General features: G+C 30.1%; 97 protein-coding genes, 2 pseudogenes and 2 other annotated features (1 of these 101 cut by a window edge). Of the genes and pseudogenes, 75 read left to right on the top strand and 24 right to left on the bottom strand.

Annotated elements, in window-relative coordinates; all coding sequences use genetic code 11:
- Positions 1-52 precede the first annotated feature (52 nt).
- The gene (locus OC535_RS08455; protein ID WP_024721544.1) at positions 53-415 is read left to right on the top strand and encodes a hypothetical protein; all 363 of its coding nucleotides are present in this window, start codon (positions 53-55) and stop codon (positions 413-415) included.
- Between the two features lie 130 nt (positions 416-545).
- Positions 546-2,537: an AAA family ATPase gene (locus tag OC535_RS08450; RefSeq protein WP_227053298.1), complete on the top strand. Its 1,992-nt coding sequence runs from the start codon at positions 546-548 to the stop codon at positions 2,535-2,537.
- A 16-nt stretch (positions 2,538-2,553) separates the two neighbouring features.
- Here OC535_RS08450 and OC535_RS08445 read toward each other — a convergent pair whose 3' ends face one another.
- Together OC535_RS08445 and OC535_RS08440 are read right to left on the bottom strand one after the other, a co-directional pair.
- On the bottom strand, positions 2,554-3,138 hold the full coding sequence (locus OC535_RS08445) for a DedA family protein (protein ID WP_227053299.1): 585 nt from the start codon (positions 3,136-3,138) through the stop codon (positions 2,554-2,556).
- Positions 3,110-4,054: a Na/Pi cotransporter family protein gene (locus OC535_RS08440; RefSeq protein WP_498823590.1), complete on the bottom strand. Its 945-nt coding sequence runs from the start codon at positions 4,052-4,054 to the stop codon at positions 3,110-3,112. The genes OC535_RS08445 and OC535_RS08440 overlap by 29 nt, the downstream gene beginning before the upstream one ends.
- Positions 4,055-4,180: 126 nt before the next feature.
- Between OC535_RS08440 and ispD the strand changes: the two genes are divergently transcribed.
- The 8 genes from ispD to OC535_RS08400 all read left to right on the top strand — a co-directional run bounded on the left by ispD (position 4,181) and on the right by OC535_RS08400 (position 11,693).
- Entirely contained in the window at positions 4,181-4,816 is a 636-nt protein-coding gene (gene ispD / locus OC535_RS08435) for a 2-C-methyl-D-erythritol 4-phosphate cytidylyltransferase (RefSeq protein ID WP_024721546.1), read from the top strand.
- 297 nt (positions 4,817-5,113) lie between these two features.
- Entirely contained in the window at positions 5,114-6,265 is a 1,152-nt protein-coding gene (locus tag OC535_RS08430) for an amidohydrolase (RefSeq protein ID WP_498823575.1), read from the top strand.
- A gap of 2 nt (positions 6,266-6,267) precedes the next feature.
- Entirely contained in the window at positions 6,268-7,293 is a 1,026-nt protein-coding gene (locus OC535_RS08425; RefSeq protein WP_498823574.1) for a methionine ABC transporter ATP-binding protein, read from the top strand.
- Positions 7,283-7,951, top strand: coding sequence for a methionine ABC transporter permease (locus OC535_RS08420; RefSeq protein ID WP_024721549.1), 669 nt, complete (start codon positions 7,283-7,285; stop codon positions 7,949-7,951). The genes OC535_RS08425 and OC535_RS08420 overlap by 11 nt, the downstream gene beginning before the upstream one ends.
- 17 nt (positions 7,952-7,968) lie before the next feature.
- Positions 7,969-8,790, top strand: coding sequence for a MetQ/NlpA family ABC transporter substrate-binding protein (locus tag OC535_RS08415; RefSeq protein ID WP_227053302.1), 822 nt, complete (start codon positions 7,969-7,971; stop codon positions 8,788-8,790).
- Positions 8,791-8,808: 18 nt separating this feature from the next.
- Positions 8,809-9,951 (top strand): trans-sulfuration enzyme family protein, encoded by a 1,143-nt coding sequence (locus OC535_RS08410; RefSeq protein WP_034595477.1) that lies wholly within the window; start codon positions 8,809-8,811, stop codon positions 9,949-9,951.
- A 2-nt stretch (positions 9,952-9,953) separates the two neighbouring features.
- Entirely contained in the window at positions 9,954-11,126 is a 1,173-nt protein-coding gene (locus OC535_RS08405) for a MalY/PatB family protein (protein ID WP_498823573.1), read from the top strand.
- A gap of 402 nt (positions 11,127-11,528) precedes the next feature.
- Positions 11,529-11,693, top strand: a complete 165-nt coding sequence (locus OC535_RS08400) for a hypothetical protein (RefSeq protein WP_155855598.1) — start codon at positions 11,529-11,531, stop codon at positions 11,691-11,693.
- A 297-nt stretch (positions 11,694-11,990) separates the two neighbouring features.
- Here the strand turns inward: OC535_RS08400 and OC535_RS08395 are convergent, their stop codons facing one another.
- The 6 genes from OC535_RS08395 to OC535_RS08370 form a co-directional block, all read right to left on the bottom strand.
- Positions 11,991-12,575: a hypothetical protein gene (locus OC535_RS08395; protein WP_498823572.1), complete on the bottom strand. Its 585-nt coding sequence runs from the start codon at positions 12,573-12,575 to the stop codon at positions 11,991-11,993.
- A gap of 39 nt (positions 12,576-12,614) precedes the next feature.
- Positions 12,615-13,694 (bottom strand): ATP-binding protein, encoded by a 1,080-nt coding sequence (locus OC535_RS08390; RefSeq protein WP_498823571.1) that lies wholly within the window; start codon positions 13,692-13,694, stop codon positions 12,615-12,617.
- A 158-nt stretch (positions 13,695-13,852) separates the two neighbouring features.
- Entirely contained in the window at positions 13,853-14,083 is a 231-nt protein-coding gene (gene rpsR, locus OC535_RS08385) for a 30S ribosomal protein S18 (RefSeq protein WP_004610903.1), read from the bottom strand.
- 17 nt (positions 14,084-14,100) lie between these two features.
- Positions 14,101-14,568 carry a single-stranded DNA-binding protein gene (gene ssb, locus OC535_RS08380; RefSeq protein ID WP_227053307.1) on the bottom strand — a complete coding sequence of 156 codons (468 nt, stop codon included), beginning with the start codon at positions 14,566-14,568 and terminating at the stop codon, positions 14,101-14,103.
- 14 nt (positions 14,569-14,582) lie between these two features.
- The gene (rpsF, locus tag OC535_RS08375; protein ID WP_024721554.1) at positions 14,583-14,864 is read right to left on the bottom strand and encodes a 30S ribosomal protein S6; all 282 of its coding nucleotides are present in this window, start codon (positions 14,862-14,864) and stop codon (positions 14,583-14,585) included.
- A 291-nt stretch (positions 14,865-15,155) separates the two neighbouring features.
- A complete protein-coding gene (locus OC535_RS08370) occupies positions 15,156-15,800 on the bottom strand; it encodes an HAD family hydrolase (RefSeq protein WP_227053308.1) in 645 nt (214 codons plus the stop codon).
- Between the two features lie 374 nt (positions 15,801-16,174).
- Between OC535_RS08370 and OC535_RS08365 the strand changes: the two genes are divergently transcribed.
- From OC535_RS08365 to OC535_RS08315, 11 genes and pseudogenes are all read left to right on the top strand, one after another.
- On the top strand, positions 16,175-17,596 hold the full coding sequence (locus tag OC535_RS08365; protein WP_498823570.1) for an NAD(P)/FAD-dependent oxidoreductase: 1,422 nt from the start codon (positions 16,175-16,177) through the stop codon (positions 17,594-17,596).
- Between the two features lie 139 nt (positions 17,597-17,735).
- Positions 17,736-18,551, top strand: coding sequence for a hypothetical protein (locus OC535_RS08360; protein ID WP_227052804.1), 816 nt, complete (start codon positions 17,736-17,738; stop codon positions 18,549-18,551).
- Positions 18,552-18,764: 213 nt separating this feature from the next.
- The gene (locus OC535_RS08355; protein WP_498823569.1) at positions 18,765-20,048 is read left to right on the top strand and encodes an O-acetylhomoserine aminocarboxypropyltransferase/cysteine synthase family protein; all 1,284 of its coding nucleotides are present in this window, start codon (positions 18,765-18,767) and stop codon (positions 20,046-20,048) included.
- A gap of 83 nt (positions 20,049-20,131) precedes the next feature.
- Complete coding sequence (locus tag OC535_RS08350) at positions 20,132-20,377, top strand: helix-hairpin-helix domain-containing protein (protein WP_024721559.1); 246 nt, start codon at positions 20,132-20,134, stop codon at positions 20,375-20,377.
- A gap of 42 nt (positions 20,378-20,419) precedes the next feature.
- Positions 20,420-20,653 (top strand) — a binding site (T-box leader).
- Positions 20,654-20,686: 33 nt separating this feature from the next.
- Positions 20,687-22,177 carry a lysine--tRNA ligase gene (gene lysS / locus OC535_RS08345; protein WP_498823568.1) on the top strand — a complete coding sequence of 497 codons (1,491 nt, stop codon included), beginning with the start codon at positions 20,687-20,689 and terminating at the stop codon, positions 22,175-22,177.
- 718 nt (positions 22,178-22,895) lie between these two features.
- On the top strand, positions 22,896-23,438 hold the full coding sequence (locus tag OC535_RS08340; RefSeq protein ID WP_498823567.1) for a type IV toxin-antitoxin system AbiEi family antitoxin domain-containing protein: 543 nt from the start codon (positions 22,896-22,898) through the stop codon (positions 23,436-23,438).
- Positions 23,438-23,662 (top strand): hypothetical protein, encoded by a 225-nt coding sequence (locus OC535_RS08335; protein ID WP_498823566.1) that lies wholly within the window; start codon positions 23,438-23,440, stop codon positions 23,660-23,662. Before OC535_RS08340 ends, OC535_RS08335 begins: the two co-directional genes overlap by 1 nt.
- Positions 23,663-23,671: 9 nt before the next feature.
- Positions 23,672-24,253 (top strand): nucleotidyl transferase AbiEii/AbiGii toxin family protein, encoded by a 582-nt coding sequence (locus tag OC535_RS08330; RefSeq protein WP_498823589.1) that lies wholly within the window; start codon positions 23,672-23,674, stop codon positions 24,251-24,253.
- Between the two features lie 231 nt (positions 24,254-24,484).
- A pseudogene (locus tag OC535_RS08325) lies at positions 24,485-24,631 on the top strand (amino acid--tRNA ligase-related protein); the annotation flags it as partial.
- A 288-nt stretch (positions 24,632-24,919) separates the two neighbouring features.
- Positions 24,920-25,216, top strand: a pseudogene (locus OC535_RS08320) (ATP-binding protein); the annotation flags it as partial.
- A gap of 183 nt (positions 25,217-25,399) precedes the next feature.
- Entirely contained in the window at positions 25,400-26,254 is an 855-nt protein-coding gene (locus OC535_RS08315; RefSeq protein WP_498823588.1) for an ATP-binding protein, read from the top strand.
- 1,000 nt (positions 26,255-27,254) lie between these two features.
- On the opposite strand, the gene OC535_RS08310 is transcribed toward OC535_RS08315, so the two are convergent.
- From OC535_RS08310 to ppk1, 5 genes are all read right to left on the bottom strand, one after another.
- Positions 27,255-28,172, bottom strand: a complete 918-nt coding sequence (locus OC535_RS08310) for a hypothetical protein (protein WP_498823565.1) — start codon at positions 28,170-28,172, stop codon at positions 27,255-27,257.
- Between the two features lie 14 nt (positions 28,173-28,186).
- Positions 28,187-28,579 (bottom strand): GntR family transcriptional regulator, encoded by a 393-nt coding sequence (locus OC535_RS08305; protein ID WP_024721566.1) that lies wholly within the window; start codon positions 28,577-28,579, stop codon positions 28,187-28,189.
- Positions 28,569-29,960, bottom strand: a complete 1,392-nt coding sequence (locus OC535_RS08300) for a PH domain-containing protein (RefSeq protein ID WP_498823564.1) — start codon at positions 29,958-29,960, stop codon at positions 28,569-28,571. The genes OC535_RS08305 and OC535_RS08300 overlap by 11 nt, the downstream gene beginning before the upstream one ends.
- Before the next feature lie 93 nt (positions 29,961-30,053).
- A complete protein-coding gene (locus OC535_RS08295) occupies positions 30,054-31,121 on the bottom strand; it encodes a 6-phosphofructokinase (protein ID WP_498823563.1) in 1,068 nt (355 codons plus the stop codon).
- Between the two features lie 42 nt (positions 31,122-31,163).
- Positions 31,164-33,194 carry a polyphosphate kinase 1 gene (gene ppk1, locus OC535_RS08290; RefSeq protein ID WP_498823562.1) on the bottom strand — a complete coding sequence of 677 codons (2,031 nt, stop codon included), beginning with the start codon at positions 33,192-33,194 and terminating at the stop codon, positions 31,164-31,166.
- 333 nt (positions 33,195-33,527) lie between these two features.
- On the opposite strand from ppk1, the gene OC535_RS08285 reads away from it, so the two are divergent.
- Positions 33,528-38,462: a glycoside hydrolase family 2 TIM barrel-domain containing protein gene (locus tag OC535_RS08285; protein ID WP_498823561.1), complete on the top strand. Its 4,935-nt coding sequence runs from the start codon at positions 33,528-33,530 to the stop codon at positions 38,460-38,462.
- A gap of 82 nt (positions 38,463-38,544) precedes the next feature.
- Here OC535_RS08285 and uraA read toward each other — a convergent pair whose 3' ends face one another.
- A complete protein-coding gene (gene uraA / locus OC535_RS08280; protein ID WP_227052784.1) occupies positions 38,545-39,795 on the bottom strand; it encodes a uracil permease in 1,251 nt (416 codons plus the stop codon).
- A gap of 152 nt (positions 39,796-39,947) precedes the next feature.
- Here uraA and OC535_RS08275 point away from each other — a divergent pair, with 152 nt between their 5' ends.
- From OC535_RS08275 to OC535_RS08230, 10 genes are all read left to right on the top strand, one after another.
- Positions 39,948-40,439 carry a GNAT family N-acetyltransferase gene (locus OC535_RS08275; RefSeq protein WP_024722872.1) on the top strand — a complete coding sequence of 164 codons (492 nt, stop codon included), beginning with the start codon at positions 39,948-39,950 and terminating at the stop codon, positions 40,437-40,439.
- Positions 40,432-40,977 (top strand): RNA 2'-phosphotransferase, encoded by a 546-nt coding sequence (locus tag OC535_RS08270; protein WP_498823560.1) that lies wholly within the window; start codon positions 40,432-40,434, stop codon positions 40,975-40,977. The genes OC535_RS08275 and OC535_RS08270 overlap by 8 nt, the downstream gene beginning before the upstream one ends.
- A 108-nt stretch (positions 40,978-41,085) precedes the next feature.
- Complete coding sequence (locus OC535_RS08265) at positions 41,086-41,757, top strand: response regulator transcription factor (RefSeq protein WP_498823559.1); 672 nt, start codon at positions 41,086-41,088, stop codon at positions 41,755-41,757.
- 193 nt (positions 41,758-41,950) lie between these two features.
- Positions 41,951-42,748: a sensor histidine kinase gene (locus OC535_RS08260; RefSeq protein ID WP_227052781.1), complete on the top strand. Its 798-nt coding sequence runs from the start codon at positions 41,951-41,953 to the stop codon at positions 42,746-42,748.
- Positions 42,749-42,841: 93 nt separating this feature from the next.
- Complete coding sequence (locus OC535_RS08255; protein WP_498823558.1) at positions 42,842-43,597, top strand: ABC transporter ATP-binding protein; 756 nt, start codon at positions 42,842-42,844, stop codon at positions 43,595-43,597.
- On the top strand, positions 43,594-45,498 hold the full coding sequence (locus OC535_RS08250; protein WP_498823557.1) for an FtsX-like permease family protein: 1,905 nt from the start codon (positions 43,594-43,596) through the stop codon (positions 45,496-45,498). The genes OC535_RS08255 and OC535_RS08250 overlap by 4 nt, the downstream gene beginning before the upstream one ends.
- Before the next feature lie 165 nt (positions 45,499-45,663).
- Positions 45,664-46,176, top strand: coding sequence for a TetR/AcrR family transcriptional regulator (locus tag OC535_RS08245; RefSeq protein WP_498823556.1), 513 nt, complete (start codon positions 45,664-45,666; stop codon positions 46,174-46,176).
- A 1-nt stretch (position 46,177) separates the two neighbouring features.
- A complete protein-coding gene (locus OC535_RS08240) occupies positions 46,178-46,951 on the top strand; it encodes a ZIP family metal transporter (RefSeq protein WP_024722799.1) in 774 nt (257 codons plus the stop codon).
- Positions 46,952-47,029: 78 nt separating this feature from the next.
- Complete coding sequence (locus OC535_RS08235; RefSeq protein WP_155855634.1) at positions 47,030-47,203, top strand: hypothetical protein; 174 nt, start codon at positions 47,030-47,032, stop codon at positions 47,201-47,203.
- Between the two features lie 134 nt (positions 47,204-47,337).
- A complete protein-coding gene (locus tag OC535_RS08230; protein WP_227052777.1) occupies positions 47,338-47,511 on the top strand; it encodes a hypothetical protein in 174 nt (57 codons plus the stop codon).
- Between the two features lie 20 nt (positions 47,512-47,531).
- Here the strand turns inward: OC535_RS08230 and OC535_RS08225 are convergent, their stop codons facing one another.
- Positions 47,532-48,698: an O-antigen ligase family protein gene (locus OC535_RS08225; protein ID WP_227052776.1), complete on the bottom strand. Its 1,167-nt coding sequence runs from the start codon at positions 48,696-48,698 to the stop codon at positions 47,532-47,534.
- A gap of 64 nt (positions 48,699-48,762) precedes the next feature.
- Between OC535_RS08225 and OC535_RS08220 the strand changes: the two genes are divergently transcribed.
- The 5 genes from OC535_RS08220 to OC535_RS08200 all read left to right on the top strand — a co-directional run bounded on the left by OC535_RS08220 (position 48,763) and on the right by OC535_RS08200 (position 61,279).
- Positions 48,763-49,698 carry a methyltransferase gene (locus tag OC535_RS08220; RefSeq protein WP_024722316.1) on the top strand — a complete coding sequence of 312 codons (936 nt, stop codon included), beginning with the start codon at positions 48,763-48,765 and terminating at the stop codon, positions 49,696-49,698.
- A gap of 75 nt (positions 49,699-49,773) precedes the next feature.
- A complete protein-coding gene (locus OC535_RS08215; protein ID WP_024722317.1) occupies positions 49,774-51,492 on the top strand; it encodes an ABC transporter ATP-binding protein in 1,719 nt (572 codons plus the stop codon).
- Positions 51,473-53,221: an ABC transporter ATP-binding protein gene (locus OC535_RS08210; RefSeq protein WP_498823587.1), complete on the top strand. Its 1,749-nt coding sequence runs from the start codon at positions 51,473-51,475 to the stop codon at positions 53,219-53,221. Before OC535_RS08215 ends, OC535_RS08210 begins: the two co-directional genes overlap by 20 nt.
- A 130-nt stretch (positions 53,222-53,351) precedes the next feature.
- Positions 53,352-55,064, top strand: a complete 1,713-nt coding sequence (locus OC535_RS08205) for a carbon starvation CstA family protein (protein WP_024722319.1) — start codon at positions 53,352-53,354, stop codon at positions 55,062-55,064.
- A 194-nt stretch (positions 55,065-55,258) separates the two neighbouring features.
- Positions 55,259-61,279 carry a discoidin domain-containing protein gene (locus tag OC535_RS08200; protein ID WP_498823555.1) on the top strand — a complete coding sequence of 2,007 codons (6,021 nt, stop codon included), beginning with the start codon at positions 55,259-55,261 and terminating at the stop codon, positions 61,277-61,279.
- Positions 61,280-61,370: 91 nt separating this feature from the next.
- On the opposite strand, the gene OC535_RS08195 is transcribed toward OC535_RS08200, so the two are convergent.
- The 3 genes from OC535_RS08195 to OC535_RS08185 are packed head-to-tail and all read right to left on the bottom strand — an operon-like array spanning position 61,371 to position 63,122.
- The gene (locus tag OC535_RS08195; RefSeq protein ID WP_024722320.1) at positions 61,371-62,372 is read right to left on the bottom strand and encodes a DUF7309 domain-containing protein; all 1,002 of its coding nucleotides are present in this window, start codon (positions 62,370-62,372) and stop codon (positions 61,371-61,373) included.
- Between the two features lie 39 nt (positions 62,373-62,411).
- The gene (locus OC535_RS08190) at positions 62,412-62,885 is read right to left on the bottom strand and encodes a phosphatase PAP2 family protein (protein ID WP_227052770.1); all 474 of its coding nucleotides are present in this window, start codon (positions 62,883-62,885) and stop codon (positions 62,412-62,414) included.
- A 9-nt stretch (positions 62,886-62,894) separates the two neighbouring features.
- A complete protein-coding gene (locus OC535_RS08185) occupies positions 62,895-63,122 on the bottom strand; it encodes a Smr/MutS family protein (protein WP_024722322.1) in 228 nt (75 codons plus the stop codon).
- A 204-nt stretch (positions 63,123-63,326) separates the two neighbouring features.
- On the opposite strand from OC535_RS08185, the gene ychF reads away from it, so the two are divergent.
- The 10 genes from ychF to OC535_RS08135 all read left to right on the top strand — a co-directional run bounded on the left by ychF (position 63,327) and on the right by OC535_RS08135 (position 77,740).
- The gene (ychF, locus tag OC535_RS08180; RefSeq protein WP_498823554.1) at positions 63,327-64,427 is read left to right on the top strand and encodes a redox-regulated ATPase YchF; all 1,101 of its coding nucleotides are present in this window, start codon (positions 63,327-63,329) and stop codon (positions 64,425-64,427) included.
- Positions 64,427-65,233, top strand: a complete 807-nt coding sequence (gene srtB, locus OC535_RS08175; RefSeq protein WP_024722323.1) for a class B sortase — start codon at positions 64,427-64,429, stop codon at positions 65,231-65,233. The genes ychF and srtB overlap by 1 nt, the downstream gene beginning before the upstream one ends.
- A gap of 187 nt (positions 65,234-65,420) precedes the next feature.
- On the top strand, positions 65,421-66,905 hold the full coding sequence (locus tag OC535_RS08170; protein WP_227053619.1) for an LCP family protein: 1,485 nt from the start codon (positions 65,421-65,423) through the stop codon (positions 66,903-66,905).
- Between the two features lie 83 nt (positions 66,906-66,988).
- Positions 66,989-68,371, top strand: coding sequence for an O-antigen ligase family protein (locus OC535_RS08165; RefSeq protein WP_024722325.1), 1,383 nt, complete (start codon positions 66,989-66,991; stop codon positions 68,369-68,371).
- Positions 68,372-68,381: 10 nt separating this feature from the next.
- Positions 68,382-68,894 (top strand): DinB family protein, encoded by a 513-nt coding sequence (locus OC535_RS08160; protein ID WP_227053618.1) that lies wholly within the window; start codon positions 68,382-68,384, stop codon positions 68,892-68,894.
- 154 nt (positions 68,895-69,048) lie between these two features.
- Positions 69,049-69,480, top strand: coding sequence for a MarR family winged helix-turn-helix transcriptional regulator (locus OC535_RS08155; RefSeq protein WP_227053617.1), 432 nt, complete (start codon positions 69,049-69,051; stop codon positions 69,478-69,480).
- Between the two features lie 9 nt (positions 69,481-69,489).
- On the top strand, positions 69,490-73,728 hold the full coding sequence (locus OC535_RS08150; RefSeq protein ID WP_498823553.1) for an acyl-CoA dehydratase activase-related protein: 4,239 nt from the start codon (positions 69,490-69,492) through the stop codon (positions 73,726-73,728).
- 132 nt (positions 73,729-73,860) lie between these two features.
- Positions 73,861-74,691, top strand: a complete 831-nt coding sequence (locus OC535_RS08145; RefSeq protein WP_227053615.1) for a helix-turn-helix transcriptional regulator — start codon at positions 73,861-73,863, stop codon at positions 74,689-74,691.
- 80 nt (positions 74,692-74,771) lie between these two features.
- The gene (locus OC535_RS08140; protein ID WP_227053614.1) at positions 74,772-76,232 is read left to right on the top strand and encodes a hypothetical protein; all 1,461 of its coding nucleotides are present in this window, start codon (positions 74,772-74,774) and stop codon (positions 76,230-76,232) included.
- 155 nt (positions 76,233-76,387) lie between these two features.
- Entirely contained in the window at positions 76,388-77,740 is a 1,353-nt protein-coding gene (locus tag OC535_RS08135) for a citrate/2-methylcitrate synthase (protein WP_498823552.1), read from the top strand.
- A gap of 84 nt (positions 77,741-77,824) precedes the next feature.
- Here the strand turns inward: OC535_RS08135 and OC535_RS08130 are convergent, their stop codons facing one another.
- Positions 77,825-78,478, bottom strand: a complete 654-nt coding sequence (locus OC535_RS08130) for a DUF3298 and DUF4163 domain-containing protein (RefSeq protein WP_498823551.1) — start codon at positions 78,476-78,478, stop codon at positions 77,825-77,827.
- A 267-nt stretch (positions 78,479-78,745) separates the two neighbouring features.
- Here OC535_RS08130 and OC535_RS08125 point away from each other — a divergent pair, with 267 nt between their 5' ends.
- Positions 78,746-79,828 carry a metallophosphoesterase gene (locus OC535_RS08125; protein WP_227052665.1) on the top strand — a complete coding sequence of 361 codons (1,083 nt, stop codon included), beginning with the start codon at positions 78,746-78,748 and terminating at the stop codon, positions 79,826-79,828.
- 20 nt (positions 79,829-79,848) lie between these two features.
- Here OC535_RS08125 and OC535_RS08120 read toward each other — a convergent pair whose 3' ends face one another.
- Complete coding sequence (locus OC535_RS08120; RefSeq protein ID WP_027089206.1) at positions 79,849-80,721, bottom strand: methionyl aminopeptidase; 873 nt, start codon at positions 80,719-80,721, stop codon at positions 79,849-79,851.
- 51 nt (positions 80,722-80,772) lie between these two features.
- Complete coding sequence (locus OC535_RS08115) at positions 80,773-81,030, bottom strand: GIY-YIG nuclease family protein (protein WP_024722823.1); 258 nt, start codon at positions 81,028-81,030, stop codon at positions 80,773-80,775.
- Between the two features lie 82 nt (positions 81,031-81,112).
- Here OC535_RS08115 and OC535_RS08110 point away from each other — a divergent pair, with 82 nt between their 5' ends.
- The 5 genes from OC535_RS08110 (at position 81,113) to OC535_RS08090 (ending at position 87,009) form a co-directional block, all read left to right on the top strand.
- A complete protein-coding gene (locus OC535_RS08110; protein ID WP_498823550.1) occupies positions 81,113-82,033 on the top strand; it encodes an AEC family transporter in 921 nt (306 codons plus the stop codon).
- Between the two features lie 79 nt (positions 82,034-82,112).
- A complete protein-coding gene (locus tag OC535_RS08105; protein ID WP_498823549.1) occupies positions 82,113-83,393 on the top strand; it encodes a hypothetical protein in 1,281 nt (426 codons plus the stop codon).
- Between the two features lie 80 nt (positions 83,394-83,473).
- Positions 83,474-84,610 carry a DUF5050 domain-containing protein gene (locus tag OC535_RS08100; RefSeq protein WP_498823548.1) on the top strand — a complete coding sequence of 379 codons (1,137 nt, stop codon included), beginning with the start codon at positions 83,474-83,476 and terminating at the stop codon, positions 84,608-84,610.
- 9 nt (positions 84,611-84,619) lie between these two features.
- A complete protein-coding gene (locus OC535_RS08095) occupies positions 84,620-85,972 on the top strand; it encodes a UDP-N-acetylmuramoyl-tripeptide--D-alanyl-D-alanine ligase (protein WP_498823547.1) in 1,353 nt (450 codons plus the stop codon).
- Positions 85,963-87,009, top strand: coding sequence for a D-alanine--D-alanine ligase family protein (locus OC535_RS08090; protein WP_498823586.1), 1,047 nt, complete (start codon positions 85,963-85,965; stop codon positions 87,007-87,009). The genes OC535_RS08095 and OC535_RS08090 overlap by 10 nt, the downstream gene beginning before the upstream one ends.
- 29 nt (positions 87,010-87,038) lie before the next feature.
- Here the strand turns inward: OC535_RS08090 and OC535_RS08085 are convergent, their stop codons facing one another.
- A complete protein-coding gene (locus tag OC535_RS08085) occupies positions 87,039-88,229 on the bottom strand; it encodes a CapA family protein (protein ID WP_227052658.1) in 1,191 nt (396 codons plus the stop codon).
- Positions 88,230-88,369: 140 nt separating this feature from the next.
- On the opposite strand from OC535_RS08085, the gene OC535_RS08080 reads away from it, so the two are divergent.
- From OC535_RS08080 to OC535_RS08020, 13 genes are all read left to right on the top strand, one after another.
- Complete coding sequence (locus OC535_RS08080) at positions 88,370-89,008, top strand: CpXC domain-containing protein (protein WP_024722159.1); 639 nt, start codon at positions 88,370-88,372, stop codon at positions 89,006-89,008.
- Between the two features lie 114 nt (positions 89,009-89,122).
- Positions 89,123-89,376, top strand: a binding site (T-box leader).
- 69 nt (positions 89,377-89,445) lie between these two features.
- Positions 89,446-91,122: a 2-isopropylmalate synthase gene (gene leuA, locus OC535_RS08075; RefSeq protein ID WP_027089197.1), complete on the top strand. Its 1,677-nt coding sequence runs from the start codon at positions 89,446-89,448 to the stop codon at positions 91,120-91,122.
- 19 nt (positions 91,123-91,141) lie between these two features.
- Positions 91,142-91,654, top strand: coding sequence for an acetolactate synthase small subunit (gene ilvN / locus OC535_RS08070; protein ID WP_024722160.1), 513 nt, complete (start codon positions 91,142-91,144; stop codon positions 91,652-91,654).
- Positions 91,655-91,671: 17 nt separating this feature from the next.
- Complete coding sequence (ilvC, locus tag OC535_RS08065; RefSeq protein ID WP_498823546.1) at positions 91,672-92,688, top strand: ketol-acid reductoisomerase; 1,017 nt, start codon at positions 91,672-91,674, stop codon at positions 92,686-92,688.
- Between the two features lie 88 nt (positions 92,689-92,776).
- Entirely contained in the window at positions 92,777-94,051 is a 1,275-nt protein-coding gene (leuC, locus tag OC535_RS08060) for a 3-isopropylmalate dehydratase large subunit (RefSeq protein ID WP_498823545.1), read from the top strand.
- On the top strand, positions 94,051-94,530 hold the full coding sequence (leuD, locus tag OC535_RS08055) for a 3-isopropylmalate dehydratase small subunit (RefSeq protein ID WP_024722162.1): 480 nt from the start codon (positions 94,051-94,053) through the stop codon (positions 94,528-94,530). Before leuC ends, leuD begins: the two co-directional genes overlap by 1 nt.
- A gap of 5 nt (positions 94,531-94,535) precedes the next feature.
- A complete protein-coding gene (leuB, locus tag OC535_RS08050) occupies positions 94,536-95,618 on the top strand; it encodes a 3-isopropylmalate dehydrogenase (protein ID WP_024722163.1) in 1,083 nt (360 codons plus the stop codon).
- Between the two features lie 19 nt (positions 95,619-95,637).
- Entirely contained in the window at positions 95,638-97,314 is a 1,677-nt protein-coding gene (gene ilvD / locus OC535_RS08045; protein WP_024722164.1) for a dihydroxy-acid dehydratase, read from the top strand.
- A 20-nt stretch (positions 97,315-97,334) separates the two neighbouring features.
- Positions 97,335-99,014 (top strand): biosynthetic-type acetolactate synthase large subunit, encoded by a 1,680-nt coding sequence (gene ilvB / locus OC535_RS08040; RefSeq protein ID WP_227052654.1) that lies wholly within the window; start codon positions 97,335-97,337, stop codon positions 99,012-99,014.
- A gap of 168 nt (positions 99,015-99,182) precedes the next feature.
- A complete protein-coding gene (locus OC535_RS08035) occupies positions 99,183-99,392 on the top strand; it encodes a hypothetical protein (protein ID WP_024722166.1) in 210 nt (69 codons plus the stop codon).
- A gap of 119 nt (positions 99,393-99,511) precedes the next feature.
- The gene (locus OC535_RS08030) at positions 99,512-99,640 is read left to right on the top strand and encodes a hypothetical protein (RefSeq protein ID WP_498823544.1); all 129 of its coding nucleotides are present in this window, start codon (positions 99,512-99,514) and stop codon (positions 99,638-99,640) included.
- A gap of 627 nt (positions 99,641-100,267) precedes the next feature.
- Positions 100,268-105,181: a CehA/McbA family metallohydrolase gene (locus OC535_RS08025; protein WP_498823543.1), complete on the top strand. Its 4,914-nt coding sequence runs from the start codon at positions 100,268-100,270 to the stop codon at positions 105,179-105,181.
- 48 nt (positions 105,182-105,229) lie between these two features.
- Complete coding sequence (locus tag OC535_RS08020; RefSeq protein ID WP_498823542.1) at positions 105,230-106,387, top strand: YibE/F family protein; 1,158 nt, start codon at positions 105,230-105,232, stop codon at positions 106,385-106,387.
- Between the two features lie 250 nt (positions 106,388-106,637).
- On the opposite strand, the gene OC535_RS08015 is transcribed toward OC535_RS08020, so the two are convergent.
- Positions 106,638-107,195, bottom strand: a complete 558-nt coding sequence (locus tag OC535_RS08015) for a TetR/AcrR family transcriptional regulator C-terminal domain-containing protein (RefSeq protein ID WP_498823541.1) — start codon at positions 107,193-107,195, stop codon at positions 106,638-106,640.
- A 127-nt stretch (positions 107,196-107,322) separates the two neighbouring features.
- Between OC535_RS08015 and OC535_RS08010 the strand changes: the two genes are divergently transcribed.
- The 4 genes from OC535_RS08010 to OC535_RS07995 all read left to right on the top strand — a co-directional run bounded on the left by OC535_RS08010 (position 107,323) and on the right by OC535_RS07995 (position 110,158).
- The gene (locus OC535_RS08010) at positions 107,323-108,306 is read left to right on the top strand and encodes an ROK family protein (protein ID WP_498823540.1); all 984 of its coding nucleotides are present in this window, start codon (positions 107,323-107,325) and stop codon (positions 108,304-108,306) included.
- Positions 108,306-108,623: a PHP domain-containing protein gene (locus OC535_RS08005; protein WP_498823539.1), complete on the top strand. Its 318-nt coding sequence runs from the start codon at positions 108,306-108,308 to the stop codon at positions 108,621-108,623. The genes OC535_RS08010 and OC535_RS08005 overlap by 1 nt, the downstream gene beginning before the upstream one ends.
- A gap of 25 nt (positions 108,624-108,648) precedes the next feature.
- Positions 108,649-109,197 carry a PHP domain-containing protein gene (locus tag OC535_RS08000; protein WP_498823538.1) on the top strand — a complete coding sequence of 183 codons (549 nt, stop codon included), beginning with the start codon at positions 108,649-108,651 and terminating at the stop codon, positions 109,195-109,197.
- A 106-nt stretch (positions 109,198-109,303) separates the two neighbouring features.
- Positions 109,304-110,158, top strand: coding sequence for a YitT family protein (locus OC535_RS07995; RefSeq protein ID WP_024722173.1), 855 nt, complete (start codon positions 109,304-109,306; stop codon positions 110,156-110,158).
- Between the two features lie 4 nt (positions 110,159-110,162).
- On the opposite strand, the gene OC535_RS07990 is transcribed toward OC535_RS07995, so the two are convergent.
- Positions 110,163-110,474 carry a rhodanese-like domain-containing protein gene (locus OC535_RS07990; protein ID WP_024722174.1) on the bottom strand — a complete coding sequence of 104 codons (312 nt, stop codon included), beginning with the start codon at positions 110,472-110,474 and terminating at the stop codon, positions 110,163-110,165.
- 84 nt (positions 110,475-110,558) lie between these two features.
- On the opposite strand from OC535_RS07990, the gene OC535_RS07985 reads away from it, so the two are divergent.
- From OC535_RS07985 to OC535_RS07965, 5 genes are all read left to right on the top strand, one after another.
- Positions 110,559-111,743, top strand: coding sequence for a phosphoglycerate kinase (locus OC535_RS07985; RefSeq protein WP_024722175.1), 1,185 nt, complete (start codon positions 110,559-110,561; stop codon positions 111,741-111,743).
- 15 nt (positions 111,744-111,758) lie between these two features.
- The gene (gene tpiA, locus OC535_RS07980; RefSeq protein ID WP_024722176.1) at positions 111,759-112,502 is read left to right on the top strand and encodes a triose-phosphate isomerase; all 744 of its coding nucleotides are present in this window, start codon (positions 111,759-111,761) and stop codon (positions 112,500-112,502) included.
- A gap of 170 nt (positions 112,503-112,672) precedes the next feature.
- The gene (locus OC535_RS07975; protein WP_227052643.1) at positions 112,673-113,056 is read left to right on the top strand and encodes a desulfoferrodoxin family protein; all 384 of its coding nucleotides are present in this window, start codon (positions 112,673-112,675) and stop codon (positions 113,054-113,056) included.
- A 331-nt stretch (positions 113,057-113,387) separates the two neighbouring features.
- A complete protein-coding gene (locus tag OC535_RS07970; RefSeq protein ID WP_498823537.1) occupies positions 113,388-114,701 on the top strand; it encodes a circularly permuted type 2 ATP-grasp protein in 1,314 nt (437 codons plus the stop codon).
- A protein-coding gene (locus OC535_RS07965; protein WP_227052641.1) for an alpha-E domain-containing protein crosses the window boundary here: on the top strand, positions 114,683-115,343 show its 5' portion. The gene runs 20 nt beyond the window's last position; the window shows 661 of its 681 coding nt (coding positions 1-661); its start codon is at positions 114,683-114,685; the stop codon falls past the right edge of the window. Before OC535_RS07970 ends, OC535_RS07965 begins: the two co-directional genes overlap by 19 nt.

Raw genomic sequence — 115,343 nt, 5'->3', positions numbered from 1 at the left:
TTTTTGTATACTTTAATCATAGTTGGTAATAATGAACTTGAGGTGAACTGATATGAAAAAAACAATTATTATAGTATTAATTTTAATGAATGTAGTAACTGTCAATGCTTCAAGTAATGATCCTAAATATAAAATAATTGCTAATAGTAATAGTGAAAGTGATATTAAAGAAATGTATAAAATAAAAGATAACTTAATAAGTGATTATCGAAAGTGGATCAAGGGTGTTGATGATATTGATCAGGTATTAGCTGATCATCAAAAAGATTATGAGGCTAGCTATTATAACGGTGAATATAAAATTATTATTGGTAAAGGTAAAGGTAAATCTCTTACTGGTACATTAAAAGCAAGTTATTGTACTAGTAGTAAAGAGATAAAAAAGAAATCATTTTTTGCGGAACTTTTTTCATAAGAGGCAGCATGTGGCCTCTTTTATTATATGTAAATATAAATCATCTTATATGAGATGGTTTTATGTTTAAAATAAAGTGATTCGTTAATAATTTAAAGTGTTAAACATATAATAAAATTAGAGGTGAACCATGTTAACAAAATTTGATGAACAAGCCCAAAAAGCAATTGTTGTAGGTGAAAGTATTGCTTTTGATTTAGGTCATAATAATGTTGGGAGTGAGCATTTATTATTGTCATTATTAAAAATCAGCGACTCAAAATTAAAGGAGCTGGTAAAGAAATATAATGTTGATGATAAAAGTATATATGAGGATATAAAAAGGTTGTTTGGGACAAATAATGATCAACCTTTTTATATGGAATATAGTGATGCTGTTAAAAATATTTTAGAAACAGCAGTCAACATTACAAATGAACAAAATAAAAGTAAAGTCACTTTAAATATTTTAACTATAGCATTATTGAAAAGTGAAGAAAGTGTTGCTTATGAGTTGTTAAAAAAATATAAAGTTGATTTTGAAGATATTATTTATAAATTGAATGAAAGTAGTGAATTAGAAACAAAATTAGATCAAATTCAATCACTGATTAACCTCAACAAAAAGGTAAAGAAGGGCGGAAACTTAATTGTTGGAAGACAAAAAGAATTAGAAAAACTTTGTATGATTTTAAGTAAACGGGAAAAAAATAATGCTCTTATTATTGGTGAAGCAGGGGTCGGAAAATCAGCCTTAGTTGAAAAATTAGCGTATTTGATTAATGAAAAACAAGTAAACGATGGATTAAAGAAAAAAATTATTTATGAGCTAAGTTTGTCTAGTATTGTTGCCGGAACTAAATATCGTGGCGAATTTGAAGAAAAATTGAGAAAAATAATTGATAAAGTAAAAGAGATGGATAATGTCATTATTTTTATTGATGAAATTCATAATATAATTGGTGCAGGTGGAGCAGAGGGAGCAATAGATGCTGCTAATATTTTAAAACCATATTTAGCTAGAAAAGATCTAACGATTATTGGTGCAACTACTACAGAAGAATATTATCAGCACTTTGAAAAAGATCAGGCAATGAATCGTCGTTTTAGCATAATTACTTTAAAAGAAAATACTAAAGAAGAAACATTTGATATTTTAAAAGAAACAAAATTATTTTATGAACAATTTCATAAGATTGAAATTGATGATGAAGTTTTAAGATATTTAGTTGATAATGTTGATCACTATATTAAAAATAGAACATTTCCTGATAAGGCAATTGATATTTTTGATTTAGCGTGTGTAAAAACAAGGTTTCGACAACAGCATATTATCACAAAACAAATAGTAAAAGATGTAATCGAAGAATATACCTCTATTAAAATTAGTGATAATTATGATTATGATGAAATTAAAGTAAAATTAAATAATCAAGTTATTGGCCAAAATGAAGCGATTGAACAAATAATTAGCCAATTAAAAATAAATAAACCTTCAAATCAACCTACAGCCATAATGCTATTTACTGGTAGTAGTGGGGTAGGTAAAAGTGAAATGGCCAAGCAGTTGGCAAAATATTTATCACGAAATCTAATTCGTTTAGATATGAGCGAATATAAAGATAGTTCTAGTGTTCAAAAAATTATTGGTGCTGCACCAGGATATGTTGGTTATGATAAACCTAGTTTATTATTAGGACAATTACAAACGTATCCCAAGAGTGTAGTTTTATTGGATGAAATCGATAAAGCAAGTCAAGATGTTATTAATTTATTTATGCAAGTGTTTGATGAAGGCTATTTAGAAGATAGTCATAAAAGAAAAGTTTATTTTAATAACACGATTATTATTATGACTTCAAATCAAGGTAGTACCAAAAATAAATTAGGATTTAAAAAGAATATAACAAACAAAAAATGTAATTATGGATTTAGTGATGAATTATTGAGTAGGGTTGATGAAATAATTAATTTCAAGAATCTCACAAAAACAGATTTAAAGAAAATTATTAGAAAAAATATACCACATGAAGTTAAAGAAGAAGATATTCAAAATATATTGAAAGATTATGATATGAAGCTACAAGGGCGTGGAATTATAAAGAAGGCAAATAAATATTTTCAAAGTAAAGCTAAAGCATAAAAACTTAGACTAGTGTCTAAGTTTTTTTACGCTTTGTCTTCTTAATAATTAGAATAATTAAAAATAGAATACTAATAATCAATGCATATTGCTTAACATATTTATGAATTTTGATCCAGTTATTTCCTAATAATATTCCTAAATATACTAGGATACTATTCCAAATAATCGTTCCTAGTAAAGTATAAAAAGAAAAACAAAAAAAGTTCATTTTTGTTATTCCTGCCGGCAATGATATTATAGAACGGATAATAGGAATTAAACGCCCTGCAAAAATGGAAAGTTTACCGTATTGTTTAAACCATCTAATGGAGTTTTCGAGAGAATTAGGCTTAAAATGAAAATAAATTAAGATTTGTTCTAGTATGTTGATTTTAATTAAATAACCCATAAAATAAAGAATAACAGATCCTAAATATGAACCTAAAGTAGCAACAATTACCACTCCAACAGGTTGTAATGAGGTTATAGTAGTTAAAAAACCTCCAAAAGTTAAAATTATTTCACATGGAATGGGTGGAAAGATGTTTTCTAAAGTAATTAGGATAAAAATAGCTTTGTAGCCATAACTGCTAATTAGGGCAAGAATACTTGCTAGCATTATATGTCTCCTTTCGAGATAAAGGGAGTATTTTGTAAGCTAAATGAATTAACATATTATCAAATGGTAATAAGATAATAGTTGAAATTATATTAAAAAATGTATGCATATATGCTATTTGCATCATATAATTTGGGGTTAAAGAGTGTATAAAATCAATAAATGGAATAAAATATGATGCAATAAAAAAAACAATAGTACCAATTATATTTATTAGTATATGAATGATAGTAAGACGCTTAGAATTAGGATCACCATTTATGGAAGCTAATAAAGCAGTTATACAGGTACCAATATTTTGCCCATAAATAACATTTGTTGCCATAGTAAAGTTAATTAAGCCTTTTTGATATATTGTTTGTAAGACCCCTACGGATGCTGTAGAACTTTGAATGATTGCAGTAAAAATAGTTCCCACGATTATAGCTGTAATAGGATTATTTAATTTTGCAAACAGCTCAATAAAATAAGATGAACTTTGAAGCGGAATAAGGGCAATTGCCATTGCATCCATGGCTAAAAAAATCAATCCTAGAGCCATGATCACGCGTCCTATATACATTAATTTATTTTTTAATAACATCAAAACCAACCCTATACCACAAAAATAAATTGCTGATTCTCCTAAATCTAATGCAATCAACAGCCCTGTAACAGTAGTACCAATATTTGCTCCAAGAATGATCCAGGTAGCTTGATTCAAAGTAATAAGATGACTATTTAGTAAGCCAATCAAAATTACTGTAGTTGCTGAGGAACTATGAATAACGGCAGTAATTGCAGTTCCAATCAATACACCAAGATATTTATTAGAAGTTAATTTATAAAGAATATTTTTTAATCTGTTAGTTGCTAAGATATCTAAACTAGAAGACATCAGGTGCATTCCATACAAGAAAACAATAAGACTTAGAATAAAGCCAACGATATTTTTAATAATAAGATCACTTCCTTATTTAAGTATATTATTAAATATGTAAATAATGTTTATTTTCAAGATAATGATTAAATGCTACAATAAGAAAAAAGAGGAAGTGAGATAATGAATTATAGTGCAGTTGTGTTATGTGCTGGTAAGGGCAGTAGGAGTGGTTTGAGTTATAATAAAATGTTATATCGTTTTAAAGATAAAACAGTCTATGAAATGACGATGGAAATATTTTTAAATGATGATAGATGTAAACAAATTGTTGTTGTAACCAAAGAAGATGAAATTAGTGATTTAAAAAAACTCATCTCATCTAGTAAAATAGATTATACTTTTGGAGGAAAAGAGCGCCAAGATAGTGTTTATAATGGTTTACAAATTGTAAATCAGGAATATGTTTTGATTCATGATGGGGCTAGACCATATTTAAAAAAAGAAAATATAGATGATTTATTACTTTGTTTAAATAATAATGATGCTTGTTTATTGATGGTTCCTGTAAAAGATACTATAAAAATGTGTAAAGATGGAAATGTTATAGAAACATTGCCTAGAGAAACTTTGATGCAAGCTCAAACACCCCAAGCTTTTAAAACAAGCATAATTAAAGATTGTTACAAACTGGGAAAAATTAATAATTTTGTAGCTACTGACGATGCTTCTTTGGTAGAACATTTTAAAGTGGCACCTGTAAAAGTTGTGATAGGAAGTTATGAAAATATTAAGATAACTACACCCGATGATTTATAAGATACCAATTTAGGTATCTTTTTTCAAAAAATTATTTTTACTTATTGACGTAAATAATAATATGTGTTAATGTATTAAACATAGTATTCCTATATATTAAGTAGGGATAAGAAAGGAGATACGAAAATGAACACTGCAAGTAAAATGAACCAAAATATGATGTGTATGTGTAGCTGTATACAAATGTATAGAGTATGTTTTCGTGTATGCAAATATTCTTAATCTTTAATTTTATTAAATTCTAGAATGAGGATGTTCGCTATGAACATCTTTTTTATTAACATAGGAGGAAGAAAAATGAAAAAAGATTTATTACAAATAGAGTTGGAAACCCAATTTAAATGGTTTCACGCTCATCCAGAATTATCTTATCAAGAATATGAAACAACTTCGCGATTGAAAAAATTGCTGAAAGAGCATGATATTGAAATTTTAGATCTGCCATTAGATACAGGGCTGGTAGCAATAATTAGGGGAAAATATCCTGGACCAGTAATTGCGCTAAGAAGTGATATTGATGCTCTTCCGGTTAATGAAGAAACTGATCTACAGTGGCGTTCTAAATCTGAGGGTAAAATGCATGCCTGTGGTCATGATTTTCATCTTACAACAATTTATGGAACAGCATTATTATTAAAGAAGCAGGAAGAAAATATTCATGGAACAGTAAAATTAATTTTTCAACCTGCAGAAGAATCTTCACTAGGAGCTTTGAAAATTATTGAATCAAAAGCTCTCGATGTTGTAGAGGCGATTTTTGGAATTCATAGTTCATCAGTATTTCCAGTTGGAACATTGGGTATAAAAGCAGGAAGTATTACTGCTGCAGTAGATCGGTTTGAAATTAAATTAAAAGGATTTGGTACTCATGCAGCACATCCACAGCAAGGAAAAGATCCAATTGTAGCTTTAGGGGCTTTGATAAATGCTATACAAACGATAGTTAGTCGTAATACTGATCCGTTATCAAGTGGTGTTGTTAGTATTACTCATGTTGAAGCAGGGAAGACATGGAATGTAATTCCTGAAATAGCATTTTTAGAAGGGACAATTAGAACATTAGAATTAAATGACCGAAAACTTTATGAAGAACGTTTAAGAGAAATAGTAGAGTATATAGGAAAAGCATATCAAATTGATACAGAAGTTAAATGGATAGCAGGACCAGGGGCTGTAATCAATGATAAAGAGTGGAGTGATTTTGCAAAAGAAGTAGCTAAGGAAGATGACATTAATGTAGCTTCAAGTGCAGTTTCGCTTGGTGGTGAGGATTTTGCTTTTTACCTAGAGAAAATCAAAGGGACATTTATTCAAATTGGAACAGGTGAGACATATCCTAATCACCATCCAAAATTTCAGGTTGATCCTAAAGCTTTATCATTAGCAGCAGAATATATGAGTCGATTAGCAGTTAAAGCCTTATTAAAAATAGAAGCAGGGGAGGAATAGTGATGATTCAAATAGAACATGTTTCTAAAACTTTTCATACTCGTTTTGAAGAGGTTCATGCGCTACAAGATGTTTCTATCAAAGTAGAAAAAGGGGATATATTTGGTGTAATTGGTTATTCTGGGGCTGGAAAATCGACATTGATTAGAATGGTAAATTTATTAGAAAAACCGGATCAAGGAAATGTTTTTATTGAAGGTAAAAATATTACAGATTATTCATCAAAAAAATTAAATAGATTAAGAAAAGAAATAGGGATGGTTTTTCAACAATTTAATTTATTAGAAAGTCAAACAGTTTTTCAAAATATTGCTATTCCCTTGATTTTAGCAAAATATAATAAACAAGATATAAAGAAAAGAGTATACGAACTATTAGATTTCGTAGGTCTAAAGGATAAAAGTGATGTTTATGTTTCACAATTATCTGGAGGTCAGAAACAGAGAATTGGAATAGCACGAGCTTTAGCTACTAATCCTAAAATTTTGTTATGTGATGAAGCAACTAGTGCATTAGATCCAGAAACGACAGAATCAATCTTGTTATTGTTAAAAAAAATAAATATTGAATTAAATATTACTATTTTATTAATCACTCATGAAATGAATGTTATTAAAAAAATTTGTAATAAAGTAGCTGTGATGGAAAATGGAAAAATCTGTGAACAAGGGGATACAATAAAACTTTTTAGCAATCCGCAACAGGAAATAACTAAAAAGTTTGTTAAAACCGTAATCAACAGTTCAATACCAGAAACAATTCTAAGAAACTTAGATTATGCTGATCCAATTGTTAAATTAACTTTTTTTGGAGAAAATTCACAAGATTCTGTAGTTTCACAAATTAATAAACAGTTTAATGTTACAACGACTATTTTGTTTGCATCAGTTAATGAAATTCAAAATACGGTTTTAGGGATTCTGATCTTACAATTACAAGGGGATAAAAACGAAATTGATAGAGCAGAAAAATATGTAACTAAAAGGGGAATTGCTATTGAAAGGGTGGTGACTACAAATGAGCGATAATCTATTAAATGTTGGATCAGATAAACTAATAGATTGTGCAGTTCAAACAATCTATATGTTGGGCTGGGCTCTGTTTTTTGGAACAATAATTGGAATACCATTAGCCTTAGTTTTAGTTTTAACACGTAAAGATGGACTAAGGAGTAATCGGATAATCTATGGGATCATCAACGGTATTGTAAATTTAGTTCGTTCAGTACCATTTGTTATTTTATTAGTATTTATTACTCCTTTAACCAAATCATTAGTAGGAACAAGAATAGGAACCAAAGCTGCTATCGTTCCATTAGTTTTCTATATTGCACCATATTTAGCACGATTAATCGAAAGTTCAATACTTGAAGTTAAACCAGGAATTTTAGAAGCAGCTACAGCATTAGGAGCAAATACTTTTGAAATAATTTGGTACTTTTTATTGCCAGAGGCTAAGGCTTCACTTGTTCTTGCGATAACTACCGGTACTATTGGATTACTTGGGGCTACAGCAATGGCCGGTACTATTGGGGGTGGTGGTATAGGTGATTTAGCACTAACCTATGGTTATCAACGTTTTAATAATGAATTAATGGTAGTAACAGTAATCATATTGATTATATTTGTGCAGTTGATTCAAACATTAGGAAATTATATATCAAAAAAATTAAGAACACATAAATAAATTTAGGGGGAAGAAAAATGTTAAAGAAAATAATTTCAGTTTTTACAGTATTAGTTTTAGGATTTGTTTTTACTGCTTGTGGTTCAAATCAAACAAGTAACGATGAAAACAAAACAACGATTCGTTATGGTAAAGCTGCAGGACCGTATACAGTTTTATTCGAAGATGCGATAATTCCAATTTTAGAAAAACAAGGATATAAGTTTGAAGTAGTCGAGTTTTCAGACTTATTACAAAACGATATTGCGTTAAATGAAGGTGAAATCGATGTTAATGTTGAACAGCATACAGCATATATGAATAATTTTAATGAGTCACAAAATGGAGAATTAGTTGCTTTGGGCGCTATTCCAACTGTTCCAGCGGGAATTTTTTCTAAAACACATAAAGATTTAAATGAAATAGAAAAAGGAGCTAAAATAGCTGTGCCAAATGATGCAGCCAATACAGCTCGTGCATATGCTTTACTACAAAAAGCGGGCTGGATAGAGTTAGATCCAAGTAAAGATATTTCTACAGTAACGCAAAATGATATAACTAAAAATTTATATGATATAAAATTTACTGAAATGGATTCTACAATGATTCCACAATCATTAGATGAATTTGATTATGCTGTAATCACTGGATCAATCGTCTATAATGCTAAAATCGATCCATCAACTGCATTGTTACAAGAAGATATCTTAGATCACTTGTTACTTCAAGTTGTAGTAAGAAAAGATAATAAAGATAGTAAATGGGCAAAAGATATTGTTAAAGCATATCAATCTGATGAATTTAAAGAGTATTTAGATAAAAATAATGATGGTTTATGGTATGTTCCAGAATATAATTAATTGTTGGAGGCGAGATATATGCATAAAATAGAAACTAAATGTATTCATGGAGAGGAGTCTGATTGTTTAACTAAATCATATGGAGCTGTTGCTGTTCCTATTTATCAAACCGCAATGTTTTCTCATCCAGGAATTGGTCAAAATCAAGGATATGATTATTCAAGAGAAAGTAATCCTACTAGAAGTTATTTAGAAGATATTATAAAAACACTAGAAGGCGCTGTAGATACAGTTGCCTGTTCTAGTGGGATGTCAGCAATTTCTATCTGTTTATCATTGTTTGATCCTGGAGATCATATTATTTGTGGTGATGATTTATATGGTGGATCAGTAAGAATGTTTAATTTTTATAATCATTTTGGTCTAGAATTTTCATATGTAAATACAGCAGATACTAATGCAATTGAAAAAGCAATTAAACCACAAACTCGTGCTATATATATTGAAACTCCAAGTAATCCTTTAATGAAAATTAGTGATTTAAGAAAAATTGGACAAATAGCTAAACAAAATAATTTACTTTTAATTGTTGATAATACATTTTTATCACCTTATTTACAAACACCATTAGAGTTGGGAGCAGATATAGTAATTCATAGTGGTACAAAATTTTTAAGTGGTCATAATGATGTTATTGCTGGAGTGATTTCTACTTCTAGTGATAAACTTGCAAAAAAAATAAGAGAAATATACAAAACTAAAGGGTGTTGTTTATCACCGTTTGATAGTTATTTATTAATTAGAGGTATAAAAACACTAGCAATTCGTCAAGATCGCCAACAAGAAAATGCTACTAAAATTGCTGACTGGTTATCTCGCCAAAAAAAGATTACACAAGTTTATTACCCAGGACTAAAAACACATCCAGGATATGAGATAAATAAATCACAGGCTAGAGGAGCAGGAAGTATGATTTCATTTAGAGTTGATTCATCAAGTACTGCCCGTAGAATTTTAGAAAATGTAAAAGTTATTACCTATGCTGAAAGCTTAGGAGGAGTAGAAACTTTGATAACTTATCCGATGATTCAAACACATAGTGATGTTCCTGAAGAAATAAGGCAAGAGTTGGGAATAACAGATGACTTTTTAAGATTATCAGTAGGAATTGAAAATATCGATGATTTACTTGCAGATTTATCTCAAGCAATAGGGGAATAGTGATGGTTTATAATTTTGATCAAGTAATTGAAAGAAAAAATACATTATCTTTAAAATATGATTTTTCAAAAGAACGTGGAAAACCAGAAGACATTTTACCTCTTTGGGTGGCTGACATGGATTTTATGACGACAAATGAAGTAATTAGTGAGTTAAAAAAATATGTAGAATTAGGTGTTTATGGTTATAGTGAAAGTAAAGAAGATTATTTTAAAGTTATTCAAAATTGGTATCAAAGATATTTTCAATGGCATTTGGAACCTTCCTGGCTAATCAAAACTCCAGGAGTCGTATTTGCGATTTCAGCAGCTATTAGAGCTTATACTAAAGAAAATGATAGCATCATTATTCAAACACCAGTATATTATCCTTTTTATGAAGTTATATTAGATAATAAACGTAATTTAGTAACCAATCCATTATTATTGAAGAATGATCATTATGAAATTGATTTTATAGATTTTGAAAGAAAGATTATTGAAAATAATGTAAAATTGTTTATTTTGTGCAGTCCTCATAATCCGGTTGGAAGAGTATGGCGCAAAGATGAATTGATTAATCTAGGTAAAATATGTTTAAAGCATAATGTAAAAGTAATAAGTGACGAGATTCATTGTGATTTTACTTATCCAGGGCATAAACACTATGTATTTGCTTCATTAGATCCACAATTTTTAATGAATACAGTAACATGTACTTCTCCAAGCAAAACATTTAATCTTGCTGGATTGCAAGTTTCTAATATATTTATTCCAAATTTAAAAATGAAAAAAAAGTTTGAAAAAGCTGTTGCTCAAACGGGATATAGCCAATTAAATTTATTTGGTTTAGTTGCATGTAAAGTAGCTTATGAATTTGGAGATATTTGGCTTAAGGAATTAAAATTATATTTGATTCAAAATCTTGATTATATTAGGAATTTTTTGAAAAATGAGTTACCATTAGTAAGTTTAATTGAACCTGAAGGAACTTATTTGGTTTGGCTTGATTTTCGTAAATTAAACCTATCAGAAGAAAAGTTAGAAAAATTAATTGTTGAAAAAGCAGGATTATGGTTAGATAGTGGTAAAATGTTTGGTATTGAAGGAGTTGGTTTTCAGCGGATAAATATAGCATGTCCAATATCAATTTTAGAAAAAGCGTTATTTAAATTAAAAGAAGCGTTATTGAGTTAATTATATTATTTAAGATTATGAATCTTATTTGATATTGATAGATTATTAATAATAAAAAAGGGCAGTAATAAAATTATAAAAAGGCATAGAATTTAATTTTATAAATATGTGATTCCCATGAAAATAAGATTTTATCAATATTCATAGGCAATAATTAAGTATTCGCCGGAGTACAATATTAATACGTATTAGAAAAAATATGATTATTTGGTTGATATGATGACCTTTCAGTAGATAGCGTAAATAATTAAACGCTGATACGGGAGGTTTTTTATATTGAGAAGAAAAAGTAAACGTTCAAAAAAACTAAGATTAAGTATTGTAAAAAGATATTTAGATGGTGAAGAATCAACTGTTTCTTTAGCTAAAGAAATAAATACAAACAAATGATGTAGTGGACAATTGGATAAAAAATATCAGACATTTGGTGAAAGTGCATTTGATACATCTGCTACAAATACATCTTATACAAAGAATTTTAAAGAACAGATAGTATTGGATTATCTCAATGGTGGAGGTTCATATAATGATTTGGTAACAAAATATCATGTTTCATTACACAAGTAGTTCAACTTTAACTGCATAAAGAAAATGAAGTTGTCTCATCGACAACTTCATCAAAAACATTTTAATTATTTCACCTGTCTATTTGACAGGGGTGATTCATTATTCAAGGTTTTCTAGTATCAATTAATCACCAATGTATGATAACATTTATTTTATAAGTGTTAATTTCATTGATTTTTAGTCGATTTATTACACTATTTTCAAGAATTTCCAGCTATTATTTTGATTTCTTTCATTTTTTGATGTCAAAATGATGTCACCATATAAATCAATATCTCTCATATAATCTCGACTAACTTACTCTTTTAAAATCCAAGTGGTTCTATCTTTGGAATCTGTCTTTATATCACCATTTTTTCTCAAAGAAGCTAATAAATTTCCAATTTTTCTTTCTTTTTGATTATTATTTAATATATCTGGTAATTTGTCCCAAAGCAATATTCTTAAATCTTTTTTCTTTGCTCTTTGATATTCTTTTAAATAATTAATAATCAAATCTTTATAATACTGATCATCAAACACTTTATTCTTTATATACTCAGCTTCATGATCTATACTCTTTGATATTGAAGCAGATAAATATAAATTAGATATTCTTCCTTCAACTAATTTTAGTTTTCTAAGATACGATACACTTTCTTTTGAAATTTCTAATCCTTTTTGAACTCTGTCTAATAAAAATACTGTTTCTAAATCTAATTCAGGATGCGCATATAATATATGCATATATTCATCATTTAAGACCTTTCCGTATACTGTTACAGACACTTGATTATAAGTATTGAAATCATAATCTGGTAAGGGAAAATATTTATCTTTTTGTATTTTAAATACTTTTCTTATTCCCATAGTTGCAGTATCTATCATATGAAATTTTACCATAGTTTCAGCTAATAATTGATTTCTATAGAATGGTGGATTTTAACTAACCTGTAAAACCGTTTCTATACTTTGAGGTATAAAATCTCCTGGATTTGTTATTTTGATTTGATCTTCAAATTCATTAATATATATTCTTCCACCTAATTGAAAATTAGAATGTGCTAAGCAGTTATTAAGTAGCTCTCTTAAAAGCCAAGTATCATACTGCTGTGTTTCTATTGGAAATAATGTAAGTTGATTTGGTATATAGCGATATGTTAAATTTCTTATCTTTGAAAATATTTTATCAATAACATTTATAAAGGGAATTGTAAAAATTTCATAATCTTTTACTTCTCCCTGACTTCCATATAGTCGCCACATAAGTGTTGGAGGTCTAGAAATCAAATAATCATAATCTGAATGACCTAATAATAACATAGCAGCATTGGTAACTTTTCCATCATATAATAATTTCATTTTTGTTAAAAATTCTAAATCATCCATATTGTCTATTTCTTCAACAATATGTTTTTTATCCATTTTTTCTTTATATTTTGATCTTGCAATTTGAATAGCATCCTTATCTAAGTAGTTAATAGAAGCACCTTTAACAATTTGTTTCGACCAATCTAATCGTTCTTGTGAACGAATTTCATCAATTTTGTATTGCTGTAAAGATATAAGACTTTCACCAGATCTTGCATAATAATGGTTTTTCCAACTTGTAGGAAAACCTGTTACTGCAGCAGGAATTTTAAACATTAGAACTCTATATTCTTTTTCATTAACAATTGGTTTTAATTCAATGATTTCAATAAAACTAATATTATCATTAGTACTTTTAGATATTTCATACTTAAATTTTTCTAGTAAACCTAATCCATTTTTAAAATTTGTACCAACTATTCTTTTGTTATGATCTTCACTAATTCCAAAGATCAACCATCCATATTGTTGTCTTTTTAAATTAGCTTCATTACTTATTGCTGAAAAATATTGCCCAATTTTATTAGTATCATATTGTCCTTTTGCTTCTTTAAATTCTACAATTTCATTTTCCCAATGAATCATCAATTCCATAAGAATCTCATAATACTGTGCTAATAAACCAGATTTATCATAATTAAAAGTTTTCACGATTTTACCTCCTTTCCTAGATTAATATATTATACCAAATAAAAAAATAAGTTAAAACTGCTTTATCAATTTTACAATAAATTCTTTATTACTCATAAATTATCAAGACATCTCAAGAAAAGAAAAAACCTTGAATAATCAAGGTTTTTAAGTATCGATTAATCACCAACGTATGGTAATAAAGCCATTTGACGAGCACGTTTAATAGCAGTTGCTAACATTCTTTGATATTTAGCACTAGTTCCTGTTACACGTCTTGGAATAATTTTTCCATTAGCTGAAACGAATCTTTTTAATAATTCAACATCTTTATAATCAATATAAGTAATGTTATTTTTTGTAAAATAACAAACTTTTTTTCTACCCATTCTTTGTTTTCTAAATGCCATTTTTTTAGCTCCTTTCATTAAAATTGAATATCATCTTCCATAATATCATATGTATTTAGTGAGTTATCAAATTCTTTTTCCAATTCAACAGTTTTCATATCATAAAAATTATCATTACTTTGTGGCTGTTGCATTTGGACTTGAGATTGTGCCCTTTCACGTGCCGCTTTTGTCTCTAAGAACTGAACACTATCACATATAACTTCTACAACATATACTTTTTGTCCTTGAGCATTGTCGTAGCTTCGTGTCTGGATTCTTCCTTCAACACCAACTAAACTACCTTTAGAACAATATCTTTCTACATTCTCAGCTGGTTTACGCCAAACAACACAATTGATAAAATCAGTTTGTTGCTGACCGTCTCTTGATGTATAGTTACGATTTACAGCTAGTGTAAATGATGTAACAGCATCACCTTGACCAGTTCTCCTAAGTTCTGGATCTCTAGTCATCCGACCAACTAAGACTACTCTATTTATCATTTAGCGACCTCCTATTATTTACGAAGAGTTAAATGACGTAACATAGATGAATTAATATTTGATAAACGTTCAAATTCAGCAACATCTGCAGCTGTACATGTTGTATCAACAACTACATAATATCCTTTTTTAAAATCTTGGATTTCATAAGCTAAATCACGTAATCCCCATTCGTCAACGTTATCAACAGTTCCACCGTTAGCTGTTAAGATTCCTTTAAAGCTTTCGATTAATTTGTTTCTAGCGTCTTCTTCAACGTCAGGTTTTACAATAAACATAATTTCATACTTGTTCATTTTTATACCTCCTATGGTCTATTGGCTTATTTTATAAAATAAGCAGGCAGTAAATAAAATATTTTACATGCTTATTTATGATAGCATATTAATTAATTTAAAGCAATAACTTTTTTCTTAACAATATTCGTAGTGTAATAACGTTTTAATATTTCCTCGGTAATAAAAAGTCAATTAAATTTAATGATTTATAGTTTTAATTGTCATCTTTATAGAAACTAGAATTCTTTAACTTTATAACTGAATTAATTTTTCATATTAAATTAATGAGAACAATATCATTAAAAGCTTCTATTTATCTATTGTCATAGATTCCATACTATTAAATGCAGCGTCACTTAGCATTCTTATTTTTTTCCAATCATGAATATTACTATTATCAGCGACTGCCCACACTATAAAACCAGCTTTTTTTGCTGAACAAATAGCATGTAGAGCATCTTCAATTACAATACATTCATTAATATTCAGATCAAGTGATTTAGCTGCAAATTGATAAATAGTACTATCCTGCTTGGTTAATACAGTATCATCACAAGTAATAATACTATTAAAATAGTGTAATAAATTATTTTTTGTTAAAACTTTAACTGTTAAATCATGTTTGTTAGCAGTTAGTAAACATAATTTTTTATTTGATGCAACACAGTTTTTAATAAATTTTTTTGCACCAGGCTTTAGTGTTGCGTTATTTAAATATTGATATTCTAAAATTTTTAATAATTCATTTTGAAGTTCAGGTATTGTATTTGATAAGTGGTATCGTTTTTTTAGATATTTTAATGCTTCGTCTATAGATAATGGAGCTAATATATTTTTAAGTTCATCATCAAAAGTAATTCCATTTTTTTGTAATAACATCATTACAATATTATCCCAAATAAACATAGAATCGAGAAGTGTACCATCCATATCAATAATATAACCTTTAATCATTATCTAATCTCCTATTAATTTTGTATGTTTGCTGTTTTTTCTAATGTAAAAGCAGCTTTTGGGATTATTATAGAGCATTATATTTAGAGTATCAATTGAATAATTTTTATTATTGTTTTGATTAATTGATAAAATTGAAAAGAAGCAGTAATTTATGTTATTAAATATGTAAATATATCGGCAAGTTTTATTGTTTAGAAAAAAGTTTTTGGGCTACTATATTAATAATTTACTTCTAGTTTATAATCTAATATCTTATTTTGATAGATAGTTATATAAATAGGCAAAACTTGAAGTTAGAAATAATTGCATTAATACAGGTGATAGAGTATAATTAATAAGGTTTGTGAAAAAATCTAGAATGGAGCGATAAAATGAAGGAAAATTATGATGTTGTGGTAGTTGGAGCAGGACCGGCAGGAATCATGGCATGTTATGAATTGTATTTAAAACAACCAAAATTAAATGTGTTGCTTATAGATAAAGGACAGGATGTTATGAATCGTCGTTGTCCAATTAAAGAAAAGAAAATTAAATCATGTCCAATTATTAAGGATAATGAGCCTGGATGTTTACCGGCTTGTTCAATTACAGCGGGATTTGGTGGCGCTGGAGCATATTCAGATGGGAAATTTAATATTACAAGTGAATTTGGAGGCTGGTTGACAGATTATCTTTCAACTGATGAAGTTGAAGAGGTAATAAATTATGTCGATAATTTATACCTAAAACATGGAGCTACAAAAGATATAACAGATCCAACAACAGATAAAGTGAAAGAAATAGAACATCGCGGTTATGCAGTTGGGTTAAAACTATTAAGAGCTAAAGTAAGACATTTAGGAACTGAGGAAAATCTTCGTATTATGACAGAAATGTCGAATGAATTAAAACAGCATATTGATATATTGTTTAAAACAGCAGTAAAAGAAGTGGTGGTAAATAACAATCATGCAACTGGAGTCATTTTAGAAAATGGAAATATTATTAACGCTAAAAAAATTGTTTTAGCTCCAGGACGTGATGGTTCAGCCTGGTTGACTAAAGTATTAAAACAACATGATATTGAATTATATAACAATCAGGTTGATATAGGGGTACGTGTCGAAACTAGTAATATCGTAATGGAAGAGATCAATAATAACCTATATGAAGGAAAATTTATTTATAATACAACTGTAGGAACTAGAGTGAGAACTTTTTGCTCAAATCCATCCGGACATGTCGTAATCGAAAACCATAGTGGGACAATGTTAGCAAATGGACATGCTTATCATGATCCTAAACTTGGTAGTAAAAATACAAATTTTGCATTACTAGTATCACATACTTTTAGTGAACCATTTAATCAACCTAATGAATTTGCTCATGAAGTAAGTCGGTTGGCTAATAAATTATCTAATGGCAGTGTTATTGTTCAAAGGTATGGTGATATTAAAAGAGGACGGCGGACAACTTATAAAAGATTAAAAGAAGGATATACAGTGCCAACTTTATCTGAAGCAGTACCTGGAGATTTAGGATTAGTACTGCCATACAATACGATGAAATCAATTATAGAAATGATAGAGGCTTTAGATACTGTAACTCCAGGAATTGCTAATGAGCATACCTTATTATATGGGGTTGAAGCAAAATTTTATTCTGCTCGTCCTAAGGTAAGAAAAGGTTTTGAATGTGAAATTGATGATTTGTATGTAGCTGGTGATGGTGCCGGATTGACTAGAGGATTAGCGCAGGCTGGAGCTAATGGAATTATTGTTGCGCGTCATATTATTGAACAATTTGAAAAGTAATAAAGATCCTGTTTGATACAGGATTTTTATATACAAAAGTTTATAATTTATTTTGGCAAACAGTGTATGTTTATGAGATAATAGATATATAAATAATTATACTATTTGTATTAAATATTATATGGGAAAGGAAGATATTATGAGAAAAATTAGTATGATTTTAGTATGTCTAGGTTTATGTCTAGGGTTATTTGGTTGTAGTAATGATAGTGGCAAAGACACATCTAAAAAAACGGAGGAAAAAGAATTTATTACAGAGGACCAATTAGATAGTTTGTATTCAAATCCTGATAAATTTAAGGGAAAATATGTAAAGTTAACAGGACAGGTATTTGGAAATATAGAAAGTGAAGATGATACAACGGTATTTCAAATGATGGGAGATCCAGAAGAATATGAAAAGAATACAATTATACACTGTAAGAAGTCATTAGCAAAAGATTTAAAATCAGATAGTTATGTAATTGTAACCGGTCTTATTAAAGGAACTTTTGAAGGGACGAATGCTTTTGGTGGATCAATAACAGCACCACAAATAGAAGCTGAGAAAATTGAAATTAGTAGTTATATTGATGTAGTTTCTCCAACTTTAAAATCTGTAGAGATCAATGACGTTAGAACATCTAATGGGGTTACAGTAACATTACAAAAAGTAGAATTTTCACCATTTGAAACGAGAGTATATATATCAGTTGATAACCAATCAGCTAATGAATATAGTTTTTATTTATATAGTGCAAAGGTAGTCCAAAATAGCAAACAATTTGAATATGAATCAAATTACTATGCAGATTATCCTGAAGTGAATAGTGATATTTTAGCAGGTGTTAAAACTGAAGGGATACTTGTGTATCAAGGATTAGAACAAGCTGATTTTCAATTAGTATGTAAAGGACAAAGTGATGATTATTATCTTGATGGAGATACATTTACTTTTGATATAACAGTTAATTAAGTATTATATAGGCTATTTTATTAAGTAGCCTATTTTTTATTATTGACAGATTATTAAAAGTTAAGTATACTTATATCATACTAATGAAGTAGGAAAAGGTGATAATATGAGCTTTGAATTAGAAAAACAGCTTAGAAATAATTTTAGAAATGGACGAATGTATTGTTGTTTTAAATTATAAAATATTATGCATAAAGAAAAGGGGAAATAAAAATGAGCAAAAATGATTTAAGATTTGAAACAAAACAATTACATGTAGGACAAGAGACAACAGATTCTACAGGAGCAAGAGCTGTACCGATTTATCAAACTGCAGCTTATGTATTTGATAACTGTGATCATGCTGCAGCACGATTTGGATTAAGTGATGCTGGTAATATTTATGGACGATTAACGAATCCAACTGAAGATGTTTTTGAACAAAGAATAGCAGCGTTAGAAGGTGGGGTAGCAGCTTTGGCGTTAGCATCTGGAGCAGCAGCTGTAACATATGCAATAGAGAGTATTACTCGTGCAGGTGATCATATCGTGGCAGCTAAACAGATATATGGAGGAACATATAATTTATTAGCGCATACTTTAACAAATTATGGAGTTAATACAACTTTTGTTGATGGCGATGATCCTGAGAATTTTAAAAAAGCATTGCAAGAAAATACTAAAGCAATTTTTATTGAATCATTAGGAAATCCTAATTCAAGCTTGATTGATGTTGAGGCGATTAGTAAAATTGCCCATGATTTTAAAATACCATTAATCATTGATAATACATTTGGAACACCATATTTATTTAGACCAATTGAATATGGTGCAGATATTGTAGTTCATTCTGCAACTAAGTTTATTGGCGGGCATGGTACGACTTTAGGTGGAATTATTGTGGATTCTGGTAAATTTGATTGGGAAGCATCAGGTAAATTTCCACAGCTTACACAACCAGATCCAAGTTATCATGGTGTGGTTTTTACAAAAGCTGTTGGAGCTGCAGCTTTTGTAACAAGAATTAGAGCTGTCTTATTAAGAGATACAGGGGCTACTCTTTCGCCATTTAACGCCTTTCTACTATTGCAAGGTTTAGAGACATTATCATTAAGAGTTGAAAGACATGTAGAAAATGCTTTGAAAGTTGTTGATTATTTAAGTAAACATCCAAAAGTTGCTAAAGTAAATCACCCATCATTAAGTACTAGTCCTTATCATGATTTATACCAAAAGTATTTTCCTAAAGGTGCAGGATCAATTTTCACTTTTGAAATTGCCGGTGATGAAAATGATGCTAAGAAATTTATTGATAATTTAGAAATATTTTCATTGTTAGCTAATGTTGCTGATGCTAAATCACTAGTAATTCATCCTGCTTCGACAACACATTCACAGATGAATGAAGCCGAGTTGGCTGATTCAGGAATTAAACCAACGACAATTCGCTTATCAATTGGTTTAGAACATATTGATGATTTATTAGAAGATATTGAAAATGCTTTTAAGTATGTTTAAAAAATTGATAATTAATAACAAGCTATCCCTAGGGATAGCTTTTAAATTATTATTAAAGTATAATTATATTGAGGTGATTTTTGATGAGTGAATTTACAAAAATACCGTATGTTGGAAAAGCTACAGAGGCATCTTTAAAGCTGATTGGTTATAAAACATTGGATTCATTAAAAGGAGCTAATCCAGAACAAATGTATCAAAAAGAGTGTGAAATCAGGGGTGTACATGTTGATCGGTGTCAATTATATATGTATCGTATGATTGTATATTATGCTAATACAAAAAATCCTGATTCTAAAAAATTAAAATGGTGGTATTGGAAAGATTGATATTGACAAGATTGGTCTGATAAGTTAAGATTACAACGATAAATAAAGGCGATGAATAGAGGAGTAATTATATTTTATGCATTAAAGAGAGTCTCGGCTGGTGAAAAGAGATATGATGAGTATAATGAAAAAAGACTAGGAGCTGTATCTAGGATTAAGATTGATTAGATAACGTGAGCCACGTTACAGGCAAAGCTATTAGATGATAGCTATTGAGGTTAATAAGGTGACTTATTAATGAATTAGGGTGGTACCACGATGACTTTCGTCCCTTAGGGATGAGAGTTTTTTATATTTTAGGAGGTAAAAATGGAAGAAAGAAAATTTAGTGAACAAGAATTGGTTCGTCGTGAAAAATTACAAGAATTAATTGATAAAGGAATTGATCCTTTTGGACAAAGATTTGATGTTACTGCATATTCTAAAGAAATTAAAGAGAAATATGGTGATAAAACTCATGAAGAGTTAGAAGAAATGGCAGTTGAAGTAAAAATTGCTGGAAGAATTATGACAAAACGTCGTAAAGGGAAAGTGTGTTTTATGCATATTCAAGACCGTGATGGTCAGATTCAATTATATGTTCGTAAAGATGTAGTTGGTGAAGATATCTATGAAATTATTAAAAAAGGTGATATTGGAGATATTATAGGTGTTAGAGGAACAGTCTTTATGACAAATACCGGAGAATGTTCAGTTAAGGTAGAAGAATATACACATTTAACTAAAGCATTACGTCCATTACCAGAAAAATATCATGGGTTAAGTGATGTTGAAGAACGTTATAGAAGAAGATACGTTGATTTAATTATGAATGAAGAAGCACGTAAGATTGCTTTTGCAAGACCTAAAATAATTCGCTCTATTCAACATTATTTAGATAACAAAGGATATGTTGAAGTAGAAACACCTGTATTAAATCCAATTTTAGGAGGAGCAAGCGCAAGACCATTTATTACTCATCATAATACATTAGATATGAATTTTTATTTACGTATTGCAACAGAGTTGTCTTTAAAAAGATTAATTGTTGGTGGAATGGATGCAGTTTATGAAATTGGGCGTTTATTTAGAAATGAAGGAATGGACAGAACACATAATCCTGAATTTACAACAATTGAGGTTTATAAAGCATTTAGTGATTTAGAAGGAATGATGGATTTAACAGAAGGGATAATTTCTAATGCTGCTATGGAAGTATGTGGAGCTTATGATCTTGAATATAGAGGTAATAAAATTTCTTTAGCGCCAGGATTTAAGCGTATTTCAATGACTGATGCAATTAAAGAAAAAACAGGAATTGATTTTGCTAAAGATATGAGTTTTGATGATGCTAAGAAATTAGCTGAAGAGCATCATATCGAAATTGAACCACATTTTGGATATGGACATATTATTAATGAATTTTTTGAAAAATATGTTGAAGAAACAATTATTGAACCTACTTTTGTGTATGGACATCCAATCGAAATTTCACCACTAGCAAAGAAAAATCTAGAAGACCCTAGATTTACACAACGTTTTGAATTATTTATCTGTGGTAATGAATATGCTAATGCATTTACTGAATTAAATGATCCAATTGATCAATATGAAAGATTTGCAAATCAATTAAAAGAAAAAGAATTAGGAAATGATGAAGCAAATGAAATGGATTTAGATTATGTAGAAGCATTGGAATACGGATTACCTCCAACAGGTGGTATGGGAATGGGTATTGATAGACTTGTTATGTTACTTACAGGACAAGAAAGTATCCAAGAAGTCATTCTTTTCCCACAAATGAAGCAACGTAATAAATAGTGGTAAAATCAATGTAATTTTAATTTTAAATTTAAATGAGTAGTTAAAATAGTAGCATAGTTTTCTTAGCCATAAAGTGATATTTCATTACTTTATGGTTGTTAGAAGATTATGCTTTTTTATTTTAAATAGAGTTTTATAGTGTGAAAGGGATACCAGTATATTATTAATTTGTATTAGTTTATTTGTTTTATTCAATTGTACATAGTTAGTATAATATTAAGATTATTAATGTTATGAGTATTACTTAGATAGTAGCAAGAAATCAAAATGTATTTTCTTTCAACTAAAAAATAAGATTTAATAATTAATTTATATAATATTACAATTATTGAGTATAATAAAAACAGAAAATTCGCACATAAATAAACGCGCGCGCAAGAATCGCGCAAATATCGCGCATTCAATGTTAATTATTTAGTTTTTAAAAATAAGATGGCATACATTCTGGCATACAAAATGAATTAAATATATATAAGTATAGGATTTATTATATTTTTGATATGTAATAACATGAAAAAACACATGAAACGCATATAAAAATTATATATGAATTGAAATAGATTTAGATTATGCTTTTTTGATATAGAAATGATATGATTTCATTTAATCAACTTGTACTTTATTTATATTGACATTGAAAATGAAAAATATATAATGCAAGTAAATAACTGTAAAAAAAGAAAAAATACAGTTAATAACTAACGGAGGAGCATAAATGTTATTTTCATATTATCAGTGTATTGAAATATTTGGTACAGATAGAAAGTTAAAGAAAGCTTTAGATAATGAGCAAATGTTTAAAATCGAGAAAGGGATTTATTCAGATACAAAATATGTATCAGAATTGGCAATTATCTCTATGAAATATCCAAATGCTATTTTTACATTGAATAGTGCTTTTTACTATCATGGATTAACTGATGTGATTCCAGATTTATATTTTTTAGCAACTTCAAAAGAAGTTACAAAAATACGAGATAAAAGAGTTAAACAAAAATTTGAAAATAGTAAAGCATTCAATTTAGGCACCATTAAAATGAACTATAACAATGTAGCAATAAAAATATATAATAAGGAACGAATGTTAGTGGAACTTATACGCAACAAAAATAATTTACCATTTGATTACTATAAAGAGATTCTACTTAATTATAGAAAAATGATTAATGAATTAGATATTCAAGCTATTCAAGAGTACGCATATGCCTTGCCAAAAACAAATATGGTATTAGAAACTTTGCAATTGGAGGTGTTATAATGATTAAACTTTTAGAATTGATAGAAAACGAAAAACAGAAAGGTTATAGTGAGGCTAATGCAGGTGCCAAAGTATGCCAAGATTTATTATTAAAAGCTATTTCAAATAGTATATTAAATAGGAATGTAACTATTAAAGGTGGAGTTGTCATGCGTAGTAAAACTAATAATATCCGTAGAGCAACACAAGATTTAGATATTGATTTTATAAAATATTCTTTATAAGCTTCCTCAATCGATTTATTTATTGAAAAAGTAAATAATATTGAAGGAATAAAGTTTATCCGTATTGGAAGTATCGAAGAATTAAATCAGCAAGATTATCATGGAAAAAGAGTATTTATTAAAATAATTGATATGACTGGATATGAATTAATCAGCAAAATTGATTTAGGTGTACATAAAAAGTTTGAAATAAGTCAAGAAGAATATTGTTTTGATATTTCATTTACAGAGGATGGTGCAAGTTTATTGATTAATACTAATGAGCAAATGTTTTCTGAAAAATTGCGTTCTTTATTAAAGTTTGGACCAGCTTCCACAAGATATAAAGATATATTTGATATGTATTATTTATTAGAACATATTGATCGTGATAAACTACAAATATGTTTGGATTCATATATTTATTATGATGATGGAATGAGAGAAAATAATATCAATGATATAATTAATAGAATAAAAATGACATTTAATACAAGAATGTATCAAAAAAGAATTCGCACATCTGATAAAAAATGGATAGACGAAAATATTGAAGATATTTTTAAATCAATAATAGATTTTTTAGAATCATTAAATTACGTTGAAAGTTAATTATTCATATATGATAAATATAAGTGAAATTATAGAATATTTATATAATGAGAGTGTATGAAATAGAATGTTTTTAATATAGGGAAAAGTGGCATACATTTTGGCATACAAAATAAAATAAATATGTATAAAATTCTAAAAAATCATGTTTTTTTGAATATGAAATAACACGAAAAAACGTATAAAAACGTATATAAAAATTATATATGAATTGAAATGGAGTTAAATTATGTAGAAGCATCGGAATATGGATTACCTCCAACAGGTGGTATGGGAATGGGTATTGATAGACTTGTTATGTTATTAACTGGACAAGAATCTATTCAAGAAGTTATCTTGTTCCCTCAAATGAAAATTAAAAAATATTTGATAAAATAAAACTAGTTTTGATTTTTAACTTTAATTAATGGTTAAAATAAAAGCACAGTTTTCTTATTCATAAAGTAAATCTGATGGCTTTATAAATAAGAAAACTACATTTTTTTTGTTTAATTTAAAGTTTTAATGTTTAAACGATTTAAAATTATCATATTTATATTTTATAAATTATTCATTTAGTGTAAACTAAGATTAGCATAAGAAGGAGGGGCTTATATGATAATAAAAAGTATTACAAATCAGTATCTTTTGGAAAATGAGGAGAACTAATATTTTGATAGAAAAAGTGCTAGAATAAAACCTTCTGATATAGTAAGACATCTTGTTGCTTTTGCAAATGCTAACGGTGGAATCTTAGCTATAGGTATAGAGGATAATGGTATAGTTACAGGTTTTGATTATGAAGGGGCACATTCGATTAATGAATTTTTAGAAGTACCTTATTTAATTGATGGTAACATAAAAGTTATCCATGATGAAAGAACAATTGATGGCAAGACAATTTTGTTGTTTGAAATAGAATCTAGTGATAATTATGTTATAAAAACAAGAGATCAAAAGGTTTTTTTAAGAGTAGGAGATAAATCAAAATTATTAAATCATGAACAGGTTACTCAATTAGAATATGATAAAGGTGAACGTAGATTTGAAGATTTAGTTATAGAAGAATCTTCGTTTAATGATGTAGATATTGAATTATTAACTAAATATAAGCAAATATTAGGTACAAATCTTTCTTTAGAAGAAATTCTATATGCAAGATCTTTGATGAAGAATGGTCATCTCACTTATGCAGGAATATTATTGTTTGGAAAATATCCAACAAAATATTTGCCAAATGCAAGAGTAAGATTATTAAAATTTGATGGAAATAAAATGGAAACTGGAAAACGCATAAATATTATTAAAGATATAAATTTTGAAGATGCAATTCCAAAAATTATTGAAGATATAAAAAGGGAGATGCATTCTCAATTAAGAGATTTTCAATATTTAGGTGAGGATGGAGTATTCAAAATAATTCCCGAATACCCAGAGTTTCCATGGCTTGAAGGAATTGTTAATGCTGTTACACATCGCAATTATTCTTTACAAGGGGACCATATTAGGGTTTCTTTATATGATGATCATTTAGAAATATTTAGTCCAGGAAAGTTACCTAATATAGTGACACTAGAAAATATGAAGTATACTCGTTACTCAAGAAATCCAAGAATTGCAAGAGTTTTGACTGAATTTGGTTATGTAAAAGAACTTAATGAAGGAGTAAAGCGTATATACGATGAAATGCAAGCTTCATTTTTAAATGATCCTATATATACTGAACCAAACTCATCAGCTGTCTTATTAACGCTTGAAAATAGTATTGTTTCAAGAAAGACGAGAAAAGATGAATATCAAAAGAATAATTTTGATCCAACAATTTTGCCAGAAAAACAATTATTAGTTTATGGTATTATTTCTAGTCATCCTGGTTTGAATACGAGAGAAATTGCAGATTTACTATCGATTAAAAAGACAAGTGTAGAAAATGCTGTAAAAATATTAAGAAAAAAAGAAGTTATTGAACATATTGGTACTAGATCAAAAGGTGGATATGTTATTAAGAAATCAGATAATTGAAAGATATAGACCACCGAAAGACCACCGAAAGACCACCGAAAGACCACCGAAAGACCACCGAATTATATTAAATATCAATAATTTTGTTCAAAAAAGTATATATATCATTATGATGAAATAGAAGTAAGCAGAGTGTTATTTAGAAAAGATGAAGTTGATAGTTACTATAGTTTAAATTAAAAATGATAGAAGTTGAAATTTTAGATATGAAAAATTAAACAATGAGAATGCTTCGAAAATTTACATGGAGTGATTGAACATTTTAGATTATCTATTCCCATTTAATACTTTTTTTGGATTTGAATCTCACATAGTCCTCTTATACTCACTATATAGGAATAAATAAATATCGTTGATTTTCCATGAAAATGATAAATAAAAATAGTGCTATAAAAAAATGCCGATAAAAAGGGAATGTTTGAATATTGTCAAGAAAAATAGGTTCAAGAAATAGATGAAACAACGTAATAAATAGAGGTAAAATCAAGATAATTTGAATTTTGTAATCAAAAACATATTAATAAAATAGCATGTGCAATATTTTAATAAATATCGTAATTATGAGTCTATTTATCAAAAAGCACATGCCTTTTATTTTGAGCCATTATAAGTGATTGTTATACAAGTGGATGCATAAAAATATTCTTTGTATAAAACTGTCCAAAATAGTCATACTTAAAATTAAGCAGGTTACATGTTATGATCTGCTTGTAAATCGAGAAGCATTGTATCAAATGCAAAAAGGTAAAGAATGTTTTCTCGTTTTTAGAGTGGACGTAACACTAGACTAGTTACCTTTATAAATATTGTCTAACAATTTAATAATGAAACAAATATGTAAAAATTTATAAGAAATAGGGTTATGTATTAGTTTTTTTGATGTATGTAAAAAAAGATTTTTATGATATTTTAGTATAGCATAAAGATCTTTTTTAATATCATATATTAATTGATCATTTGGATAATGATAATAAGTATATAAAAGAAGACAAATTATAATTTATAATTTAAATTTTTTTGCAAGAGCTTCAATTTGACTTTTAGAAATACCAAAACGCGTACATAAATCTTCAATATATTGATTTAATTCTTCAGGAGATTTATTTTCCATATCTTTTTCATTGATTCCCAAACCATGCATTATACTTTTCACTTGATCAAACATTGAAGAATCTCCATTATTATATTTATTCATCATATCATCATAGTATTTTTTAGCTCCTTCAAGCATTTCATCTTCTTGCTGTTTTTTTTCTTCAAACTGTTTTTGAAGTTCTAATAAAACATCGATTTCTTCGCTATCTAATTCTAATTCATCAAAAAAATCTAATGCTTGATTACATAAAAGCTCAACTTCTAAATCATAATTTTCCTGGTCCAATTTATTAATTAATTCAAAATTATAAAAAAATTCTTGAATTCTTTGTTGTTGCTGATTTGATAAAACAATATCCTCATATTCATCATTTAAAAGATCATTTAAAACAATGGTAGTATAATAAATAACTTTTTCATGAGATGTCAAAATCATTTTTGTTTCTATAGAAGTTATTTTTGAAAGTAAATCAATAAATTTTTTAGAATTAATAAAAGAATTATCAAAATTATATTGACGATCTTTAGTAGCAATATAACTAATACTAGTATTTTTTTTATATTCTAACTTGATGATTTCGTCATAATTAATAATACCTGATTCATTAAGTAAAAAATAAATATTTTTGTTAGTAAAAATCATTCCTAAACTACCATCTTTATTTTCACTACAGTCAATAAAAGCAATTATATCTGTAATATCGTTACTGCCAAAAGTATATATTGCATTACCTATTTGACTAGGGATGTTTTCATAAGAATAAAACACCCCATTTATTACAAAATCGTTGTCTAAAAACGATAATATTTCTTTTTTATCCATATACTTCTCCTTTTTTATTTACTTAATTTTGTTTCATATTGCAATTGTTGAATCATTTCTTTGCATAAACTAAGAAAATCATCTTTTTCCATTCCTTTAACGATTGCCTCACTGCCAAGTAGTTGTAAGTCACTAAAAATACGATCTTTAAAATCAGTTGATATATTTGAACTAGGAAAAACTTTGGCTCCATGGCGGCGATCAATACAAATATATCCCTCTTGTTTTAATAAAGCATATGCTTTATTAACGGTCATATTATTAACATGAAGATCATTAGCTAAACTTCTAACTGTTGGTAACGACTCACCATATTTAAATTGCCCGTTTCCAATCCCTCTTACAATTTCATTTCGCAGCTGGATATATATAGGAATATCACTATTATAATTTAAATTAATTATCATGTTCAATCACCTCTAATAATTTATTGTAAAATTTTTTAGTATCATCAATTCTATCATCATTAATTATATACGTTTTATCACTAGTGTAAATAACGATATAGCAATCATGCAAACTAGCTAAATAAACATAACATTTCCCATATTTATTAAATTCATAATTCCCTTTAGCATAAATACCGGTATCACTACCATTTGTTCTTATACCTTTACCTAAATCATTTGAGATTTCAATCTTTTCAATATTACTAGTATCTATAACATGATGATAAAACTGACTTGAAATAATAATTTCATTATTTTGTAATGATAAATCAACTAAATTATTAGTTAGATCTAAATAATAAGGATAGCCAAACAACCAAGTTAAAAAAACAATAATAGTTAAAATAATTCCCCCAACAAAATAGCGATAGCTTTTTTTAGCTGTATTAAAAGTAAGTTGACTGCCACCAGGCATAGAAATAAGTGTTCTTGGATCATAAGGATTATAATAGACAGGACCAAATATACCTATTTTCCAACAATCATCATCACTGATAGTATAATTAGTTTCTTTGAAGTGTAAAAGAATATTTGCTTTTTTATTGCGATAGTCATGAACTTTATATAATGTAATAATTATTGAAATTAATGAAAGTAGAATAGAGATAAAAAGATATATGAAAGTTAATTTTTCTAAAAGATAAAGCTGTATTACTAAATTAAATAGCGAATCACATAAAATCAAAAAGAAAAAGCAGTCATAAAAAGTATTTTTTCGTAATAGATTAATTGTTATGTTAGCTTCAGAATTATCACAAAAGGTTTGATTGGCTTGTTTTTTTATAAATAATAAACCAATCAATAATACTAGTATTTGTAAAAACATATATGGATACATCGTTATATCAGCATCATATTTGACCATTAAGATAATTGTAAAAAGATCAATTAAAAGAACGATTATATAACGTTGTAAACCAAACGAATGTTTTTCCATTGATGAAGAAAGCTGTAAATCGACTTTATATGATTTATCACTTAAAACAAGCCAATTATTTTCTTTTTTTATTTCTAATAATTTATTACGAGCTTCTTTAAAAGGAATTTGAAGAATGAAAATATTTATAAAAATGACAATTATAAGAAACAACAAAAATAAAAATGGTGAAAGTAATTTTGCTAATAAAATAAATATAACTGGTAATATAAAACTGCAAATAAACATTAAATTAAGACGTTTGTTATAACGTGATATTACTTGTTGTACGGGTACAGATTCAAGAGCATAATCAGGTAAAGTAACTAAAAATAATAGTCCTTCTTTATACTTTGCATCTCTTTTCGAAGAATAATAAAAAACAATATTAATAAACACAATACTTATAATTATAAGTAACATATAAACCGCCTCTTTGTATTATTTATTTTAATACAAATAATACAAAGAGTCAATAAAATTAACTACGATCATCTTCGTAGTTAATTAATATATTTAGTCTCCAAACGAAATACCTAATAATCTAGCTTGATTAACTTCTTCACTATTAACATCAACATATTTTAATTTACCTGCAGATTCAATTAAAGGAATAGCAGTAACAGAATTATCCTTATATACTACTAATTTACCAAAGTCGTTATTCATAATCAAACTAGCACCTTCAATACCAAAACGTGTTGCCATTAAGCGATCATATGGACAAGGGTTACCACCGCGTTGTACATGACCCACACAAGACACCCTTATCTCGCTATCAGTATAATGACTTAGCTGTTTGGCAATATCATAGACAACCGAATGTCCTTCACGTGCAGCAACTTTTAATTTATATTGTTTCTTAGTAAGGGCAGCTTCTGCTTTAGAAATAGCACCTTCAGCACAAGCGATAATAGTGAAATTTTTTCCTGTCATTTCACGTTGTTTTATTGCTGCAGCTATTTTTTCAATTTCATAAGGAATTTCAGGTAATAAGATTACATCTGCTCCAGAAGCAATTCCTGCTGCAAGACAGATATGCCCCACTTTATGGCCCATAATTTCAACGATAAAAATTCGATTATGACTAGCTGCGGTAGTATGGATTTGATCAAGGTAATTAGTTGCAATATCAATGGCTGATTGATAGCCAAAAGTATAATCAGTTCCCCAAGTATCATTATCGATAGTTTTAGGAAGAGCAATAATATTCAAACCATTTTGAGCCAATAAATTAGCCGACTTTAAAGATCCATTCCCACCTAAAACAACTAAACAATCTAATTTAAGTTTCTTGTATGCTTGAATCATTGCCTCTACTTTATTAAATCCATTTTCAATTACTTGCATTTTCTTAAATGGACATCTTGATGTTCCTAAAATAGTTCCACCGATATTAATGATGCCGGAAAAGTCACTTGGTTTCATAATTTTATAGTCACCAAACATCAATCCTTTATATCCAGATAAAAAACCAATGATTTCAAGATCTTTAACATTTTGATATAAGGTTTTAACTAAACCTCTCATTGTAGCATTTAAAGATTGACAATCACCACCACTTGTTAGTATACCTATGCGCATATAATCACTCCTTTTAAAAAATGTATAAACTAATATTAACGTCTATTTAAAGAAATATTCCTGACTATTAAGTTCTGGCAATTTATTTTTAATACGTTTATACGTACTGTCTGCTAATAACTCATATGCCTTAACATTATCTTGTAACATCGTATTAAACATGAAAATAATTCTCTTTTTTATTTTTTCATCTAAAATAGGAGCTGCTACTTCAACTCTACGAGAAAGATTTCTTGTCATTAAATCAGCAGAAGAAATATATATTTTTTGGTCTTCTCCAGTACCAAAAATATAAATTCGCGAATGTTCTAAGTATCGTCCTACAATTGAAATAATACGAATGTTTTCAGTGTAATCTTTTATTCCAGGAATAATACAACAAATTCCTCTAACGATCATATCAATTTTAACTCCAGCCTGGCTAGCCTCAATTAATTTGTCGATCATTTGTTTACTAGTAATTGAATTACATTTAAAACCGATATAACTATCTTTACCAGCTTTAGCTAAAGCAATTTGTTCATCAATATACTCAAATATTTTTGTAATCATACAGTTAGGAGCAACCATCAAGTAGTTAACTTGATTTTCAGTTTCTCCAAGACTTAAATGATTAAAAATAGCATTAATTTCTTCGCCGATTTCGCGATTAGATGTCATTAAAGACAGATCGGTATATAATTTAGCAGTATTTTCATTATAATTACCGGTTCCTATTTGGCATACATATTGAATACCATGACTGTTTTTGCAAGTTATCAAACATAATTTTGAATGAACTTTTAAACCATCTAGACCATATATAACACGACATCCAGATTCTTCTAGACGCTTAGACCAGTCAATATTATTTTCTTCATCAAATCGTGCTCTTAATTCTACTAGAACAACTACCTCTTTACCATTTTCAGCAGCTTTAATTAAAGATTTAACGATTTTAGAATTCTTGGCTACTCGATATAATGTCATCTTAATACTAGCAACACTAGGATCTAGACTAGCTTCATCTAATAATCTTAAAAATGGTGACATGGATTCAAATGGATATGCAAGTAAAATATCTTTCTTTAATATTTGTTTTATCATTGGAATCCGGTTTTCTACCGATGGACTATTTTTAGCTTCTAGTTTTTTATAAAACATTTGGGGATGCATAAATTTCAAGTGATCTCTTAATTCACTGATGAATTTTAAATCAAGTGGTGCACTAGAAATATATATTTGATTCTTTTTCAAATTTAAGAAATTCATCAACATTAAAATTTCTAATTCTTCTAATCCTTCTGACATTTCTAATCGTATAGGACATAATTTTCTTCTTTGTTTAATTAAAGTTTCCATCATTTCACGATAATCTTCATGTCCTTCTAATGAATGATCATCTTCATCTATATCCGCACTTCTTGTAACTCTTATAAATGCTTTATTTTTAATAGTATATTTAGCAAATATTTTAGAGACAAAATGCAAAATTATATCTTCTACCAAAATAAACTTACCTTGCATATTTGGAACAGCCAGTATTCGATTGTCCATAGCATTACCACAGGAAATTATTCCCATTTTACGTTTACCTTTTTTAGATTCTAATTGAACGATAATATATAATTCACGATTATTTAAAAAAGGAAAGGGTTGTCTTTTTGATACTACTTGCGGTGAAATTAAAGGTAAGATTTCTTGATAAAAATAATTTTCAAAATATTTACGATCCTCTTTGTTTTTCAATTGGCGAAATTTAACAATTCCCCAGCCATAATTCTCTAATTCACTCATGATATTATGGTAAATACGATCTTTTTTCTTATTTAAATAAGTTATTCTTTTTAAACACGCTTTTAACTGTTCTTCTCCTGTCATTCCTGTTTTATTATCTTTTGATGCTGGATAAAAAAGCATTTGATCATATAAAGAACCAATTCTAACCATAAAAAATTCATCAAGATTTGATTGGAATATTGAAATAAAGCTAAGTTTTTCTCCTAGTGGTACTTTAGAATCCTTTGCCTGCATTAAAACGCGATCATTGAATTTTAACCAAGACAGCTCTCTATTTTCTCTACATTTATACATTTTATTATATCCTCCTCTATATAACATCAAAATAATATTTATCCAAAAATTTATCAAGAAAAATTAAGCAGTTAACTAAATATTTACATGTGGTTAATATATAGCAAATAAAAATATTTTAAGATATTAAAATTTTACAACTAACTATCCTCAATATCAACGAGATAATCTAAAAATATAAAATTTATTGTAACATAGTATTTAATTACTAAATCTTAGTGATATTTTAAGTAAAAAATTACTAAAACTGTTGTTAAAAAAGCTTTTACGTGGTAGGATTTAAATGTGCAATAATAAAAGATATTTATGGGATATTGGAAAAGGAGGAAAAAAATGAAAAAAAGTTGGGACAAGAAGATTTCAGCAGCACTAACAGCTACATTATTATTATCTGTAGCTCCAGTCAACATTCTAGCTAAACCCGATGCAAGCATTACACAGTCTACTCCTGAAGATGTATTTGTTGACATCATTGGAGAAGGTGAACGTTCTACTTTATTCAATGAAAATTGGAAATTTCATCGCGGTGATGTCACTAATGCACAAAATGTAGATTTCAATGATACATCATGGGAAAATGTTAATTTGCCTCATGATTATAGTATTGATCAGGAATTTACTACAAGCGGAGAAGCTGAAAGTGGATTTTTACCAGGAGGTATAGGATGGTATCGTAAGACTTTTGTTGTACCAGAAAAATATCAAGGCAAACAGCTTATGGTTGAATTTGATGGTGCTTATATGAATGCGGAGGTTTATTTAAATGGAAAGAAATTAGGTGAACATCCATATGGATATACAGCATTTGCTTTCGATCTTACGGATGAATTGGTTTTTGATGGTAAGACAGAAAATGTTTTAGTTGTAAAAACAAACAATAAAATTCCAAGCAGTAGATGGTATTCTGGAAGTGGAATTTATCGAGATGTAACTTTAACAGTTACTGATGAAGTACATGTTGGATATAACGGCACACAAATCGTTGCTAAAGATTTAGAGACAAATAAGGATAAAACTGTAGAAGTTGATGTAACAACAACAGTAGAAAATGATAGCAGCGTTAATAAAACAGTGACTGTAAAAAATACGTTGTTCGATGAATTTGGTCAAGCAGCTAGTAATACAACTTCTAGCCAAGTTGAAATAGCAGCAGATGATAGTCAAGATGTAAAACAGATCGTCGAAATAGAATCACCAGAATTGTGGTCAGTTGATGATGCAAATATGTATACATTGAAGACAGAAATAGTAGATGGAAATGAAGTTTTAGATACATATGAAACTGATTATGGCTTCCGTTATTATAATTTTGATAATAACACTGGTTTTTCATTGAATGGTGAAAACATGAAATTAAAAGGTGTATGTATGCACCATGATCAAGGAGCCTTAGGAGCAGTTGCTAATCGAGACGCTATTGAACGACAAGTAAAAATTTTAAAAGAAATGGGATGTAATGCAATTCGTGTTACCCATAATCCTGCCGCTTCAGCTTTATTAGATATTTGTAATGAATATGGAATTCTTGTTATTAATGAAGCTTTTGATGGCTGGACAGAATATAAAAATGGAAATGTTAATGACTATACTGCCCATTTTGAAGAAACGATTACTGCAGATAATCAAATTATTAACGGTGAAGCGGGAATGCAGTGGGGCGAATTTGATGTTAAAGCTATGGTAGATGGAGCAAAAAATGATCCTAGTGTAATTATGTGGTCAATTGGAAATGAAATTGATGAAGGTGTTTCTGGCAGCACAACTCATTATGTAGATGTAGCTAGAAATATTATTAACTGGATTCAAGAAGTAGATACATCACGCCCAATTACTAATGGAGATAATCGTAAAAATACTAATCCTAGTGCAATAATCAGTCAAATCAATCAATTGATTTATGAATCAGGTGGTGTTGTGGGAATGAATTATGCTAGTAATAGTCAAACTGTTTCTATGCATAACGCTTATCCTAACTGGCCGTTATATGGTTCAGAAACAGCAAGTTCAATTCATAGTCGTGGTGTTTATAATGTTACTGGTAGAGATAACACTAATCTTCAAATGTCAGAATATGATAATGATGAAGCCAAGGTAGGTTGGGGTCATTCAGCAAGTGATGCGTGGAGTTTTGTAATCCAAAATGATTTTAATGCCGGTGAATTCGTTTGGACAGGATTCGATTATATTGGCGAACCAACACCATGGAATGGAGTAGGAACTGGTAGTGTAAGTGGTCAAGGAGCAAAACCGAATTCATCTTATTTTGGTATCGTCGATACTGCAGGATTTGCAAAAGACACATATTATTTATATAAGAGTTTATGGGATGAAAATAGTACTACTTTACATTTAATGTCAACTTGGAACAATAATGAAATAGTTAAAGATTCAAGTGGTAAGATCAAAGTAGATGTATTTACAAATGCTGCTAAAGTAGAATTATATTTAAATGATGAAAAAATTGCTGAGGATACAGCGACTAAGCATACAACTGCTTTAGGATACACATATCAAACATTTTCTAGTGGTGAATTTTATCCAAGTTTTAAAGTTGCCTGGGCAGCTGGAAAGTTGAGTGCTAAAGCTTATGATGAAGATGGTAATTTAATTAGTGATACTGAAGGTAGAGATAGTGTATCAACCAATGGTGATGCAACTAAATTAGATGCTTATGCAGATAAAACTGAAATAACTGCTGATGGAAGCAGCTTATCTTATATAACTGTAGATGTAAAAGATGCAAATAATAATGTAGTAGCTGGTGCTAACGATAGAATTACTTTTGACATAGAAGGTGAAGGAAAAATAGTTGGTGTTGATAACGGAGATCCTTCAGATACTGATAGTTATAAAGGTAATACAAGAAAAGCTTTCCACGGTAAAGCTTTGGTAATTGTTCAGTCTACAAAAAATGAAGGATCATTTACATTAACAGCAAGTTCTAATGGTTTAGCTTCATCAAGTGTGACAGTAAATACAAAGCAAACAGCTATTGAAGGAGATATATATTTACAAAGTTATAAAATTTCTAAGAATATGTATGTTTCAGTTGGTCAAGAACCAATTTTACCAGAAACAGTAGTAGGTACTTATAATAATGGTGAAACTAGAGATTTAACAATTGATTGGGATAGCTATGATAAAGCGCTAATAAATAGCGTTGGTGAGTTTATAATTACAGGAAAATTACAAGATAGTGATGCAATTGTATCTGTAAATATTCATGTGATTGGCGAAGTTGTAGCAATGGAAGGTTATTCAACAGTAACTAATGTTGGAGTTACTCCAGCTATGCCACAAACATTACGTGGTATTTATGAAAACGGTGAATATAGTGAAGCATTTCCAGTAAACTGGGATATTCCTGAAAATGCTTTTGCAGCGGAAGGAATCGTAACGATCAATGGTACAGCAAATATTTTGGATAGTGTCCAAAATGTTAAGGCAACGATCAGAGTTGAACCAGGAGTTGCGGAATCTACTAACATTGCTTCCGTAAATAATGTGGATGCTCCAGTATTTACCAATGGTAGAATGCAAAATGGTGTAGCTAGTGAACCTTCAACGACAGCAATTAGTGATTCATTGCTTAAATTAAATGATGGTATTACTAATAATAGTAGCGATACTAATGCTAGATGGACTAACTGGGCAATTAGAGATGAAAGTCCAGCTGTTGATACATATGTTCAATTAGAATGGCAAAATGAATATAAAATGCAAAATGTAAAACTATGGCATTTTACAGACAGTGCATATAGTGTTTTACCAGGTGATGATAATGTTCGTTTTGAATATTTTGATAGTAGTACAAATGAATGGAAGGAAATAGAATCTTCTCATATTACTCAAGTATCATATCTTTCTGGGGATACACCATATGGATTTATAAACCCTGTTACAACAAGTAAGTTGAGAATTTGGTTAAAAGCACCTCAAGTAGGTAAATGTATCGGTTTAACAGAAGTTGAAGTTTATAATTATATTGAAAAAACACTAGCTAATTCAACAGCTAACCTTGATGAATTAAAATTAAATGGTACAGTAATAGAAAACTTTGATGGTTTTGAAGGATATAATGCCGAAACTAAAACTTATACAGTTAACCTAGAAAATAATGATTATCCAAGTGTTGAAGCTCTTGCCAATAATAATGAAGCAATTACGGTTTTACCAGTATATGATAATGAAGTTAAAATTATTGTTAGATCTGAAGATGGAAATACTACAGAAACATATAAAATTAAATATGTTAAGACTGTAGTAAATAAAGAAGAGTTAATAAATTATGTAACCAGTCCAGATATTACCATGGCTGTCGGGGCAGCTGATAAATATACCGTAGCTACATATCAAGTGTTTAAAGCGGCGTATGATAGTGCAAATGAAATAATAGCTAATGAATCAGCAACACAACAACAAGTAGATGCTGCTTATCAAGCTTTACAAACAGCTTTTGCAAATTTAAAGAAAGTATCAACAGGCGAGACAGTTGATAAAAGTGCATTATCTATCGCTGTACAAATAGCTGAAGCAGTATCTGATGCTGATTTAGAAAATGTAGTGCCTGCAGTAGTAAACGAATTTAAAGAAGCTTTAGAAGAGGCTAAATTTGTTTTAAATGATGATAACGCTAGTCAGGAAACAGTAGCAGCTTCATTTGAACGTTTAGCTAATGCAATGTGGAAATTAGAATTCTTTAAGGGAGATAAGGAATTATTACAATCATTTATAGATCAATTCTGTAACTTAAATGAAACGGATTATAGCAAAGTAACATGGACAGTTTTTGAAACAGCATTAAATAATGCTAATGAGGTATTAGCAGATGAAAATGCAATGCAGGATGAAGTAGATGAAACTTATACTAAATTAGTAAAAGCATTCTTGCAGTTAAAATTAATTCCAAATAAAGATTTATTAAATGAATTAATAAATAAAGCTGAAAGCTTAAATTCAGCTAATTATACGATAGCATCATGGAATGCTTTACAAAATACTCTAAGTGATGTTAAAGCTGTTTTTGAAAATCCGGAGGCAACTGTTGAAGAAGTTACTAATGCTCAATCAGCAATTGAGGCAGCAATAGCTAATTTAGTTACAAATTCAAATAATTCAGTTGATTTAAATACAGATTCAGTAAAATCAAGTGTAAAAGATAGTGCAATCAAAACGGGTGATGCAACAAGCTTTGCTGGTGTAACCAGTTTAGCTGCTTCATTAACAGCTTTAGGATACTTATTTGTATCTAAAAAGAAAAAAGATTAATTAAATTAAAAGACAGAATTTTCTGTCTTTTAATATTATCTTAAAAATTTTCACTAACAAAAAAGGCAACAAAACGTTGCCTTTAATCATTGGTTAAATTAAATTTCTCTAAAATATAGAAAATAAGTGATAATAACATAGCGACAATACAAGCTAATACCATACCAGTTAACTGAATTCCACCAAAATTTAAAGTAATACTACTTAATCCAGTTACGAAAACTACAGATGTTAAAATAAGATTTTTGTTTATTGAATAATCAACATGTTGATCAACTAAAATTCTAAGTCCGCTTGTACCAATCATTCCATAAAGCAGGAAACTAATTCCACCAATTACGGGACCAGGAATAGTTTGAATCAAAGCCGATAGAGGACCTACAAAAGAACAGATAATTGAGATGATTGCAGCACCAGCAATAACTTGAACACTGTATACACCTGTAATCGCCATTACTCCAATATTTTCACCATATGTAGTTGTTGGAACTGATCCAATTAATCCCGAAATCATTGTTGAAAAGTTATCACCTAGTAAAGAGCGATGTAATCCAGGCTCTTTAATTAAATCACGACCTACAATTTTACCCGTTACGACTTGATGACCGATATGTTCAGATGTAATAACAAGAATAACAGGTAAAATCATTAAAATTGCATTAATATCAAATTTTGGGGTAGTAAAATTAGGAAGAGCAAATAATTTTGCACTAGTGACAGCTGAAAAATCTACCAAACCAAAACAGATAGCAGAGATATAACCACAAATAATAGCAATTAAAATGGGTATTACACTTAAAAACTTTCTAAAACAAATATTTCCCAAAACAGCTACACCTAAAGTAATTAAAAATACCCAAACGTTAGCTGCTTGAATACTATCACCTAATAAACCAGCATTGCTAGCTGCCGTAGCACTAAGCTCTAAACCAATCAAAGCTACAACTGGTCCCATAGCCGCTGGTGGTAAAACAATGTCGATCCATTTGGTACCACATTTTTTAATTATAAAGGCTAATACACACCCACAAAAACCGACAACTACAAATCCTCCTAAAGCATAAGGATATCCAAATTTAGCTATTACAATGTTTGCTGGGGCAATAAAAGCAAAGCTAGAGCCTAAATAAGCTGGGGCCTTTCCTTTAGTAATCAAGATAAATAATAATGTTCCAATTCCGTTCATAAAAAGAACGATAGCTGGATTTATCCCAAATAAAAATGGCACTAAAACACTAGCTCCAAACATTGCAAACATGTGTTGTAATGATAAAGGTAGTAGCAGTTTTCCAGGAACTTTTTCTTCTACTTGAATAATACGTTTTTTAGACATTTTTTCCTCCTTTTAATCGACTGTATTATGTCATTTTTTTTCTATAATGTCTAGTTAAACTTTGATTTTTATAAAAGTTACAAAAATAACGATTTTAGTATGAATATGAAAATTTATTTTTTTATGTTATACTTTTTAAAAGGAAGGTAATTATGAAGATACGTAAAGCAACAATCAATGATTTAGAAGAGATAACTAAAATAGAAACAATTTGTTTTCCTGAAAGTGAAGCAGCATCAAAAGAATCTTTAAAAAATCGACTATTAATTTATCCTGAACATTTTTGGCTTTTAGTAAAAGATGATAAAATAATAAGTTTTATTAATGGTATGGTTACTGATGATGTTACTATTAGTGATGAAATGTTTGAAAATGCTGATTTACATAATCCCCAAGGAAACTATCAGGCTATATTTGGGGTAGATACATTACCAGAATATCAAAAAAGAGGCTTTGCTGGAAAATTAATGGAAGTTTTAATTAAAGAAGCACGAGATCAAGGACGAAAAGGATGTATATTAACTTGTAAAAAAGAATTACTCCCTTTTTATGAAAAATTTGGTTATATAAATAATGGAGTTTCAAAATCTGTTCATGGTGGAGCAGTTTGGTATGATATGAAATTAGAGTTTAAAGATGAATGATTTAACTAAAATGGGAAAGTATCTAAGTTTGATTTTAAGGCATAAGCCTGAAGTAATTGGTATAGAGCTTGATGATCATGGATGGGCAGAGGTTAGTGCATTAATTGAAGGAATCAATAAAACAGGTCGTTATATTGATAAAGAGATTCTTGATAAAATTGTTGAGACAAATAATAAAAAACGTTATCAATATAACGTGAATCAAACTAAGATTAGAGCAAACCAGGGACATTCAATTAATGTGGATGTTGAATTACAAGAAAAAACTCCGCCAAACTTGTTGTATCATGGAACAGCTAAGAAAAGTTTAGAGAAAATAAAAAAGTCCGGAATCAAGAAAATGGAACGTTTATATGTTCATCTATCTAAAGATGTTGAAACAGCTAAGAGTGTTGGGAAAAGACATGGGCTACCTGTAGTATTGGTAATCGATACTAAAGCAATGGTAAAAGATGGATATATATTTTATTATTCTAATAATGGTGTTTGGTTATGTGATGATATTGATTATAAGTATGTAAAAAAAGTGATAGATTAACTATTACTTTTTTTATAGATTTGATGAAGATAACAAAATTGTAAGATTTGTCAATTAACTATAAACGGATTTTTTATAGTAGTATAATAAATAGAGGAGTTGGTAGAAATGAAAATTATGATTGTTGAAGATGACCTGGCTTTAGCACATGAATTAGAATTATTGTGTCTTAAATGGAATTTTGATGCTGAATGTATTAAAGATTTTAAACATGTTAATAAAGCATGTAATCAATATCAGCCAGATTTAATTTTATTAGATATTAATTTACCATTTTATGATGGCTTTTACTGGTGTCAAAAGATTAGAAATAGTTCAGCTGTTCCAATTTTGTTTATCTCTAGTCGTGAACAAAATGCTGATAAAATCATGGCTTTATCGGCAGGTGGCGATGATTATATTGAAAAGCCATTTGATTTAGAATTGTTATTAGTAAAAATCAAAGCAATGTTACGCCGGACTTATGAATATCGTTATTTAGAAAGAGAGTATCTTGACAAAGATACATATTATGATGTTATTAGCGGACGTTTTATTTATCAAAATCAAGGTTTAGATTTAACTAAATCAGAGGCTAAAATAATGAGTACCCTTATACAACAGCGTGGAAATTGGGTGACTAGAGAACAGTTGATGATGGTGTTATGGAATACCGATGAATTCATCACCGATGCAACATTATCAGTTCATATTTCACGATTACGTAATAAATTAAATGAATTAACTAAGGGCAAAGATATTATTAAGACTAAAAAAGGAGTGGGTTATTATATTGATTAGATATTTAAAGGAGCAAAAAAGGTCATTGATCATAGGGATTATGTTACTATTGTTTATTAATATTTATTTTATTTATTTATGTGGAAGCCGTTTATATATCAATGATTTGATTTATCTTGATGTGATCTTAATTTTTATAAGTGGATGCTGGTTGATTCGGAACTATTTAAACTATCGACAGGTTTACAGAATGATGAAAATGAATGATTTTATTACTACTGATAAATTAGATAGATATTTATCAAATCAGGTACTAGAAATAATAGAACAAAATAATAATTATTATCAATGTAATATTAATAACTTGAACATTCAAATGCAGGAACTGGTAGATTATATCTCGCGCTGGTCACATGAAGCTAAATTACCAATCGTAACTATGCGACTTATGAATGAGAGAACTAATGACTTGATTTTAAAAAAGGAAATGCGTTTAACTATAGAACGCCTACAATTATTATTAAATACAATGTTGATGTCAAGTAAACTGAGAAATCCAGAAAATGATATTAAGATTGAAAAAATTTTGTTATCGCAAGTTATAAAAGAAGCGATAAAGCATCATTCATATTTCTTGATCAATGATCATTTTACAATCGTTATAAATGTGAAAAATGAATATGTTTATAGTGATCGTAGATGGTTAACATATATGTTGGATCAGTTTATTACAAATTCAATAAAATATAGTCAAGATAATCCAAGTTTAATTTTTACAGTTGTACAAAATGATCGAGGTCTGTATTTAATGGTAGAAGATAATGGAATAGGTATTACTAAGGAAGATGCGCCGTATATTTTTGATCGAGGTTTTACTGGTCATAATCTTCGTGACGGTGATTATCGTTCTACAGGAATGGGACTGTATTTTGTTAAAGAGATAGCTTTAAAGCTGGGAATTGAAGTAACACTTGATGAAGCCTATACGCAAGGATGTCGATTTAAGTTGTGTTTTGTAGATAATGCGGATTATTTTTTGGTAGATTACTAAAATGTTAGATTGATAAGACAATTGTAATGAAAACGATAGGATTTTAAATAATAAAATTGATAAACTTTAGTTGTAATCTAAGGAGGAATTAAAATGGTTAAAGTAGTAGAAATAAAAAATCTTGTTAAAAGCTACGGTGGTAAAGATTATCAAACTAAAGTTTTAAAAAATATTAATTTAGATATTTATGAAAATGATTTTATTGCAATTATGGGACCCTCAGGAGCAGGTAAATCAACATTATTAAATATGTTATCTACTTTAGATAAACCTACTCAAGGACAAATTTTTATTGATGGTGAAGATATTACTAAAGTAAATAATAAACGTTTGTCAAAGATCAGACAGGAAAAAATAGGTTTTATTTTTCAAGATTATAATCTATTGGATAATATGACATTGCAGGATAATATTGCTTTGCCATTAAGTTTAAACGGGATAAAAAGTGATGAGGTAATCGAAAGAACAAAGCAGATAGCAGCATTATTTAAATTGAGTAATCATCTAAAAAAGTATCCCTATCAGTTATCCGGGGGACAAAAGCAGCGTGGTGCAAGTGCTCGAGCATTGATTACTAAACCACGAATTATTTTTGCTGATGAACCAACTGGAGCATTAGATTCTAAATCAAGTAAAGATCTATTGGAATCACTTAAATATGCTAATAAAAATGAAAATGCTACCATTTTGATGGTAACACATGATGCTTTTAGTGCAAGTTATGCAAAACAAGTATATATGTTAAGTGATGGGCAAATTAAATGTCGTTTAAATCATAGTGGTTCACGGCAAAAATTCTATGATGAAATTTTAAGTTTACTAGTTTCGATGGGAAGTGAACAAATATGAGTTTGTTTAAATTAGCGTATTCAAATTTTAAGCGCAGTGTTAAGAACTATATTGCTTTGATCATTTCATTATCATTTGCCATTTTTATTTTTTTTAATTTTCAAAATATTGCTTTTTCTGATGCAATGAATGTTTTAAAAGAACGAAATAATGAGTATATTTCAATTATTATTGAAGTGATTTCTATTGTACTTATAATTTTTGTTTTCTTTTTTATTTGGTATGCAACAAATGTTTTTTTATCACAACGAAAAAAAGATATTGGAATCTTTACATTTATGGGATTAGACAATGCTAATATAGCGAAGATGTATGTAATTGAAGTAAGTATGATTGGGGTTTTATCGCTATTGATTGGTCTTGGTAGTGGGATATTATTTTCAAAATTGTTTACGATGATTTTATTAAGAATATCAGATATTAGTGTTGATGTATCATTTACATTAAGTATTACTTCAATATTGATAACAGTATTGTTGTTTATGGGGATTTTTATTATCATGATTGTTAAAGGATATATTAATATTTTAAGAAGCAGTGTTTTGGAAATGTTGTCAGCAGCCAAGCAAAATGAGTTAAAGGAAGAAAAAGGTATTGTTTCTCTATTAAAAGTAATTGTAGGGCTGTTATTGCTTGTGGGTGGTTATTATTGTGCTTTACAAGTTGGAGATATGTCTTCATTTACTTATATTCTTTATGCAGTTGTTCTAGTTATTGTTGGTATTTATTTTCTATATAATGGAATAATTCCTTTCATAATCAGAAATTTATCAAAAAACAAGAAATATTTATATCAAAAAGAACGTGTATTATGGATAAATAATCTAGCGTTTCGTTTAAAAAAGAATTACCGTACTTATGCAATGGTTACGATTTTAATGATTTGTTCGGTAACAGTTCTAGCAACGTCATTTGCTATGAAACAGCGCTATGATAATATCACACATTTTAGGAGCACATATTCTTATTCAATTATGTCAAGTAAACCATTAAACGCAGATGAAATTATGAAAGGAATTAGTAAAACTAACGCTATCGACTATCATAATAATTTCAATTATTTAGCACTAAATAAAGATGCTGTTAAAACTAAATTTATTTATAATCAGTATGGTCTTGTTTCTTACAGTCAATTAAAACAAGCAGCAAAAGATGCTAAAATAAAATTTAATTTACCGGTATTAAAAGATGATGAAGTAATTAATTTAACAAGATTATATCTATTAGATATTTCAGATTCTGAAAATAACCCAACTGTTGAAATTAATGAAGAAACATATCGAATTGTAGAAGAAGTATCTGAATCATATCTAGGTTTAATTCAAGAAAATATCAGCACATATGTAGTAAATGATGATGTTTATGAAAGATTAAAAAGTGCTGGTCAAGAATACTACATGTATAATTATAAAATTACGGATCCTAATAATTATCAAGCTTCTATAAATTATTTAGAAAGTATAACTCAAGAGAGTTCAGATTATGTTGGATATTTAGCCAATGATCCTAATGATAGTGATATTGCTTGGGTAAGAGTAATGTATTCGATTTGTATTTTCCTATTTTTAGTATTTATTTTAGCTAGTGGAAGTATTATTTTTATGAAGTTGAGTAATGAAGCGTTTGGGGATAAAGAACGTTATGCTGTTTTGAAAAAAATAGGGATAAATGATCGAACATTAATCAAATCAATAAAAAATGAGATTCGTTTTGCCTACTATTGTCCATTTGTTTTAATGACTGTGTCATCATACTTTTCAGTTCATGCACTTGCTAATGTGATGAAAACAGAATTATATATAATAAATGTTATTAGTGCAGTTGTAATTTTGGTAATATTTTATGTTATTTATAAAGTATCAGTTTTAACTTTTAAAAATAAAGTCATTAATGGGAACTAATTTCGTTCCCATTTTAATATTCTAAAGATTTAATTATGATGATAAATAATGTAAGTATAAAATATATTTCGAAATAAATATTTTTACGCATATAATTTGCTTAAAGTTGTCTTATATTGTAGAATATCAACGAAATATAACAGTGTTATATTTTGGGAGGTAAAGATGACAACACAAGAAAGGATCGTTAATATTGCAACTCAAGAGTTTTTAAATAATGGATATCAGGCTGCTTCGTTAAGAAAGATAGCTAAAGCAGCTAGAGTAACAACTGGAGCAATGTATGGTTACTATAAAAATAAAGAAGCACTTTTTAATAGTATAGTTGAGGATGTTGGTAAAAAATTCAAAGATGACTATTTAGTTAAAGGAATAGATAAGACAGCTATTGATTACATTTATCAGAATTTTGAAATTTTTACTCTTATTATTTGTTGCAGTAAGCAGACAAAATATGAAAAATACTTAGATCATTTAGTTGATGATAAAGTGAAGCAGCTAAAAGGGCAAGGGTTTGATGATAACTTAAGTCATATCATAAATCATTCATATTTGTTTGGAGTATTTGAGATCGTACGTCATCAAATGTCAAAAAAGCAGGCTGAAAAGTTTGTAAGTGAATTACAGGAATTTTATCAGGCTGGGTGGAATAAATTATTAGAAAGAAAGGAACGTTAAGATGGAAATATTAATTGGAATTTTAATTCCGTTTATTGGGACGACAGCGGGAGCTGCTTGTGTCTATTTTATGAAAAATAAACTTAATCTTTTGGTTCAAAAAATATTATTAGGTTTTGCATCTGGGGTGATGGTCGCAGCTTCTGTTTGGTCATTATTGATTCCCGCAATGGATATGTCAGAGAACATGGGAAAATTGGCTTTTGTTCCTGCGACAGTTGGTTTTTTACTGGGAATAATATTTTTGTTGTTATTAGATCGAAACATTCCGCATATGCATTTGGATAATGAAAAGGAAGGGCGAGAAAGCCAATTAAAAAAATCTACAATGCTGGTATTAGCAGTAACTATGCATAATATTCCTGAAGGAATGGCGGTTGGTGTTATTTTTGCTGGAGTAGTATCTAATAGTTATGGAGTGACTAGTGCAGGAGCTTTAGCTTTAGCGATTGGAATTGCGATTCAAAACTTTCCTGAAGGAGCAATTATATCAATGCCGTTAAAAAGTTCAGGATTATCTAAAACAAAATCATTTATTTATGGGATGCTTTCAGGAATAGTAGAACCAATTGGTGCTGGAATTACCATATTAATGGCATCATTTGTCATGCCGGTTTTACCTTATCTTTTAGCTTTTGCAGCTGGAGCAATGGTTTATGTTGTAGTTGAGGAATTGATTCCTGAAGCTTCACAGGGACGACATAGTAATATTGCAACTATTGGTTTTGCAATTGGCTTTGTAGTAATGATGATCTTAGATGTGGCCTTAGGATAATCTTTACATAAATTTAATTGCCAATGTATAGTTTGTTTTTCTTTATATAAGTAAAATGGAAGTACAGAGGTGATTATAGTGAAAAAATTATTAGGGGTAACAACAAGTTTAGTAATCAGTGTAATAAATGTTAAAAGTTTATTGGCTTACAATGGTAGCGAAAGTACTAATCTATCAGGAGGAAGAGTTTTATTATTGATACCGATAATGTTAGGAATTGTTTATCTCGCAAATAAAAGCGAGGTAAAATAATCATAGCGATTTTTTAAATATACAATAATCCTGATATTTAACATTTTTTTAACAAATTAGTGATATTATTTAATTTGTAAAATATGTATAATAAAGGTAAGGATAAACATATATTTAATAAGGAGGCGGTTGTGATGAACAAATTTGCTTTAGTTGCGGTGAGCATATTTGTGATTGTGGAAATCCTGATTGGAGATTGCGTTATCCAGGGGATCCCGTTATGGTTGATAGCACTAATTTTATTTAGTTTTATTTGGATGGGAATAATTTGTGTGAAGGAAAAAGTTCAAATCAAAGATTCATATTAAAAGAGATCTTACGATCTCTTTTAATTATGGTTGAACATGTCAAATGACGAAGCAATCATTAAAAATAACAAGCCAGTATGAACCCAAAAGATTGTATAATCTAAAAGTCCATGTAATAAAATAACAACAATGCAGGCGGTTACCAAAGCAACATAGCGAAGATTAAGCCTTTTTTTATATACTTCAAATAATCTTTTACAATTATCAACTATATAAGGAACAAGGGTAGCAATACCAATGATCCCAAATGATAATACAGGATCAAGATAAACGCTATGTGCATGTTGAGTAACATGACCATTATATTTTTCAAAAATCATCATATAAGTCATTGGTCCTTGACCAAATAATGGATGTGCTTTAATTCCTTCAATAGCAGCATGCCATATTTTTTTTCTTACAGTAAAATTATCAATTAATTTTTCAACTCTTGGAAATTGTTGCGGATTAATAGCAAAATAAATACAACCTATAATGCAAATAATAGCAATTAGCATACAAATTCGATAATTCTTATTAATTATCAAAAATACTAATACAGCTACTGCTGTAGCAATAAAAGCGGTTCGACAACCAGTCATATATAATAAGAAAAAATTGATTCCCGCAACAATAAAATAATATATTTGTTTTTTTATGTTTTTAGTTCCAAAAAGTTTATAACCAATCATCATAATAATAAATTCAATCATCATAGCATAATAATTAGCATTGAAAAAAACAGAATTAAGTCGATTTTCACGCCGACTAAAAACCTTTAATGTAAAATGATCATAACCAAGGCGCTGTAAGATCTGCATTTGTTCATACAAACCATAGATAGCCCATAAAATAGATAAAGCTATCAGCATATCCAAAATAAATTCAAATACTTCAACATTAATATATTTTCGATAATAAAGCATCAATGAAACAAAAATAAAAATTAATACAACACATCCCACCCCGATCCAATTTTGATAAAACAAAGAAACAATCAGAGTTAAAGACATAAAAATAACTAAATACTTAGATTTTGGGGTGCTTTTAAAAGCACTAATGATTTTTTTAGTGTACAATAAGTACAATGTTTCAAGTAATAAAAATGGAACACAAATATAGAACGGAGTAGATAAGCTAAGAGCGGTGGCAATAATCATCAACTGCTCTTTAGAAAAGCGTTCTTTTAATGAATGAATAAATTGCATAGTTGACCTCCAAGTACTGTTACTATATCATAATTAAAGGATCGATACAAATAAGAGGAGTTATATGAAAAAGTATTTATATGTTTTTAATTATCCCCCTGAGGATAAAGAGTTATGTGCTCTAGAGTTTAGAGCTTTATTTAAAGATAAGTTCAAAAGTAAATATTATTTGAGTAATTTAAACTATAGTGTTGATAAAAGTGTCTTTATGAAAGCTAAAATCGATATTTGGCAGATCAATGATGATTTTAATCAACTTATTAAACAAATAAAAAGTTTACATAAAGAATATCAAAATTTTAAAGTGATTTATTTGAAAAATCAAATCACACATGTTGATTATCAAGAAAGTTTACAAAAATGTAAAGATATCTCATGGGCAATTGAAGGTAGTGTCAATATGTCCAAACCTGATCATACGATTGCAATTACAAAATTAACAAACAACTGGATATGTGGTTATTATCATCATGGTGTGCCCTCATGGAAAAAACATGATGATAAGCCAAATACTTTTTCAAATTCACTAGATATTCGTTTAGCGAGAACGTTAGTTAATATTGCTGCTGGCAATCAAGACCAGGTGAGAATCGTTGATCCATGTTGTGGCATGGGAACCGTAGTTCTAGAGGGATTAGCTTTAGGCTTAGATATTGAAGGTTTTGATATTTCTCGGGAAATATCTTGGCTGGCAAGAAAAAATTTAAAATATTTTGGGTATGATGAATATTTGATAAATAAAGTAAGCATACATGATTTAGATAAACATTATGATGTAGCTATAATGGATATTCCTTACAACTTATATACCCCGATCACGTATGAAGAACAATGCAAACTGATTCAATCTGCCCGAAAAATCTGTGATAAGATGGTTATTGTAACTTACGAAGATATGAGTCAGGAAATTAATCAAGCTGGTTTTTTAATTATTGATGGCTGTATTAGAAAAAAGACTGAGTATGTAAAATTTGGACGCTATATTTATATTTGTATTTAATATTAGATAAATTATAATTCTTTTTGTATTTATAAAGAGATAGGGTATAATAAATCAAGATTAGGGGGTTAGATAATGAAATTAATGAGATATGTAAAAGAATATCGACTTCCAGCTATTATCGGGTTTGTTTTTAAAATTGCCGAAGCAGCACTAGAATTAATGGTACCTTTAGTAATGGCAGATATCATTGATGTCGGAATTAAAAATAATGATAAAAATTATATTTTAATAAGAGGTCTAATCTTAGTAGGATTGGCAGTGGCTGGTTATTTATTTGCATTAGTATGTCAATATTATGCATCAGTCACATCTCAAAGTGTGGGAACTAAATTACGTGAAGATATGTATCATCAGATAAATTGTTATGATCATCATAATCTTGATAAATTAAATGCGCCAACTTTAGTAACTCGTTTAGTCAATGATGTCGTCCAGATACAGTTAGCGATAGCAATGACAATAAGATTAACGTCACGTGCGCCATTTATTATGTTTGGTTCATTAGTTTTAGCTTTTTTAATTAGCGGACCATTAGCCTCTATTTTTATTGTAGGAGCAGTTATTTTAGCGTTAGTAATGTTGATGATAACTATAATTTCAATGCCTTATTTTAACCGTGTCCAACAAAAATTAGATCAAATAAGCTTAATAGTTAGAGAAAATCTAGATGGAATTAGAGTTATTCGTGCATTTACCTGTCAAAATAAAGAAATTCATAAATTTAATTATGAGACTAAGAATCAAAAAGACATTCAAGTAAAAGTAGGAAGGATTCAGGCTTTATTAAATCCTTTTACATATTTGATTGTTAATATTGCAATTGTATTAATAGTATACTTTGGTGGTGTTGAAGTAAACATTGGTGATCTATCACAAGGTGAAATTATTGCACTGGTAAATTATATGAATTCAATATTATTAGCGTTGATCGTTTTTGCAAACGTATTATCAATTTATAATAAAGCTGGAGCGAGCTATACTAGAATTTTTGAAGTTCTTGAAACTAAACCAGAAGTTAGCAGTGACGGTCAAGAAAAAAACTGGATAAAGAATGATAATTGTATTGAGTTTAAAGATGTCAGTTTTGCTTATGATAAAAAGAATGTTTTAGATAATTTGAACTTTACCATTAAAGCTGGAGAAACAATTGGGATTATTGGCGGAACAGGAGCTGGTAAAAGTTCATTGGTGAATTTAATGGCACGTTTTTATGATCCTTCTAAGGGAGAAATTTTACTTAATGGAAGATCGATAAAAGACTATGACCTTCAAGCGTTACGTGGTTTTATCGGTTTTGTGCCACAATACGCTGCCTTGATTTCTGGAACGATAAGAGATAATCTTCGTTTAGGAAATCATGAAGCAACGGATGATGAATTGGTTCGTGCTTTAACGATTGCTCAGGGTAAAGAGATGATTGAAGATAAAATTGATGGTTTAGATACAATGATTGAACAAGGGGGAAAAAATCTCTCGGGAGGACAAAAGCAGCGATTGACTATCGCTCGAGCCTTAGTCAAAAATCCGCAAATTTTAATTTTAGATGATAGCTCAAGTGCTCTTGATTATGCTACTGATTTTAAATTGCGACAAGAGTTAAAAAAATTGGATATGACAAAAATAATTATTTCGCAACGAACCGCCTCAGTAGAACAGGCTGATAAAATAATTGTTTTATATCACGGAGAATTGGTTGGTTTCGACAATCATGAAAAATTATTGCAAAATTGTAAAATATATCAAGAAATTTATGATTCGCAGCATAGTAGGGATGGTGGTAATCGTGGATAAAAAAACAATTAAAAGATTATTAACATATTGCCAACCATACCGTTTGATTTTGATAGGGATTCTTGTTTTATCATTTTTAAGTGTCTGTTTATCATTGATTACACCCGTGTTATTAGGGTGGGCAATCGATTTATTAATAGGAATAAATCAGGTGGATTTTAATGCTTTATTAAAGCAATTAATGATTATTGTACTTGTAATCGTAGCTGGAGCTTTAGTGCAATGGATTTTAGGGCAGTTGACAAATAAGATCACATATAGTATCACAAATGATCTTCGAGATCGTGTATTTGAAAAAATTCACTTGTTGCCCTTAAAATATATTGACAGTCATCCTCACGGTGATATTATGGGGCGAGTAATCAATGATATTGATTTAATTGGAACCGGACTGTTACAAAGTTTTACTAGTTTATTTACTGGTATTGCGACGATTATTGGTACAATCATAATCATGTGTTTGATTAATATATCGATTGCTGCTGTCGTGATTATTTTAACCCCATTGTCATTATTAGTAGCTTCATTAATTGTAAAAAGGACACACATATATTTTAAAGAACAATTAGAACTTCGGGGTGAAATGAATGGTTATATTGAAGAAATGATAGGGAATCAGCGAATTATCAAAGCTTTTAATTACGAGAAAACAAATGAAGAAAGATTTAAAGAAATAAATCAGCGGATGCATATTAGTGGTGTTAAGTCACAGTTTTATGGGGCATTGATCAACCCAACGACACGTTTCGTAAATAGTCTAGTATATGGAGCAGTTGGGGTGTTTGGGGCAATAAGTGTTTTAAATGGTCATTTTAGTGTTGGTTTATTATCAAGTTTTTTAACGTATGCTAACCAATACACTAAACCATTTAATGAGATTTCTTCAGTTATGACAGAGATGCAAACAGCTTTGGCCGCTAGTCAAAGAGTATTTAGTTTGTTGGATGAGGCAATAGAAACTCCTGTAACTGATCCTCAAGTAATAAATAGTGTTCAAGGTAATGTGACTTTAAAAAATGTCTCTTTTAGCTATGACCCAAATGTAACATTGATTGAAAATCTAAATCTAGAAGCTAAACCGGGACAAACGATTGCTATTGTAGGAAAGACAGGCTGTGGTAAGACAACATTGATAAATTTATTAATGCGCTTTTATGATTTAAATAGTGGTTCAATTAGTATTGATGGTATAAATACGATAGATATGGAAAGAGACTATTTTCGAAGATTATATGGGATGGTATTACAGGAATCATGGATTTTTAAAGGAAGTATAAAAGCAAACATAACTTATGGTAAAAATGATGCTACTGATGATGAAATTATTGCTGCCGCTAAAAAGGCTCGAGTGCATAAGTTTATCATGAATTTACCAGATGGTTATGATACATTAATTGATGAAAATGGGGGCAATCTTTCTCAAGGGCAAAAGCAATTAATTTGCATTGCTCGAATCATGTTGACAAAACCACCGATGTTAATACTTGATGAGGCTACGAGTTCGATTGATACTAGAACTGAATTACAGATTCAGGAAGCTTTTGATACTATGATGGAAGGACGAACAACTTTTATTGTTGCGCATCGTTTATCAACGATTAAAAATGCAGATATTATTTTAGTTATGGATAAAGGAAGAATCTTAGAACAAGGAACACATCAAGAGTTATTAAGAAAAAAAGGATATTATTATAATTTATATAATAGTCAGTTTAATTTAGGAAAGTGATAAGATGTCTATTTTATCACTTTTTAAGTTCAAAAATAATTTATTTTAGTAATAAATTATTATGTTGACAAACAAAAATTATGAGCGTATTCTAGTAAATGTTATAAAATAGTATGAAGGGGGAATATTGATGAATGGATTACTATTATTAATAATTTCTATGATAGCGCTGTTAGTAGCCTATTTTGGATATGGACGTTATCTTGAAAAAACCTGGGGTGTAGATTCTAAAGCAAAAACACCAGCTGTAAAAAATGATGATGGAGTAGACTTTGTCCCTAGTAGTAAGTGGGAAGTATTTGCCCATCAATTTTCATCGATTGCTGGAGCGGGACCTGTAACAGGACCAGTCATGGCATTAATGTTTGGTTGGGTACCAACAGTATTATGGATTCTTGTTGGGGGAATTTTCTTTGGTGCTGTTCAGGATTTTGGAGCATTATATGCATCTGTTAAGTCTAATGGAAAGTCAATGGGTGGAATAATTGAAGAATATATTGGAAAAACAGGTAAGAAATTATTCTTTTTGTTTTGCTGGTTATTTACATTATTAGTTATCGCTGCTTTTGCAGATATGGTAGCAGGAACATTTAATGGTTTTTCAGCAGTTGATGGATCAAAATTACAACCTAATGCAGCAGCTGCATCAATTTCAATGTTATATATCGTTGTGGCAATTGTTTTTGGATTCTTTTTAAAGAAATATCATGTAAGTGGTAAAGTACAAGCATTGATTGGAATTGGATTGATTATTTTAATGTTGATTGGTGGAATCGTATGTCCAATTTATTTAAGCAAAAATACTTGGATCTATATTGTCTTTATTTATATTTTCTTTGCATCAGTTACACCAATGTGGTTATTAAAACAACCACGAGATTATTTAACTACATTTTTATTTGTAGGGATGATTGCTGCTGCAGTAATTGGTGTTATTTTTTATAATCCAACTATTTCACTTCCTGCATTTACAGGATTTAAGAGTGAATCAGGCAGTTATTTATTTCCAACATTATTTATTACAATAGCATGTGGAGCAGTGTCTGGTTTTCACTCATTAGTATCATCTGAAACAAGCAGTAAACAAATAAAGAATGAAAAAGATATGTTACAAGTAGGTTATGGTTCAATGTTATTAGAATCATTACTTGCTATTTTGGTAGTAGTGGTTGTTGGATCTTTGACTCAATTAGTAAGTGATGGGGTATTAACAGATCAATTAGCTTCGTTGGTTACTGCTGAAGGAGCAACACCTTTTACTAAATTTTCAGTAGGGGTCACAGCTTTTGTTTCAAAACTTGGGTTACCTCAAGAATGGGGTATTTGTATTATGACAATGTTTGTATCAGCTTTAGCACTTACATCATTAGATGCGGTTGCAAGAATTGGACGTTTGTCATTTCAAGAATTATTTGAAGTTTCTAATTCACAAGAAGCTTCAAGTATAAATAAGTTACTTACAAATAAGTATTTTGCTACGATTTTAACACTTTTCTGTGGCTATTTATTATCACTTGGTGGCTACAATAATATTTGGCCATTATTTGGTTCTGCAAACCAATTATTAGCAGCAATGGTATTAATTTCGTTATCAGTATTTTTAAAGGTTACTGGTCGTAAAGGATTTATGTTATACATTCCAATGTGTATAATGTTAGTTGTTACATTGAGTTCATTAGGTATTTCAGTATACAATATTGTTAATACATGGATGACTACAGGAACACTTGATTTCTTGACATCAGGATTACAATTGATCTTTGCAATTTTATTGATTGCATTAGGTGTTTTAGTAGCATTCTTTGATTTTAAAAAATTATTTAAAACGAAGAAAGGTGCTTAATTGTTTTTAAAAGTTTATAAATAACAAATAATGATGAACATTATTTGTTATTTTTTTAAAAATTGACGTAAGCGCTTACAAATGATATCATGATTAAAGATGATGTGTTTGCATAAAGGAGGGAAAAGAACAGATAAAAAGCAATAAATCAGGGAAAATACGATAAAATTAATGCGAATAAAAGGAGGATATTTATGGGAAGAAAGATTTGGAAAAAAATAGGAGTTTGTTTATTAGTAATGGTAATGACAATTACTGGATTACAGACTTTTAAATTACCAGTTGCAGCAGTTGGAAAAACAGATTTTGAGCAATCTGATTATGTGGAGGGAACAATAAAACGAGCTCCAGCTACTGCTGATTTAGAAGAAAATGGAAATCTTGGCTGGATTCATTGTAATGTAAAAACACAATCTCAATGGGCAGGATCAGCTATAAATCAGATTAGAGATGTTAAATTAGAAGGTAATCTTGCTCAAATTATGAATGATACGGATACAAATTTTGTTTATTCCGGTTCGCCAAGTGATAATCATAAAGGACAGGTTATCAATGGTCTAGGAGGAATGACATCTTTTATTTTGCCAGCCAGTCTTGAAAAAAGATATGTATCGGTATTTACTGGATCATGGGCATCACAAGTCGAATTGACTGTTTATATCAATGATAAAATACAATATTCTAATATTCATGGTAAAACAGCGACAACGAGTGGTGCTGAAAGTTATTTGACGCAATTTTCTTATTATACAGATAATGAATCTGATGAAGTAAAAGTAGTGATCAAGACAATAGAAGTATTTGATACTACATATGGTAACCAAAGTATTCAGGGAATCGCTTTATCAGATAAAGAACAGAATTATGGATCTTCTTTAAGTGAAGGATTAGTGCAAGGTGAATTGATAAAAGCACCGGAATATGTGAATTTATCAAAGCAGGGAGATATTGATTGGATTCATATGGATTCAGCACAATTTGGCAGTTTTAATCGCAAAAATGTATTAGATGCAGGAATTACAGAAATGACTTTAATTGGTAATTGCGATTATGTTACTACTAATGTAGAGACAAATTTTGTTTATAGTGATGGAATGTCTAATTTAATGTCTCCTGAAGTAAATAAAAAAGGGCTGGTATTTACAGGAGCAAATAATGGTTTTTCTTTTAAAGTCCCAGGAAGTGTTGAAAATAGATGTTTAGATATTTATACAGGAGCATGGGCGGCGGATATTAAAGTCACTGTAGAAATCAATGGTGAAGAAGCTTATGCAGAAATCTTTGGAAGTAATGATACTACAGCAGGAAGTCCTGCTAAATATCAAACTCTGAAAATTGATTATCATACTGACAGTGTTGATGATACAGTAAAAGTTATTATAAAAGTAAATCATACATACGATAATAACTGGGGTAATATGAACATTGGCGGTATTACATTGGGAACTCGTCGCATAGAAGATGATGGTAGTATTATTGGTGGCATAATGAAAACTGCACCTTCAGCAGTAAATCTTAGTGAAGAAGGAAGTGTTGATTGGTTATATCTTAATGATCCTGTATTAAGTGAGTATAATCGTAAAGATGTAGAAACTCATTTAATAAGTGATGTTACTTTGATTGGGAAAGCTCAAGGAACACCAATTAGCGAAAAAACAAAAACAGCTTTCTCATATAATGATGGGATAAGTCCTGTAGAAGAAAATAATGGTCATAAAGCTTATGTGTTTCAAGGTGAAGGAAGTGGAATAGAATTTAAACTTCCTGGAAGTAAAGAAATGAAATATATTAATTTTTACGCTGGAGCATGGGCTGCTGATGTAAAATTAGAAGTTTTGGTAAATGATACTATACAATATAGTAGTTCTTTTGGAAGCTCTAGTACTATACCTGATACAACTAATTATCAAGTAGCTAGAATTCAATATAGAACATCTCAAGTAAACGATGAAGTAAAGATACGGGCTATTGTTACAAAAGGATATGACTCTACTTGGGCAAATATGAATGTTAGTGCAATAACAGTATCTAATGAAGCACCAGTAAACATAGATGAGACAATTAAAACAGATAATTGGATAATTAATCATAGTGGAGGTGAGATTTCTGAATTAAAAACTAAAATTGCTGATGAAATGTATAATATTCCAGTTCGTCAAGATCAGTATAGCGGTTTTGTATGGACACTTAATGGCGAAAAAGTTATTCTTTCGTCTGTTGATGAAGATGATCAGGGAAATAAGATTTACACTGGGACTTATAAAAATAATGGGAAGAATCTAACGTTTACAATAGGTTATAGTGTAAATGAACTTGATCAGATGGTAGTTAGTGCTGCAATAAAAAACAATTTAGATGAAGAATCTAAAATAGATCAGGCAAGTATTCAACTAGGATTTAATACGTATCTTGAAAAATATCCAGATTATAACGATCAATTATTCCCTACTTTGATAAGATGTGAAAAAACACATGCCTGGGGATATTTATCAACGCCATCAGGTAGATTGATGACAATTGCAACTGATAGTCCTGTTGCTTCTTATACTTTGGATTATCAAAGTGGTGCTCATCGTATTTATTCGGCATCTTTAGATGTTCTTCAATCTGGTAAGCTTCCTGAAAGACATCCTCAAGGTTTAGATAAATTAGCACCTGGTGAAGAGAAAACATGGAATATTTATTTAAAGCCTGTAATAACATTAAATGCAATTGAGGATGTAAAAGAAGTAATAGCCAAAAACACTGATTTACCAATGTTTGATGCTGATCGGTATACATTAGCTCAAGGAGAACAAAGTCAAATTACGATTTTATCAAAATCAGCAATTAAAGATAATAAACTGACGATAGAAGATCCAGAAGGCAATATTTCAAAATTAGATATTGAAAAGGAATCTGATGGTAATTATAAAGCTGTTTTTGAAGCTGCTGATAAGTTAGAAGGTGTTTATAAAATAACAGCTGAAAATGCTGAGGGTTATATAGCTGAAATGAATCTGAGCATTCGTAAAGATTGGTCATGGTATATAAAAAAAGCAAGAGAAGCGGCTGTAGAAGCACCGCAAAAAGGTACTTCACACGGTGAATCTTATTATGGACTATATTCAGCTTATATAGCTAAAAAATATTTTCCAGATGCATTATGGGACGATCAGATTGATGAAAAATTTGAAGAAATATATCCTTTAATGTATGATGTTGATACTGGTTTACCAACTTCATGGCAAGATCGAATTCAAAATCATTCGACAACATTGGGGATATTTGTAGATCAATATCAAAGTTCTGGAAATATCGAATCATTGAAAAAAGCTGAAGTATTGGCAGATTTTTTGATGACAAAACAAAAAGCAGATGGTGGTTATTATAATGGCAGCACTGATTATACCTCAGTTATTTATCCGGCTAAATCAATTATGGAATTAGTTTATGTTGAAAAAGATTTAATGGAAGATAATACTCTTAGTGAAAGTGATAGAGAATATTATAGAGAACGTTATGATTTACATATGGCTTCTCTTACAAAGGCAATGGATAAGTTAGTGCGGGTAGATGGTAATTTTGATACTGAAGGACAAGCGACTTTTGAAGATGGTGCTAATTCATGTTCTATTACACAACTAAGTGAATTTGCTCTTATGTTCCCAGCTGGTAGTAAAGAGAGACAAAAATATGCTGAAGCAGCAGAAAAATATATGGAGCGTCATACATCACATCAACAAAGTATTATTCCAGACTCAAGAATGAATGGTGGAACATTAAGATTTTGGGAAGCGCAATATGATGTGGAAATGGGATTAACATCTACAGCACCAAATATGATGAACTCACCTCATGGCTGGAGTGCATGGAGTATATATGGCTTGTTTAACCTTTATGAATTAACTGGGAATGTAGAATATTTAGAACGGGGTATGAATGCCATGGGGTCATGTGCACAGTTGATGGGTTATGATGGAATATTGAACTGGGCATTTATTGCTGACCCTCAAAGAGATACAAACTTCTTTGTAAAAGATGAAGAAGCATCTATCGATGATAAGATCGTAGGAAAACATGTTAGAAAAACAATTGGCGAAGAATATGTACCAATGATCAGTTATTGGTGGAGAGCACCAAAAAATACATGGGTACCAGGTTACACAGCTATGGGAGGAAGCGTTGTTCAAGGAGCTGCCTGCGATAACGATGTCCATGAAGTGTTTAAAGCAATGGGTGAAGTAGCTTTAACAAAAGCATATGTTGTAGAAAAAGCAGACGGAACTTTTGAAGCTTATAATGCAGTAGTTGATGTAACAGATGATTTAATTACTATCACTCCTTTTGAAGATGTGGTTTCAAACGTAAGTGTAAAACTTTTAAATGATAAAAAGGTAACTGTTAATTTTTATAATGGTACTATAGAAGAAAAGGTTTTAGCTGGTAATCCAGTCTGGATCGTAACTGAAGAAAATGCAGTTGATACAAGTACTCTTGATAAAGATAGCAGTTTGAAAGATTTAGAGGTAACTAGTGGCAAATTAGATAAAGAATTTGATAAGACAGTCTATGATTATTCTGTGGATATTGGAGCACAAGCTGGACAAATTGGCATTAAACCAGTATCATCTAGTTCAAAAGCTATAGTATATGTTGATGGTAATAAAGTAGAAAATGGGGATACTTATATAGTAAAATTAGATAGTGCATTGATGGAGAAAAACGTTAAAATTGTTGTGAAATCAGAAATGCAAGCTAATTCTACAACTTATACAGTTAAAGTAACAAGTATGGGTAATTGTAAGATACTTTCAACAGAAGGACAAAAAGCAATTGCTAAAAGTCAGCATTCGACAAGTGGAAGTGAAGGGCCAGCAGCGAATGTGTTAGATAATAATATAAGTAGTATTTGGCATACAAATTATAGTGGCGGAATAGTTGATATAAAAGATCGCTGGATCGATATTCAACTAGCTAATGAAGAAACAGTATGTGGAGTACGTTATTTACCGCGACAAAGTGGTGACAATGGAAAATTCTTAAAATATGAGATCTACATTAGTAATGATGATGGAGAGACTTATGAAAAAGTTCTACAAGGAGAGTGGGATAAATCAAATGATTGGAAAGTAGCTGTTTTTGATAAAGTAAAAGCAACAAATGTAAGAATTGTTCCGATAGAGACTTCAGGAGAGTTTGGAAGTGCAGCCGAAATACGAATAGTTGGTATTAATGAGGAAATAAATAAAGCACTTTTAATTGAAACGATTGAAGCAGCAAAAACAATTAATTTGAATTATTACCAAGATGGTGTTGAAAAAGCTGATTTCATAACAATTTTAGCTAATGCTAATATATTGTTAGAAACAGCAAGTACACAATCAGAAATTGATGAAGCAGTAGCTGCACTAAATGATGCTATTAAGGCACTGATTCCTAAGACTGTTGATAAAACAGCATTATCAATTGCAGTAGAAGTAGCAAACAATGTAAGTGAAGAAGAATTAGCAAAAGTAGTACCAGCAGTAGCAAATGAATTCAATGCAGCATTAGAAGAAGCAAAAGTATTATTAGCAGATGCTACAGCTAGTCAAGAAGCAGTAGATGCATCATTTGATCGATTAGCAACAGCAATTCAAATGTTAGACTTTATCAAAGGAGATAAAGCAGCATTACGTTCACTAGTAAATATGGTAAACGGAAAAGATGAAGCATTGTATACAGAAGCAACATGGAAAGTATTTGCAGCAGCATTAGAAACAGCAAATAATGTCTTAGCAGATGAAAATGCCTTCCAAGAAGAAGTAGATGAAGCATATAACAGCCTAGCAAGAGCATATTTAAGCTTAAGATTAATACCAAATAAAGATGTATTAAATGACTTGATTAATAAAGTAAACGGATTAAATGCAGCAAGCTATAGTCCAGAATCATGGGCAGCAGTAAGCTTAGCATTAGAAAATGCAAATACAGCAATGGCAAATGCTAATGCAACACAAGAAGAAGTAAATGCCGCAGCAGAGGCATTAAGCAGTGCAATCGAAGGATTAGTAGAAGCTGAAGTACTAAGTGCATCAGTAAATGAAGGTGTAACAAACACAGTAGTAAAAGCAGGAGATACAACAGCAAGTATCAAGACGGGAGATAGTGCAAGCTTAGGATACTCAGTAGCAGGATTAGCATTAGCAACAGTAGTATTAGCAGCAAACAAAAAAAGAAGAGCACATAAATAAAAAAGTGCAATAAGAAAAAGCATGAAATTTAAATTCATGCTTTTTCTATGTATTAATCAAGCTAATTTGATCAGCTTATTTAACTATCATGTTATTTGTTTAAAGCAGTAACCATATCTTCTGTGATCGAATCAACCATTTGTAATGGAGTTACAATTAATTCAATATCAATTTTTTCACAAATATCTACCACTGCCGCCCAAATAATTGGATTTCGAACAAAAAGACGACTAGGCTTTCCAGTTTTTAAAATATAGTCTACTAAAAACGATAAGACTAAACTAATTTCATCATCTTCAGGATCAAGTAAATGAGTTCCGAGAATCATTTGCGATTCTTCATCAAGAACGATAAACAACAATGAATTAATTGGTCGCGGATAACTCTTATCAGAGATAGAAATATTTAAATATGTTAAATCCATAATAAGACCATGATTATTGTCAGATGCCGAATGGATTTGTTGTAAAATCTCTTCATCATCTATTTCAATTGGAGTGAATTTATCAAATGCCTCAGGTAAACATAAAGGTTCATAGAACCATTGACCATTACTTTGATAAGCGTTAATAATTTCTTCTTCATTAAATTTAATATCAATTTCATGATTAGCATAGGCTGTTACGATTTCGATTAACTTTTTGATTACTTTAATGAAAATCTGCGCTTGTTCATCATTGATATGATATGGAAAATATCTTTTCTTATAAGATATAAAATATGGCCAATTACCACGGCCGCGAAATTTTAACCCCAATTCTTTAATGATCTTTTTTTGTTGAGTAGGAACTTCTTCACGATCTCCCATATAGAAAGTTAAACACGTTTGATCGTACATTAAATATTTTGTTACTGATTTGTCGATAGGCTCAGCAGTAATAGACATCAAGTCACTATAACCTTCATCACCTGTGTAGATTGAAATACCAATACAGTCATTCATTTGTCCCATAATAGAGCAGTAAAAACTATCTTCATTTTCAAAACTTATTTTGATCCAGTCATTACTTCCAATATACGTCCATGGTTTTATTTCGTTCCACTGTTGGATAACTGTATATAATTCTTGCCAAACATTTAAATTACTTTTCATTTATATTACCTCGCTATAATTCTATTGTACCTCATATTATTATAAAATAGCTACAAAAATAGCAATTAAAATTGCACAAATTACATCACTTATATAATGAACACCACATAAGATTCTAGAAAAACTAACGATAAACGCTAAAATAAGCATTATGATACCTAAAGGCAGATACACATTTATACAGGCTAAAGCAATAGCAAATGCACTAACAGTATGGCGACTAGGAAAAGATTCACCAGCTTTATGCATTAATAGGGGCTTGATATTCATAGCTTCATAAGGACGTTTACGATTTATGATCTTTCTAAAAATAGTAACAATAATAAAAGAGACTAAAGGTTTTATTATTGTTGCAAGTAATAGTGTGCTTTTTGTTATAAATAAATAAATTAAAATACTAGGATAAATGATAAAAGTAATGATTGGAATATATTTAGTAAAGTTAATAATTGTATTTTCTAAAATTGGATGGTTACGAATTTGTTGTAACATATTTTGATAAAATAGTTCCATGATAACTCCTTATCTTTTTAAGATTAAAATAGTTGTGCCATCATTCATAGTTAGAATTTTACGAAGTATTTTTTTATGTTTATATTGTTTTCTTACATAGTTTTGTAAAATCTTACTTGAATAGCCATGAATGACTGTGACTTCATTGATCAAAGGATTAAGACTGTTTAAATAATTATCTAATTTAACTTTTGCTTCATTAGTTGTACAACCATGAATATCAATTTGATTAAACATTATTTTCCTCTTTTCTTATTTGATATAACGGTAATCGTTATATCAAGTATATATTAAAAAATAGGAAATAAAAAGAAAAATAATTACAATAAATTATTTTAGACATTGCAGGAAAGATGATGAAATTTTATAATAAAATAAACAAACTTGCTTTTTTACAATAGATTAAGTAGAATATAAGAGCATATGAATGGAGTGATATAGATGGCATTAACAGCAGGAATTGTTGGATTACCAAACGTTGGTAAATCTACATTATTTAATGCAATAACAAATGCACAAGTAGAAGCTGCAAATTATCCGTTTGCAACAATTGATCCTAATGTAGGAGTAGTTGAGGTACCTGATTATCGATTAGATAAATTAACAGAAATGATCAATCCTAAAAAAACAGTTCCCACAACATTTGGATTTACAGATATTGCTGGTCTTGTAAAAGGGGCTAGTAGAGGTGAAGGTTTAGGAAATAAGTTTTTAGGGAATATCAGAGAAACTGACGCTATCTGCGAGGTAGTAAGATGTTTTAGAGATAAAGATGTAACTCATGTAGATGGTGATGTGGATCCTATCAGAGATATTGAAACTATTAATTTAGAACTTATTTTTGCAGATTTGGAAACGGTTGAAAGAAGAATTGGCCGTTTAGGTAAAAAGGCTCAGTCAGGAGATAAAGATGCAAAAATTGAAATTGCGATTTTAGAAAAATTAAAAGCAGCGCTTGAAGCTAATAAATCAGCTAGAACAATTGATTTTTCAAAAGAAGAAATGGCAATTGTAAGACAATATACTTTGCTTACGATGAAACCAATTATCTATGTAGCAAATCTAGGAGAAGAAGATTTAGAGGATCCAAAGAGTAATCCGCACTACAATAAAGTAGTTGAATTTGCATCTAGTGAAGGTGCAGATGTAGTACCGATTTGTGCTAAGATTGAAAGTGAATTGGTAGGAATGGAAAAGGAAGATAAAGATCTGTTTTTACAAGATTTAGGAATAGAAGAAAGTGGTTTAGATAAACTAATTAAAGAAGCTTATAAGTTATTAGGTCTAAGAACATTTTTTACAGCAGGAGTACAAGAAGTAAGAGCATGGACTTTTAAAGAAGGAATGTGTGCTCCAGAGATGGCAGGAATCATTCATAGTGATTTCCAAAGAGGATTTATAAAAGCAGAAACTTATAGTTTTGAAGATTTGGTTGAATATGGCAGTGAACATGCATTAAAAGAAGCTGGTAAGATTCGACAGGAAGGAAAACAATATGTTGGTCAAGATGGCGATATCATGTTGTTTAAGTTTAATGTATAATGGCTAGAGAAAAAAAGAGCTTTGTTGAAAGAATAAAGCCAACCGGATTTAAGGATTTAATTAGAAAAATCATTTTATTAGTATGTGTTTGTGTATTTTGTTATAGTGCTTATAATTTGGCATCAATTTTACTAGAATATAAACAGATGGATGATAGTAATAAAAAAATCGAAGAGACATATGTAACAGAAGAAACAACAGAACAAGGATCATATAAAAAAATTGATTTCGATGCTCTTTTAAAAAGAAATCCTGATGTTAAAGGGTGGATCGATATCCCTGATACGAAAGTTAGTTATCCAATTTTACAAGGAGAGACTAATGATACTTATATTCATAGTGATATTGATAAAAAAGAATTTAGAGCTGGTTCTATTTTTATTGCAAGTGAAAATGAAAATCCGTTTGCAGATTTAAACACAGTTATTTATGGTCATAATATGAAAAATGGTTCGATGTTTAATAATATCAAGTCATATACCGACCAAGATTTTGCAAATGAACATCCATATATATATATTTATTTACCAGATGGTACTGTAAGCAGATATAAGGTAGTGGCAGCACATATTATTCCTGAAAAAAGTGTTCTATATAATACTTCGGTAACTGATATTCAGTCTTTTTATCAGGAAATGTTAAAAACGAGCAGTATTAATGTTGATTTTGATCAATCTTTATCAAATCCAGTAATTACTTTATCAACTTGTACTTCTCAAGGTAGTGAAAGTGGTAAAAGAAATGTTGTTCATGCTGTATTAGATAAAGCAGGAATTGATCCAACAGTTGAAAAGATGGATGAGTAAAAGCATAGACGGGTTACGCCTATGCTTTTTTAGATGCGTTTTATTTGAAAATTATATAAGGAATGAAGTAGTAAAAAGAATTTGTGATTAAAAAGTTTAGCTAAATAAGGATTATTTTGTTATTATTTGACGAATTTGGATATTTTAGGTATCATAGGGTAAACTAATAAGGAGTTGAGGTAGACAAATGAGAAATAATAAGTTTTTAAGATTTTTAACATCAAAGTATTTTATTTTAGGGATTCAGTTAATTATTTCAATAACTGTTGTTTATTTTATCTTTAAACTTAATTTAGTTCCGACAAAGTATCTAATTGGAATTATAGCTGGATTATTGATATTATTGTGCGGTTTTTTTGGAATTATTTATAGTGGGGAAAAAAAGGATCCTGTAAGTAAAAGAAGTGGGATTACGAAAGTTATTAGTTTATTAATTAGTATCGTTTTAGTAATTGGCTGTACGATGATTTCACGTGGTGATAGATTCATCGATAAAGTAAGTGATGCTACAGGACAACAATATGTAATTTCTGTAATTGCTTTAAAAGATAGTGATATTACTAAAAAGACTTTAAGTGGAAAAAAATTTGGTGTAACTTATGAAAAGGATTCAACAACTCTAACAACTGCTCTAGCCGACATGGAAGATGAAATAGGTGAACAAGAATATCAAAAGTATGATAATTATATAGAATTAGCGGATGCTTTATACAGTGGAGAAGTCGACTGTATCGTTGCTGGTGAGCAATATCGAAGTATGTTACAAGTTAATCATGAAGCTTTTAATGATGAAACTAAAGTTATTACTTCATATACCTATGATGCTAAATTAGAAGTAACTACAAAGAAAACAGATGTAACAGAAAAGCCATTTTCAGTTTATGTTACTGGAATTGATGTTTATGGCAGCTTAAAAACTGTATCTCGTAGCGATGTTAATCTAATCGTTACTGTCAACCCTAAAACTAAGCAGATCTTAATGACAAGTATACCTCGTGATTGTGAAATAGAGTTACATTCAAATGGGAAATTGGATAAACTGACACATACTGGTAATTTTGGGACAAGCGAAACGATTAATACAATTCAAGATTTGTTGGATATGGATATCAATTATTTTGTCCGAACGAATTTCAGTGGAATGACTAATATAGTTGATGCTCTAGGCGGTATAACGGTGGAATCGGATGAAGATTTTATCACATTACATGGTAACTATCATATTACTGAAGGTTTAAATGAAATGGATGGAGATAAAGCATTATGCTTTGTAAGAGAGCGTAAACATTTGAAATTAGGTGATTTTGCAAGAGGACGAAATCAACAGAAAGTTTTGAAAGCATTGATGGATAAGGCCTTATCACCAAAGATCATTACTAATTTTGATAATGTATTAAGTGCTCTTGAAGGTACTTTTGAAACTGACATGTCAAGTGATGAAATTCGCTCATTATTGAATATGCAGCTTAATGATATGGCTGATTGGAATATTATAAATGTTCAAATTGAGGGTGAATACTATGACTGCTATGAGACATATTCAATGTATGGAACTAAATCTGATGTTATGAAGCCTTTTGAAAGCCATATCGAAAGAGTTCGTGAATTGATTAATAAAGTTGAAGAGGGCAAAGAAATTAAAGATAGTGAATTGAAGGGATTAACACATTAGGGGCTTAATATTCGAGCTCCTTTTTTATTTTATTTTTTTATAATAATGGTATAATAAGATTAATAAATTGGAGAGAAAAGAAAATGGTTTTTAATCGCAAGTACTATAAATTATGTTTTATTATATATATGTTTATCAATACTCTGGCTTTAGGTTATTTTGGTATTGAAATTAATTATTTGTTTTTACCATTATTATTGTGGGCAGTTATAATTGTTATCCATGATATTTATAAAAAAGAATTTGGAATAAAAAATAATTACAGTATCTTGATGATGATTCAAGGAATTGTATTGTTGATTGCAACATTAAAAAACAGTTATAGTGATTTAAATTCATATGTAATTGCAATCATGCAGTTAGTTATATATTTCTTAGTTTTTAATAATCCTCGGTCAATGACCAAAAAAAATATTGTTGATGAAGTAAAAGCGATTATTCCTCTTGTTAATGTTTTGGTTGGATTAGCATCAATAATTTCAATTGGAATGTATATAGTTCATTTTTCTAGCCTAGCTAATGGCTGGACTCTAGGAATGGTTGGAAGTCGTTTGTTTGGTATTTATTTTAATTGTAATCCAGCAGCTTTTTTAGCGTGCATTACAATTGTATTGGCACTAATTGCTGTAAGAGAGAAGTTTCGAGGTAAATTCTGGTATTTAATCAACATAGGGATACAAATTGTTTATATTCTTTTGACAAAATGTCGTGTAGCATTAATAATTTTAGTTGTTATAATTATCATGGTCGGCTACTATTTTTTAATTCGACGAAGACCATATACTCTGTTTAAAAGATTGATGTTAGTATCTGGTTTAGTAGCAGTAATTGTATCAGCAAGTTTACTTGGTCAACAGCTTGTAGAGATCGTACCGCAGGTGCAAGGAATTGCTTCAAAAGAGACAAGTCGTTTTCAAATGGATAAAATCAAAGAAGCAGGGCGCTTATTAATATCTGGTAATATTGATGATTTTAATAAAGGGTTGACAATAATTGATGAGGTTTCTAATGGACGGATTTCATTGACTAAAACAGCGTTAGAAATATGGCATGATGAGCCTTTGATTGGGATTGGCGCTAATAATTTTAAAAAAATTGGAAGCCAGGAAACAGATGTTATTGAATATTGGGCAGTTCAGGTTGTTCATAGTCATAATGTTTTTCTTGAGGCGTTAGTAACGACAGGATTAATAGGGTTTATTTTGTTTGTAATATTTTTTATTAAATGTGTTTTAATGTGTTTTAATGTTTTGAAAAAAAGTCATGGTAAAGAAATATATTTCATTATTCAGATGTTTGTAATGATTGTTTTAAGTGAATTTATAGGTGGATTGTCTGATTATGGAGTGTTCTATATATATTCTTTATCAGCAACATTAGCCTGGTGTTTTTTAGGATACCTATTTACATATCAAAATATTATAGAAAATAAAAATGAGTCATTGGAAAAGTTTAGTAATGATTAGGGAGAAAAGAATGCGCGTAGAAAATATTTTATTTCAATTAGATATTAGCTGGAAGCTATTTTTAGATCATGTTAAAGATTTAACGGATGATGAAGCTTTATGGTGTAAAGAACAAAATGGTCTACAGATTCAATTTTTAAATGGAAAATGGCAAGTAGATCATTCGCAAAATGATAAATATCATGAATCAGCTAGTGCAGCATGGATGATATGGTATACTATTTATTGGTGGCGGAAGGTTCTAGATCATTCGTTTGGTGAGGGTAAGTTAAATATAGAAGATGTTCAGTGGTCAGGAAGTGTAAAGCAGAGTATTGAAGAAGTCGATTATCTACATGATCAGTGGATCAAAAAATTATCTGGTTTGACCCTTGAGCAATTACAATCAAAGCAATATACTAAATGGCCTTTTTCAAATCGAAGTTTTTATGATTTAGCGCTATGGGTAAATACTGAATTGATGAAAAGTGCAGTCATGATAGGCACTTGTCGATATTTTTATAAAATTTCAAATAATGATTAAAATGAATTCAAATCTATTTAAAAGATTTGAATCTTTTTTTAATTGATCTTGTTTAAAACATTTACATTTTTCTTTATATTATGAAAGCATAAAAGTTGACATCTTTCGACATTAGTATATAATGTTAGCAAACTAACAAAGTTGGAGAAAAATGATGGATGAAAAACATATCGGAATGGAAATAAGAATTTTAGCAAATATGATCAGTCGTTGTTTAAATGAGATTGGCTTTAGTAAAGAACATAACAATTTAACTGGGCCGCAAGGACTAGTTTTGGGATATCTTTGTGAACATCAAAATAAAGATATTTTTCAAAAAGATATTGAAATTACATTTAATATTCGTCGTTCAAGTGCAACAAGATTGTTACAATGTTTGGAAAGTAATGGATATATTGAAAGAGTCAACGTTGGTTATGATGCTAGATTAAAACAAATTGTATTAACTAATAAAGCTTATGAATTTAGTAATACTTTAGAAGCACATATTCAAAAGCTTGAGAAAATATTAGTTAAAGATTTAGATGAACAGGAAATCAATGATTTAATAAGATTAATGAGTAAGATAAAAAAGAATTTAGAGTAGGAGAACAAAATGGAAAAGAATTATTACATGGGAATTGACGTTGGGTCAACTACGATAAAAATTTATATTACAGATCAAGATGATGAATGTATTTATTCAAAGTATGAGCGGCATTATTCAGATATACAGGCTACAATTAAAACATTAATAAATGAAGTATTAGCAAAATTTGGTAATCTTAAAATAACTGCTGTAATGACCGGATCTGGAGGATTGTCGCTTTCTGAATATTTAGATATTAAATTTGTTCAAGAAGTAATAGCATGTACTAAAACAATCGAAACATATATACCTGAATGCGATGTGGCTATTGAGTTAGGTGGAGAAGATGCTAAGATTACTTATTTCCAAGGTTCTTTGGAACAGAGAATGAATGGTACTTGTGCAGGCGGGACAGGAGCTTTTATCGATCAGATGGCATCGTTATTACAAACTGATGCTAAGGGACTTAATGAATTAGCAAAAAATTATCAGATGATTTATCCGATCGCTTCACGTTGTGGAGTGTTTGCCAAAACAGATGTACAGCCTTTGATCAATGAAGGTGCCAACAAAGAAGATATCGCTATTTCTATTTTTCAAGCTGTAGTTAATCAAACGATTAGTGGTTTGGCTTGTGGAAAACCAATAAGGGGTAAAGTTGCGTTTTTAGGTGGACCATTATTTTTCTTGGATCAGCTAAGACAGCGTTTTATAGAAACTTTAAATCTTAAAGATGAAGATATCATTTTTCCTGATAATTCACAATTATTTGTTGCGATGGGAGCAACGTTATTAGCTAAGGAAGAAACAAGTATAACGGATATTGAAACGCTGATTAATAAATTAGAAAATATTGATGATAGTATGTTAGCTAATGAAAATACATTACCAGCATTATTTGTAGATGATGATGATAGGAATGAATTTAGACATCGTCATTATATTGATAAAGTTAGAAAAAATGATCTTAAAAGTTATATTGGTAATGTATATTTAGGACTTGATGTTGGATCAACGACAACTAAAGCGGTATTGATCGATGATAACGATTCATTATTATATTCATTTTATGATTCTAATGAAGGAAATCCATTAAACGTTGTTGTTAAGATTATAAAAGAAATATATGATCTTTTGCCTCCAAAAGTAAAATTAGTATATAGTGGTGTAACAGGATATGGTGAGGCTTTGATTAAAGCAGCGATGAAAATTGATATGAGTGAAGTTGAAACTATGGCTCACTACAAAGCTGCTACATATTTTAAAAAAGATGTTAGCTTTATCTTAGATATTGGTGGACAAGATATGAAAGCCATTAAAATCAAAGATGGAATCATTCAAGATATTTTATTAAATGAAGCATGTTCAAGTGGATGTGGATCTTTTATTGAAACATTTGCAAAATCATTAGGTTATGAAGTAAGTGAGTTTGCTGCTTTAGCATTGAATTCTAAAGCACCGATCGATCTTGGAAGCCGTTGTACTGTTTTTATGAACTCTAAAGTAAAACAGGCTCAAAAAGAAGGGGCTAAAGTTGAAGATATTAGTGCTGGTTTATCATATTCTGTAATAAAAAATGCTTTATACAAGGTAATCAAGCTTAGAAGTAAAGATGATTTAGGTGATAGTATTCTAGTTCAGGGAGGAACTTTTTATAACGAAGCAGTTTTAAGAGCTTTTGAAAAAGAATCTGGAGTCAATGCAATTCGTCCGGATATCGCTGGTTTAATGGGAGCGTTTGGAATCGCTCGATTAGCTCGAGAAAGTTATCAAGGACAACCAACAACATTACTAACTAAAGAGGAATTAGAACAGTTTTGCTGTCATAGTGAAATAAGATATTGTCAAAAATGTACAAATCACTGTATGTTAACAGTATCTACATTTAATGATAATAGTGAATATATTAGCGGTAATCGTTGTGAACGAGGTGCTAATATACCTGTATCTACAAAGAAATTGCCAAATCTATTTGATTATAAATATCGTCGGGTCTTCAATTATCGTTCTTTAAATAAAGAACAGGCAATTAGAGGGAAAGTTGGGATTCCTCGTGTCTTAAATATGTATGAAAATTATCCTTTCTGGCATACTTTTTTCACTAAATTAGGTTTTAGTGTAGTTTTATCACCACGTTCTAGTAAAGCAATATATGAAAAAGGAATTGAATCGATTCCTTCTGAAAGTGTCTGCTATCCAGCAAAATTAGCTCACGGTCATATTGAAGCGTTAATTGAAAAAGGTGTAAAATATATTTTTTATCCTAGTTTAGCATATGAACGAAAAGAATTTGATAATGCTAATAATCATTATAACTGTCCTGTTGTAACATCATATCCAGAAGTTATTCGAAATAATGTTGATAACTTAGCTGATAGTTCAGTAATCTTCCGTAATCCATTTATGGATTTAAGTAATCCAAAAACATTATTTAATAACTTAAAAAATGAATTAAAAGCATTTTGTATTGATGATAAAGAATTAAAGGCAGCAATTAATGCAGCATATGATGAATTAGCAAAATGCCGTAAAGATATCCAAGAACAAGGGGAGACAGTTTTAAAATATATCAAAGAAAATAATTTAACAGGAATTGTTTTATCAGGAAGACCATACCATGTTGATCCAGAAATTAATCATGGTTTAGCTGATTTGATTACTGCTGAAGGAATGGCGGTATTAACAGAAGATAGTATTTGTCATTTAGATAAGGATCTAGATCAGTTGCGGGTAGTGGATCAATGGACTTATCATTCAAGACTATATCGGGCAGCGTCATTTGTCGCAACTCAGCCTAATCTTGAATTGATTCAGCTTACTTCATTTGGTTGTGGTTTAGATGCTGTAACAAGTGATCAAGTAGCTGATATTTTAAAAGCTCGTCATAAAATATATACACTAATAAAAATAGATGAAGGTAGTAATTTAGGGGCAATTAGAATTAGAATTCGTTCACTTAAAGCAACGATTGAAAAACAAGCTAAAAATAAAAAACAAATTTATCCTAAATATCAACCATTAAAAGTTCCATTTACAAAAGAAATGAAAGAATCAGGATATACGATCCTATGTCCACAAATGTCACCTATACATTTTCAGTTTGTTGAAACAGCTATGCAAGAATCAGGTTATAACTTAGTAGTCTTGCCTTCGGTTGATAAGGGAGCTGTTGATGCAGGATTGAAATATGTAAATAATGATGCTTGCTACCCAAGTATTTTAGTAACGGGTCAAATTATGGAAGCATTATTGAGTGGTAAGTATGATTTGGATAAAACGGCAGTAATTATTTCACAAACAGGTGGGGGATGTCGAGCAACTAACTATATCGCTTTTATTAGAAAAGCCTTACAAGATGCAGGAATGCCGCAAGTACCGGTAATTTCAGCTAACTTACAAGGACTTGAAAATAATCCAGGTTTCAAAATAACCTTACCATTAGCTAAAAAAGTTATTATTGGGGCAATGTATGGTGATTTGTTTATGAGAATTTTATATCGTGTTCGACCATATGAAGCAGTTGCTAATAGTGCTAATGAATTATATGAATCTTGGGTAACACGTTGTCAGGAAAATGTAAAAAATGGTAATATTTCTACTTTTAGAAAAAATGTTTATCAAATCGTTAAAGAATTTGATGAATTACCAATATTAGACATAAAAAAACCACGAGTTGGTTTAGTTGGTGAGATTTTGGTTAAATTCCATCCTACTGCAAATAATGAAATTGTTGAAATTATTGAGCGTGAAGGTGGCGAAGCTGTAATGCCAGATCTAATTGATTTCTTCCAATACTGTTTTTATAGTACGGATTTTGAAAATAAGCATTTTCATGCATCTAAAAATGCAGTTAGACTTTGCAATCTTGCCATGAAGTTTGTGGATCTATTGCGTCATGATATGATTAAAGCATTAAAGAAATCTAAACGTTTTGATCCACCAGCTGCAATCAAACATTTAGCTGATAAAGCAAGTACGATTGTTTCAATTGGAAATCAAACAGGTGAAGGCTGGTTTTTGACTGGTGAAATGATTGAATTAATAGAATCAGGAGCTCCAAATATTGTTTGTATGCAGCCATTTGCTTGTTTACCAAATCACGTTACTGGTAAAGGAGCAATCAAGGCTTTACGTAAGGCTTATCCTGAAAGTAATATTGTTGCAATTGATTATGATCCAGGGGCAAGTGAAGTTAATCAGTTAAATCGAATTAAATTAATGTTGTCAACAGCATTTAAAAATATGAAAAATAATGAAAATCAATAAAATTATTTATTTAAGAGCATAGATCATCCTATGCTCTTATTATTTTTCTTGAATATTAAAAAAGTTTGGATTGATCATATATTTTTGTGTTATATTTTTAATAAGAAATATAAAAATAAAGTAGGAGATAATATGATACAGTATGAGAAAATAGAGCTTGATTATGATTTACCGATCAAACTAATTGATTTATATTTTGAAGATCATCTTACTAAGACTGCAAAACATTGGCATAATAGTATTGAGATTTTAATGCCGATATTAGGGGAATTGAGGCTGTATATAGATACAAGAGAAATTATTGTTAAAGAGGGGACCTTTTATATTGTTAATACGCAAGAAATTCATGGTATGGCGCATACAGAGGAAACAGAAATATATAAAGGATATGCATTGCAAATAAATTATGATTTTATTAAACAGAATTTTAGTGAGATCGATAATTATTATTTTATGCAACCAGATCGTCAAACACAACATGAGGTTTTAAAAGATATTTATCATATAATTCTTGCTTATGAACATGAAAATAATTTTAAAGATATAGAAATAAAAAGTTATATTTTACATCTTCTTTACATTCTTTTTGCTCAAACCTTATGTAAACGCAAAGACTATCCTTTTATGGTTCAATCAGAACATGACAAAAGAATTATTAGAATAACAAAATATATTGATGAGCATTATAATGAAGATTTATCAATTGGTCAAATTGCAGATCATTTTCACATATCTCCAGGATATTTATCAAAGTATTTTAAAACAAGTTTAAATATGACTGTTAAAGAATATATCAATTCAGTACGTTTAAAAAATGCTCGTAAAGATCTATTATTTTCTGAATATTCAATTATTGAAATTTCATATCTACATGGTTTTCCCAATTTAAAATCATTTACTCAAATTTTCAAAAAAAAATATAATTATACACCCGCTAAATATAGAGATAAGATGAGAAAATAACCTCAATTAGGTGAAGATTTAACATTTATTAAAACTTTTTAAATGTTAAAATAACACCGAAAAATAAGGAGGAAAAGAAAATGATAAAGAAAATTTTAAGTTGTTTTGTATGTGCTTTTATGTTCATTTCAACAATTTCTATCGTTCACGCTGATGAAGAAGTTGAAATCAATGGTACATATAGTATTTATGTTGAGGGGTATGATTGGGGATGTGCCACTAAACAAATTATTGTTTCATTGGATCATGAAATAGATGAAGTTTCTACAGATACTTTCAAAGTTGTAGAAACAACTCAAGAAACAGCGATCCCTCTAGCACAAAAAGATGAAGAACGTATTGTTGAAGATGCATATTTAAGTGATGCTAGTGGAAATGAAGTAGATGAATCATCAAAATATGTAACATTAGATTTATCAGTTAGTCCAACTGTTGCTTCACCTTTAGTATTTACGATTCCTGATTTGTATAATAATTATGCTAACCCATATTATTTTACGATTGAATTAGCCCAAGATAAAGCGCTTACTTCAAATGGTAAAGTTGTAACATCATTTAATATTGATAAAGAATATACTAAAAAATCAACAGCTGCAGATATGTTTAAACAAGCTACTTTTCAAGCAAGCGATGGTATTAGTTATAAATATGCATCATATTCACCTGCAGAAGAATCTGATACATTAGTAGTATGGTTACACGGAATTGGTGAAGGTGGAACTACAAATACTGATCCATATGTAACACTTTTAGCGAATAAAGTTACTGCTTTAGCTGGTGAAGAATTCCAAAGTACTGTTGGAGGAGCTCATGTATTAGTTCCTCAATGTCCGACATATTGGATGGATAGTGATGGTACAAAGAGCAATTTCAATGATGGAAATATCGTAGCTGACGGTACATCATATTATCAAGAATCATTACATGAGCTAATTAATGCTTATAAAGAAGAAGTTGGAGCTAGTAAAGTTGTTATTGCAGGATGTTCAAATGGTGGATATATGACATTCTTAATGGCTATGGCTTATCCAAATGAATATGATGCGATTGTGGCAATCTGTGAAGCGGTTCCAGATAAAGTTATTTCAGATGAACAATTAGAAGCTGTTAAAGATTTACCAATGTTCTTTATTTACTCATTGGATGATACTACAGTACCACCTGTAGATCATGAAATTCCAACTATTGAACGCTTAAGAGCAATGAATGCAAGTAATTTACATGTTTCTGTAACTGAACATGTCGTTGATACAACTGGTTTATATTTTGATGAAGATGGAAATCCTTATCAATATGATGGTCACTGGTCTTGGACATATTTTGATAATAATGTATCTAAATGTGATGAATGTGGAATTTCAGTATTTGACTGGATTGCAAAACAAGTTTCTGTAAAAGAAAATGTTGATGTTGAACAAGTAGAAGATCCTACACAGCCTAGTGCACCACAAACTGGGGATACATCTTTAATAGGTGTTTATGGTTCTATCATGTTAATAGCAGCAGGTTATGTGTTTGTAAACAGAAAAGAAAGCTGTTAAAATAAATCCTTCCATTGGGAAGGATTTTTTGTTTTTTGATTATTTTTATAATAGATATATGATATTTTTAGATGTGCTATTATTCATTTTAAATTCAAAAAAGTATGATATATTTATTATTATATATTCAATATTTGTATGAAGGGAGGAGTTTTATGAACAAAGAAGAATATTTGAAGCATTTAAATAAATATAATGAGATGGTTTTAGAAACTGATAATATTGATTTTCAACTGTTTATAGATCACGGAGTAAAAAGAGGTTTAAGAGATCAAAATGGAAATGGTGTTTTAACAGGATTAACTAATATTTCTAAAATAGAATCTTTTAAGATGGTTGAAGGTCAAAAAGTACCTATTGATGGACGATTGTGGTATCGTGGGTATGATGTAATAGATTTGGTTAAAGATTTTTCTTTTCAAAGATTTGGTTTTGAAGAAGTTGCATATTTATTATTGTTTGGATTATTACCTAATCAAAAAGAATTGAAGGAGTTTAAAGAAATATTGTCATTGTCTAATGAATTACCAACTAATTTTACAAGAGATGTTATTATGAAGGCTCCAAGTCAAGATATTATGAATTCTATGACAAAAAGTGTATTAACATTAGCTGCTTATGATGAATATGTTTCTGATCAGTCGTTAAGTAATGTTTTAAGACAATGTATTAATATGATTGCTATTTTACCACGATTAGCAGTTTATGGTTATCATGCATATAATCATTATGAATTAGGAGATAGTATGTATATTCATCATCCTAGTGAAAATTTATCAACAGCAGAAAACATTTTGATGATGCTACGACCAGATAAAAAATATACCCAATTAGAAGCCCAGGTTTTAGATGTTGCCTTAGTTCTCCATATGGAACACGGTGGTGGAAATAACTCAACATTTACAACAAGAGTCGTAACTTCGGCAGGCAGTGACAGTTATTCTGTTTTTGCAGCTGCGCTATCCTCTTTAAAAGGACCTAAACATGGAGGTGCTAATATTAAAGTCATGGAAATGATAAAAAATATTAAAGAAAATGTCCATGATTTGAAAGATGAAAACGAAGTAAAAGAATATTTAGGAAAAATATTAGATAAAGAAGTATTTGATCATCAAGGGTTGATTTATGGTATGGGACATGCTGTTTATTCACTGTCTGATCCACGTGCTCAGGTTTTTAAAAGTTTTGTAAACCAGCTGGCTAAGGAAAAGCATTTAGAAGATGATTATGCATTATATACGATGATTGAGAAATTAGCTCCTGAAGTAATTGCTAAAAAACGGCATATTTATAAAGGGGTAAGTGCTAATGTGGATTTTTATAGTGGTTTTGTTTATAGTATGTTAGGTATTCCAGTTGAACTTTATACACCGATTTTTGCGATTGCAAGAATCGTAGGTTGGTCAGCGCATCGAATTGAAGAGTTGATCAATGTTGATAAGATTATTCGTCCCGCATATAAGAGTATTATGGAAGAAAAAGAATTTATACCAATGGATGAAAGATAATACTGTTTAAGTATTATAATAATACATTGGAATGATAATATTTATAATAAATCCTCCTTCTTAGGGAGGATTTATATTTATCAGTTATTTGATTATAAATTCAGGAAGTGACATATATCCAGGTGCTATTTCATATTGATTGAAGATAACAACGATCTGATTATTCTTATTGATATAGAAAGCTTGGTCAGATGTAATTTTTAAATTGTTTATAGCTTCATCAAAATATGTTAGATTAGGATATTTTTCTTTGTTTGCAGCAACTTGTTGTTTAACAGCGTTTAAAATAATATTTTGATAATTTTCACCTAAAAAATGTTCTATTTGATATATTTCACCAGTTATAAGATCGATAGTAAAAAATTTCTTTTGTAAGTAACTGTCAGCCATACTTTGTGTAAAATCAATAGAAAAAGATATTATTTTATCATCACTGTAGTAATTTTGATAAGTGATATCAACGATTACTTTATGTTTTGAATCGGGATTTTCATCATTCTTTTTGGATTCGTTTAAAAAATTATCAATAGTTTGATTAATTAAAGTATTAATATCGTTTTTAACTTTTTCATCTTTTACATTGATAATCTGAGGTATTTTAGCAGTGATAATAGTTCCTGCAGTTTCAAGATTTTCTTCCTTTAGTAATACCAAAGTGGCATCATTAGTATTTGCATGAACATTGTTAAGAAACACGGTACTAATAATAAATATAAAAAGTAATAAGTATTTTTTCATCATATCTCTCATTTCAAACTGATAAATATTAATAGCAAAAGCTATCAATATAGTTTTTACTTAAATTTTGTATTCATACAAAATTTAAAAACATATATAATAGTTAAATAATCTATTTTTTTGAGTTTGATACTCTTAAAAATCAGGAAAACTATTAATATATAATTGATAAATATGAGTTATAATATGTAAAAAATAATAGTTATTGATTTTGATAAAATATATAATGAATCTTATTATAGATGATATAAATAAAGGAGGAATTTGATGTATCGATATATGGGTCTAATTGCTATTATTCCAGGAGTTATTTATTTTACATTTTTTATTAATCGTTTTATGCGTTCGGTTTTAAATATTCACACTAACCGATTTTATCTCATTATATTAGCTATAATCGTTACAATAGTTTCTATTCCGGCAATGAATACGCTTGAATTATATGGTGTGATTTATTATCATTTATTAGTTATTACACTAATATTAGAATTTTTGAATATTTGGTTACAAAGATTTAATATTTATCGATTTACTTTTATAACGGGAATTTTGGGAGTATTAGTAACAGTTTTATGTCTAGGATATGGATATTATAATATTAAGCATGTTGTAGCTACTACTTATGACCTATCAAGTGATAAGATTGATGATCTAAAAATTATTGAGATTGCTGATTTACATATGTCAACTTCTCTAGATGTTTTACAATTACAAAAATATTGTGATGAAATGAGTGAATTAAATGCTGATTTAGTGGTTTTAACTGGGGATATATTTGATGAAAACACGCCATTAGATGATATGGTTGATGCTAGTAAAGCTTTATCAACAATAAAAAATAAGTTAGGCATATATTATGTGTATGGAAATCATGATAATGGTTCTCGTAATTTTGATGACGTGGCATTTGGACCAGAAGAAATTAAAGAAAACCTAGAAAAAAATGGAATTACGGTATTAGAAGACGAAGTAATAACTTTAGATAAAATAAATATTATTGGGCGTAAAGATGCAAGCTTTTGGGGAAATAACCCGCGATTAGCAACCTCAGAGTTATTAGCGATGATTCCTGAAGATAAACGTGATAATTATACGATTATTTTAGATCATCAGCCCCTTGATTTAGATGAAAATGCTGCTTTAGGTATTGATTTACAATTATCAGGACATACTCATGGGGGTCAGTTATTTCCGATGGGGATAGTTCAATCTCTTACTAGTGATACTTTGATTCGAGGGCAAAGAACTATCCATGATTTTACAGCAATTACTTCTTCAGGAATGGCAGGATGGCGCTATCCAATCAAAACTGGGGCACCAAGTGAGTATGTAATTATTAATGTTAAATAAAAACATCCGAGAGGATGTTTTTATTTAGATAAAATTTCTACACCTGTTTCAGTTACTAAAAGAGTATGTTCCCATTGTGCAGAAAGACTACCATCTTCTGTATATACAGTCCATTCATCATCAGCGTCGACAAAAACATCACGATTACCAAGATTCAACATTGGTTCGATCGTAAAAACCATACCTGGTACAATCGTCACGGTTGATTCATTTGGTTCAAAATGAAACACATAGGGATCTTCATGAATGGCTAATCCTACTCCATGACCACAAAACTCTCTGACAACACTATATCCGTTAGCATTAGCGAAGGTTTCAATAGCTTTACCAATATCACCGATGCAGCTTTGATAAGGGATAATGGATTGAATTCCTAGTTCTAAAGCTTTTTTAGTATCTTTAACTAATTTTTCAGCTTCTTTAGATGTTTTACCAATTATAAACATTCTCGAAGCATCAGCATAATAGCCATCTACCATAGTTGTAGCATCAACATTTACAATATCACCCTCTTGTAAAATTTCTTCTTTACAAGGGATACCATGACAAACTACATCGTTGATGGATACGCATATATGTTTGGGATAACCGCAATAATGATAATCAGCACATACAGCATTGTGTTTTTCAGTGTATTCTTTTGCCATGATGTCTATTTCTTCTGTAGCCATGCCTGCTTTGATGTTTTCTTCAATGTAATCTAATAACCCTGAATTGACAACAGCAGCTTTTTTTATTCCTTTGATTTGTTCCTCATTTTTTATCATTTTATGAGTTGGGATTTTTTTGCCTTGATGTTTTAATTGTTCTAGTTTTTCATCTAATTGAAGATGACATTTCTTGTATTTTTTTTGACTGCCGCACCAGCAGAGATCATTTCTGTTTAATTTCATACTTAACCTTCTTTCTACACTTAGTATAGCATTTTATTTATTGATTTAAAACTATTTATTAGCCTTTGCTAACCTAATTAGATCCTCCTTTTGTTTTCTCGTTAATTGTTTGATTGCATGTTCGCGCTTTAAAGCAAGGCTCTTGTTTTCTAGTTCTTCAAAATATACTAAACTTACAGGACGGCGTGATTTAGTATATTTGGCTCCTTTTCCACTGTTATGAGCAATAATTCTTTTTTCTATATTAGTTGTCCAGCCGGTATAATATGTATTATCAGCACATTTAAGGATATAAACATAATTTTTCATATCTCCATTATAACAATATTTGTATTTTTTAGATGACATATTTTTTATTTTGGTTTATGATTAGGGCCAAAGAGGTGGTATTGTGGTTGATTTTAATAATTTGATAGATTTGCAAATAGAAATCTTTTTTTTAATGATCGTAGGATATGTTTTAAGAAAGTTAAATATTATATCTAGTGCAAACCGAAAAAGTTTGACAGATTTAGTTATATACGTTATTTTACCTGCTAATATTATATATTCTTTTATGATTAAAATGGATGGAGAAATTATTAGAAGTGGCTTAACGGTTTTGATAGTTTCAATTGTAATTCAATTAGGATGTTCTTTTTTGGGAAAATATTTTTTTGTTAAAACATTACCTAGCCAGCAAAGTGTTTTGCAGTATGGAACGATTTGTTCTAACGCGGGGTTTATGGGCTCACCTTTAATTCAAGGTCTATATGGGTCAAATGGTTTGTTATTTGCTTCAATTTATCTTATCCCCCAAAGAATTGTGATGTGGTCTGGTGGTGTTGCTTGTTTTACTAGTGCTAAAGGAAAAGATGTAATAAAAAAAGTTATTACGCATCCTTGTATTATTGCTGTATTTATTGGCTTGATCATAATGATAAGTCAAGTGCAGCTGCCAAATTATTTAGATATTTCAATTAAAGCGTTGAGTAACTGTAATATGGCGTTGTCGATGATTGTAATAGGAGGAATTTTAGCGGAAATCAGCATCAAAGAAGTCATCAACAAATTAACTTTTTATTATAGTTTTATTCGTTTGATTTTAATTCCGTTATTAGTTCTTTTAGGATGTGTTTTGATCGATATACCACCATTAGTTACCGCAGTATCTACTGTGCTGGCAGGGATGCCGGCTGGTACGACAACTGCAATATTAGCAGAAAAATATGCGGGTGATGCAAAACTAGCAGTTGAAATAGTTTTTTTATCAACAGCTTTATCATTAATTACAATTCCTTTATTATGTATTATCATTAATTTAGTTGTTTAAAAAGTACTAATTATTTAGTGCTTTTTATGTTGGACATTTGAAAGCTGGATGATACAATTATTTTAGGGGAAGTGATTTTATGAAATGTGATAACTGTGGTAATGAAATAAAAAATATGCTGGTTTGCCCGCTGTGTGGATATCGTCAGGGAAAGATAAATCGCTGCAGTGTTTGTACAACAATAGTTCATTATGGTCAAAGTAATTGTCCTAATTGTGGGAATCCAACTAAATATTTAAAAAAAGAAGACATTAATAAAAAATATTATCTTAAAGATGATCTAGATTATTCAAAACATACAGCAACGACTCATGTTTATCAAAGTCAGGAGATGTATGATTATCAAGAAAGTGATAATGATATAAAGAAACGCTTTGAAGAAGCGAGAGATAAATTAACTAGAAATCACAAAAAAACAGTTAAACGGGATCGAGAAAAAAAGAATTTAATTGCAATAGTCTTAGGAATAATATTTTTATGGGGAGCACTTTTTAATTTGTTTGTTAGTGATGAAGCTAATGTTGAAATGGTTGATATAAAAGAAATGAGTATTAATGGTGATAATAATGATTTGATGATGGCAGGTAATTTTCAGCAGGGAAGTGTAGTGTTTTTAGATAATGATGAACTTTATTTAGGTTGTGATTATGATCTAAAGAAGGCGGACCGATCTTTTGAAAAAATAGAAAATATTGATTTTATCTCAGATAGTTTGAGTGGAAATATTTATATTGAAGATAATTACATTTACTATGATAATTTTGGTATATATAAACGTTACGATATAAATAGTGGGAATATTGAGGAATTATTTTATGATGAAAATATTTTACCAATAAAAAATCATCGTTTTTTGTATACCAATGAAATGAAGTTATATTTATATGAAAATGGTGAAAGCCGGTTAATAGACAGCCATGATATTTATTATTTAGCATTTGATTTTAAAACAGAACTTATTTATTTTGAAGTAGATGGAGCTATTAGGGCAATCGATTTAGAGGGACGATTCAAAAATGAATATGATCTTTATGCAATAGGTAATTTTTATGTTGATGATGGAGTTATCTATTATAGTAATATTAATGGTATCGAAGCCTATGATACGAAAATAGATGATTCTATAAGTTATCTTGATGAAAGTGATATTTATAATTTTATTGTTACAAATAATGGAATTGTATATACTAATATGGAAAATGATTTATACTATCATAATTTTGATGATGAGGAAATATATTTAATTGATAGTGATATTTATGAATTTAATGTAGCTGGTGACAAGATAATTTACAGAAGTAATGATGATTATAACTGGTATATAAGTGATGGGTATAGTATGAGTAAGCTTTTTGAATAGACTTAATCTAAACAATTAAGTCTACTTTTTTTTGAGCTAGTAATATGGTAAAATAAAAACATTAAAAAGCAGGTGATGAAATGGAAGAAAATAAAAGATGTAAAAAATGTGGAGCTCCTTTATTGGCGGATGAGGATCGTTGTCCAATATGTGATACAGTACAAAATAATGATCATGACCAAATAAATGAAAAGAAAAATTATTGGAAAAATCCAATTATATGGACAGTTTTTGTTGTGTTATTGATTATTAGTGTTGCAATCAATGGGTATTTGAATGTTAATCCAATCGAATTAGCGGATCAGAAAGATGTTGATGAACAGGCATATGAAGATGCTGTTTTAACGATTGATGAGGAAACAAGTCAATATGCTCAAGCTACTAATAATAATGGACTGGCAGTAAGTTATGTTAATAAAGATAAGGTTTATATTGTAATGAATCAAGAATTGATTGCTTATGATAAACAGTTGAATAATCGCGAACATGTATATGATTTTGCTTTAACAGATTTTAAAGATGATGGTAAATATTATTATTATCTTGATGAAAATAATGATTATTATCGAGTTGATAAAGAAAGTAAAAGTGAGGATGTTTTATTAACTAATGTTTATTATGTTCAAAATTTAGGTGAAAAAATATATTATCAAAAAGATAGTGATAATGAATCTATTTATTGCCTTGATTTATCAACTAATGAAGATAAAAAAATAAATGATGAAGTTTCATATAGCTTGATCATTGATGAAAAAAGAGAACGGATTTTTTATGTAAATGAAAATTCAGAATTAATCTCAATTAAATTTGATGGTAGTGATCGTAGAGCTCTAGCGAGTAATACTAACACATATACTTATGATGGTGAGTATTTATATTATATAAATGATAAAGGTTTAATTAAATGTGATTTAGATGGAAATCATAGTGATGTTTATGAAAATAATAATTTGCAGCTAGTTAATATCGTTGATGATCATTTAGTTGTTCATGATGGTAATGTGATTTATACGATGACTCTTGAAGGCAAAAAGGTAAAAAAACTTTATACGATCGAAAGCATTGGAAAATTGACATTTGAGGTAGTAGGCGATAAACTTCTAGTTTTAACGTCAATTTACCAAGAGGGAAATATTGGTTATGAAGTAGTTGGTTTAGATGGAAAGAGACAGATATTAGAAAGTGATATACCAGAAATAACTGGTGAAGAGATTTAGGGTGAAAAAATGAATGTAAGGGAAATAATTAATGCCACAAATGGAATTTTATTAAGTGGTGATGAAAATTTAGAAATTATAGGATTTAGTCAAGACAGTCGCAAAATTAAAGCTGGGATGATGTATATCCCATTAATTGGCGAGCGCTTTGATGGGCATGATTTTATTGAAAGTGCGTTTGCAAATGGCGCTAGTGCAATAATTAGTGATCGTGATATTAAATCTGATGATAAAGTAGTCATCAAGGTTGAAGATACATTAAAGGCTTTGCAGGATATGGCGCGATATTTAAGAAAGAATCGTAATGTTAAGGTCGTTGGTGTTACTGGCAGTGTTGGTAAAACAAGTACTCGGGATATGGTTTATAGCGTTGTTAAAAAGGGATATAAAACTTTAAAAACAGAGGGGAATTACAATAATAATATTGGATTGCCATTGACGATTTTAAGACATAAAGATGAAGAAGTGCTAGTTTTGGAAATGGGCATGAATCATTTAAAAGAAATGGAAGAATTGTCATTGATTGCTTTACCGGATATTAGTGCGATTACTAATATTGGTACGGCACATATTGGAGAACTTGGCAGTCGTGAAAATATTTTAAAAGCTAAATTAGAAATAACCGTGGGAATGAAAGATGGTAGTTCTCTAATTATTAATAATGATAATGATCTGCTTTCAACAGTCGAATTAGATAATTTGGAACTTGTTAAAGTGGGGATTGATAGTGACAGTGATTTTAGGGCGCAAAATGTTGTTTTAAAAGATGATCATAGTACTTTTGAATTAAATTATTTAAATGAGGTATATAAAGTAAATGTTCCGGTACCAGGTAATCATTTTGTTTTAAATGCTTTAATAGCTATTGCAATCGGAATTAAATTAGATATAAGTATAGAAAAGTGTATTCAGGGAATCAATGAATTTCAATTAACAAAGAAAAGAATGGATATTATTGAGTTAAAAAATAACATTACTTTGATTGATGGAACATATAATGCTAGTGAAGATTCCATGAAATCAAGTTTAGATGTTTTAGCGACTTATTCAAGAAGAAAGATTGCTGTTTTAGCGGATATGCTGGAACTTGGTGAGTTTAGTGAACAGCTTCATCGTAGTGTTGGTAAACATGTGGCTATTAAAAATATCGATCTACTTGTAGTAGTAGGTAAAGAGGCACGGTTTATTGCAGCTGGGGCAAAAGATGCAGGAATGATGAATATTTATTGTTGTAAAGATAATGAAGAAGTGATAAATTATTTAAGAAATAATTTATGTAGTAATGATGTGGTTTTATTAAAGGGATCAAATGGAATGAAACTTAAAGATGTCGTTACGCAAATAGAGGAGAAATTATCGTGAAAAAGAAATTGTTGGTTTTATGTGGTGGACAATCTAGTGAACATATAGTATCTAGAATGTCATGTACATCAGTTTTAAATAATCTTGATAAAGAAAAATATGATCTTACACTAGTAGGTATCGATTTAGATGGAAACTGGTATTATTTAAATGCTGATCAGCAGGATTTAGCGAAAGATAACTGGTTAGAGAATAGTCAGCTGGTTGATGATATCTATGGTTTATTACGAAAACAAGATGTAGCTTTTCCCGTATTGCATGGATTATATGGGGAAGATGGAACGATTCAGGGATTATTTGAACTAGCAAAAGTAGCATATGTTGGCTGTCGAGTATTTAGCTCTAGTGTTGCAATGGATAAAATATATACTAAAAAAATTCTGGATACAGTAGGGATTCCTCAAGTTAAATCAATTTATATAAAAAAACGTTATGACAATAAATTAGTAGTAGTAGATAATAACTTTGATGAAATTGATGATGTTGAAAATTATATTGTTAAAGAACTAGGAATGCCTTGTTTTATTAAAGCTAGCCGTTCTGGTTCAAGTGTTGGATGCTATCGTTGCGATAGTCAAGAGGAATTAATGGATCGATTGAATGAAGCGGCAAAATATGATCGTCACATTGTAGTAGAAGAGTGTGTTGATTGTATCGAGTTAGAAACAGCAGTTTTAGGAAATGATGATGTGATCGTTTCTCGAGTAGGTCAAATTATGCCCCATGGTGAGTTTTATACTTTTGAATCAAAATATGAGGATGAAGAAAGTAAGACTTGTATTCCGGCTCTAGTTGATCAAAGTATTCAAGAACAAATTCGAGCATATGCAATCAAAGCGTTTAAAGCAATTGATGGTCATGGATTAAGCCGCGTTGATTTCTTTTTGGATAAGAAAACAAATAAAATTTATTTAAATGAAATTAATACGATGCCTGGTTTTACCAAAATATCGATGTATCCTCAGTTAATGGATGATTTTGGTATTAGTTATAGTGAATTGTTGGATCGTTTAATTGAACTAGCAGTTCAAAAATAAAAATATAGACCTAAATTTGGTCTATATTTTTATTTGATATAATTAATATTAAATTGTTGATCAATTATATTGTTAAAACTATTAATAATAAAATCTTTGTTCAATCCTTTTGAATAACGATCATGACTTGTTTCTAGTTCTTCATTATAGAGATTTAAAGGAACAAGTTTAAAATTTTCAAAGTTTTGATCATAGTAATTAATGATTGGTGTATAAGTAACTTTTTTTATTGAAGTTTTATGCTCTTTTTTTTCAAACTCTGTTTGCAAGATCATAGAAATGTTATATGCATTGGCAAATTCATTTGTAGCTCGGGTAACTTGATTATCTGCTGAGATAAAAGAGCCTAATGAGTATGCAACAAGGGTTTTATGATCGTTGTTTTCCAACCATTCGATTGGCTGGATACAATGCGAGTGATGACCAATAATTATATCAACACCCAACTCATTTAAATAATTAGCCAGTTCTTTTTGTTCATCGTTGACAGTGTAAGTAAATTCATTGCCCCAATGCATACTAACGATTACTACATCACTAATTTGTTTAGCTTGTTCAACTTCATTTTTAATAATATCTTTATGTTCATCATCTAGTTTCATCGTATCAAGATTACGATAATAACCAATTAAATTTTGATTTTGATAATCTAGTTTATTAGTTTTATAAGTGTAACCAAGAAAACTGAATGTAATATTGTTAATTTTTTTGGTTTTGATTTTTTGTCGATCTTCAACAGATGAATATACCCCAGTAGTTAAAATATTATGTTTATTAAAAAAATTGATTGTATTATTGCGTCCTTCAATTCCGGCATCGTTAGCATGATTGTTGGCAAGATTAAGTGCATCAACACCCATATCAATAACTTCTTGACCAATTTGTATAGGTGCATTAAAACTATAACCTTTGCCAGAAATACCTAATTCACTTCCTCCGATTGGCACCTCCATATTAGCGAGAGTTAGATTATCATTTAAAAAGTAAGGTTTTACTAAATCATAATAACCTTTATTTTCATAATCGGAACCAAGCCAGTCATAATAGGGCTGCTCATATAATAAGTCTCCAATAAAGGATGCTGTAACTGTAGTTGTTGATTTGGCTGGAATTTTATCAGATGTTTTTTTGTTTGTAGAATAATAATTCCAGCTAGTATTAATAATTGTAAATAAAATAATAAATAAAATTATTTTAAAGGGCCATTTCAATCTACGCATTTTTATCACCACTATATATTTTAACATATAAGGATAAAACGTATACTTAATTATTTTTATAAAAAATAAATGATTTCTTAAGATAAATTAGCTATTTTAGTATTTTTAATTTAGTAAAATGTTATCGAGGAGTTGAAATTATGAATGATGAAGTTGAATTAGAAATTACGTGTATTCACTGTTTGGAAAAAGGAACGAAGAAACTGTTCCCGATTATTAAAAGTGATAATTTGAGGGCAAAGGAATTAATATTTAATGATGAACTATTTTTATATCGTTGCAGTCATTGTGGTCATTATCAAAAAATAGTATATGAGTGTGTATATTATGATGATAAATTAAAATATGCAGTTATTTTATCTCATGATGGATCAAAAAAAATATCAAAAATGGAGGTAAATAAATATCAAATAAGATTTGTCAAAGAACTAAATGAACTTAAAGAAAAAATTATTATAAAAGAACATAATTTGGATGATCGAATTGTCGAAATTATGAAAAATAAGATAAGAAGTACAATAACGAGTAAGGCAACGTATCGTTTGTTTTTGGTTAATGATCATAATGAATTAGTTTTTATGCTGGTTTATCCAAATAATGAAATTATTAAAACCTATACATTTGATTATACAATGTATTTTGATTTAAAAAATAAATATGAAAAGAGTTTATTAGATGATTATATTGTTGATGCTAAGTACGCGTCTAAAATTATTTTGAATTCTGATGATATAATTAGAGATAAGCAAATAAATGCTGATATTTCCAAGGTTTTTTAGGTTGAAATTTTTGTGTAATAATTAATTATCGAAGTGATAATTAATTGTCTTTAAAATTTATGAAAAAAGGTTGACTTCGACAAAATATCGGGCTATCATATTCAGTAACATAACTTAAATACTTTGATAGGAACTAGTAGATAAATTTTTCAAGCATAGAGAAGTTCTGGCTGGTGGAAAGAGCTGTTGAGGGTTTATTGAACTCATCCTTGAGTGGAGCGCTGAATCAAGTAGGTGGCTACGGAATGCAACCGTTATCTAGCAAGAGTATGAACTAACTATATAATAGCGTACTTAGTGAGGTTAATATCGTGAGGTATTAATAAATTGAGGTGGAACCACGGGGTTACTATACCTTCGTCCTCAAAGTGACAGGAGTCATTTTGAGTGCGAGGGTTTTTTTATAAGTATTTAAAATAATGAGGAGGAAAAATAAAATGATGAATTATCAAAAGTATAAGAGATTTGAACCAATCAGCTTTAAAGAACGTACTTGGCCTGATAAACAAATTGAAAAAGCGCCAACATGGGTTTCTGTTGATTTACGTGATGGTAATCAAGCTTTGATCACGCCGATGAAAATAGAAGAAAAAGTAGAAATGTTTCAACTCTTAGTTGATATGGGATTTAAAGAAATAGAAGTTGGTTTTCCTTCTTCTAGTCAAATAGAATATGATTTTTTAAGAATTTTAATTGATGAAAATTTAATTCCTGATGATGTCACAGTACAAGTCTTGACTCAGGCAAGGGAACATTTGATCAGAAAGACATTTGAATCGTTAAAAGGATTAAAAAGAGCAATCGTACATGTTTATAATTCTACTTCAGTATTACAAAGAGATGTGGTATTTAATAAGGGGAAAGAAGAAATTAAACAAATTGCGATTGATGGTGTTAAATTAGTTAAAGATTTAAGTAAAGAATTTGATGGAGAAGTGATTCTTGAATATTCACCAGAAAGCTTTACAGGAACAGAATTAGACTATGCTTTAGAAGTGTGTGAAGCTGTAATGGATGAATGGGGAGCATCAAAAGATAAGAAAGTGATTATTAATTTGCCATCGACAGTAGAAATGTCAACGCCAAATGTTTATGCTGACCAAATTGAATGGATGTCAACACATTTTAAAGATCGTGAACGAGTAATTCTTTCATTACACACGCATAATGATCGTGGCTGTGGTGTCGCAGCAACAGAACTTGGTATTATGGCTGGTGCTGATCGTGTTGAAGGAACTATTTTTGGAAATGGTGAAAGAACTGGAAATGTTGATATTGTCAATGTTGCTTTAAATATGTTTACTCAAGGAGTTGATCCAAAACTTGAGGTAAGTAATATTAATAATATAAAACATGTATATGAAAAAGTTACTAAGATGGAAGTTCCACCACGTCATCCGTATGTTGGAAAGTTAGTTTTTACGGCTTTTTCTGGTAGTCATCAAGATGCAATCAATAAAGGAATGCATGCGATGCAGGAAAGAAATGATGGTATTTGGGAAGTGCCTTATTTACCTATTGATCCAAGTGATGTTGGGCGCCAATATGAACCAATTGTGCGAATTAATTCACAATCAGGTAAAGGTGGCGTTGCTTATGTGATGGAAAGTATGTACGGGTTCCATTTACCGAAAGGATTACAAGTGGATTTTGCAAAAATAATTCAAGATATAAGTGAAGAAGAAGGAGAAGTTTCTCCAGAAAGAGTTTATGATACATTTATTGAAGAGTATGTAGATAACGAAGAACCTTATCGCTTTATTAAACAAAAGCTGGTTGATATAAGTGAAGATGAAACTGAATATGAAAGACGGGCAGAAATTACGATTGAAGCACATGGTGAAGTTGTAACTTTAACGGGTTATGGAAATGGGCCAATTGATGCTGTGAAAAACGCCTTGAATTCACTTCCAGAATTACATTCGCATTTATTGGATTATAGTGAGCATGCTTTAACTTCAGGATCAAGTTCAAAAGCGGCAGCTTATGTTTATTTAAGGGCTAAGGGAAGTGCTTGTCAAGAATATGGTGTAGGGATTCATCCAAATATTACAACGGCAACAATAAAAGCAATTGTATCAGGAATGAATCGCTTAACTAAGGCAATGAAATAAGAAGAAGGGAGCCAATAACATGAATCGTTTAGTATTATCGTTATTAGTGGAAAATAATCCTGGTGTTTTAAGTCGTGTTGCCAGCTTATTTAGTCGTCGTGGTTATGGAATTGACAGCTTGAGTGTTGGAAGAACTAATCTTCCAAATGTTTCAAGGATGACTATCGTAGCGGTTGGTGATGAATTGATTTTAAATCAAATTGAAAAACAATTAGGAAAATTAGTTGAAGTTATTGAGATTTTTCCATTAGAACCTGATAAATCCGTTTATCGGGAATTGGTTTTAATTAAAGTCGAGGCAGATGAAAAGCAACGTTCTTCAATTGTTTCGATTGCGGATATTTTTAGAGCACGAATTATTGATGTTGCACCAGCATCATTAGTCATCGAAGCAACAGGAGATCAATCAAAAATTGATGCGTTGCTTGCGATGTTGGAAGGGTTCAATGTTGTCGAGCTCGTTAGAACCGGATTATCGGGAATTAAACGCGGGCTTGGTGAAATTGATATAAAAAGTCATAGTAATAAGTAAATAGGGGGTTAAGAAAAATGGCTAAAATTTTTTATGAATCAGATTGTGACTTATCTTTATTAGACGGTAAAACAGTTGCCGTAATCGGGTATGGTTCTCAAGGGCATGCTCATGCATTAAATTTGAAAGAATCTGGAGTACATGTAATCGTTGGATTATATGAAGGTTCTAAATCATGGAAAAAAGCTGAAGAACAAGGATTAGAAGTGTATACTTCTGCTGAAGCAGCTAAAAAAGCTGATATCATCATGATCTTAATTAATGATGAATTACAAGCTAAGTTATATAAAGAATCAATTGAACCAAATCTTGAAGAAGGAAACATGTTGATGTTCGCTCATGGTTTCAATATTCACTTTAATCAAATCGTACCACCAAAAAATGTTGATGTTACAATGATTGCACCAAAAGCACCAGGACATACAGTACGTAGTGAGTACTTAGCTGGAAAAGGAACACCATGTTTAGTTGCAGTTGAACAAGATGCTTCAGGACGTGCTCAAGATATTGCTTTAGCTTATGGTCTAGCAATCGGTGGAGCAAGAGCTGGTTTATTGGAAACTACATTTAGAACAGAAACAGAAACTGATTTATTTGGTGAACAAGCTGTATTGTGCGGTGGGGTTTGTGCATTGATGCAAGCTGGTTTTGAAACATTAGTAGAAGCAGGATATGATCCAAGAAACGCATATTTTGAATGTATCCATGAAATGAAACTAATCGTAGATTTAATTTATCAATCAGGATTTGAAGGAATGAGATATTCTATTTCAAATACAGCTGAGTATGGTGATTATATTACAGGACCAAAAATCATCACTGCAGATACTAAAAAAGCAATGAAACAAATTTTATCAGATATTCAAGATGGTACATTTGCTAAAGACTTCTTATTAGATATGTCTGCAGCTGGTGGACAAGCTCACTTTAAAGCAATGAGAAAATTAGCAGCTGAACATGAATCTGAAAAAGTTGGTAAAGATATTCGTAAATTATACAGCTGGTCTGATGAAGACAAATTAATTAATAATTAATCAACACACACTTTTGTGTGTTGTAACTAGGGAGTAGGCTACTCCCTAATTACAACCTACAAAGGTCAAGATAAGGGGGATTATAATCATGGCAATGACTATGACACAAAAAATTTTAGCAAAACATGCAGGTTTAGATGAAGTTGTAGCTGGACAATTAATTGAGGCAAAACTTGATGTTGTCATGGCTAATGATATTACTGGACCAATGGCGTTACCAATTTTTTATCAAATGGCAGATAAGGTTTTTGATAAAGATAAAGTTGTATTAGTGCCAGATCATTTTACGCCAAATAAAGATATTAAATCAGCAGAAAATTCTAAAGCAATTTTAGATTTTTCTAATAAACAATGTTTAACTCATCATATGGAACAAGGTAAATGTGGTGTTGAACATGCGATTTTACCAGAAAAAGGGATCGTTGTAGCTGGAGAATGTATCATTGGAGCAGATTCTCATACATGTACATATGGTGCTTTAGGAGCTTTTTCTACTGGAGTCGGTACTACTGATATCGCAACAGGAATGGCAACTGGAGAACTTTGGTTCAAAGTACCTAGTGCAATTAAATTTGTTTTAACTGGAAAACCATCACAATATATAAGTGGAAAAGATATTATTTTACATATCATTACGAAAATTGGAGTTGACGGGGCTCGTTATAAGAGTATGGAATTCGTAGGCGAAGGAATTCAATATTTAACTATGGATGATCGTTTTACGATTTGTAATATGGCAATTGAAGCCGGAGCTAAAAATGGAATTTTTCCAGTTGATGCTTTAACAATTGATTATATGAAAAAACATTCTACTAAAGAATACTCGATTTATGAAGCTGATGAAGATGCTGATTACGATGAAGTGATCGAAATAAATTTAAGTGAAGTAAGACCAACTGTGGCATTCCCGCATCTTCCAGGAAATGGTCATACGATCGATGAAATTGAAGCAATGGATAAAATTATGATCGATCAAGTAGTAATTGGTTCTTGTACTAATGGTCGTTTATCTGATTTACGTAAAGCTGCAGCAATTCTTAAAGGAAAAAAAGTTGCTAAAAACGTTCGCGTAATGGTCGTTCCAGCAACACAAAAAATCTTTATTCAATGTATCCAGGAAGGTTTAGCAGAGATTTTTGTTGAAGCCGGATGTGCTTTTAATACACCAAGCTGTGGTCCTTGTATGGGTGGTCATATGGGTGTAATGGCTAAAGGTGAAAAATGTGTTTCAACGACTAATCGTAATTTTGTTGGTCGTATGGGTGATACAGAAGCATTGATTTATTTAGCTTCTCCAGATGTAGCAGCAGCTAGTGCTATTGCTGGATATATCGCAAATCCTGAAAAAGTAGGTGAAGAGTAATGAAAATATATAAATATGGTGATAACGTAGATACAGATGTAATTATCCCTGCTCGTTATTTAAATTCGTTTGATGCTAAAGAGTTAGCTAGTCATGCAATGGTGGATATTGATCCTGATTTTGCTAAAACAGTTGAAGATGGTGATATTATTGTTGCGGGAAAGAACTTTGGATGTGGTTCTTCTCGAGAACATGCCCCATTATGTTTGAAGACAGCAGGAACTAAATGTGTAATTGCGGAAAGTTTTGCACGTATCTTTTATCGTAATTCAATCAATATTGGCTTTCCAATCATGGAATGTCCTGAAGCAGTAGCGGGTATTGATCAAGGTGATGAAGTAACTGTTGATTTTTCAACGGGTTTAATCACTAATGTTACAAAAGGGCAAACTTATCAAAGTCAGCCATTTCCAGAATTCTTACAAAAAATGATTGAAGTTGATGGCTTAGTCAATTACGTAAATAGTAAAAAGGGGTAAGAATTATGGAAAAAAATATTGCAGTAATTAAAGGTGATGGAATTGGACCAGAAATCGTTGGTGAAGCGATGAAGGTTTTAGATGCTGTTGCTAATAAATATAATCATAAATTTAACTATACGCAAATTTTAATGGGTGGGGCATCAATTGATGTACATGGTGTCCCCTTAACTGATGAAGCATTAGAAGTTGCCAAAAATAGTGATAGTGTTTTATTAGGATCAATTGGTGGCGACACAACAACTTCACCCTGGTATAAATTAGAACCTAGTCTTCGCCCTGAAGCCGGATTATTAAAAATTCGTAAAGAGCTAGGGTTATTTGCAAATTTAAGACCAGCTGTTTTATATGATGAATTAAAAGGAGCATGTCCATTAAAAGAAGAATTAACTGAAGGTGGGTTTGACATGATGATCATGCGTGAACTTACTGGCGGTTTATATTTTGGAAAGCGTTCAACTAAAGAAGAAAATGGTGAATTAGTTGCTCGTGATGCGATGAGTTATAGTGAAACAGAAATTAGAAGAATTGCTAAGCGAGCATTTGATATTGCGATGAAACGTAATAAAAAAGTTACTAGTGTTGATAAAGCAAATGTTATTGATACTTCAAGATTATGGCGCAAAGTTGTAAGTGAAGTAGCTAATGACTATCCTGAAGTAACTTTAGAACATATGTTAGTAGATAACTGTGCAATGCAGTTAGTTAAAGATCCTAAACAATTTGATGTTATTTTAACAGAAAATATGTTTGGTGATATTTTAAGCGATGAAGCAAGTATGGTGACAGGATCGATTGGAATGTTATCAAGTGCTTCTTTAAGAGAAGATAAATTTGGAATGTATGAACCAAGTCATGGTAGTGCTCCAGATATTGCTGGTAAAAATATTGCTAATCCGATTGCGACGATTTTATCGGCGGCAATGATGCTTCGCTATTCATTTGATTTAGATCAAGAAGCTAAAGATATAGAAGGAGCAATTGAAAAAGTCTTAAAACAAGGATATCGGACTGCTGATATCATGTCAGAAAATAAAACAAAAGTAGGAACTAAAGAAATGGGTGACTTAATAGTTGCTAATCTATAAAGATAAAGGGGGAAATAAGATGCGTAGTGATAATGTAAAAAGCGGAACTGAAAGAGCGCCACATCGATCATTATTTAATGCCTTAGGATATACTGATGAAGAATTAGAACGACCATTGATAGGGGTTGTAAATTCATATAATGAAATTGTTCCAGGACATATGAATCTTGATAAAATTGCAGATGCTGTAAAAAAAGGGATTTATTTAGCTGGTGGGGTGCCAATTGAGGTACCGGCTATTGCTGTATGTGATGGAATTGCGATGAATCACACAGGAATGAAATATTCATTAGTTACTCGAGAATTAATTGCTGATAGTACAGAAGCACTAGCAACAGCACATCAATTTGATGGTTTAGTTATGATTCCTAATTGTGATAAAAACGTACCTGGTCTATTAATGGCAGCAGCTCGTTTAAATATTCCAACTGTTTTTGTATCAGGAGGACCAATGTTAGCAGGGCGTAAAGTAGATGGGAATAAAACATGCCTATCTTCATTGTTTGAAGCTGTTGGTCAGTTTAATGCTGGTATGATAACTGAAGAAAAACTTCATGAAATTGAGCAAAAAGCTTGTCCGACTTGTGGATCATGTTCAGGAATGTATACTGCTAATTCAATGAACTGCTTAACTGAAGTTTTAGGAATGGGTCTTAAGGGAAATGGTACGATTCCCGCTGTATATAGTGAAAGAATTAGATTGGCTAAGCATGCCGGAATGCAGATCATGGAGTGTATTAAAAAGAATATTAGACCACGTGATATTATGAATGAAAAAGCTTTTCATAATGCATTAACTATTGATATGGCATTAGGATGTTCAACTAACTCAATGCTTCATTTACCAGCTATAGCTCATGAAGCCGGGGTTGAATTAAATTTAGAAATTGCTAATGAAATTAGTAAAAAAACACCGAACTTATGTCATTTAGCTCCAGCTGGAGATACATTTATGGAAGATTTAAATGATGCTGGTGGTGTCTATGCGGTAATGAATGAAATTAATAAACTTGGTTTATTATATACTGATATTATGACGGTAACTGGTAAAACAGTTGGTGAAAATATTAAAGGATGTGTAAACTTGAATCCTGAAATTATTCGTCCAGTTGAGAAACCATATGCGCCATTTGGAGGAATTGCGGTCTTAAAAGGTAATTTAGCACCTAATGGAGCTGTAGTAAAGCAATCAGCAGTAGCTCAGGAAATGATGGTTCATAGTGGACCAGCCCGTGTTTTTGATAGTGAAGACGAAGCTATCGCGGCAATTAGAGCTGGTAAGATCGTTAAGGGTGATGTTGTTGTAATTCGTTATGAAGGTCCAAAAGGGGGACCAGGAATGCGTGAGATGTTATCACCTACAAGTGAAATTGCGGGAATGGGATTGGATAAAGATGTTGCTTTGATTACTGATGGTCGTTTTTCTGGAGCTACTAGAGGAGCTTCGATTGGACATGTTTCTCCAGAGGCAGCTTCAGGGGGACCGATTGCATTAGTTGAAGAAGGCGATATTATCAATATTAATATTTTAGAGCATTCAATGAATGTTGAAGTAAGTGATGAAGAATTGGCTAAACGTAAAGCTAAATGGCAGCCAAGAAAACCAAGAATTACAACGGGGTATCTAGTAAGATATGCGTCAATGGTAACTTCTGCTGATCGTGGAGCAATTCTTGAAGCTAAAGAAGAAAAATAAATAATAAGGAGGGAATTGCTATGAAGTTAACAGGTTCGGAAATTGTTGCAGAATGTTTGATCGAACAGGGTGTAGATACTGTATTTGGTTATCCAGGGGGAACGATTTTAAATATTTATGATGCATTATACAGATATCAAGATAAGATTCATCATATTTTAACATCTCATGAACAAGGGGCTGCACATGCGGCTGATGGATATGCTAGAGCAACAGGAAAAGTTGGAGTATGTATGGCAACATCAGGACCCGGGGCGACTAATTTAGTTACAGGGATTGCTACAGCATATATGGATTCAACTCCTCTTGTGGCAATTACTGCTAACGTAGCTGTATCACTATTAGGGCGTGATAGTTTCCAGGAAATCGATATTGCTGGGGTGACAATGCCAATTACTAAACATAATTTTATTGTTAAAGATATTAATGATTTAGCTCCAACAATTCGTAAAGCTTTTCAAATTGCTAAAGAAGGACGTCCAGGACCAGTATTAGTTGATATTACTAAAGATGTTACAGCAGCTACAATTGACTTTGAGCCATGTGTACCGGATGTAATTGAACCACGTCGATATACATATGGATCACAAGAGATAGATCAGGCAATAAAAATGATAGAAGCTAGTGAAAAGCCGTTTATCTTTGTTGGCGGTGGGGCTATTGCTAGTGATGCATCTAATGAATTAAAAGAATTTGCGGAAAAAATTGATGCTCCAGTTACCGATTCATTAATGGGTAAAGGTGCTTATGATAATACTCGTCCTCGTTATACAGGAATGATTGGGATGCATGGTACCAAAGCTTCTAATTTTGGAGTTAGTAGATGTGATTTATTGATTGTTATTGGTGCTCGTTTTTCTGATCGCGTTACTGGTGATACTAAACGCTTTGCTAAAGATGCTAAAATTATTCACATTGATGTTGATGCGGCTGAAATTAATAAAAATGTAATTGTTGATTTAGGAATTGTTGGGGATGCTAAGAGTGTATTAACGGAATTAAATGCAAAACTTACAAGACAAAATCATCCTCAGTGGTTAAAAGAAGTTCGTGATTTAAAAGAACAGTATCCTTTAAACTATGATAGTGAAGGGTTAACAGGACCATATGTTATTGAACAAATAGATTATTTGACAAATGGTGAAGCTATCATTTGTACTGATGTAGGACAACATCAAATGTGGGCTGCTCAATATTATCGCTATAAACGCCCTCGTCAATTCGTTTCATCAGGTGGAGCGGGAACGATGGGATTTGGTTTAGGGGCTGCTATGGGCGCTAAACTTGGTAATCCTCATCAAACAGTTTTCAATATTGCTGGTGATGGCTGCTTTAGAATGAATATGAATGAATTAGCAACATTAAGTCGTTATAATATTCCAGTAATTCAAGTAGTTATTAATAATCGGGTGTTAGGAATGGTTCGTCAATGGCAAACATTATTCTATGGGCAACGTTATTCAAATACGATCTTAGCTGATAAAGTTGATTTTTGTAAAGTTGCTGAAGGTTTAGGATGCAAAGCAATTAAAGTTACAACGAAAGAAGAATTAGTTCCTGCTATTAAAGAAGCAATGGAATATGATGGACCAATTGTAATTGAATGTATAATTGATAAAGATGATAAGGTATTCCCAATGGTTGCACCAGGAGGACCAATTGCTGAAGCATTTGATGCTACTGATTTAAAAAATAAATAATGTTTTAAAAGCTATAGACTATGGTTTATAGCTTTTTTTGACCAATGAATCTCTAATTGAACCGTTGAATCAAAAAGCATCATAATAAGAAACAATTGATGTATAAAACAGAATACCATCATAATTTTCCAATAATAGTTAAGTAAAATATGTAAAGAAGGTGAAAAGATGCGAAAAGTAATGATAAATGTAATGTTGCTTATTATTGGAATAGGTCTATCTAGAATCTACTTTCTTATATTCGGTTATTTTATAAGCAAGTTTTATGATATAGGAGAGGGAATTGGGATTACTTCATTGATGCTTTATTTATATCTTATTTTAGCCATCCCACTAATTTTAATTATTTTAAAGAAAATCAAAGAATTATTAAACTAAGAATTATAATATGAATAAGATTATGTAAAAAGATCTTTGTGATGACAGTTCCTAAATACTTATTTTAAATTAAATATTTTTTATGTATTTAATAAGATATTGTTTGAGAAAAAAATAATATGAAAAGGAAATTATTAGGATTTATAACATGTATTTGTTTATCATTGAGTTTATGTACTGTTACTACAACAAATATTGAAGCAGATGCGCGTTTATCGTTTGCAAAAACTGCATTATGGTATATTTAAAAAAGTATCAACTGCTTTTTATTTTAGAAGTCCAAGTATCGAAATTGGAGATAATTATATAGTTCTATTTATTTTAATCAAGTAAATACAGGAATGATGATATACCAATCAAAGAGATTATTAAAATATTATCAACATAATTTGTACAGGTTAATAAAAATCAAATTATAAATATTGATAAAATAGCTTTTATGAGAGGAATGAAGATAAAATTAAGACATAGTACTGTAATAATAGAGGTTAGTAGAAGAAAAAGAAGGGAAGTATTTGAATTAATGATTCGAGCAATTAATCAGATATAATTGGCTAGTCGATGAAAGAAACTTTTTACTTAAGTTTCTTTTTTTGGGTGAGAATTTGATGTTTTTTCATATGAATAATTTTTAATTTGTTTATCTGCAAAATATTTTACACTATTTGAAGCAAATTATTATCAAACTCATTATCTCCTGTAAGATATATTTTTACAAAAATATCTGTGAATATTATTTTAATAGCATAAATATTTATTTTTTAAAACTATAATAAAAAATCTTATAAATTAATTGATTAAAACTTTACATAAACTTGGTATTTTGATTTAAAGGAGATGATTATAATTTATCTGAAAATGAAAGGAGAAAAATAATGATATGGCAAAAGAAATTTCATAAAATTAGTATTTGTCTACTGTCTTTAGTGATGATATTTTCCATAATGTATGGAAATCTAAATTTTATTAACGCTCAAGAACAGCGACAGACTATTGCAAACTGGAATATAGATAGTAATCCTGAAACAGTACCAGAAAAATCTGTAATTCCAGCTACTTTTGGAGAAGGGTTTAATTTGACTACAAATGCCACAGGAACCTGGGGAAATAGTGCAAGCTATTTTTTAGCAGCTAGTGGCTTTGATGGTGAAGCGGGCAGTAAATACTGGCAAATTGAAATACCAGATTCAAGTTATGAAGATTTACAGATTAGTTTTAGCATGCGGCGTTCAAAAACGATGAATCAAGAGTGGCATGTTTTATATTCACAAGATGGTTTGGAATATAAAAAAGTTAGTGAAAGTGATTTTGAGATTACTGCTACCTCTGGAGCATTAAATGCAATATCATGGAATGATAATACATATTTAAGTATACCTAGCGAGGCTAGATATATTCGGATTGTTCCAAGTGATGATGTTAGTAGTAGTGGAGCTACTTGTTATTTGAATAATATTACATTAACGGCATTGTTGGGTAATAAAGTAAGTAATGTAATTATTGCTCCAAATGGTGGCCAGGTAGCGTTAAAGACAAAATTATCAATGAGTTGTGCTACGCCTTTAGCAACGATCTACTATCAGATTGGAAATGACGAGGCTAGGGTTTATGATCTAAATAACCCACCAGTGTTAAACGAGCTGCCTTGTACGATCAAAGTTTGGGCAACTTTAGATGGTAAAGAAGACAGTGATGTAAAGGTATATCAATTTACAGAAAAATACAGTACGATAAATGATGCTCGTAATGGTGAAAATAATGAATTTACAGTTAAAGGCATTGCTACAAGTAAATATGATAATGCATCATTAGGTCAATATATTCAAGATTCTACAGGCGGAATCATGTTATATGGGGATGCAGTTTTAAAAGATAAAAAGATTCAAATTGGTGATGAAGTAATCGCTAAAGGAGTTACTAAGTATTATAGTGGTAAATGTGAATTAGAAGTAACGGATGTTCAAATCATAAGCAATAAAAATGAAGTTTTAGCTACAACTGTAACACTGGATAAAATTGGTGATATGTGTGGTGGAAAATATGTAGCTTTAGATGAAGTTATTGTAAATAGTATGTCTAAAGACAATTATAACAATGCTAATCTAACTTTATTTAAGGATGGTTATACACTAAATGCCGAATTAGATTCACGTCGTGGTGATGATTATGAGATCTTAGCAAAAAAGATTGCTCAAAACAATGTTATCAATATAAAAGGAATTTTAGAGGGATATAATGGCTCATATATTTTACAATTATTGAATGCTGATGATGTAACTAAAGTGGCAGATAAGCCAAGTGAAGAGATTGCCGGTGTTGTGGCTAGTCAAGGTAGTGGGGAGTTGGAATTGAATAGTAAAATCACATTATCCTGCGCTACTTCAGATGCTAAGATCATGTATAAGTTAAATGATGGTGAGTATCTTGAATATAAAGAGCCAATTACGATCACAGTTTTACCAGCAACATTAAAAACTTATGCTATTTTAAATGGTGAATCAAGTAAGGAAATAACATATACATACCATGAAGTATTTACAGGAACATATAATACTTATTTTGGTCAATTACATGCTCACACAAATTTATCTGATGGGGCAGGATCAGTTGAAAGTGCTTTTGAATATGCTTCAAAAGTTAAAAATTTAGATTTTTTAGCAGTTACTGATCATTCTAACTCATTTGAAGGTAGTAATTATGAAGCTTCGATCAATGATTCAGCAAATAATGAAAAATGGGCAACTGGTAAAGCCGCAGCCCAAAATATCACTGATCAAAAAATTATTAATGACGATGTTACTAGCGCTGGATCAACTTTTTTAGGAGTCTATGGTTATGAGATGACATGGAGTGATGGTAGCGGACATATTAATACTTTCAATACAGCCGGTTTTGAGAATCGAAATAATGCAATTTTTCAAAACAAAAAACAGTCAGCAAGCAATCCTTCAGGATTAGCCCAATATTATGATCGTTTAGTTAGTGCCGCGACATCAATTTCTCAATTTAATCACCCAGGAACAACTTTCGGAGATTTCTATGACTTTACAAACTATAGTGTTGAAAACGATGCAAGAATTAATTTGATTGAAGTTGGTAATGGTGAAGGAGCTGTAAGGAGCGGTGGTTATTTTCCATCATATGAATATTATACAAGAGCGTTAGATAAAGGCTGGCATGTAGCACCAACGAATAACCAGGATAATCATAAAGGGGCTTGGGGTGATGCAAATACAACTCGTTCAGTTATTTTAGCGCAAACATTAGATGAAAATAGTTTATATGATGCTTTAAATAAACGTCGTGTTTATGCAACAGAAGATAATGATTTGAACATTTATTATACTTTAAATGATCAAATCATGGGTAGTGAAGTATATGATGCTGGTGAAACTGTTCACCTTAGTGCTAAAATTAGTGATCCTACAGATAAAGCAATTGGAACTGTAGAGGTAATTGTAAATGGAGGAATCGTTGCTGCAAGTAAGACGCTTTCTGGAAATGAAGGAACCGTAACATTTGATCTGCCTAATAATTATTCATATTATTATTTAAGAGTAACTCAGCTAGATCAAGATATCGCAGTAACGGCGCCAGTATGGACAGGCGAAGTGGAAAAAGCGGGCATTGCTAGTGTTGCTTGCGATACCGAATTACCTATTAAAAATGAAAATGTTGGAATTACTACAACACTATATAATAATGAAAATGTCGATATGATAATTAAATCGATTGAATATTTTGTAAATGGAAATGTTATTCGTAGTATCGATGGTAGTGAACTTACTAATGGTGCGATTCTAGAATCGTTAAAAACAACGACAGATGAATTTACATATATTCCTTCTGTAAATGGAGAAACAACGATCAATGTAGTTTTAAAGGCAATGATCAATGGGGTAGATAAGACTTATAATGGTTTGGTTAAATTAGATGTCGCTGATCCAAGTACAGTTACAAAAGTTGTGATTGATGGGACACATTTTAATGATTATGTAAACGGATATTATAGTGGGAATATGGATAACTTTATCAAGTTATGTGCTAATCAAGGTGTTCAGGCAAGAATAGAAACTAATAAAATTGATGCTAAATTATTGAAAGATACAGATTTACTGGTAGTAACGGCGCCAATGAAAAAAGTGACATCTACTAGCGGTGATGGAATGCAGCCGAGTGTTTTTGAAGAATCGTTTATGAAAGATGTTGCAGAATATGTAAATAATGGTGGAACTGTAATAACATGTGCGTTAGCTGACTATCAAGATGCAAATGAAGATCCATATACATCAAGTACACAAATTAATACGTTATTAAAAACAATTGGGTCATCGATGTCAATTAATAGTGATGAAGTAATTGATCAAGAAGTTAATGATGGTCAAAGTTATCGTTTAAAACTTAAAGGAACATATAATAGAGATTCAAAATGGCTAGCAGGGGTAGTTGATCAACAAGAGTACAGTGTTTATTCAGGATGTTCAGTAAATCCTGGCAAGGGTGAAGCACTGGTTAAAGGGTTTGACACAACTTATAGTATAAATTCTAGAAAAAGTAATAGTAAATATGAAAGTGATAAACCAGTACTAAGTGCCACTGCACCATATGATGAAAATACAGCTGTAGTAAAAAAAGGTGATGTAACAGTGTTGGCAGCTGAACAAGTTGGTCAAGGACAGGTATTTACAGCTGGGACAGTGTTCTTATCAAATTTTGAAGTTAAGGCAGACATGGATAATATTTATGACTTGCAATATATAAATTATAATATCGTAACTAATATTTTAGATAGTGTAAAAGTGGATGTTCCCACAACAAGTATTGCAGAAGTTCGTCAAAATGGACATCTTGGAGATATTTATGCAGTAGAAGGAATTGTTACTGCAGGTAGTGAAGCTCCAAATGCGTTCTTTGATACAATTTATATCCAAGATGAAACTGGTGGAATTGATATTTTTCCAATTGCTAATGGCAGTGGGATCAAAGTAGGTAATAAAGTACGTGTAATTGGATATGTTGATGAATATCAAGGGGATAAAGAATTAAAGATTGGTAATAGTGGTGTTTATGGTTATGAGATAATTGATGATGCTGTTAATCCGCTGGATCCAACTGAATTAAGTTTAATGCAAGCTAATGATTATGAAAATTATGGTGGATTATTAGCTAAAGTTAAGGGGAGAGTAACTGAAGTAAGTATTGTCGATGGTATCTTAGATAATTGTTGGATTCAAGATGATCAAGGAACTAGATTTAGAATATTTGTTGATGGCTATATTAATCCTGAAGTAGATACAAGTGATGTAATTCAAGTAGGTAACGAAGTTAGTGCGATTGGAATCATATATAATAATCCAAATGGTGTTTGTTTAAGAGTCCGTGATCGTAATGAAATTAGATTAGAAACAGTGAATAGAATAGACAAGAGTGAATTACAAAAGTTGATCGATGAGATGTTAACTAATGATGGATATAGTGATTCTAGTTATGCAAGCTATTTAAAAGCAATCGATGAGGGTAAAATAATTTTAGCTGATTTGAATGTTACTCAAAGTGAAGTTGATCAGGCAGTTGAAACAATTAAACAAGCTATAGAAAAACTTGAAAAAAATCCTAAAAATGAAATTACAAAACCTGGTGATGATCAAACTGCTAAACCTACTGTAACAGAAACTACTAATAAAAATAAAGCGGTTGAAACAGGAGATAATAGTAATCAGGAATTAGTTTTAATAATGGCAATAATAAGTATATTTGGATATAGTTTGATTAGAAAAAAAGAAATTTAAGCTGATAAAGCGCCACATTGTGGCGTCTTTATCATTGGAGGAAAAAAATTGAAGTTAAAAATAAAAAAAATTACTAAAAAACAATTTATTAAGATGGCATTAATATTCATTGTAACTGTTATATTTGTTAGTGCTATTTATTTGATTAATCAGAATAACCAAGATTATCAATCATCTAGTGCTGGTAAATATGTAAAAGCTATTGTTTTAGAGGTTAAAGGTGATAAATTAGAAACTAGTGATAAAAGTGGTTTACAGCTAGGAAGTCAAGAAGTTAGTTTAAAAATAACTGAAGGTGAGCATAAAGGTGAAGTACATGATGTTACAAATGAAGTTAGTCAAATTCATAATATAGTTGTAAAAAAAGGGACTAAAATTATTGTAACGATTTTAGAAAATACTCGTAACAGTTATAATGTAGCTATTTATAATTACGATCGTACTAATACGATTTTGATTAGTATAATACTTTTTGTGGCTCTATTATGTTTTATTGGAGGGATAAAAGGATTTAAAGCTGTATTAGGGTTAGCGTTTGCGATGATTGGGATAGTACTGATCTTAATACCTTTGGTAGCTAGAGGGTATGATGCTATTTTAGTGTCGATTGGTGTGGTGAGTATTATTACTCTAGTATGCTTTATTGTGTTTGATGGAGTAAGTGCAAAATCAATTTCGGCAATTATTGCAACAGTTACTGGAGTAGCAATTGCAGGAATTTTTGCTTATTTAGTTCAAGTTTTAGGGCATTTGAGCGGTTTTAATATGACTGAAGCAGAATCGTTAATGTTGATTTCTGGAGATAATCAGTTTTATATTCGGGGCTTATTAGTGGCGGGAATTATCATTTCATCACTAGGGGCAGTGATGGATGTAGCAATGTCGATTGCTTCGTCGGTAAATGAGATATATGTAGTTAATTCTAATTTAACCTTTAAACAGTTAGTTGCTTCTGGAATGAATGTAGGAAAAGATGCGATGGGAACAATGGCAAATACATTGATTTTAGCATTTACAGGAAGTTCTTTGAACTTACTATTATTGGTCTTTTCTTATGGGATAAGTTTTACTCAATTTATCAATAATGATTCGATAGCCATAGAATTATTACAAGGAATTGCAGGGTCTATTGGTATTGTAATATGTGTTCCTATAGCAGCAATCATTACATCATTAATTTGCAAGCGTGATTTGAAACGGAAATAAAACATAAAGTGTTTGCACATGAATTGATTTAGAGGTAGAATAATAGCAAGAGGTGATTGAAATGAATGCAGTATTAACTGGAGATAGTACGAATATTACACCATATATCATATTGATGGTAGTAGCGGTAATAGTAGTAATTGGGTTTATTGTTTATAAGATGAAAAATAAAAATAAATAGTTGATTAAAGAGGTTTCGTTAAATGAAATCTTTTTATTTTGTTAAAAAAAGAAGTTGAATTTCAACTTCTTAATTATGTAATAATTCTACAGCAAATATTTCACTTTGAGTAGCAATTTTTTTTAGATCATGAGCTAATTTTTCAGGTTGAGTTTTCATATTAGTTTTTATCCATTGCAAAACAGTTCCAGAAATTCCATAAGCATAAAATTCACTAAAAAAATTTTTTTCTTGAATTGAAATAGAGTTGTTTGTATCAAGTTTGGTAATTGCATCATAAAAACATTTTTGGGATAGATTATAGAGATCTTGGTAGAAGTATTGTTCATTAGTATTAATAGTACTAATATAAAAATCTTTTTCTTGATATATTTTTTTTAAAACCTTAAGTAAGCATTGATCCCAGTTATTAAAAGTAATGATATTTTCAATATCTATAAACAACTCATCATAATAGAGCCATTGTAAAAGGTCGTATTTATCTTGAAAATGATAATAAAATGTTTGGCGATTTAAACTACATTTACTAGTAAGATCGTTTATAGAAATCTTTTCAAAATTACGATACTGACATAATTCTTTTAATGATTTAGCAAGCGCACGTTTTGTAATTAAAGAGTCGGACATACTATATTCACCTCAAAATCATTGTATCAAATAAATGTGAATAAAACATTTACATTGATAATATTATTGCTATAATAAAATTGTAAACTTTCGACACGATATAACGAAAGTTGCAGGAGGGAGATATTTGACTAAGGTAACAGATTTAAAGACAAATAACATTCATCAAATTAGACTATGTTTTTACAATGGGAAAGTAATAACAAAAAATGAACTAGCAAAACAAACAAAGCTTTCTTTAGCAGCTACAACTAATATATTGAAGTACTTATTAGAACGTCAGGAGATATATTTAGCTGGAGAAGCCAAGTCAACAGGGGGACGAAAATCAAAACAGTATGTATTAAATAAAGATTATTATCATTTGTTAAGGATAATTTTAAAAAAAGAAGCTTTGGGCTGCTGTTTTATGGTAAATATAGTTGATCTTTTAGGAAATGTGAAATTAGAAAAAAAGATTATTAAAAAGAAAGAAATAGTAAATGATATTTTAGAAATAATTACTAGTTTTTTAAGAAAAGATAACAAAATAGAAGTTTTAGCTTTAAGCATTCCTGGAGTTTGTCAGGATGGTAAAATAGATATTTGTGATTTCGATGAACTGGTAAATATTGATTTATTTGCGTTGATCAATGAGCGGTTTGATCTTGAGGTGATAATCGAAAACGATGTTAATATTGCTAGTATCGGTTTTGCAGATCATTATCCCAAAATTGAAAATATTGTTTTGATGTATCAGCCTAAAATCAAATATATTGGTTGTGGAATATTAATTGATCGTCATTTGTGTAAAGGAGCTACAAATTTTGCTGGTGAATTATCATATTTGCCGTTTATTTCACACTATCAGCAGGATAGGATGTTGGAAAGTGATCCTCATGGTTTGTTATTAAAACAGTTAGCGACGATTTGTTGTGTAATAAATCCAGAAATTGTGGGAATATGTAGTGACGTTTTTGAAATATTCGATAGCAGTGAGCTGATTAAATATGTACCTAGAAAACATTGTCCTAAAATTATAAATATTGATAATTTAGATGAATTAATATTTGCAGGTTTATATCATTTGGCAATAGAAGTATTAAAAAATAAAATAAGAGGAGAAGGCTAATGGAAAAATTTATTGATTTGCATATGCATTCAAAATATAGCAGTGACGGTGAATTTACACCAGAGGAATTAGTGAAACAATGTTATCAAGCTGGTATTAGAATTATGGCTATTGCTGATCATAATAGTGTTAAAGCAATTGATGCAGCTAAAGAAATGGCAGAAAAATTAAATATTCAGTATATACCAGCAATTGAGATTGATTGTACATATAACGGAATCGATTTACATGTTCTAGGCTATGGTATAGATTATCATCAAGAAGATTTTTTTCTTTTAGAAAAAAAACGTTTTCGATCAAGAATTAAAGTGTTCTAAAGAAAAAGTAGAGTTAATAAATAAAATGGGATTTGATGTAGATTTAAATGCATTAGAAAGTTTAACAGATAGTGGAATATATACTGGTGAGATGATCGGAGAAGTATTGTTAAATGATCAGCGTTACGTAGATTATCCGTTATTGAAGCCGTATCGAAATGGTGGTGAACGCAGTGATAATCCGTACGTTAATTTTTATTGGGATTTTTATGCACAAGGGAAACCGTGTTATACTAAAATAATTTATCCGAGTTTACAAGAAACAATTAATTTGATAAAAAAGCATGGCGGTGTTGTTGTTTTAGCGCATCCTGGTAATAATTTAAAAGGGCGATTTGAGTTATTTGATGAAATGGTAAAACTAGGTGTTGAAGGCGTAGAAGCATTTAGTAATTATCATAGTTTAGAGACGGTTGAGTATTTTTATAAGTTTGGTAAAAAAAATCACCTTTTAATTACCTGCGGCAGTGATTATCATGGTAAAACAAAACCAGCAATTAAACTTGGTGAATGTCATTGTATGATTGATGAGCATGAAATTGAAGAACAGTTAAGAAAATACAAATTACTCTAAGAATACATCAAATATTAACTATTAATTTTGGTTTTGATGTTATATTGTTCTTTAATTAATACAATCACTGTGCTATAATCGGAGCAGGAAAAAGGGGATTTGTAAAATGGATTTAAAAAAAAGAAAATATTTAATTAGCTTCGGAGCTGTTTTATTATCATCGATGGTCATGGCATTTGCGACTAAGAATCTAGTGCGCCCAGCAGGAATTTTATCAGGTGGCTTTATGGGGATTGCCATTATGGCTGATATGGTTGCAGAACTATTTGGTGGAAGTCTTCCTACTTCGATTGGTTTATTGTGTTTGAATATACCTGTGGCATTATTTTGTGCTAAAAAAATATCACCTCGCTTTGTATTTTTTTCATTATTGCAAGTTATTTTAACATCTTTATTTTTACCACTGGTACCACAAATACCATTATTTGATGATAAAATTTTGAATGTGATTTTTGGCGGCTTTTTATTTGGTGGTAGTATTGTTATTGCTTTGAAAGGAAATGCTTCAAGTGGTGGAACGGATTTTATTTCCTTATATGTTTCTAATAAAAGCGGCAAAGAAATTTGGAATCAAGTATTTATTTTTAATGCATTGATGCTTAGTGTATTTGGCTGTATTTTTGGTTTTGAAGCAGCAGGATATTCAATACTATTTCAATTTTTATCAACTAAAACAGTATCTACATTTCATACTCGTTATAAACGGGTGATGATGCAGATATTTACAAAGCAGAAAGATGATGTAATGGCAATATATTGTGAGAAGTTTCATCATGGGATTACAGCTATAGATGGAATGGGAGGTTATTCTAAGACACCAATATCAATGTTGACAGCAATTGTTTCTAGTTATGAAGTTGATGATGTGATTACAGTTTTAAAAGAAGTTGATCCTAAAATTATTATAAATGTTAGTAAATCAGAAAAATATGTGGGACGTTTTTATAACGCACCATTATAAAATTTTAGTAGTATTGTTTATTGATAGGGTGCTCGATTGCATAAAATCCACCATTAAAACTATAAGCATTATAACCTTGCATTGAAAGCTGTTTAGCTAATTCTAAAGATCTTTTGCCACTATAACAAATTAAGTAAATGGGTTTGTTTTTAGAAAGTTTAGGGGGATTACTAATAAAAGAATCGTAAGGGATATTGATAAATTTATGCAGATGTAATCTATTAAATTGTAAAGGGTCTCTTAAATCGATAAATGTATAATCGTGTTTGAGTAATTCTGGTAAATTATCAATATTAATTAATTGGCTATTTTTCATACATTTCACCTCATTATATTGTATGAAATTAATTGAAAACAATGAATAACAGTGATATAATTCAGCCATGGAGGAATATTAAAAATGGATAAAAAAACAATCAAAGATATCGAAGTCGCTGGAAAAGTGGTTTTATGCCGTGTTGACTTCAATGTACCAAGAAACAAAGAAACTGGAGAAATTACTAATGATAATCGTGTGGTAGCAGCGTTACCTACAATCAATTATCTATTAGAACAAAATCCAAAATGTGTAGTATTATTCTCACACTTAGGAAAAGTTAAAACAGAAGAAGACAAAGCTAAAAACGATTTAGCAGTTGTTGCTCCTTGTTTAGAAAAACATTTAGGAAAACCTGTAACATTTGTTAATGCTACAAGAGGAGCAGTATTAGAAGATGCAATTAAAAATGCTGCTGATGGTGCAGTGATCTTAGTACAAAATACTCGTTATGAAGCTGGTGAATCTAAAAATGATCCTGAACTTGGAAAATATTGGGCTTCATTAGGTGATGTTTTTGTTGAAGATGCATTTGGTTCAGTACATAGAGCACATGCTTCAACTGCTGGTATTCCTGCTCATTTACCAAGTGCAGCTGGATTCTTAGTAGAAAAAGAAATCGCATATATTGGAAAAGCTGTAAATGATCCTGAAAGACCAATGGTTGCTATTTTAGGTGGAGCTAAAGTTTCTGATAAGATCTTAGTTATTGAAAACTTATTAAAAATTGCTGATAAAGTTATCGTTGGTGGAGGTATGTCATATACTTTTGCTGTTGCTCAAGGTAAAAAAGTTGGAAATTCTTTATTAGAAGAAGATAGAGTTGAAATTGCTAAAGAATTAATCGCTAAAGCAGGAGATAAATTAATTTTACCTGTTGATGCAGTTGTTAATAATGCTTTCTCTGAAGAAGGAGATATCAAAGTTGTTGAAGGAGATATTCCAGATGGTTATATGGGATTAGATATCGGACCTAAATCAGTTGAAAATATTAAAGCTGCTTTAGCTGGTGCTAAAACTGTAATCTGGAATGGCCCAATGGGTGTATTTGAAATGCCTGCATTTGCTAAAGGAACAATTTCTGTATGCGAAGCTTTAGCTAATTTAGATGGTGCAAATACTATTATCGGTGGTGGAGATAGTGCTGCTGCTGTAATGCAACTTGGATATGCTGATAAAGTTTCTCATATCTCAACTGGTGGAGGAGCTTCATTAGAATATATGGAAGGTAAAGTTCTTCCAGGTATCGCTGCAATTGATGATAAATAATAAGGGGAGATTATAATGAGAAAACCAATTATCGTAGGAAACTGGAAAATGAACAAAACAATCGCTGATACTAAAGCGTTTGTTGAAGCTGTAGATGCTAAAGTGTCTGACAGTGCTGATTGGGGAATTGCTACTCCATATTTAGCTTTACAAGCTGCTAAAGAAGGAACTAAAAACTTATTAGTTGCTGCTGAAAATTGTCATTTCAAAGATAGCGGAGCTTATACTGGTGAAGTTAGTGTTGAAATGTTAAAAGAAATTGGAGTTGAATGGGTAATTCTTGGTCACTCTGAAAGAAGACAATATTTTGGTGAAACTGATGAAACAGTAAATGCTAAAATGTTACAAGTATTAAAAAATGATATGACACCAATTGTTTGTGTTGGTGAAACTTTAGAAGAATATGAAGCTGGAACAACTAAAGATGTTGTAAAAACACAAACTGTTGCTGCTTTTAAAGATGTATGTCCAAAATGTGCAGCGCGTAGTGTAATTGCTTATGAACCTGTATGGGCTATTGGAACAGGAAAAACAGCTACTAATGAAATTGCTCAAGATGTTTGTGCATATATTCGTAGTGTAATTGCTGATTTATATGGTCAAGAAGTTGCAGATCAAGTAAGAATTCAATATGGTGGTTCTGTTAAACCTGAAGGATTAAAGACTTTATTAGAACAACCTGATATAGATGGTGCTTTAGTTGGAGGAGCATCTTTACAAGTAGATTCTTATCTTGCAATGGTTGAAAATTTAGGATAATATCAAGGCTCCCTTAGGAGCCTTTTGTTTTGAAAATTAAAGGTATATAAATAAGTAAATTATTAATAATAATATGGGGAGTATTTAATAAAGCATATTAGTAACTATTATTATTTATTTGTGTTATTATATAGTTGCAAGGGAAAGATAAGATGAAAGGAGGATTGAAGATGAAACTATTGAAATGTCCTATCTGTGGAAATGTTGTTGAGATGATTGATGATCATGGGGTACCATTAATGTGCTGTGGTAAAAAAATGGAAGTAATAGAAGCAGGAGTAGTAGATGCTGCTGTTGAAAAACATTTACCAGTGGTGAGTGTTGATGGTAATAAGTTAAAAGTATCAGTAGGTGATGTAAGTCATCCTATGACCCCAGAACATTTTATTAGTAATATTTGGGTAGAGTTTGAAACTGGTAATATTTTGAGGGTCGCACTAACTTCAAATGATCAGCCAGAGGCTAGTTTTGATATTGCTGGTAAAAAAGGAAAAGCTACAGTATATGAGTATTGCAATCTTCATGGCTTATGGAAAACAGAAATCGACTTATAAAAATCCTCGTTTCAGAGGATTTTTTTTAACAATATTATTATTAATTGTAATCAAGAGAGTTATTTGCTGTTAAATTTAAAATATTTTTAAATCTGTCTAATGAAGGTTGATGAGATACTTGATTTTATTAGAGAGTAGATGAGAGTAAAGATATATTGAAAATGGGTTGTAATGGCAAAAATTAAATTTCTAGATAAAGTATGTGTTTTTTTATAATTGTGTATTGCTGATGTAAAAATATCAATAATAAATTGACAATCCATCAAACGTATTATATTATTATGATAATAAAATATTATCAATGCGATAATATTTGTTTGGAGGGAGATATATGCAAGAGTTAGTAAAACATGAAAAAAATATTAATGAGCTGTTAAAAAGATATGGGGTTAAATTTGGTATATATAAAAACAATGAGTTTCATGAACAGTTTTTTCCATTTGATGCAATTCCAAGGGTAATCACAGCAGAGGAATTTGCTTATTTAGAAAAGGGGTTGATTCAAAGAGTAGATGCTTTAAATCTATTTTTAAAAGATATTTATACTACGAGATCTATTGTTAAAGATGGTGTTATTCCTGAAGAATTTATTTTTATTTCAAAAGGATATCTTCATGAATGTAATGGTATTTTACCACCTAAAGGAATATTTAGTCATATTTCCGGTATTGATCTAGTTGAGAGTAAAGACAAACAATGGTATGTTTTAGAGGATAATTTGCGAATTCCTTCTGGGGCAAGTTATCCAATGATTGCAAGAGAGTTAACCAGACGTGCTTCACCAATGACGTTTAAAAAGAACGAAATTGTTGACAATCGAGATTATACAACATTGTTAAAAGAGACGATGGATTATGTGAATTGCGATGGAATCAATGTAATCTTAACACCAGGAAGATATAATTCGGCATATTTTGAGCATTCTTATTTAGCTGAAAAAACGGGTGCTGTTCTAGCAACACCTAATGAACTGATAGTTGAAAATAATTTACTATTTTATAAAAATCAGGTTGGTTTAAAAGTCAAAGTTGGAACACTATATCGTAGAGTTTCTGATGAATATCTTGATCCGATGACATTTTTACCAGAATCAGTAATTGGCATCCCTAATTTGATGTCAGTATATCGGGCAAGTAATGTAGCGATTATTAATGCACCTGGCAATGGGGTAGCGGATGACAAAGGAATTTATTATTTTGTTCCTAAAATGATTGAGTATTATTTAAAAGAGGAGCCTATTTTAAAGAACGCTCCAACTTATTTGGCGTATTATAAAAAGGATAGAGATTATATTCTAAAGAATATTGATAAGTTAGTAATAAAAGATGTTTCAGAAGCAGGTGGTTACGGTGTTATTTTTGGAGCGGATTTAAGTGAAAAAGAATTACAAACTTTAAAACAAGAAATTTTAGAAAAACCACGGCGGTTTATTGCCCAGGAAGTAATTGATTTTATTGATTTGGAGGTAAGTGAAGAAGGTAAAGTAGTTTTGCGAAAGGCGGATTTAAGAGCGTTTGTATTATCAGGTGAAAAAACAAAAGTATGGGCAAGTGGATTGACAAGATTTTCAAGAAAACAAGGTTCATTTGTCGTTAATTCATCACAAGGAGGAGGGTTTAAAGATACATGGGTGCTATCACGTTAGAAAAATCAAATAATTTATATTGGTTAGGAAGATATATTGAAAGAGTTTTTACGGGGATTATCAACTATCAGCATTTGTTTGATAAGATGATAGATGGTGACTTGGAAATATATAAAGAATATTGTCAGCGTTTGGAAATCGAAGATAATTATTTTAATGACGCACATTTTATAACATCTTATTTATTTGATAAAAATAATGCTGATTCAATTGTGACAAATTTGTCAAGAGCATATGATAATGCGATTATATTAAGGGATGAAATAAGTTCAGAAAGTTTATCATATATTCAATTATCAATTAATATTTTTGAAAGAATGGAGTTTTCTGATGCGCCGGTTTTAGAATTACAAAAAGTACAAGATAATATCTATGCGTTTTGGGGGAGTATTGAAGAGACTGTTGAAGAAGGAAGCCGCAATATTATTAAATGTGGTAAATATGCTGAAAGGGTGGATCTTTATTATCGTTTACAATGTTCAAAAGACATTTTGGAAAAGAGTATTTGCCGATTAGTTGATCAGGTTGATAAAATTAAAAAATTATATCATTTAGATGATTTAAATGAATTTAAATTTGATAAAGCGATGTCAAAGGATCATTTGGATTATATCCAACAATTAAACAACTTAAATATATTGT

The sequence above is a fragment of the Clostridium sp. Marseille-Q5894 genome (assembly GCF_946902305.1).
Taxonomy (GTDB): domain Bacteria; phylum Bacillota_I; class Bacilli_A; order Erysipelotrichales; family Coprobacillaceae; genus Thomasclavelia.
The sequence above is the reverse complement of the archived record's forward strand: the minus strand, read 5'-3'. Positions and strand labels throughout refer to the sequence as shown.

Bases quoted from the DNA above. Each gene is read 5' to 3' on its own strand.
- OC535_RS08455 (WP_024721544.1), top strand. From the start codon at position 53: ATGAAAAAAACAATTATTATAGTATTAATTTTAATGAATGTAGTAACT.
- OC535_RS08450 (WP_227053298.1), top strand. From the start codon at position 546: ATGTTAACAAAATTTGATGAACAAGCCCAAAAAGCAATTGTTGTAGGT.
- OC535_RS08445 (WP_227053299.1), bottom strand. From the start codon at position 3,138: ATGCTAGCAAGTATTCTTGCCCTAATTAGCAGTTATGGCTACAAAGCT.
- ispD (WP_024721546.1), top strand. From the start codon at position 4,181: ATGAATTATAGTGCAGTTGTGTTATGTGCTGGTAAGGGCAGTAGGAGT.
- OC535_RS08430 (WP_498823575.1), top strand. From the start codon at position 5,114: ATGAAAAAAGATTTATTACAAATAGAGTTGGAAACCCAATTTAAATGG.
- OC535_RS08425 (WP_498823574.1), top strand. From the start codon at position 6,268: ATGATTCAAATAGAACATGTTTCTAAAACTTTTCATACTCGTTTTGAA.
- OC535_RS08420 (WP_024721549.1), top strand. From the start codon at position 7,283: ATGAGCGATAATCTATTAAATGTTGGATCAGATAAACTAATAGATTGT.
- OC535_RS08415 (WP_227053302.1), top strand. From the start codon at position 7,969: ATGTTAAAGAAAATAATTTCAGTTTTTACAGTATTAGTTTTAGGATTT.
- OC535_RS08410 (WP_034595477.1), top strand. From the start codon at position 8,809: ATGCATAAAATAGAAACTAAATGTATTCATGGAGAGGAGTCTGATTGT.
- OC535_RS08405 (WP_498823573.1), top strand. From the start codon at position 9,954: ATGGTTTATAATTTTGATCAAGTAATTGAAAGAAAAAATACATTATCT.
- OC535_RS08395 (WP_498823572.1), bottom strand. From the start codon at position 12,575: ATGGTAAAATTTCATATGATAGATACTGCAACTATGGGAATAAGAAAA.
- rpsR (WP_004610903.1), bottom strand. From the start codon at position 14,083: ATGGCATTTAGAAAACAAAGAATGGGTAGAAAAAAAGTTTGTTATTTT.
- ssb (WP_227053307.1), bottom strand. From the start codon at position 14,568: ATGATAAATAGAGTAGTCTTAGTTGGTCGGATGACTAGAGATCCAGAA.
- rpsF (WP_024721554.1), bottom strand. From the start codon at position 14,864: ATGAACAAGTATGAAATTATGTTTATTGTAAAACCTGACGTTGAAGAA.
- OC535_RS08370 (WP_227053308.1), bottom strand. From the start codon at position 15,800: ATGATTAAAGGTTATATTATTGATATGGATGGTACACTTCTCGATTCT.
- OC535_RS08365 (WP_498823570.1), top strand. From the start codon at position 16,175: ATGAAGGAAAATTATGATGTTGTGGTAGTTGGAGCAGGACCGGCAGGA.
- OC535_RS08360 (WP_227052804.1), top strand. From the start codon at position 17,736: ATGAGAAAAATTAGTATGATTTTAGTATGTCTAGGTTTATGTCTAGGG.
- OC535_RS08355 (WP_498823569.1), top strand. From the start codon at position 18,765: ATGAGCAAAAATGATTTAAGATTTGAAACAAAACAATTACATGTAGGA.
- OC535_RS08350 (WP_024721559.1), top strand. From the start codon at position 20,132: ATGAGTGAATTTACAAAAATACCGTATGTTGGAAAAGCTACAGAGGCA.
- lysS (WP_498823568.1), top strand. From the start codon at position 20,687: ATGGAAGAAAGAAAATTTAGTGAACAAGAATTGGTTCGTCGTGAAAAA.
- OC535_RS08340 (WP_498823567.1), top strand. From the start codon at position 22,896: ATGTTATTTTCATATTATCAGTGTATTGAAATATTTGGTACAGATAGA.
- OC535_RS08335 (WP_498823566.1), top strand. From the start codon at position 23,438: ATGATTAAACTTTTAGAATTGATAGAAAACGAAAAACAGAAAGGTTAT.
- OC535_RS08315 (WP_498823588.1), top strand. From the start codon at position 25,400: ATGAAGAATGGTCATCTCACTTATGCAGGAATATTATTGTTTGGAAAA.
- OC535_RS08310 (WP_498823565.1), bottom strand. From the start codon at position 28,172: ATGGATAAAAAAGAAATATTATCGTTTTTAGACAACGATTTTGTAATA.
- OC535_RS08305 (WP_024721566.1), bottom strand. From the start codon at position 28,579: ATGATAATTAATTTAAATTATAATAGTGATATTCCTATATATATCCAG.
- OC535_RS08300 (WP_498823564.1), bottom strand. From the start codon at position 29,960: ATGTTACTTATAATTATAAGTATTGTGTTTATTAATATTGTTTTTTAT.
- OC535_RS08295 (WP_498823563.1), bottom strand. From the start codon at position 31,121: ATGCGCATAGGTATACTAACAAGTGGTGGTGATTGTCAATCTTTAAAT.
- ppk1 (WP_498823562.1), bottom strand. From the start codon at position 33,194: ATGTATAAATGTAGAGAAAATAGAGAGCTGTCTTGGTTAAAATTCAAT.
- OC535_RS08285 (WP_498823561.1), top strand. From the start codon at position 33,528: ATGAAAAAAAGTTGGGACAAGAAGATTTCAGCAGCACTAACAGCTACA.
- uraA (WP_227052784.1), bottom strand. From the start codon at position 39,795: ATGTCTAAAAAACGTATTATTCAAGTAGAAGAAAAAGTTCCTGGAAAA.
- OC535_RS08275 (WP_024722872.1), top strand. From the start codon at position 39,948: ATGAAGATACGTAAAGCAACAATCAATGATTTAGAAGAGATAACTAAA.
- OC535_RS08270 (WP_498823560.1), top strand. From the start codon at position 40,432: ATGAATGATTTAACTAAAATGGGAAAGTATCTAAGTTTGATTTTAAGG.
- OC535_RS08265 (WP_498823559.1), top strand. From the start codon at position 41,086: ATGAAAATTATGATTGTTGAAGATGACCTGGCTTTAGCACATGAATTA.
- OC535_RS08260 (WP_227052781.1), top strand. From the start codon at position 41,951: ATGAAAATGAATGATTTTATTACTACTGATAAATTAGATAGATATTTA.
- OC535_RS08255 (WP_498823558.1), top strand. From the start codon at position 42,842: ATGGTTAAAGTAGTAGAAATAAAAAATCTTGTTAAAAGCTACGGTGGT.
- OC535_RS08250 (WP_498823557.1), top strand. From the start codon at position 43,594: ATGAGTTTGTTTAAATTAGCGTATTCAAATTTTAAGCGCAGTGTTAAG.
- OC535_RS08245 (WP_498823556.1), top strand. From the start codon at position 45,664: ATGACAACACAAGAAAGGATCGTTAATATTGCAACTCAAGAGTTTTTA.
- OC535_RS08240 (WP_024722799.1), top strand. From the start codon at position 46,178: ATGGAAATATTAATTGGAATTTTAATTCCGTTTATTGGGACGACAGCG.
- OC535_RS08230 (WP_227052777.1), top strand. From the start codon at position 47,338: ATGAACAAATTTGCTTTAGTTGCGGTGAGCATATTTGTGATTGTGGAA.
- OC535_RS08225 (WP_227052776.1), bottom strand. From the start codon at position 48,698: ATGCAATTTATTCATTCATTAAAAGAACGCTTTTCTAAAGAGCAGTTG.
- OC535_RS08220 (WP_024722316.1), top strand. From the start codon at position 48,763: ATGAAAAAGTATTTATATGTTTTTAATTATCCCCCTGAGGATAAAGAG.
- OC535_RS08215 (WP_024722317.1), top strand. From the start codon at position 49,774: ATGAAATTAATGAGATATGTAAAAGAATATCGACTTCCAGCTATTATC.
- OC535_RS08210 (WP_498823587.1), top strand. From the start codon at position 51,473: ATGGTGGTAATCGTGGATAAAAAAACAATTAAAAGATTATTAACATAT.
- OC535_RS08205 (WP_024722319.1), top strand. From the start codon at position 53,352: ATGAATGGATTACTATTATTAATAATTTCTATGATAGCGCTGTTAGTA.
- OC535_RS08200 (WP_498823555.1), top strand. From the start codon at position 55,259: ATGGGAAGAAAGATTTGGAAAAAAATAGGAGTTTGTTTATTAGTAATG.
- OC535_RS08195 (WP_024722320.1), bottom strand. From the start codon at position 62,372: ATGAAAAGTAATTTAAATGTTTGGCAAGAATTATATACAGTTATCCAA.
- OC535_RS08190 (WP_227052770.1), bottom strand. From the start codon at position 62,885: ATGGAACTATTTTATCAAAATATGTTACAACAAATTCGTAACCATCCA.
- OC535_RS08185 (WP_024722322.1), bottom strand. From the start codon at position 63,122: ATGTTTAATCAAATTGATATTCATGGTTGTACAACTAATGAAGCAAAA.
- ychF (WP_498823554.1), top strand. From the start codon at position 63,327: ATGGCATTAACAGCAGGAATTGTTGGATTACCAAACGTTGGTAAATCT.
- srtB (WP_024722323.1), top strand. From the start codon at position 64,427: ATGGCTAGAGAAAAAAAGAGCTTTGTTGAAAGAATAAAGCCAACCGGA.
- OC535_RS08170 (WP_227053619.1), top strand. From the start codon at position 65,421: ATGAGAAATAATAAGTTTTTAAGATTTTTAACATCAAAGTATTTTATT.
- OC535_RS08165 (WP_024722325.1), top strand. From the start codon at position 66,989: ATGGTTTTTAATCGCAAGTACTATAAATTATGTTTTATTATATATATG.
- OC535_RS08160 (WP_227053618.1), top strand. From the start codon at position 68,382: ATGCGCGTAGAAAATATTTTATTTCAATTAGATATTAGCTGGAAGCTA.
- OC535_RS08155 (WP_227053617.1), top strand. From the start codon at position 69,049: ATGGATGAAAAACATATCGGAATGGAAATAAGAATTTTAGCAAATATG.
- OC535_RS08150 (WP_498823553.1), top strand. From the start codon at position 69,490: ATGGAAAAGAATTATTACATGGGAATTGACGTTGGGTCAACTACGATA.
- OC535_RS08145 (WP_227053615.1), top strand. From the start codon at position 73,861: ATGATACAGTATGAGAAAATAGAGCTTGATTATGATTTACCGATCAAA.
- OC535_RS08140 (WP_227053614.1), top strand. From the start codon at position 74,772: ATGATAAAGAAAATTTTAAGTTGTTTTGTATGTGCTTTTATGTTCATT.
- OC535_RS08135 (WP_498823552.1), top strand. From the start codon at position 76,388: ATGAACAAAGAAGAATATTTGAAGCATTTAAATAAATATAATGAGATG.
- OC535_RS08130 (WP_498823551.1), bottom strand. From the start codon at position 78,478: ATGAAAAAATACTTATTACTTTTTATATTTATTATTAGTACCGTGTTT.
- OC535_RS08125 (WP_227052665.1), top strand. From the start codon at position 78,746: ATGTATCGATATATGGGTCTAATTGCTATTATTCCAGGAGTTATTTAT.
- OC535_RS08120 (WP_027089206.1), bottom strand. From the start codon at position 80,721: ATGAAATTAAACAGAAATGATCTCTGCTGGTGCGGCAGTCAAAAAAAA.
- OC535_RS08115 (WP_024722823.1), bottom strand. From the start codon at position 81,030: ATGAAAAATTATGTTTATATCCTTAAATGTGCTGATAATACATATTAT.
- OC535_RS08105 (WP_498823549.1), top strand. From the start codon at position 82,113: ATGAAATGTGATAACTGTGGTAATGAAATAAAAAATATGCTGGTTTGC.
- OC535_RS08100 (WP_498823548.1), top strand. From the start codon at position 83,474: ATGGAAGAAAATAAAAGATGTAAAAAATGTGGAGCTCCTTTATTGGCG.
- OC535_RS08095 (WP_498823547.1), top strand. From the start codon at position 84,620: ATGAATGTAAGGGAAATAATTAATGCCACAAATGGAATTTTATTAAGT.
- OC535_RS08085 (WP_227052658.1), bottom strand. From the start codon at position 88,229: ATGCGTAGATTGAAATGGCCCTTTAAAATAATTTTATTTATTATTTTA.
- OC535_RS08080 (WP_024722159.1), top strand. From the start codon at position 88,370: ATGAATGATGAAGTTGAATTAGAAATTACGTGTATTCACTGTTTGGAA.
- leuA (WP_027089197.1), top strand. From the start codon at position 89,446: ATGATGAATTATCAAAAGTATAAGAGATTTGAACCAATCAGCTTTAAA.
- ilvN (WP_024722160.1), top strand. From the start codon at position 91,142: ATGAATCGTTTAGTATTATCGTTATTAGTGGAAAATAATCCTGGTGTT.
- ilvC (WP_498823546.1), top strand. From the start codon at position 91,672: ATGGCTAAAATTTTTTATGAATCAGATTGTGACTTATCTTTATTAGAC.
- leuC (WP_498823545.1), top strand. From the start codon at position 92,777: ATGGCAATGACTATGACACAAAAAATTTTAGCAAAACATGCAGGTTTA.
- leuD (WP_024722162.1), top strand. From the start codon at position 94,051: ATGAAAATATATAAATATGGTGATAACGTAGATACAGATGTAATTATC.
- leuB (WP_024722163.1), top strand. From the start codon at position 94,536: ATGGAAAAAAATATTGCAGTAATTAAAGGTGATGGAATTGGACCAGAA.
- ilvD (WP_024722164.1), top strand. From the start codon at position 95,638: ATGCGTAGTGATAATGTAAAAAGCGGAACTGAAAGAGCGCCACATCGA.
- ilvB (WP_227052654.1), top strand. From the start codon at position 97,335: ATGAAGTTAACAGGTTCGGAAATTGTTGCAGAATGTTTGATCGAACAG.
- OC535_RS08035 (WP_024722166.1), top strand. From the start codon at position 99,183: ATGCGAAAAGTAATGATAAATGTAATGTTGCTTATTATTGGAATAGGT.
- OC535_RS08030 (WP_498823544.1), top strand. From the start codon at position 99,512: ATGAAAAGGAAATTATTAGGATTTATAACATGTATTTGTTTATCATTG.
- OC535_RS08025 (WP_498823543.1), top strand. From the start codon at position 100,268: ATGATATGGCAAAAGAAATTTCATAAAATTAGTATTTGTCTACTGTCT.
- OC535_RS08015 (WP_498823541.1), bottom strand. From the start codon at position 107,195: ATGTCCGACTCTTTAATTACAAAACGTGCGCTTGCTAAATCATTAAAA.
- OC535_RS08005 (WP_498823539.1), top strand. From the start codon at position 108,306: ATGGAAAAATTTATTGATTTGCATATGCATTCAAAATATAGCAGTGAC.
- OC535_RS08000 (WP_498823538.1), top strand. From the start codon at position 108,649: ATGGGATTTGATGTAGATTTAAATGCATTAGAAAGTTTAACAGATAGT.
- OC535_RS07995 (WP_024722173.1), top strand. From the start codon at position 109,304: ATGGATTTAAAAAAAAGAAAATATTTAATTAGCTTCGGAGCTGTTTTA.
- OC535_RS07990 (WP_024722174.1), bottom strand. From the start codon at position 110,474: ATGAAAAATAGCCAATTAATTAATATTGATAATTTACCAGAATTACTC.
- OC535_RS07985 (WP_024722175.1), top strand. From the start codon at position 110,559: ATGGATAAAAAAACAATCAAAGATATCGAAGTCGCTGGAAAAGTGGTT.
- tpiA (WP_024722176.1), top strand. From the start codon at position 111,759: ATGAGAAAACCAATTATCGTAGGAAACTGGAAAATGAACAAAACAATC.
- OC535_RS07975 (WP_227052643.1), top strand. From the start codon at position 112,673: ATGAAACTATTGAAATGTCCTATCTGTGGAAATGTTGTTGAGATGATT.
- OC535_RS07970 (WP_498823537.1), top strand. From the start codon at position 113,388: ATGCAAGAGTTAGTAAAACATGAAAAAAATATTAATGAGCTGTTAAAA.